The 109549-nt window shown below is 69.7% G+C and carries 117 protein-coding genes and 1 tRNA gene (2 of these 118 running past the window's edge); 61 read left to right on the top strand and 57 right to left on the bottom strand.

What is annotated here, in order from left to right:
• Positions 1-638: the 5' portion of a formate/nitrite transporter family protein gene (locus ABIC70_RS14695; protein WP_287091079.1), read on the bottom strand. The gene continues 232 nt to the left of window position 1, outside the view; only the first 638 of its 870 coding nucleotides appear in the window; its start codon is at positions 636-638; its stop codon lies off the left edge, out of view.
• Positions 639-688: 50 nt separating this feature from the next.
• Positions 689-1429 carry a competence/damage-inducible protein A gene (locus ABIC70_RS14690; RefSeq protein ID WP_354439974.1) on the bottom strand — a complete coding sequence of 247 codons (741 nt, stop codon included), beginning with the start codon at positions 1427-1429 and terminating at the stop codon, positions 689-691.
• Between the two features lie 77 nt (positions 1430-1506).
• Here ABIC70_RS14690 and sfsA point away from each other — a divergent pair, with 77 nt between their 5' ends.
• Positions 1507-2220, top strand: a complete 714-nt coding sequence (gene sfsA, locus ABIC70_RS14685) for a DNA/RNA nuclease SfsA (protein ID WP_043351919.1) — start codon at positions 1507-1509, stop codon at positions 2218-2220.
• Here the strand turns inward: sfsA and ABIC70_RS14680 are convergent.
• A complete protein-coding gene (locus ABIC70_RS14680) occupies positions 2207-3049 on the bottom strand; it encodes an FkbM family methyltransferase (RefSeq protein ID WP_043351921.1) in 843 nt (280 codons plus the stop codon). The two genes, sfsA and ABIC70_RS14680, sit on opposite strands and share 14 nt — an antisense overlap.
• Before the next feature lie 116 nt (positions 3050-3165).
• On the opposite strand from ABIC70_RS14680, the gene ABIC70_RS14675 reads away from it, so the two are divergent.
• Positions 3166-3930, top strand: a complete 765-nt coding sequence (locus ABIC70_RS14675) for an alpha/beta fold hydrolase (protein ID WP_043351922.1) — start codon at positions 3166-3168, stop codon at positions 3928-3930.
• Between the two features lie 4 nt (positions 3931-3934).
• Here ABIC70_RS14675 and ABIC70_RS14670 read toward each other — a convergent pair whose 3' ends face one another.
• The 12 genes from ABIC70_RS14670 to ABIC70_RS14615 all read right to left on the bottom strand — a co-directional run bounded on the left by ABIC70_RS14670 (position 3935) and on the right by ABIC70_RS14615 (position 14463).
• The gene (locus ABIC70_RS14670) at positions 3935-4714 is read right to left on the bottom strand and encodes an ABC transporter permease (protein WP_043351924.1); all 780 of its coding nucleotides are present in this window, start codon (positions 4712-4714) and stop codon (positions 3935-3937) included.
• A complete protein-coding gene (locus ABIC70_RS14665) occupies positions 4711-5643 on the bottom strand; it encodes an ABC transporter ATP-binding protein (RefSeq protein WP_043351926.1) in 933 nt (310 codons plus the stop codon). Before ABIC70_RS14665 ends, ABIC70_RS14670 begins: the two co-directional genes overlap by 4 nt.
• 176 nt (positions 5644-5819) lie before the next feature.
• The gene (locus ABIC70_RS14660) at positions 5820-6071 is read right to left on the bottom strand and encodes a beta/alpha barrel domain-containing protein (RefSeq protein ID WP_043351927.1); all 252 of its coding nucleotides are present in this window, start codon (positions 6069-6071) and stop codon (positions 5820-5822) included.
• 271 nt (positions 6072-6342) lie between these two features.
• Positions 6343-6654: a hypothetical protein gene (locus tag ABIC70_RS14655; protein WP_179698271.1), complete on the bottom strand. Its 312-nt coding sequence runs from the start codon at positions 6652-6654 to the stop codon at positions 6343-6345.
• Between the two features lie 299 nt (positions 6655-6953).
• Positions 6954-7283: a hypothetical protein gene (locus ABIC70_RS14650; protein WP_053609948.1), complete on the bottom strand. Its 330-nt coding sequence runs from the start codon at positions 7281-7283 to the stop codon at positions 6954-6956.
• A 245-nt stretch (positions 7284-7528) separates the two neighbouring features.
• Positions 7529-7912 (bottom strand): SUF system Fe-S cluster assembly protein, encoded by a 384-nt coding sequence (locus ABIC70_RS14645; protein ID WP_043351932.1) that lies wholly within the window; start codon positions 7910-7912, stop codon positions 7529-7531.
• Positions 7913-7964: 52 nt separating this feature from the next.
• Positions 7965-9209, bottom strand: a complete 1245-nt coding sequence (locus ABIC70_RS14640) for a cysteine desulfurase (protein ID WP_075379672.1) — start codon at positions 9207-9209, stop codon at positions 7965-7967.
• A 187-nt stretch (positions 9210-9396) separates the two neighbouring features.
• Entirely contained in the window at positions 9397-10719 is a 1323-nt protein-coding gene (locus ABIC70_RS14635; RefSeq protein ID WP_354439973.1) for a SufB/SufD family protein, read from the bottom strand.
• A 3-nt stretch (positions 10720-10722) separates the two neighbouring features.
• Positions 10723-11475 (bottom strand): Fe-S cluster assembly ATPase SufC, encoded by a 753-nt coding sequence (gene sufC / locus ABIC70_RS14630; protein WP_043351937.1) that lies wholly within the window; start codon positions 11473-11475, stop codon positions 10723-10725.
• A 15-nt stretch (positions 11476-11490) separates the two neighbouring features.
• Positions 11491-11730: a hypothetical protein gene (locus ABIC70_RS14625; protein WP_043351938.1), complete on the bottom strand. Its 240-nt coding sequence runs from the start codon at positions 11728-11730 to the stop codon at positions 11491-11493.
• A gap of 25 nt (positions 11731-11755) precedes the next feature.
• Complete coding sequence (sufB, locus tag ABIC70_RS14620) at positions 11756-13225, bottom strand: Fe-S cluster assembly protein SufB (protein ID WP_043351940.1); 1470 nt, start codon at positions 13223-13225, stop codon at positions 11756-11758.
• A gap of 68 nt (positions 13226-13293) precedes the next feature.
• Positions 13294-14463 (bottom strand): cysteine desulfurase family protein, encoded by a 1170-nt coding sequence (locus ABIC70_RS14615; protein ID WP_354439972.1) that lies wholly within the window; start codon positions 14461-14463, stop codon positions 13294-13296.
• A 273-nt stretch (positions 14464-14736) separates the two neighbouring features.
• Here ABIC70_RS14615 and ABIC70_RS14610 point away from each other — a divergent pair, with 273 nt between their 5' ends.
• The 3 genes from ABIC70_RS14610 to ABIC70_RS14600 all read left to right on the top strand — a co-directional run bounded on the left by ABIC70_RS14610 (position 14737) and on the right by ABIC70_RS14600 (position 17217).
• Positions 14737-15393 carry an alpha/beta hydrolase gene (locus ABIC70_RS14610; RefSeq protein WP_043351944.1) on the top strand — a complete coding sequence of 219 codons (657 nt, stop codon included), beginning with the start codon at positions 14737-14739 and terminating at the stop codon, positions 15391-15393.
• Between the two features lie 85 nt (positions 15394-15478).
• Positions 15479-15865: a response regulator gene (locus tag ABIC70_RS14605; protein WP_043351947.1), complete on the top strand. Its 387-nt coding sequence runs from the start codon at positions 15479-15481 to the stop codon at positions 15863-15865.
• A 59-nt stretch (positions 15866-15924) separates the two neighbouring features.
• A complete protein-coding gene (locus tag ABIC70_RS14600; protein ID WP_053609952.1) occupies positions 15925-17217 on the top strand; it encodes an O-acetylhomoserine aminocarboxypropyltransferase/cysteine synthase family protein in 1293 nt (430 codons plus the stop codon).
• Positions 17218-17449: 232 nt separating this feature from the next.
• On the opposite strand, the gene ABIC70_RS14595 is transcribed toward ABIC70_RS14600, so the two are convergent.
• On the bottom strand, positions 17450-18619 hold the full coding sequence (locus tag ABIC70_RS14595; RefSeq protein WP_354439971.1) for an acetyl-CoA acetyltransferase: 1170 nt from the start codon (positions 18617-18619) through the stop codon (positions 17450-17452).
• 202 nt (positions 18620-18821) lie between these two features.
• On the bottom strand, positions 18822-19391 hold the full coding sequence (locus ABIC70_RS14590) for an NUDIX domain-containing protein (protein WP_274929126.1): 570 nt from the start codon (positions 19389-19391) through the stop codon (positions 18822-18824).
• A gap of 215 nt (positions 19392-19606) precedes the next feature.
• On the opposite strand from ABIC70_RS14590, the gene ABIC70_RS14585 reads away from it, so the two are divergent.
• The 12 genes from ABIC70_RS14585 (at position 19607) to ABIC70_RS14530 (ending at position 26851) form a co-directional block, all read left to right on the top strand.
• Positions 19607-20014 carry a hypothetical protein gene (locus ABIC70_RS14585; protein ID WP_354439970.1) on the top strand — a complete coding sequence of 136 codons (408 nt, stop codon included), beginning with the start codon at positions 19607-19609 and terminating at the stop codon, positions 20012-20014.
• Positions 20011-20262 (top strand): monovalent cation/H+ antiporter complex subunit F, encoded by a 252-nt coding sequence (locus tag ABIC70_RS14580; protein WP_043351953.1) that lies wholly within the window; start codon positions 20011-20013, stop codon positions 20260-20262. Before ABIC70_RS14585 ends, ABIC70_RS14580 begins: the two co-directional genes overlap by 4 nt.
• The gene (locus tag ABIC70_RS14575; protein WP_043755801.1) at positions 20259-20543 is read left to right on the top strand and encodes a monovalent cation/H(+) antiporter subunit G; all 285 of its coding nucleotides are present in this window, start codon (positions 20259-20261) and stop codon (positions 20541-20543) included. Before ABIC70_RS14580 ends, ABIC70_RS14575 begins: the two co-directional genes overlap by 4 nt.
• On the top strand, positions 20540-20791 hold the full coding sequence (locus ABIC70_RS14570; protein ID WP_043383840.1) for a Na(+)/H(+) antiporter subunit B: 252 nt from the start codon (positions 20540-20542) through the stop codon (positions 20789-20791). The genes ABIC70_RS14575 and ABIC70_RS14570 overlap by 4 nt, the downstream gene beginning before the upstream one ends.
• On the top strand, positions 20788-21564 hold the full coding sequence (locus ABIC70_RS14565; RefSeq protein ID WP_053609956.1) for an MnhB domain-containing protein: 777 nt from the start codon (positions 20788-20790) through the stop codon (positions 21562-21564). The genes ABIC70_RS14570 and ABIC70_RS14565 overlap by 4 nt, the downstream gene beginning before the upstream one ends.
• Positions 21561-21968 (top strand): sodium:proton antiporter, encoded by a 408-nt coding sequence (locus tag ABIC70_RS14560; protein ID WP_043351959.1) that lies wholly within the window; start codon positions 21561-21563, stop codon positions 21966-21968. Before ABIC70_RS14565 ends, ABIC70_RS14560 begins: the two co-directional genes overlap by 4 nt.
• Complete coding sequence (locus ABIC70_RS14555; protein WP_043383845.1) at positions 21965-23719, top strand: complex I subunit 5 family protein; 1755 nt, start codon at positions 21965-21967, stop codon at positions 23717-23719. The genes ABIC70_RS14560 and ABIC70_RS14555 overlap by 4 nt, the downstream gene beginning before the upstream one ends.
• Positions 23720-23779: 60 nt before the next feature.
• A complete protein-coding gene (locus tag ABIC70_RS14550) occupies positions 23780-24529 on the top strand; it encodes a hypothetical protein (RefSeq protein WP_354439969.1) in 750 nt (249 codons plus the stop codon).
• A 439-nt stretch (positions 24530-24968) separates the two neighbouring features.
• Positions 24969-25247, top strand: a complete 279-nt coding sequence (locus ABIC70_RS14545) for a DUF6894 family protein (RefSeq protein ID WP_043351966.1) — start codon at positions 24969-24971, stop codon at positions 25245-25247.
• A 330-nt stretch (positions 25248-25577) separates the two neighbouring features.
• Positions 25578-26087, top strand: coding sequence for a hypothetical protein (locus ABIC70_RS14540; protein WP_354439968.1), 510 nt, complete (start codon positions 25578-25580; stop codon positions 26085-26087).
• A 54-nt stretch (positions 26088-26141) separates the two neighbouring features.
• Positions 26142-26513 (top strand): hypothetical protein, encoded by a 372-nt coding sequence (locus ABIC70_RS14535; RefSeq protein ID WP_043351972.1) that lies wholly within the window; start codon positions 26142-26144, stop codon positions 26511-26513.
• A 140-nt stretch (positions 26514-26653) separates the two neighbouring features.
• Entirely contained in the window at positions 26654-26851 is a 198-nt protein-coding gene (locus ABIC70_RS14530; protein WP_043351974.1) for a hypothetical protein, read from the top strand.
• An 8-nt stretch (positions 26852-26859) separates the two neighbouring features.
• On the opposite strand, the gene ABIC70_RS14525 is transcribed toward ABIC70_RS14530, so the two are convergent.
• The gene (locus ABIC70_RS14525) at positions 26860-27072 is read right to left on the bottom strand and encodes a hypothetical protein (protein WP_354439967.1); all 213 of its coding nucleotides are present in this window, start codon (positions 27070-27072) and stop codon (positions 26860-26862) included.
• A gap of 54 nt (positions 27073-27126) precedes the next feature.
• Positions 27127-27276, bottom strand: a complete 150-nt coding sequence (locus ABIC70_RS14520) for a hypothetical protein (RefSeq protein ID WP_354439966.1) — start codon at positions 27274-27276, stop codon at positions 27127-27129.
• 345 nt (positions 27277-27621) lie between these two features.
• Between ABIC70_RS14520 and ABIC70_RS14515 the strand changes: the two genes are divergently transcribed.
• On the top strand, positions 27622-28092 hold the full coding sequence (locus tag ABIC70_RS14515; protein WP_043351975.1) for a hypothetical protein: 471 nt from the start codon (positions 27622-27624) through the stop codon (positions 28090-28092).
• A 112-nt stretch (positions 28093-28204) separates the two neighbouring features.
• Here the strand turns inward: ABIC70_RS14515 and ABIC70_RS14510 are convergent, their stop codons facing one another.
• The 4 genes from ABIC70_RS14510 to ABIC70_RS14495 all read right to left on the bottom strand — a co-directional run bounded on the left by ABIC70_RS14510 (position 28205) and on the right by ABIC70_RS14495 (position 32452).
• Positions 28205-29683 carry a methyl-accepting chemotaxis protein gene (locus ABIC70_RS14510; RefSeq protein ID WP_354439965.1) on the bottom strand — a complete coding sequence of 493 codons (1479 nt, stop codon included), beginning with the start codon at positions 29681-29683 and terminating at the stop codon, positions 28205-28207.
• A gap of 806 nt (positions 29684-30489) precedes the next feature.
• Positions 30490-30565 (bottom strand) — tRNA-Thr (locus ABIC70_RS14505).
• Positions 30566-30675: 110 nt separating this feature from the next.
• The gene (aroB, locus tag ABIC70_RS14500; protein ID WP_043755786.1) at positions 30676-31821 is read right to left on the bottom strand and encodes a 3-dehydroquinate synthase; all 1146 of its coding nucleotides are present in this window, start codon (positions 31819-31821) and stop codon (positions 30676-30678) included.
• Positions 31822-31840: 19 nt separating this feature from the next.
• Positions 31841-32452: a shikimate kinase gene (locus ABIC70_RS14495; protein ID WP_051044824.1), complete on the bottom strand. Its 612-nt coding sequence runs from the start codon at positions 32450-32452 to the stop codon at positions 31841-31843.
• A gap of 255 nt (positions 32453-32707) precedes the next feature.
• On the opposite strand from ABIC70_RS14495, the gene ABIC70_RS14490 reads away from it, so the two are divergent.
• The 3 genes from ABIC70_RS14490 (at position 32708) to ABIC70_RS14480 (ending at position 34448) form a co-directional block, all read left to right on the top strand.
• The gene (locus ABIC70_RS14490) at positions 32708-32860 is read left to right on the top strand and encodes a hypothetical protein (protein WP_043351982.1); all 153 of its coding nucleotides are present in this window, start codon (positions 32708-32710) and stop codon (positions 32858-32860) included.
• Positions 32857-33801 (top strand): site-specific tyrosine recombinase XerD, encoded by a 945-nt coding sequence (locus ABIC70_RS14485; RefSeq protein ID WP_043351984.1) that lies wholly within the window; start codon positions 32857-32859, stop codon positions 33799-33801. Before ABIC70_RS14490 ends, ABIC70_RS14485 begins: the two co-directional genes overlap by 4 nt.
• 128 nt (positions 33802-33929) lie before the next feature.
• Entirely contained in the window at positions 33930-34448 is a 519-nt protein-coding gene (locus ABIC70_RS14480) for a MarR family winged helix-turn-helix transcriptional regulator (RefSeq protein WP_043383865.1), read from the top strand.
• Between the two features lie 66 nt (positions 34449-34514).
• Here ABIC70_RS14480 and ABIC70_RS14475 read toward each other — a convergent pair whose 3' ends face one another.
• Together ABIC70_RS14475 and ABIC70_RS14470 are read right to left on the bottom strand one after the other, a co-directional pair.
• On the bottom strand, positions 34515-34880 hold the full coding sequence (locus tag ABIC70_RS14475) for a c-type cytochrome (RefSeq protein WP_024831013.1): 366 nt from the start codon (positions 34878-34880) through the stop codon (positions 34515-34517).
• A gap of 246 nt (positions 34881-35126) precedes the next feature.
• A complete protein-coding gene (locus ABIC70_RS14470; protein WP_354439964.1) occupies positions 35127-36143 on the bottom strand; it encodes an NAD-dependent epimerase in 1017 nt (338 codons plus the stop codon).
• A 539-nt stretch (positions 36144-36682) separates the two neighbouring features.
• Between ABIC70_RS14470 and ABIC70_RS14465 the strand changes: the two genes are divergently transcribed.
• The 6 genes from ABIC70_RS14465 (at position 36683) to xseA (ending at position 42318) form a co-directional block, all read left to right on the top strand.
• The gene (locus ABIC70_RS14465) at positions 36683-36946 is read left to right on the top strand and encodes a hypothetical protein (RefSeq protein ID WP_043351989.1); all 264 of its coding nucleotides are present in this window, start codon (positions 36683-36685) and stop codon (positions 36944-36946) included.
• A gap of 109 nt (positions 36947-37055) precedes the next feature.
• Positions 37056-37313 (top strand): DUF6894 family protein, encoded by a 258-nt coding sequence (locus ABIC70_RS14460; RefSeq protein WP_043351991.1) that lies wholly within the window; start codon positions 37056-37058, stop codon positions 37311-37313.
• 67 nt (positions 37314-37380) lie between these two features.
• Positions 37381-37587 (top strand): hypothetical protein, encoded by a 207-nt coding sequence (locus ABIC70_RS14455; RefSeq protein ID WP_043351993.1) that lies wholly within the window; start codon positions 37381-37383, stop codon positions 37585-37587.
• Positions 37587-38903: an MFS transporter gene (locus tag ABIC70_RS14450; protein ID WP_053609963.1), complete on the top strand. Its 1317-nt coding sequence runs from the start codon at positions 37587-37589 to the stop codon at positions 38901-38903. The genes ABIC70_RS14455 and ABIC70_RS14450 overlap by 1 nt, the downstream gene beginning before the upstream one ends.
• 164 nt (positions 38904-39067) lie before the next feature.
• The gene (locus ABIC70_RS14445) at positions 39068-40540 is read left to right on the top strand and encodes an MDR family MFS transporter (RefSeq protein ID WP_043351996.1); all 1473 of its coding nucleotides are present in this window, start codon (positions 39068-39070) and stop codon (positions 40538-40540) included.
• Between the two features lie 80 nt (positions 40541-40620).
• Positions 40621-42318: an exodeoxyribonuclease VII large subunit gene (gene xseA / locus ABIC70_RS14440; RefSeq protein WP_354439963.1), complete on the top strand. Its 1698-nt coding sequence runs from the start codon at positions 40621-40623 to the stop codon at positions 42316-42318.
• A gap of 49 nt (positions 42319-42367) precedes the next feature.
• On the opposite strand, the gene ABIC70_RS14435 is transcribed toward xseA, so the two are convergent.
• On the bottom strand, positions 42368-43120 hold the full coding sequence (locus tag ABIC70_RS14435; protein WP_354439962.1) for a GNAT family N-acetyltransferase: 753 nt from the start codon (positions 43118-43120) through the stop codon (positions 42368-42370).
• Between the two features lie 125 nt (positions 43121-43245).
• On the opposite strand from ABIC70_RS14435, the gene ABIC70_RS14430 reads away from it, so the two are divergent.
• Together ABIC70_RS14430 and ABIC70_RS14425 are read left to right on the top strand one after the other, a co-directional pair.
• Positions 43246-44673, top strand: a complete 1428-nt coding sequence (locus tag ABIC70_RS14430; protein ID WP_354439961.1) for an alpha/beta hydrolase — start codon at positions 43246-43248, stop codon at positions 44671-44673.
• Positions 44670-46217 (top strand): GMC family oxidoreductase, encoded by a 1548-nt coding sequence (locus ABIC70_RS14425; RefSeq protein ID WP_043755767.1) that lies wholly within the window; start codon positions 44670-44672, stop codon positions 46215-46217. Before ABIC70_RS14430 ends, ABIC70_RS14425 begins: the two co-directional genes overlap by 4 nt.
• Before the next feature lie 7 nt (positions 46218-46224).
• Here the strand turns inward: ABIC70_RS14425 and ABIC70_RS14420 are convergent, their stop codons facing one another.
• Positions 46225-46941, bottom strand: coding sequence for a GNAT family N-acetyltransferase (locus ABIC70_RS14420; protein WP_354439960.1), 717 nt, complete (start codon positions 46939-46941; stop codon positions 46225-46227).
• Positions 46938-47564, bottom strand: coding sequence for an FMN-binding negative transcriptional regulator (locus ABIC70_RS14415; RefSeq protein WP_182591948.1), 627 nt, complete (start codon positions 47562-47564; stop codon positions 46938-46940). Before ABIC70_RS14415 ends, ABIC70_RS14420 begins: the two co-directional genes overlap by 4 nt.
• A 98-nt stretch (positions 47565-47662) precedes the next feature.
• Here ABIC70_RS14415 and pdxR point away from each other — a divergent pair, with 98 nt between their 5' ends.
• Positions 47663-49168 (top strand): MocR-like pyridoxine biosynthesis transcription factor PdxR, encoded by a 1506-nt coding sequence (gene pdxR, locus ABIC70_RS14410; RefSeq protein WP_354439959.1) that lies wholly within the window; start codon positions 47663-47665, stop codon positions 49166-49168.
• Here the strand turns inward: pdxR and ABIC70_RS14405 are convergent.
• From ABIC70_RS14405 to ABIC70_RS14355, 11 genes are all read right to left on the bottom strand, one after another.
• Positions 49143-49469, bottom strand: a complete 327-nt coding sequence (locus tag ABIC70_RS14405; protein ID WP_182591950.1) for a hypothetical protein — start codon at positions 49467-49469, stop codon at positions 49143-49145. The genes pdxR and ABIC70_RS14405 overlap by 26 nt on opposite strands.
• Positions 49470-49574: 105 nt before the next feature.
• Positions 49575-49754 carry a hypothetical protein gene (locus ABIC70_RS14400; RefSeq protein WP_354439958.1) on the bottom strand — a complete coding sequence of 60 codons (180 nt, stop codon included), beginning with the start codon at positions 49752-49754 and terminating at the stop codon, positions 49575-49577.
• A 13-nt stretch (positions 49755-49767) separates the two neighbouring features.
• On the bottom strand, positions 49768-51027 hold the full coding sequence (locus tag ABIC70_RS14395) for a hypothetical protein (protein ID WP_345821497.1): 1260 nt from the start codon (positions 51025-51027) through the stop codon (positions 49768-49770).
• Between the two features lie 88 nt (positions 51028-51115).
• Positions 51116-52165 carry an ABC transporter ATP-binding protein gene (locus tag ABIC70_RS14390; RefSeq protein ID WP_374701321.1) on the bottom strand — a complete coding sequence of 350 codons (1050 nt, stop codon included), beginning with the start codon at positions 52163-52165 and terminating at the stop codon, positions 51116-51118.
• 32 nt (positions 52166-52197) lie between these two features.
• Positions 52198-53253, bottom strand: coding sequence for an ABC transporter ATP-binding protein (locus tag ABIC70_RS14385; protein WP_043755754.1), 1056 nt, complete (start codon positions 53251-53253; stop codon positions 52198-52200).
• Complete coding sequence (locus ABIC70_RS14380; RefSeq protein WP_043351394.1) at positions 53250-54185, bottom strand: ABC transporter permease; 936 nt, start codon at positions 54183-54185, stop codon at positions 53250-53252. The genes ABIC70_RS14385 and ABIC70_RS14380 overlap by 4 nt, the downstream gene beginning before the upstream one ends.
• Before the next feature lie 14 nt (positions 54186-54199).
• Positions 54200-55153, bottom strand: a complete 954-nt coding sequence (locus ABIC70_RS14375) for an ABC transporter permease (RefSeq protein ID WP_043383901.1) — start codon at positions 55151-55153, stop codon at positions 54200-54202.
• 258 nt (positions 55154-55411) lie between these two features.
• Complete coding sequence (locus ABIC70_RS14370; RefSeq protein WP_354439989.1) at positions 55412-57034, bottom strand: ABC transporter substrate-binding protein; 1623 nt, start codon at positions 57032-57034, stop codon at positions 55412-55414.
• Between the two features lie 109 nt (positions 57035-57143).
• Complete coding sequence (hpxZ, locus tag ABIC70_RS14365; protein ID WP_043351400.1) at positions 57144-57527, bottom strand: oxalurate catabolism protein HpxZ; 384 nt, start codon at positions 57525-57527, stop codon at positions 57144-57146.
• Complete coding sequence (locus tag ABIC70_RS14360; protein WP_354439957.1) at positions 57527-58924, bottom strand: AtzE family amidohydrolase; 1398 nt, start codon at positions 58922-58924, stop codon at positions 57527-57529. Before ABIC70_RS14360 ends, hpxZ begins: the two co-directional genes overlap by 1 nt.
• Positions 58921-59115 carry an AtzG-like protein gene (locus ABIC70_RS14355; RefSeq protein ID WP_043351404.1) on the bottom strand — a complete coding sequence of 65 codons (195 nt, stop codon included), beginning with the start codon at positions 59113-59115 and terminating at the stop codon, positions 58921-58923. The genes ABIC70_RS14360 and ABIC70_RS14355 overlap by 4 nt, the downstream gene beginning before the upstream one ends.
• Positions 59116-59944: 829 nt before the next feature.
• On the opposite strand from ABIC70_RS14355, the gene ABIC70_RS14350 reads away from it, so the two are divergent.
• The 3 genes from ABIC70_RS14350 (at position 59945) to ABIC70_RS14340 (ending at position 61184) form a co-directional block, all read left to right on the top strand.
• Positions 59945-60325 carry a DUF6481 family protein gene (locus ABIC70_RS14350; RefSeq protein ID WP_043351405.1) on the top strand — a complete coding sequence of 127 codons (381 nt, stop codon included), beginning with the start codon at positions 59945-59947 and terminating at the stop codon, positions 60323-60325.
• Positions 60326-60493: 168 nt separating this feature from the next.
• Positions 60494-60787 (top strand): hypothetical protein, encoded by a 294-nt coding sequence (locus tag ABIC70_RS14345; RefSeq protein ID WP_043383909.1) that lies wholly within the window; start codon positions 60494-60496, stop codon positions 60785-60787.
• A gap of 109 nt (positions 60788-60896) precedes the next feature.
• Positions 60897-61184: a hypothetical protein gene (locus ABIC70_RS14340; protein WP_043351408.1), complete on the top strand. Its 288-nt coding sequence runs from the start codon at positions 60897-60899 to the stop codon at positions 61182-61184.
• Positions 61185-61199: 15 nt separating this feature from the next.
• Here the strand turns inward: ABIC70_RS14340 and ABIC70_RS14335 are convergent, their stop codons facing one another.
• The 4 genes from ABIC70_RS14335 to ABIC70_RS14320 all read right to left on the bottom strand — a co-directional run bounded on the left by ABIC70_RS14335 (position 61200) and on the right by ABIC70_RS14320 (position 63405).
• Positions 61200-61406, bottom strand: coding sequence for a hypothetical protein (locus ABIC70_RS14335; protein ID WP_043351410.1), 207 nt, complete (start codon positions 61404-61406; stop codon positions 61200-61202).
• 190 nt (positions 61407-61596) lie between these two features.
• Positions 61597-62262 carry an HAD family hydrolase gene (locus ABIC70_RS14330; RefSeq protein WP_354439956.1) on the bottom strand — a complete coding sequence of 222 codons (666 nt, stop codon included), beginning with the start codon at positions 62260-62262 and terminating at the stop codon, positions 61597-61599.
• A gap of 169 nt (positions 62263-62431) precedes the next feature.
• Positions 62432-62824, bottom strand: coding sequence for a DUF2934 domain-containing protein (locus ABIC70_RS14325; RefSeq protein WP_354439955.1), 393 nt, complete (start codon positions 62822-62824; stop codon positions 62432-62434).
• 122 nt (positions 62825-62946) lie between these two features.
• Positions 62947-63405: an atp-dependent helicase gene (locus tag ABIC70_RS14320; RefSeq protein WP_354439954.1), complete on the bottom strand. Its 459-nt coding sequence runs from the start codon at positions 63403-63405 to the stop codon at positions 62947-62949.
• A gap of 186 nt (positions 63406-63591) precedes the next feature.
• On the opposite strand from ABIC70_RS14320, the gene ABIC70_RS14315 reads away from it, so the two are divergent.
• From ABIC70_RS14315 to ABIC70_RS14300, 4 genes are all read left to right on the top strand, one after another.
• Positions 63592-64158, top strand: coding sequence for a NifU family protein (locus tag ABIC70_RS14315; RefSeq protein WP_043345741.1), 567 nt, complete (start codon positions 63592-63594; stop codon positions 64156-64158).
• Positions 64159-64513: 355 nt separating this feature from the next.
• On the top strand, positions 64514-65188 hold the full coding sequence (gene tsaB, locus ABIC70_RS14310; protein ID WP_043760775.1) for a tRNA (adenosine(37)-N6)-threonylcarbamoyltransferase complex dimerization subunit type 1 TsaB: 675 nt from the start codon (positions 64514-64516) through the stop codon (positions 65186-65188).
• Positions 65185-65700 carry a GNAT family N-acetyltransferase gene (locus ABIC70_RS14305; protein WP_043345740.1) on the top strand — a complete coding sequence of 172 codons (516 nt, stop codon included), beginning with the start codon at positions 65185-65187 and terminating at the stop codon, positions 65698-65700. Before tsaB ends, ABIC70_RS14305 begins: the two co-directional genes overlap by 4 nt.
• Before the next feature lie 4 nt (positions 65701-65704).
• The gene (locus tag ABIC70_RS14300) at positions 65705-66574 is read left to right on the top strand and encodes a lysophospholipid acyltransferase family protein (RefSeq protein ID WP_354439953.1); all 870 of its coding nucleotides are present in this window, start codon (positions 65705-65707) and stop codon (positions 66572-66574) included.
• 123 nt (positions 66575-66697) lie between these two features.
• Here the strand turns inward: ABIC70_RS14300 and ABIC70_RS14295 are convergent, their stop codons facing one another.
• On the bottom strand, positions 66698-66964 hold the full coding sequence (locus ABIC70_RS14295) for a pentapeptide MXKDX repeat protein (protein WP_236952859.1): 267 nt from the start codon (positions 66962-66964) through the stop codon (positions 66698-66700).
• A gap of 262 nt (positions 66965-67226) precedes the next feature.
• Between ABIC70_RS14295 and ABIC70_RS14290 the strand changes: the two genes are divergently transcribed.
• The 7 genes from ABIC70_RS14290 (at position 67227) to ABIC70_RS14260 (ending at position 76225) form a co-directional block, all read left to right on the top strand.
• On the top strand, positions 67227-68963 hold the full coding sequence (locus tag ABIC70_RS14290; RefSeq protein ID WP_354439952.1) for an L-lactate permease: 1737 nt from the start codon (positions 67227-67229) through the stop codon (positions 68961-68963).
• A gap of 167 nt (positions 68964-69130) precedes the next feature.
• Positions 69131-70468 (top strand): tRNA (N6-isopentenyl adenosine(37)-C2)-methylthiotransferase MiaB, encoded by a 1338-nt coding sequence (miaB, locus tag ABIC70_RS14285; RefSeq protein WP_354439951.1) that lies wholly within the window; start codon positions 69131-69133, stop codon positions 70466-70468.
• Positions 70469-70505: 37 nt separating this feature from the next.
• A complete protein-coding gene (locus tag ABIC70_RS14280) occupies positions 70506-71612 on the top strand; it encodes a PhoH family protein (RefSeq protein WP_043345723.1) in 1107 nt (368 codons plus the stop codon).
• A 2-nt stretch (positions 71613-71614) separates the two neighbouring features.
• Positions 71615-72094 (top strand): rRNA maturation RNase YbeY, encoded by a 480-nt coding sequence (gene ybeY, locus ABIC70_RS14275; RefSeq protein WP_354439988.1) that lies wholly within the window; start codon positions 71615-71617, stop codon positions 72092-72094.
• A 36-nt stretch (positions 72095-72130) separates the two neighbouring features.
• The gene (locus ABIC70_RS14270) at positions 72131-73264 is read left to right on the top strand and encodes a hemolysin family protein (RefSeq protein WP_043383936.1); all 1134 of its coding nucleotides are present in this window, start codon (positions 72131-72133) and stop codon (positions 73262-73264) included.
• 64 nt (positions 73265-73328) lie between these two features.
• Positions 73329-74984, top strand: a complete 1656-nt coding sequence (lnt, locus tag ABIC70_RS14265; protein ID WP_051976108.1) for an apolipoprotein N-acyltransferase — start codon at positions 73329-73331, stop codon at positions 74982-74984.
• Positions 74981-76225 carry an MFS transporter gene (locus tag ABIC70_RS14260; RefSeq protein ID WP_182591957.1) on the top strand — a complete coding sequence of 415 codons (1245 nt, stop codon included), beginning with the start codon at positions 74981-74983 and terminating at the stop codon, positions 76223-76225. The genes lnt and ABIC70_RS14260 overlap by 4 nt, the downstream gene beginning before the upstream one ends.
• Here ABIC70_RS14260 and ABIC70_RS14255 read toward each other — a convergent pair.
• Positions 76177-76653, bottom strand: a complete 477-nt coding sequence (locus ABIC70_RS14255; protein WP_043356545.1) for a cupin domain-containing protein — start codon at positions 76651-76653, stop codon at positions 76177-76179. The genes ABIC70_RS14260 and ABIC70_RS14255 overlap by 49 nt on opposite strands.
• An 85-nt stretch (positions 76654-76738) precedes the next feature.
• A complete protein-coding gene (locus ABIC70_RS14250; protein ID WP_043356544.1) occupies positions 76739-78328 on the bottom strand; it encodes a catalase in 1590 nt (529 codons plus the stop codon).
• 133 nt (positions 78329-78461) lie between these two features.
• On the opposite strand from ABIC70_RS14250, the gene ABIC70_RS14245 reads away from it, so the two are divergent.
• The 5 genes from ABIC70_RS14245 (at position 78462) to ilvA (ending at position 84111) form a co-directional block, all read left to right on the top strand.
• A complete protein-coding gene (locus ABIC70_RS14245) occupies positions 78462-79397 on the top strand; it encodes a LysR substrate-binding domain-containing protein (RefSeq protein WP_354439950.1) in 936 nt (311 codons plus the stop codon).
• Between the two features lie 93 nt (positions 79398-79490).
• On the top strand, positions 79491-80981 hold the full coding sequence (locus ABIC70_RS14240) for an argininosuccinate lyase (RefSeq protein ID WP_354439949.1): 1491 nt from the start codon (positions 79491-79493) through the stop codon (positions 80979-80981).
• Positions 80982-81091: 110 nt separating this feature from the next.
• Positions 81092-82150, top strand: coding sequence for an AbrB family transcriptional regulator (locus tag ABIC70_RS14235; RefSeq protein WP_043356540.1), 1059 nt, complete (start codon positions 81092-81094; stop codon positions 82148-82150).
• The gene (locus ABIC70_RS14230; RefSeq protein WP_043356538.1) at positions 82147-82494 is read left to right on the top strand and encodes a diacylglycerol kinase; all 348 of its coding nucleotides are present in this window, start codon (positions 82147-82149) and stop codon (positions 82492-82494) included. Before ABIC70_RS14235 ends, ABIC70_RS14230 begins: the two co-directional genes overlap by 4 nt.
• Positions 82495-82518: 24 nt before the next feature.
• Positions 82519-84111, top strand: a complete 1593-nt coding sequence (gene ilvA / locus ABIC70_RS14225) for a threonine ammonia-lyase, biosynthetic (RefSeq protein ID WP_075379635.1) — start codon at positions 82519-82521, stop codon at positions 84109-84111.
• A 93-nt stretch (positions 84112-84204) separates the two neighbouring features.
• Here ilvA and ABIC70_RS14220 read toward each other — a convergent pair whose 3' ends face one another.
• The 3 genes from ABIC70_RS14220 to ABIC70_RS14210 form a co-directional block, all read right to left on the bottom strand.
• Positions 84205-84864: an MgtC/SapB family protein gene (locus ABIC70_RS14220; protein ID WP_081948678.1), complete on the bottom strand. Its 660-nt coding sequence runs from the start codon at positions 84862-84864 to the stop codon at positions 84205-84207.
• An 82-nt stretch (positions 84865-84946) separates the two neighbouring features.
• A complete protein-coding gene (locus ABIC70_RS14215) occupies positions 84947-85885 on the bottom strand; it encodes an EcsC family protein (RefSeq protein WP_043356534.1) in 939 nt (312 codons plus the stop codon).
• A gap of 25 nt (positions 85886-85910) precedes the next feature.
• Positions 85911-87299, bottom strand: a complete 1389-nt coding sequence (locus tag ABIC70_RS14210; protein WP_043383348.1) for an AmpG family muropeptide MFS transporter — start codon at positions 87297-87299, stop codon at positions 85911-85913.
• A 234-nt stretch (positions 87300-87533) separates the two neighbouring features.
• On the opposite strand from ABIC70_RS14210, the gene ABIC70_RS14205 reads away from it, so the two are divergent.
• Together ABIC70_RS14205 and ABIC70_RS14200 are read left to right on the top strand one after the other, a co-directional pair.
• Positions 87534-88580 (top strand): histidine kinase dimerization/phosphoacceptor domain -containing protein, encoded by a 1047-nt coding sequence (locus tag ABIC70_RS14205; RefSeq protein ID WP_043356531.1) that lies wholly within the window; start codon positions 87534-87536, stop codon positions 88578-88580.
• A gap of 57 nt (positions 88581-88637) precedes the next feature.
• Positions 88638-89066 (top strand): response regulator, encoded by a 429-nt coding sequence (locus ABIC70_RS14200; RefSeq protein WP_354439948.1) that lies wholly within the window; start codon positions 88638-88640, stop codon positions 89064-89066.
• 37 nt (positions 89067-89103) lie between these two features.
• Here the strand turns inward: ABIC70_RS14200 and mutS are convergent, their stop codons facing one another.
• The 5 genes from mutS to ABIC70_RS14175 all read right to left on the bottom strand — a co-directional run bounded on the left by mutS (position 89104) and on the right by ABIC70_RS14175 (position 95461).
• Positions 89104-91821, bottom strand: a complete 2718-nt coding sequence (gene mutS, locus ABIC70_RS14195) for a DNA mismatch repair protein MutS (protein ID WP_354439947.1) — start codon at positions 91819-91821, stop codon at positions 89104-89106.
• Positions 91822-91951: 130 nt separating this feature from the next.
• Positions 91952-92245, bottom strand: a complete 294-nt coding sequence (locus ABIC70_RS14190) for a hypothetical protein (protein ID WP_043755719.1) — start codon at positions 92243-92245, stop codon at positions 91952-91954.
• Positions 92246-92494: 249 nt separating this feature from the next.
• On the bottom strand, positions 92495-93352 hold the full coding sequence (locus ABIC70_RS14185; protein ID WP_111474220.1) for an alpha/beta fold hydrolase: 858 nt from the start codon (positions 93350-93352) through the stop codon (positions 92495-92497).
• Between the two features lie 70 nt (positions 93353-93422).
• Complete coding sequence (locus ABIC70_RS14180; protein WP_043356522.1) at positions 93423-93626, bottom strand: hypothetical protein; 204 nt, start codon at positions 93624-93626, stop codon at positions 93423-93425.
• Positions 93627-93727: 101 nt separating this feature from the next.
• Complete coding sequence (locus tag ABIC70_RS14175; RefSeq protein ID WP_354439946.1) at positions 93728-95461, bottom strand: patatin-like phospholipase family protein; 1734 nt, start codon at positions 95459-95461, stop codon at positions 93728-93730.
• A gap of 216 nt (positions 95462-95677) precedes the next feature.
• On the opposite strand from ABIC70_RS14175, the gene ABIC70_RS14170 reads away from it, so the two are divergent.
• From ABIC70_RS14170 to mmsB, 4 genes are all read left to right on the top strand, one after another.
• On the top strand, positions 95678-96427 hold the full coding sequence (locus ABIC70_RS14170; protein ID WP_043356518.1) for an SDR family oxidoreductase: 750 nt from the start codon (positions 95678-95680) through the stop codon (positions 96425-96427).
• A gap of 873 nt (positions 96428-97300) precedes the next feature.
• The gene (gene chvE / locus ABIC70_RS14165; RefSeq protein WP_354439987.1) at positions 97301-98362 is read left to right on the top strand and encodes a multiple monosaccharide ABC transporter substrate-binding protein; all 1062 of its coding nucleotides are present in this window, start codon (positions 97301-97303) and stop codon (positions 98360-98362) included.
• 101 nt (positions 98363-98463) lie between these two features.
• Positions 98464-99999, top strand: coding sequence for a multiple monosaccharide ABC transporter ATP-binding protein (gene mmsA / locus ABIC70_RS14160; protein WP_279899429.1), 1536 nt, complete (start codon positions 98464-98466; stop codon positions 99997-99999).
• On the top strand, positions 99996-101222 hold the full coding sequence (mmsB, locus tag ABIC70_RS14155; RefSeq protein ID WP_053609989.1) for a multiple monosaccharide ABC transporter permease: 1227 nt from the start codon (positions 99996-99998) through the stop codon (positions 101220-101222). Before mmsA ends, mmsB begins: the two co-directional genes overlap by 4 nt.
• A gap of 300 nt (positions 101223-101522) precedes the next feature.
• Here mmsB and ABIC70_RS14150 read toward each other — a convergent pair whose 3' ends face one another.
• Positions 101523-102494 carry a polyprenyl synthetase family protein gene (locus ABIC70_RS14150; protein WP_043356504.1) on the bottom strand — a complete coding sequence of 324 codons (972 nt, stop codon included), beginning with the start codon at positions 102492-102494 and terminating at the stop codon, positions 101523-101525.
• A gap of 160 nt (positions 102495-102654) precedes the next feature.
• Here ABIC70_RS14150 and mtgA point away from each other — a divergent pair, with 160 nt between their 5' ends.
• A complete protein-coding gene (gene mtgA / locus ABIC70_RS14145; RefSeq protein WP_043356502.1) occupies positions 102655-103299 on the top strand; it encodes a monofunctional biosynthetic peptidoglycan transglycosylase in 645 nt (214 codons plus the stop codon).
• 597 nt (positions 103300-103896) lie between these two features.
• Here the strand turns inward: mtgA and ABIC70_RS14140 are convergent.
• Positions 103897-104130, bottom strand: coding sequence for an antitoxin (locus ABIC70_RS14140; protein ID WP_354439945.1), 234 nt, complete (start codon positions 104128-104130; stop codon positions 103897-103899).
• A gap of 155 nt (positions 104131-104285) precedes the next feature.
• Here ABIC70_RS14140 and ABIC70_RS14135 point away from each other — a divergent pair, with 155 nt between their 5' ends.
• Entirely contained in the window at positions 104286-104930 is a 645-nt protein-coding gene (locus tag ABIC70_RS14135; protein WP_043356500.1) for a hypothetical protein, read from the top strand.
• A gap of 32 nt (positions 104931-104962) precedes the next feature.
• On the opposite strand, the gene ABIC70_RS14130 is transcribed toward ABIC70_RS14135, so the two are convergent.
• On the bottom strand, positions 104963-106201 hold the full coding sequence (locus ABIC70_RS14130) for an argininosuccinate synthase (RefSeq protein ID WP_043356498.1): 1239 nt from the start codon (positions 106199-106201) through the stop codon (positions 104963-104965).
• Positions 106202-106402: 201 nt separating this feature from the next.
• On the opposite strand from ABIC70_RS14130, the gene ABIC70_RS14125 reads away from it, so the two are divergent.
• From ABIC70_RS14125 to atpA, 4 genes are all read left to right on the top strand, one after another.
• Complete coding sequence (locus ABIC70_RS14125) at positions 106403-107029, top strand: 2-hydroxychromene-2-carboxylate isomerase (RefSeq protein ID WP_043383327.1); 627 nt, start codon at positions 106403-106405, stop codon at positions 107027-107029.
• A 107-nt stretch (positions 107030-107136) separates the two neighbouring features.
• Positions 107137-107826 (top strand): DsbA family protein, encoded by a 690-nt coding sequence (locus ABIC70_RS14120; RefSeq protein WP_043356494.1) that lies wholly within the window; start codon positions 107137-107139, stop codon positions 107824-107826.
• A 217-nt stretch (positions 107827-108043) separates the two neighbouring features.
• Positions 108044-108616: a F0F1 ATP synthase subunit delta gene (locus ABIC70_RS14115; RefSeq protein WP_043356492.1), complete on the top strand. Its 573-nt coding sequence runs from the start codon at positions 108044-108046 to the stop codon at positions 108614-108616.
• A 54-nt stretch (positions 108617-108670) separates the two neighbouring features.
• Positions 108671-109549, top strand: the 5' portion of a protein-coding gene (gene atpA, locus ABIC70_RS14110; RefSeq protein ID WP_043383323.1) for a F0F1 ATP synthase subunit alpha. 654 nt of this gene lie beyond the right edge of the window; 879 of the gene's 1533 nt are visible here — the first part of the coding sequence; its start codon is at positions 108671-108673; its stop codon lies off the right edge, out of view.

Here is a 109549-nt window from a genome sequence, read left to right as displayed (position 1 = left end):
GTCATCAGCAGGATCACGAACGGCGCCGCGCTGGCCGTGGCGGGGAGGAACCAGACCATCAGGGCGATCATCCAGCCGGCGAAGACCGCCTTGATGAACGTCGCCCAGAAGCCGTGCGCGATGGCATCGTGGCTGATCTCCGCGAAAGCCTTGAGGACCGGCGGCTCGAAGGCGCCCGAATGGGCGAGCAGCGTCGCGATCGCCAGCGTTCCCAGGATGTTGCCCGACAGCACGATGGTCCAGAGCCGGATGACCCGGAGGCCCGTCTTCACCGAGCGGTCGTGCAGCAGCGGCAGGATCGGCGTGATCGTGTTCTCGGTGAAGAGCTGCTGGCGCCCGAGGACGACGACCAGAAATCCCACCGCATAGCCCATCGAACTCACGATCTTGGCCCAATCGGTCTCGGGTAGGTGGCTCCGCAGGACCCCCGGCACGATCAGGGACAGGGCGATGCTCAGGCCGGCGGCGAAGGCCGAGAGGAACAGGGCGAGGCCGTGGCGCCGCAGCTCCTCGTCGCCGCCGAGCCGGATGACCTCGTGCAGGACGTAGGCATCGGGCCGGACGATCTCGGAGACCTCCTTCAGCAACGCGTCGCGGCGAGCCTCCGGATCGCCGCGCTTATTCTTGTCCCGAACCATCCGCCCAGCTCCGCAACGCAACTCGATCCGATCGGATGCAGGATAGTCCGTCAGGCCGAGAGACGCGCCACCAGCGCCTCGACCGCGCTCCGTGCCTCCGCGAGCGCCTGCGCGTCCCGGCTGCGCACGACGATCCGGTTGCGAAAACCGTCCGGAGTCATCGCGGGATACGAGCCGATGGAGACGGCCGGCCGCGCCTTGGCGATCTCGCCGAGGTCGCCCGCGTAGTTGCCCTCCGGCAGGCCGGCCGCCTCGATCGTTTCGGACAGCAGCGCGGCGCCGCCTGTCAGCGTCGGGGCGATCGAATCCAGCATGGCCTGCATGATGCTAGGCACGCCGGCCATCACGTGGACATTGCCGAGGCGGAAGCCCGGCGCTTTCGAGACCGGGTTGGCGATCAGGTCGGCTCCGAACGGAATCCGCGCCATGCGCAGGCGCGCCGCGTTCAGGTCCTCGGGCTTGTGCCGCTCCAGCAGCATCGCACGCGCCCGCTCATCGACATCGATGCCGACCCCGAAGGCCTCGGCCACGCAATCGGCGGTGATGTCGTCGTGGGTCGGGCCGATCCCGCCGGTGGTGAACAGATAGGTGTAGCGGGCACGCAGGGCGTTGACCGCCTCGACGATCATGGCGGCCTCGTCGGGCACGATCCGCACCTCGCGCAGGTCGATGCCGGCGGCGGTGAGGAAGTCGGCGATCGTGCCGATGTTCTTGTCCTTGGTGCGACCCGATAGGATCTCATCGCCGATGACGAGGATCGCGGCGGTGACGGATTCGGAAGGCTGGGGCATGGAACTCTGGCGTCGGGCGGGGCCTGCAGGCAGATAGCGCAACCGCTGCCCGCGACTACGTGAACCCCGAGGATCCGATGCAGTTCGCCGCGCCGCTCGTGCCGGGACGGCTCGTGCAACGCTACAAGCGCTTCCTGGCCGACATCGATACCGATGAGGGACGGGTCACGGTGCACTGTCCCAATCCCGGAGCGATGCTCGGGCTGAACACGCCCGGCGCCCGGGTGCTGCTGTCGCGCTCGACCAATCCTGCACGCAAGCTGCCGCTGACCTGGGAGCTGGTGGAGGCCGACCTGCCCGGGGGGCTGCAATGGGTCGGCATCAACACCCTGCGCCCGAACGCCCTCGTGGCCGAGGCCTTTCGCGCCGGCGCGATCACGGCGCTCGCCGGCCACGACACGCTGAAGCCGGAGGTCCGCTATGCCGAGGCCAGCCGGGTCGATTTCCTGGCGAGCGGCGCGGTGGCCGGCCCCTGCCACGTCGAGGTGAAGAACTGCCACATGATGCGTCGGGCGGGCCTCGCGGAATTCCCGGATTGCAAAGCCGCCCGCAGCGCCCGGCACATGCGCGACCTGGCTCAGGTCGTGGCCGAGGGGGGCCGGGCGCTGGTGGTCATCGTCGTGCAGATGAAGGCCGAGGCGTTCGACGTCGCCCGGGACATCGACCCCACCTTCGACCGGGCGTTCCGGGAGGCGCGAGCGGCGGGTGTGGCGGTCCGGGCCTACCGATGCGCCGTCGGACCGGAGGGCGTCGTCCTCGCCGGGGAGATTCCGGTGGTCACGCCGCCCTGACGGTGCTGCGCTCGAACATCAGGTTCAGCCGGGAGCGGGCGATCTCGCGATAGCCGTAGCGCGCCAGATGCTGCAGCAGGTCGAGCTGCCACTGCCCGGTGCCGTTCTCGATCAGCAGGATCCGCGGCAGGAGCGCGTCCGGCGCCTCGCGCAGGAACGGCTCCAGGATGAGGTCCTCGGCGCCCTCGACGTCGAGCTTGACCGCATCGACCCGGGTGAGGCCCTCGCTCCGCAGGAGATCGAGGAGGGTCACCGCCGGGACGGTGATCCGCGCACCCTCGTTGGTGCCGACGATGCGCAGGCTCGACTCGCCGCGGTTGCGCGGATCGATGAACAGGGTCAGCTCGCCCGCCTTGTCGGCCACCGCGCAGGCGACCGCCTTCACGGTGTGGAACGGGTTCTGGGCGATGTTGTAGGTCAGGCGGTCGAACACGTCGGGCTGGGGCTCGACCGCGACGATCCGCGCCCCCGGGCCCGAAAAGGCCGCCACGCACAGGGCGTAGGCGCCGACATTGGCTCCGATGTCGAGGAACACGCAGTCCCTCGGCAGGTGCTTCTGGAGCAGCGCGCGCTCCTCCGGATCGAAGAACTGCGGGGTGAAGAGCACCTTCTTCTCGCAGTTGTTGTTGTAGGGGTGCAGCCGCATCCGCGCGCCATAGCGGGTCACGTCGAGGGGCTTGCCCCCGAGCCGCGCGATGGCGATCCGGCGCAGGAACAGCGCGAGGCGCCGCCCGTACCAGGATTCGGCCGGGATCCGGTTCGTGCGGCGGGTGATCGCCGCGACGAGACCGGACGGTTCATAGGTGCCGTAGGGCTGGATGTCGGTCATGACCGGGGCGGTTTGCCAGCCGGCGCCCCGAGCCGCAAGCGGATCGATCCACGTTGCTCCGGCGCGCTCCGGTGGTCTAAGCCGTGGCCGAGCTTGATGAACACGGGTTGCGCGGCATGGAGTCCTTCAATTCCGACGGCGTGCGGATCGCCTATATCGACGTCCCGCCCGCGGACGGGGCCGGGAAGCCGATCCTTCTGATCCATGGTTTCGCGTCGAACCATGCGGTCAATTGGGTCAACACCCAGTGGGTGCGCGCCCTGACCCAGGCCGGCTACCGCGCGATCGCGCTCGACAACCGCGGTCACGGCGAGAGCGAGAAGCTCTACGATCCGGCCGCCTACAGCTCCGACGCGATGGCCAACGACGCGATCCGGCTTCTCGACCATCTCGGCATCGAGCGCGCTCACGTCATGGGCTACTCGATGGGCGGGCGGATCACCGCCCATATTGCCCTGGACCATGCGGACCGGGTTCGCTCGGCCCTGATCGGCGGCCTCGGAATGCACCTCATCGAAGGCAAGGGTTTGCCCTCGGGGATCGCCGAGGCCCTGGAGGCGCCCGCCGGGACGCCGGCGCCCAACCCGACGGCCGCAGCCTTCCGCACCTTCGCCGAGCAGACCCGCAGCGACCTGCGGGCGCTGGCCGCGTGCATGCGCGGCTCACGTCAGACGCTGAGCCGGGGGGAACTCGCGCAGATCGAGGTCCCGGTTCTGGTCTCGGTCGGGACCCTCGATACGGTCGCGGGCTCCGGCCCCGGGCTCGCCGCCCTGATCCCGGACGCCCGGGCCCTCGAGATCGAGGGCAAGGACCACTCCACCGCGGTCGGTGCCAAGCCGCACCGGGACGGGGTGCTGGCCTTCCTGGCCGCGCAGCCCTGAAGCCTCAGCTCTTCAGCCGGTAGCCCGTCCGGAAGATGTAGGTGACGAGGCCGAGGCAGATCACCAGGAACAGCGCGGTCATGCCGAGGCTGATCGCGATGTTCACGTCCGCCTTGCCGAAGAACGCCCAGCGGAAACCGCTGATCAGGTACACGACCGGGTTGAGCAGGCTCACGGCGTGCCAGAAGGGCGGCAGCATGGAGATCGCGTAGAAGCTGCCGCCCAGGAAGGTGAGCGGGGTCACGACGAGGAGCGGCACCAGCTGCAGCTTCTCGAAGCCGTCCGCCCACAGGCCGATGACGAAGCCGAACAGGCTGAAGGTCACCGCGGTGAGGAGCAGGAAGCCCAGCATCCAGAGCGGGTGATCGATCCGCAGCGGCACGAACAGGGCCGACGTCGCCAGGATGATCAGCCCGATCAGGATCGATTTGGAGGCCGCCGCGCCGACGAAGCCCAGCACCACCTCGAGCGGCGAGATCGGCGCCGACAGGATCTCGTAGATCGTACCGGCGAAGCGCGGGAAGTAGATGCCGAAGGAGGCGTTCGAGATGCTCTGCGTGAGCAGCGAGAGCATGATCAGGCCGGGCACGATGAACAGCCCATAGGGCACGCCGTCGACCGCCGAGACCCGGGAGCCGATCGCGGCGCCGAACACCACGAAGTACAGGGTGGTCGAGATGACCGGAGCCAGGATGCTCTGCCCGGCGGTGCGCCAGAAGCGGCCCATCTCGAACCGGTAGATGGCCCGGACCGCCGGCCAGTTCAGGGTGAACGCCGCGCTCATGCCTGTGCCCTCTCTTCGCGCACGAGGCCCACGAAGATGTCCTCCAGCGAACTCTGTTCGGTGTGAAGGTCCTTGAAGCGGATTCCCGCCGCCGCCAGGCCGGTGAGAAGCCCGGTGATGCCGGTCCGCTCGGCGCGGGTGTCATAGGTATAGACCAGCTCGCTGCCCTCCCCGGAGAGCGCCAGGCCGTAATCGGCGAGTTCCGGCGGCACCGCGGTGATCGGCTGCTGGAGATGCAGGGTCAGCCGCTTGCGCCCGAGCTTGTGCATCAGCGCCGCCTTCTCCTCGACCAGGATGATCTCGCCCCGGCGGATCACGCCGATGCGGTCGGCCATTTCCTCGGCCTCTTCGATGTAATGGGTGGTGAGAATGACGGTGACGCCCTGCTGGCGCAGGTCGCGCACGAGGCGCCACATATCCTGGCGCAGCTCCACGTCGACGCCTGCGGTGGGCTCGTCGAGGAACAGCACCCGGGGCTCGTGCGACAGCGCCTTGGCGATGAGCACCCGCCGCTTCATCCCGCCCGACAGGGTCATCAGCCGGCTGTCGCGCTTGTCCCAGAGGGACAGCGCGCGCAGGATCCGCTCGATATGCCCGGCATCGGGCTTCATCCCGAACAGACCGCGGGAGAAGCTCACGGTGTTCAGCACCGTCTCGAAGGCGTCGGTGGTCAGTTCCTGCGGCACGAGGCCGATCGCCCGGCGCGCGGCGCGGTAATCCGCCACGATGTCGTGGCCGTCGACCAGAACGCTTCCCGAACTGGCGGTGACGATGCCGCAGACGATGTTGATGAGCGTCGACTTGCCGGCACCGTTCGGACCCAGCAACGCGAAGATCTCCCCCCGCTCGATGGCGAGGTCGATGTCGCGCAGGGCGGTGAAGCCGGACGTGTAGGTCTTCGACAGCTTCGAGATGGAGATGATCGGCATCGGGGCCTGGAACGAGCTGGGGCATGCGCGGTGCCGGCAGCCATGAGGCCGGCACCGGAAACGCGGTGGGCCGACCGATCGGACCGTCTTCGGTAGCGGGCGCCCCTATAGCACGCGGCAATCACGGTGCTGACAGACCCCGTGTGTGCCACCGCACCGCGAGGACGCCGCGTCCCTCACGTGCGGCCGTAGCGCTCCGCCAGCGCCACGCACTCCTTCCGGAGATCCGGGTCTTCGATGCGCGAGAAGGCCGTCAGCAGCGCGGCACATTCCGCGGCGCTCGGGCCGCGGGTTCCCCCGGAGGCTGGCGGCCTCCGGAATGTGGATTCCGGAACGTTCAACATGCGGGCGATGTCTCGAAGCAGCTTGTCCCGCTCACGAGCCGACTGGGCCGCGCCGTCGAGATCGAATCCGCCCGCGTCCGTCATGATCTCTTCGAAACCAATCCTTCAGCCGAGCGCGAATGCACGGGGTCCCACACACGCGCCGTTCGCGCGGCGCGGCTCTACCATTCACACTCTCGCGGCGGGTGCAACCTACCGTTATGGCTCTACCTCGGAAGAGGGCTGCGACTTAAGGCCGAATGGCTGGCGCGTAGAGGCAGATCGGTGGGCGTGCCTCCGGATTCGGCAAGCGTGAAGCAACCTCCACGCTGGAATATTGTCAAAAAATACAACTATAGGTGGCGGCAATGCCGCCCTAGGCCGCGTGGCGCAGGGCGAACAGCGCGGCCAATCCCAGGATCGTCGCACCGCCGAGAAATCGACGCCAGGGATTCACGCCGCGCAGCAGCTCATCGGCAGCCCACCAAGCCAGCGCAAGATCCGCCCCAAGGGACAGCCAGGATGCGAGCGGCCCCTGCTCCTGCGCCGACCAAGCGGCCAGAGTGAAGCCAGCAAACAGCCAGAGCGGCAGATTGGGCCACTGGGCCACCGTCATGGCGCCGGTGTTCCTGTCGCGGAACAGCCAATCGAGCGCCCGCCGGACGGTCGTGGGCGGTGATGGGGCCATGGCTCGAACCTTCCTGCTGCCAGCAGGTGCGTAGCGCCGCATCGGATAGGACCAAGATGAACCGCCGCCTGCGGATCCCGAATTAACGCAGCGGTAACGTTAGTAAACAGAAACCGTCGGTAAATCCCTAACGGAACCTGAAAGGACTCGCGAGAATCCCACGCTTTAGATGATGATCGGACATCGCAGCGGCGGCCCGTCAGCCGAACAACGAGGATCGATCATGAGCGCGCGCCTGGAAGATCTGAAGTTCATGCTGACGCTCAGCGCCGTCGTTCTCTTCGGCAGCGGCCTCGACATCATCCTGCGCTGATGGCACCGGTCAGGCGGGGCGGCAGGGCCGGGCCGCCGCGCACGATGGCGCGTCCGAGCGCCGAGCGGGCTGCCGAAGGGCGGCCCTGCAATCCGCTGCCACGGCCCGGTGTGAACGGGACGGCGACCGCGTGCGACGCGAAGTCCACGCGGCGGAGCGTTCCGGCGGTGGCGGACGGGATCTGCCCGGAGCGGAGAAAGCTCCGCAATTCGGCGGCCTTCGCCTGGCGTTCCGTCCGTATCCGGAGCACCGCGATCACGAGGCCGACCAGCCCGGCCGCCTCCAGGAACGCCGCGACCACGTAGCCCGAAGCCATCCGTTTCCACCAACCGTATCGAGGGAGTTGCCGCTGTTGCTGCGGCCGTCTCCGCTCTGCGCCGCGATGGTTAGCGAGACCTTAACGGCTACGTAGATCGCCGCAGGTCCGCCGGTGCCGTCCATTCCTTCGCAACGCCAACGTTTCGGCTTATGCGCTTGTCGCAGCAGCGAAACTCAAGCGCGGTCACGCGCCTCGCGGCACGCGCCCATGCGTGTTCAGGAGCCTGTGAACGCGGATCCGCCCTACCACATGTCGAGGGCGACGCGCGCCTCGTCCGACATGCGGCTCTGATCCCACGGCGGATCGAACACCATGGTCACCGAACAGGACTGGACGCCCGGCACGGCGCTCACCGCGTTCTCCACCCAGCCCGGCATCTCACCGGCCACCGGGCAGCCCGGGGCGGTCAGCGTCATGTCGATGGCGACCTTCCGATCGTCGCCGATATCGACCTTGTAGATCAGGCCGAGTTCGTAGATGTCGGCCGGAATCTCGGGATCGTAGACGGTCTTCAGGGCCGCGACGATGTCGTCGGTCAGGCGATCGAGCTCCGCCTGCGGGATCGCGGAATCGCCTTCGACGGCGGGGGCGTTCATGCCCCCCGTGATGGTGGCGTCGGTGGTCATCGCTTCACTCTCCCCGGACCCGCGCGGACGGGACCAGCCTCGGATCCAGATATCAGGTAAACAGCATCTCCGCCCTGCCGAGGGCTTCGGCAAGGGCATCGATCTCGGCGGTCGTGTTGTAGAGCCCGAAGGACGCGCGGCAGGTCGACGTCACGCCGAACCGCTGGAGCAGCGGCATGGCGCAGTGGGTCCCGGCCCGGACCGCCACGCCCTGGCGGTCGATGACCGTGGCGATGTCGTGGGCATGAGCGCCCTTCATCTCGAAGGCGATCACACCGCCCTTGCCGGCAGCCGTGCCGATCAGGCGCAGGGCGTTCATCGCGCCGAGCCGCTCCTGCGCGTAAGCCGTCAGCTTCGCCTCGTGCGCGGCGATCGCGTCGCGTCCCAGCGTCATCATGTATTCCAGCGCCGCGCCGAGGCCGACAGCCTCGATGATGGCCGGGGTGCCCGCCTCGAATTTGTGCGGCGGGTCGTTGTAGGTGACCGCGTCCTCGCTCACCGTCCGGATCATCTCGCCGCCGCCCTGGTAGGGCGGCAGGCGCTCCAGCCATTCCTTCTTGCCGTAGAGCACGCCGATCCCGGTCGGCCCGTAGACCTTGTGGCCGGTGAAGACGAAGAAGTCGCAATCGAGCGCCTGCACGTCGACGGGCTGATGGACCGCGCTCTGTGCGCCGTCGAGCAGAACCGGGACGCCGTGGGCATGGGCGATACGCACGATTTCCGCGGCGGGCGTCACCGTGCCCAGCACGTTCGACATGTGGGTGATCGCCACCATCTTGGTGCGGGGCGAGAACAGCTTCTCGTATTCCTCCACCAGGAAGTTGCCCTGGTCGTCCACCGGTGCCCACTTGATCACGGCGCCCCGGCGCTCGCGCAGGAAGTGCCAAGGTACGATGTTGGAGTGGTGCTCCATGATCGAGAGGATGATCTCGTCCCCCTCCCCGATCAGGCCGGCCCAGCCCATCGACGAGGCCACGAGGTTGTAGGCCTCGGTGGCGTTGCGGGTGAAGATGATCTCGTCCGTGGAGGCGGCGTTGAGGAACTGCCGCGTGGTCTCACGGGCGCCCTCGAAGCCCTCCGTGGCGGCGTTCGCCATGTAGTGCAGGCCGCGGTGGACGTTGGCGTAGCCGGTCTCCATGCAGGAGACCATCGCGTCGATCACCTGACGGGGCTTCTGCGCCGAAGCGGCGTTGTCTAGGTAGACCAGCTTCTTGCCGTAGACCTGCTGGCCTAGGATCGGGAAATCCTTGCGGATCGCCTCGACGTCGTAGGCGGGGGTGAGGACGGGTGCGTTCATCGCTTCTCACTCACTGAGCGCCCACCCTTCGAAGAGGACGGGCCCCCTCCCCCATGCGGGGAGGGGTAAGGGTGCGGGCGGTTCATGAGGCGCCGCCGAGATTCGACCGGCGCCGCTCCCACCTCGGGCTCCTCCCCGCACGGGGGAGGAGAGCGCATCGCGTGCGGGACGGAGCGGGTTGCGGACGCTACACCCGTGCCTTCAGCCAGGCCTCGATCTCGCCGACCAGCGCCGCGCGGGCGCCCTCATGCGTGACCGCTTCCACCGCCTCGCCCACGAAGGCCTGCACGAGCAGGCTCTCGGCGATCGCGCGCGGCAGGCCGCGCGCCATCAGGTAGAACAGCAGATCGTCGTCCGGCGCACCGCAGGTGGCCCCGTGGCCGCAGGCGACGTCGTCGGCGAAGATCTCCAGCTCCGGCTTGTTCATCATCTGCCCCTCGTCCGTGAGGAGGAGGCAGTCAGACTTCATCTTGCCGTCGGTCTTCTGGGCGGCCTGACGGACGATGATCTTGCCCTGGAACACGCCGGTGGCGTCACCGTCGATGATCCACTTGAACTGCTCGCGGCCGACACCGCCCACGGCGGCATGGTCGGCGAGCAGCGTCGAGTCGGCGAGCTGTCCCCTGCGCAGCATGGCCGCGCCGTTGACGACCACGTTCGTGTCCTCGCCCGCGATGTGGACGAAGATCTGGTGGCGCGACAGCACCGCTCCGGTCACGAGGTTCACGGTTTCCACCTGCCCCTCGGCCTCGACCTTCAACGACAGGGTCGAGAGCGCGATGGTGGCATCGCCCTCGATGTTCAGGCGGGTGTGCCGGAAGGCAGCCTTCGGGCCGACCACCACGTCGAGGGCGTCGTTCGGCTGGCAGGTGAGGCCGTCCGTTCCCTCATGGCTCTCCAGCAGGCTGAACTCCGCGCCCTCGCCCAGCTGGACGAGCACGCGGGTCGCCGTGGAGAACGGCGCGTCGCCGGTGCCCACGAAGCGGAGATGCAGCGGCCGCACCGGCTTCGCACCGGCAGCGACCGTGATCACCGCGCCATCGGCCAGGAAGGCGGTGTTGAGCTGGTAGACCGGGTTCTCCCGGGCCTGTGCGACCGGGGCGAGCTGCTTCAGGCCGGCATGGCCCTGGGCGAGGGCCTCCGACATCGGCACGACCGTGACACCCTCGGGGATCGCATCGAGATCCGACAGTTCGCCGATGAGGTGTCCGTTCACGAAGGTCAGGCGCGCGGCCTCGATGCCGGCGAAGCCCTTCGCCTGCGCGACGGCCGCCTTGGCGACCTCGAGGCTCGGCGCATCGGCCGGCGGCGCGGCCTCGGTGATGGCGGCGCGCAGATCCGTGTACTTGAAGGCCTCGACCCGGCGGCTGGGCAGGCCGGTCGCCTCGAAGAAGCGGAACGCCTCCTCGCGGGCGATCGCCGTCTCGCTGGCGAAGCTCTGGCGGGCCGATTCGAACAGCTTCGACAGGCCGGCCTCGGCGGGGGAGCGGAGGTTGGTGACGCCGGCCATGGTTCAGGCCGCCTCGTTGGTGCGATACTCGGCGTAGCCGGAGGCCTCGAGTTCGAGGGCGAGCTCCTTGCCGCCGGTCTTCACGATCTGACCCTTCGACATGACGTGCACGGTGTCGGGCACGATGTGGTTGAGCAGCCGCTGGTAGTGGGTGATGACCAGGAACGAGCGGTTCTTGTCGCGCAGCGCGTTCACGCCCTCGGACACGATGCGCAGGGCGTCGATGTCGAGGCCGGAATCGGTCTCGTCGAGCACGCAGAACTTCGGCTGCAGCAGCGCCATCTGGAGGATCTCCATGCGCTTCTTCTCGCCGCCGGAGAAACCGACGTTGAGGGCGCGCTTGAGCATCTCCTTGTTGATCTCGAGCTTGTCGGCGGCGCCGTTCACCGCCCGGATGAAGTCGGGGGTCGACAGCTCCGCCTCGCCGCGCGCCTTGCGCTGCGCGTTGAGGCAGGCCTTGAGGAAGGTCATGGTGCCGACGCCGGGGATCTCCAGCGGGTACTGGAAGGCCAGGAAGATACCGGCCGCGGCGCGCTCGTCGGCGGCCATCTCCAGCACGTTCTGCCCGTCGAGCAGGATCTCACCGTCGAGGACCTCGTAGTCCTCCTTGCCGGCGATGACGTACGACAGGGTCGACTTGCCCGAGCCGTTCGGCCCCATGATCGCCGCGACCTCGCCGTCGTTCACGGTCAGGTTCAGGCCGTTCAGGATGCGGTTGTCCTCGATCTGCACGACGAGGTTCTTGATTTCCAGCATGTCAGTCCAAGTCCTTCATAACCATTCGTCTCGCATCGCCCGCAGGAACGCGAAATTCCCGGCCGGGTAGCCGGAGAGATCGCCGATCACCGCGTCGATGCCGCACCGGGGACAGAGGGCGGTGCCATCATCGGCGATCCACCCCGCGATCTCGTCCGGCGCGAAAACCTCGAGGCAGAAGAAGCATCCGCACAGGACGCTGCTCCTGACCTCGTCGGCGTGCCGCGCGCTGTGCCGATGCGCGGCCCGCAGCACGTCGTCGTCGAAACCGCCCAGGCGGTCAGCCCACCGAGCCTTCCAGGCTGATCGAGATCAGCTTCTGCGCCTCGACGGCGAACTCCATGGGCAGCTGCTGCAGCACGTCCCGGACGAAGCCGTTGACGATGAGTGCGGTCGCCTCCTCCTCGGAGAGGCCGCGCTGCTGGCAGTAGAACTTCTGGTCCTCGGAGATCTTCGAGGTTGTCGCCTCGTGTTCGAACACCGCCGAGGCGTTCTTCGACTCGATATAGGGCACGGTGTGCGCGCCGCACTGGTCGCCGATCAGCAGGGAGTCGCAGTTCGTGAAGTTCCGGGCGTTGGAAGCCTTCCTGTGGGCCGAGACGAGCCCCCGGTAGGTGTTCTGCGACCGGCCCGCCGAGATGCCCTTCGAGATGATCCGGCTCGTCGTGTTCTTGCCGAGATGGATCATCTTGGTGCCGGAATCGACCTGCTGCATGCCGTTCGACACCGCGATCGAGTAGAACTCGCCGCGGGAATCGTCGCCGCGCAGGATGCAGGACGGGTACTTCCATGTGATCGCCGAGCCGGTCTCGACCTGCGTCCACGAGATCTTCGAGCGGGCGCCACGGCAATCGCCGCGCTTGGTCACGAAGTTGTAGATGCCGCCCTTGCCCTCGTTGTCGCCCGGGTACCAGTTCTGGACCGTCGAGTACTTGATCTCGGCATCGTCCAGGGCGACGAGCTCGACCACCGCGGCGTGGAGCTGGTTGTCGTCGCGCTTCGGGGCGGTGCAGCCCTCGAGATACGAGACGTAGGAGCCCTTGTCGGCGATGATCAGCGTGCGCTCGAACTGGCCGGTGTCGCGCTCGTTGATGCGGAAATAGGTCGACAGCTCCATCGGGCAGCGCACGCCCGGCGGAATGTAGACGAACGACCCGTCCGAGAACACGGCCGAGTTGAGCGTGGCGAAGAAGTTGTCGGTCACCGGCACGACCGAGCCGAGGTACTTCTTCACCAGCTCGGGATGCTCGCGCACGGCCTCGGAGATCGGCATGAAGATCACGCCGGCCTTCTCCAGCTCCTTCTTGAAGGTGGTGGCCACCGAGACCGAGTCGAACACGGCGTCGACCGCGACGCGGCGCTCCGGCGCGATGCCCTCCAGCACCTCGACCTCGCGGAGCGGGATGCCGAGCTTCTCGTAGGTCTTCAGGATCTCAGGATCGATCTCGTCGAGCGACATCGCCGCCGGACGCTTGGGCGCCGCATAGTAGTAGATGTCGTTGTAATCGACCTTGTCGTAGGAGACCCGCGCCCACTCCGGCTCCTTCATGGTCAGCCAGCGCTTGTAGGCGTCGAGGCGCCACTCCAGCAGCCACGCGGGCTCGTTCTTCTTGGCCGAGATGAAGCGCACGACGTCCTCGGAGATGCCCTTCGCGGACTTCTCCATCTCGATGGTGGTCTCAAACCCGTACTTGTACTGGTCGAGGTCGATCGAGCGGACCCGGTCGATGGTTTCCTGCACGGCAGGCATCAGCGTCTCCTGGGCATCTCCGGCGTCAAGGGCCGGGAAGCGTCTGTCGGATAGCGGGGGCGCGGCCCTCAGGCCGCCTGTCCTCGCCGTCTATATAGGGGCTGCAAGGCCCGTTCGAAGGCGTCGAGGAAGCATGCCACCTCCTCGTCCACCGTGTTCCAGCCGAGGCTGACGCGCAGCGCCCCCCCGGCGAGGTCAGGACCGACGCCCATCGCGGCGAGCGTCGCCGAGCGCGCGACCTTGCCCGACGAGCAGGCCGAGCCCGACGACACCGCCACGCCGGCGAGGTCGAGGGCGATCAGGGCCGAGGGCGCATCGAGGCCCGGGACCGAGAAGCTGAGGGTGTTGGGCAGGCGCTGGGCCCCGGCGGCGAACACCACCGCGTCGGGCGCCAGGGCCCGGATGCCAGCCTCGATCCGGTCGCGCAGCGCCCCGAGGCGCGCGCTCTCCCGGTCGAGCGACTCGCGGGCGATCCGGGCGGCCTCGCCCATGCCGACGATGGCCGGCAGGCACTCGGTGCCGCAGCGCTGCCGGCGCTCCTGCCCGCCACCCCGCATAAAGGCGGTCTCCAGGGTGACGCCGTCGGCCAGCACCAGCGCGCCGACACCCTTCGGCGCCGCGAACTTGTGGCCCGACAGGGTCAGCGCGTCGAGGCCGAGGCCAGGCATGTCGAGGGGGATCTTCCCGGCCGCCTGCACCGCGTCGCTGTGGACCAAGGTCCGGCCGTGCTCGCGAGCCAACCCGACGATGTCGGCCAGCGGCTGCACGGCGCCGGTCTCGTTGTTGGCGGCATGGACCGATACGAGCACGGACTCGTCGGACAGCGCGGCGAGCCGTGTCCCCAGGGCGGCGAGGTCGACCACGCCGTCGGCCGTGACCGGCAACGCCTCCGCGGCCGTTTCCGGGAACCGGTGCCCCGCCGCGACGCAGGGGTGCTCCGTCGCCGAGTAGAGGAGCCGGGTCGGAGCCGGCGTGCTGCGGCGACGCAGGGCGCCCGACAGGGCGGCGTTGGCGGCTTCGGTGCCGCCGCTGGTGAAGACGACCTGTTCGGGCCGCGCCGTCACCAGGGCCGCGACTTCGGCGCGGGCCGCTTCAAGAGCGGCCCGGGCGGCCCGACCCTCCGCGTGGATCGAGGACGGGTTACCGGGGAGCATCAGCGCGCGCGCCACCGCCTCGGCGACGGCCGGACGGACCGGAGCTGTCGCATTGTAGTCGAGATAGGCGCGTCCCCGGCTCATCCGCGTTCCGTTAAGTCCTCTGCTGCGGCGCGTCACAATTCCTTGCCCGCGCACCGGCTCGCCGTGCTAAGGCGCGCCGAGAGAATGAGATCCCGCCGCCGCAATCCGGTCGGCGTGGCAGCCGGCGCGAAGCTTCAGGCGGCTTCTTTAGAATAGTTCTAATCATCTAGAACCATTCTAAGACTGCTTTTATGGGGCGCGCGCGACGAGTCAAGGCTGCCGCGTCGCCGTGCCGATCGCCCGGCGGGCGATCTCGAGAGTGAGAGACGAGCGATGCCCGAAGTCATCTTCACCGGCCCGGCCGGCCGCCTGGAAGGCCGTTATCAAGCCCCCAAGAAGCGCGGTGCGCCGATCGCCATCATCCTGCACCCGCATCCCCAGTTCGGGGGTACGATGAACAATCAAATTGTGTACAACCTTTTTTACACCTTCGCCAATCGCGGTTTCGCAGCCCTGCGTTTCAATTTCCGCGGGGTCGGCCGCAGCCAGGGCTCCTTCGATCACGGCTCGGGCGAGCTGTCGGATGCCGCCGCCGCCCTCGACTGGGTGCAGTCGGTCAACCCCGAGGCGAAGTCCTGCTGGATCGCCGGCGTGTCGTTCGGTTCGTGGATCGGCATGCAGCTCCTGATGCGCCGCCCCGAGATCGAGGGCTTCATCTCCATCGCCGCGATGGCGAACCGCTACGACTTCACCTTCCTGGCCCCCTGCCCCTCCTCCGGCCTGTTCGTGCACGGCTCTGAGGACCGGGTGGCGCCCGCCCGCGAGGTCATGCCGGTGATCGAGAAGGTGAAGACCCAGAAGGGCGTCATCATCGAGCACCAGATGGTCGATGGCGCGAACCACTTCTTCGACGGCAAGGTCGAGGAACTGACACAGACGGTGGACACCTATCTCGACAAGCGCCTGGGCAAGCGCGAGGAGGCGGCCTGACCGAACCGGTCCCGCGCCTTGACGGGGGGAGCCCCGGAGGAATAGGGCGCGGACTTCGGAATTGAGACTCACCTTCGCAGGTCTGATGTCAGATAGCCCGTCCGATCAACCCGTGGTGCTCCTGGTGGAGGATGACGGCCTCCTGCTGATGGAGGCCTCTGACACCCTTGCGGATGCGGGCTTCACCGTCGTCGAGGCGACGCACGCCGACAAGGCGCTGAAGGTCCTGGAGAACCGTGACGATGTCGGCGTCCTGATGACCGACGTCGACATGCCGCAGGGCTCGATGGACGGTTTCGCCCTCGCCCGCCTCGTGGCGTATCGCTGGCCGTCGATCCCCGTTCTGGTGGTGTCGGGCATGGGCACGCCCGGTCCCAACGACATGCCGGAGGGCGCCCGGTTCATTCCGAAGCCCTACGAGCCGACCACCCTGGTCCGAACCCTGCAGGCCTTCCTCCGCCGCGCGGCGTGACGCACGGATCCGCTCGGGCTGACGCCCCGGTCCGGGCATCGAACACCCGACCGAGAGCCATGACGGATCAGAACCGACCGCACCGTTTCGCGACCCGGGCCATCCATGCCGGCGCGGCGCCGGACCCCGCCACGGGCGCGCGGGTCCAGCCGATCTACTTCACCAACGGCTTCGTGTTCGACTCGACCGAGCAGGCGGCGGACATCTTCGCCGGCCGGCGGACCGGCTTCTCGTATTCCCGCGGCTCGAACCCCACCGTCGCCGCGCTGGAACGTCGCATCGCCGATCTCGAGGGCGCGAAGGCCGGCGTGGCGGTGTCTTCAGGACAGTCCGCCATGCAGCTGGTCCTGATGACGCTGATGAAGAGCGGCGACGCCTATGTCGCGTCGCCGCGCCTGTTCGGCGGGTCACTCGGTCTGATGCGCCGCCTCGATGGGCGCTACGACCTGAAGCCCCGCTTCGCACGCGGCATGGCCCCGGAGGATTTCGAGGCGGCCATCACCCCGGACTGCCGGGCCATCTTCTGCGAATCGATCGTGAATCCCTGCGCGTCGGTGGTGGACCTCGATGGGATCGCCGCGGTGGCGCGGCGCCACAATCTCCCGCTCGTCGTGGACAATACCCTGGCCTCGCCGGCCCTGATCCGACCGATCGAGCACGGCGCCGACATCGTCTGGCACTCGACCTCGAAGTTCCTGAGCGGCTCCGGCCAGACCATCGGCGGCGTGATCTGCGACGCCGGCCGCTTCGACTGGGAAAAGGCCGGCGGCTACAACCTGATCACCGAGCCCTGGCCGGACTATGACGGCCTCGTCCTGACCAAGGCCTTCCCCGAAACCCCGTTCGCGGCCGCCTGCCGGTTCTTCGGCCTGCGCGACCTCGGGCCCGGCCTGTCGCCGATGAACGCGTTCCTGACGCTCATGGGCATCGAGACCCTGCCGTTGCGCATGGAGCGGCATTGCGCCAATGCGCGGGCGGTCGCGGCCTTCCTCAAGGACCATCCGGCGGTGGATTGGGTGAGCTATCCGATGCTGCCGGGACAGCCCGGGGAGGACCTCGCCCGGCGCTACACGCCGAACGGGCCGGGCTCGATCTTTACCTTCGCCCTGAAGGGCGGCGAGCGGGCGGCCCTGACGTTCATCGCCGCCCTGGAGCTGATCTCGCACCTCGTGAACATCGGCGAGATCAAGTCGCTGGCGATCCACCCGTCCTCGACCACCCACCGGCAGCTGCCGGAACACGAGAAGGCCGCCGCGCAGGTCGGGCCCGAAACCGTTCGCCTCTCCATCGGATTGGAGGACGAGGCCGACCTGATCGCCGATCTCACGCAGGCCTTGGACCGGCTCGGCTGAGCGGGACGCTCGCTGCCGAAGGGCGTGCGGCCCCTCTCCTCATCCGCCGCGACCGCAGCGAACCACGGCAATGCGCGCTGGCCGTCATCGCCCTGCTGGATTGCCGCGCTCCGGTCGCGAAGACGGCGACGGCGAGACCTCCCGAAGGACCTGACCTCTCGCGTTCGATCCTCGTCCGGTCCAGAGAGGAAGCCCGCCCCTCTGGATCGTCGCCGGACCGCCGAGCCTCCGCTCAGCGCCGCCGTTCCAGGATCGACACGTAGTTGGCGACCGCCGCGCCGCCCATGTTGAAGATCCCGGCGAGTTCCGCACCGGGCACCTGCATCTCGCCGGCCTCGCCCATGAGCTGGAGGCAGGCCATCACGTGCATCGACACGCCGGTGGCGCCGACCGGATGGCCCTTGGCCTTCAGGCCGCCGGACGGGTTGATCGGCAGCCGCCCACCCTTCTCGGCCAGGCCCTCGCGCACCACGCGGTAGCCCTCGCCGGGGGCTGCGAGGCCCATCGCCTCGTACTCGATCAGCTCGGCGATGGTGAAGCAATCGTGGGTCTCCACGAAGGAGAGGTCCTCGTTGGCGATCCCGGCCTGCGCGCGGGCCTTCTCCCAGGCCATCCGCGCGCCCTTGAACTCCGCCGGGTCGCGGCGGGACAGCGGCAGGATGTCGTTGACGTGGGCCCGGGCGCGGAAGCCGATCGCCCGCTCCAGACCCTCCGCCGTCTCGGCATCCGCCACCACCAGGGCCGCCGCGCCGTCCGAGATCAGCGAGCAGTCGGTGCGCCGCAGGGGAGCGGCCACGTAGGGGTTCTTCTCCGAGACTCGGTTGCAGAAGTCGAAGCCGAGATCCTTGCGCAGCTGCGCGTAGGGATTGCCGACGCCGTTGCGGTGGTTCTTGGCGGCGATCCGGGCCAGCTCCTCGCTGCGGTCGCCGTAGCGCTGGAAATAGCCCGCCGCGATCCGCCCGAACACGCCGGCGAAGCCGCCCTCGATGTGGGCCTCCTCCTTCCGGTAGGAGGCGCCCAGGAGGATGTCGCCGGTCTCGGCGACGGTCTTGGCCGTCATCTTCTCGGCGCCGATCACAAGGGCCACGCGGCCGCGGCCGCTGTCGACGAAGTCGAGGGCCGCGTAGAGGGCCGCCGACCCGGTGGCGCAGGCGTTCTCCAGATGGGTCGCCGGGGCGTGGGCGAGGCCGGGCCGATTCACCGCCACCAGCGCGCCCTCGAAGCCCTGCTTCGAGAAGCCGGTGTTCATCGAGCCCACATAGATGCCGTCGACCTGGGATTCCTCGACGCCGGCATGGGCCAGCGCCTCGCCCGAGACCCGGGCGATCAGCCCTTCGACATCCGGCTCCTCCAGCTTGCCGAAGGGTGTGTGGGCCCAGCCCACGATGCAGGCGCGCGTCATCCGGTGACCTCCCGAGTCTTGCGCGGACGATGGGCCCGCCGTGGCCGGCGATCAAGACGTGCCGACGGCTCTTCGGAGCTTACTGCCCGCATGAGTGTCCTTCACGCAGGTCGTTTTCAGCGCAGGTGGAACGCGATCCACGCGACCCCGGCCAGCACCAGCGCGGTCAGCAGACCCTGGGCGAATGCGCGCTGGCGGTTCCTCACCGGTGGAACAGCTCCGGATGGCGTGCCCGGAGCGCCAGGATCAGGGTGAGCGTTTTCAGGTCGGTGATCTCGGCGCGGTCGGCCCGGGCGGCGAGCTCGGCCAGCGGGATCTCGACGACCCGGATGTTCTCGTGCTCGCCTTCGGCCCCGCCGCCCGCCTCGGCCCGATCCGCCAAGCCGTAGATCGCGAGGTACAGGTGGATCTTCTCGGTGGTGAGGCTCGCGCAGGAATAGGTGGCGCCGACGAATTCCAGGGCGTGCAGGCGCAGGCCCACCTCCTCGATCGCCTCCCGGCGGGCATTCTCCTCCGGGCTGCCGTCATCGATCAGGCCGGCCGGGGCTTCCAGCTGGACCTGCTCGCCGGCCGCGAATAGCGGCGGGACCCGCAACTCGCGCACGAGCGTCGCGACCCGCCGCTCCGGGTCGTAGGGCAGGATCCCCACCGAGTTGCCGTGATCTTCGATTTCCCGCTCGACCACGGCGCCGTCGGCGAGGCGCACCTGCGCGATGCCGAACCGGCTCCAGCCCTCGTGGAGGAAGCGGATGTTCAGGATCTCGGCCTTCATGCGCACTCCCATCTCTGATCGCCCTACACGGAAGCGTGTCTTCAAGTTCCGGGAACGCGGGCGCCCGCCGTGACGTTCGGTCGGGCATGCGCATGGCCACGCTTCCGCGGGGCGCGCTCCGGTCAGGATCGATGCGGGCAGGACCGATCAGCGGACTCAGAAGGCGCTCGGGGCGTGATGGCCTCGCGATCTGGGTCGCCCTAGCACTGACTTACATGGTCTTTGCCGGCTCGGTGAGCGTGAACGAGGGACTCGCCGCCCTCGTCTGCGCCAGCCTCGGGACGCTGTGGTGGTGGGGCGTCGGCCGGCGCGGCGGCGTGCGGTTCCGCTTCGACCGGGGGACGCTGCGGCCGATCTGGCGGGCCCTGCGCGGCCTGCCCCGCGAGACCGTTCAGGTGGGCGGCAAGCTGGTGAGGGCCCTGCGCGGCGGCGGCGCCAGCGGCGGGACGACCCGCGAGCGGAGCGCCTCCGACTTCGCCTGGGCGACGCCCGACGGTGCGACGGCGCCGGCCGCGCGGGCCGTCGGACTGCTCGCCGCCTCGCTCGCCCCCGACAGCTACGTCCTCACCCTCGACCGCGATCACGGAACGGTGGTGACGCACGGCCTGGAGGAGGCGCGATGACGGTCTGGACGGCCGCCATCCTGGCGCTGCTGCCGCCGCTCGCCGTTGCGGCGGCTTTGGCGTGGCGGGGCCGGCCCGGCCAGCGCTTCGCCGCCTACCAGCTCGCCGGCAGCGTCACGGTCCTGATCCTGACGCTTATGGCCTTCGCCACGGACCAGGCTTCGATCACCGACCTCGCCCTCACCCTGGTTCTGCTCAACCTGCCCGGCACGATGCTGCTCGCCGTCTTCCTGGAGCGCTGGATATGAGCGTCGTCATCGGTGTCCTGCTGGTCCTCGCGGTGGCGGTGACGTGGCTCGCCGCGCTCGCCCTGTGGCGCCTGCCGCGGGCCCTCGACCGGCTGCACGCGCTGGCCTTCCTCAACGTCGCGGCCTCAGTCCTCGTCACCATGGCGGCGTTCCTCGCCGACGGCGTCTCCGGGCGCTCGCTCAAGATCCTGGTGATGATGGTGGTGTTCCTCGCCTGGGCGGCGGTGCTGTCGCACGTCTCCGGCCGGGCCGTGCTGATGCGCGAGGGCCGCTCGGCATGACGGCGATCCTGCCGCTGCTGTTCCTGTTCGCCGCGATCTCGGGCACTGCCGTGGTCCTCGTGCGCGATCCCGCCCGGCAGGTCTTCGCCATCGCGGTCAACGGGCTCGTCCTGGCGATCCTGTTCGACGCCCTTCAGGCGCCCGACGTCGCCCTGTCCGAGCTGGCGGTCGGCACTGCGGCCGTCCCGCTCCTCTTCCTCGTGGCGCTCATGGCGGTGAAGACCCAGCCGCCCGAGGAGGATTCGTGAGCCCGAACGCCCGGATCGTCCTTCTGGCCCTCGCGGGCCTCGCCCTGCTCCCCGGCGCGGCGGCGGTGATCGCCGGCTTGCCGCCCTTCGGATCGACGATCGCGCAGTATGGCGAACGCATCAACGCGGTCGCCCCCGAGGCGCGGCACGTCGCCAACATGGTCAGCGCCATCAACTTCGACCTGCGCGGCCTCGACACCCTCGGCGAGGAGTTCATGCTGCTCGCGGCGATCACCGGCACGGTGGTGCTGCTGCGCGGGCGGCGCGGCGAGGGCAACACCGCGCGCGCCATGCGCCGGCCCGGCCGCGCCGTGATCCCGCGCTCGGAGGCCGTCGTGCTCGCCTGCCGGATCGCCGGCCCGCTCACCGCGCTGTTCGGCCTCTACGTCGTGCTGCACGCGACCGTGACGCCGGGCGGCGGCTTCCAGGGCGGCGTCATCCTCGCCTCCGGGACCCTGCTGATCTATCTCGGCGAGGGCTATGCCGGCTGGCGCGACGCCATCCGCAGCCACTGGCTCGACGCCCTGGAGGGCGGGGGGGCGCTGCTCTTCGCCCTGTGCGGGCTGGCGCCGATGCTCACCGGCGCCGCCTTCATGCAGAACATCCTGCCGCTCGGCACCTTCCGCGACCTGTTCTCGGGCGGCCTGATGCTCGTCGAGAACCTCGGCGTCGCCCTGGCGGTGACGGGCGGCTTCACGCAGCTCTTCCTGGAATTCATGGAGGAGACCCGCGAGGCGCGCGAGCCCGAGGAACCGGGGGAGGAATCCGCGTGAGTGTTCTCCCCTATGCGGTTGCCGCGTGGCTGTTCGGGATCGGTCTCTACGGCATCGCCACGAGCCGCAACTTCATCCACCTCGTGGGCTGCCTCGGCGTCTGCCAATCGGCGACCTACGTGCTCCTGCTCGGCCTCGGCTATCGCTGGGGCAGCATCGCGCCGATCTTCTACGACCACCCGCCGGGAACGCCCGCCGTCGACCCGGTGATGCAGGCGCTGGTGCTCACCGACATCGTGGTCGGCGCAACGCTCACCGCGCTTCTCCTCGTCCTGACGATCCAGGCCTACAAGCGCGGCGGCAGCCTGGACCCGGAGAAGCTCCGGCCGATGCGCGCGGGCGGCCAGTCCGGGCGCGATCGGGGATCGAACCGGGTGGGCGATGGGGAGCGGAAAGCCTCGTGACCGCTTTTCCCGCCGCCCTCCTCCCGCTACCGGTCGCCATCCCGCTCGTGATCTGCGCGGCGATGCTGGCGACCGCCCATTTCCTGCCAGGCCGCCTCCCCGACATCCTGGCGACGCTGGCGGCCTTGAGCGTCGCGGTGCTCTGCGGCGTCATCGCCGTGCATGCCGCCGACGGGCCTCTGGTCTACTGGTTCGGCGGCTGGGAGCCGCGCGACGGCGTCCATCTCGGCATCGGCTTCTCGGTGGACGAGGCCAGCGGCTGGGTCGCGGCCTTCATCGGCCTCCTCTACGCCCTGACCTTCGTGTTCGCCTGGGGCTTCTTCGATCGCACCCACGGCCACTTCCACATCCTGATGCTGCTGTTCCTGGCCGCCATGGTCGGGTTCTGCTTCACCCGCGATATGTTCAACCTGTTCGTGTGGTTCGAGGTGATGAGCGTCGCGGCCTTCGCGCTGACGGCCTACCATCTGGCGGAATCGTCGCTGGCGGGTGCCATTAACTTCACCGTGGTCAACAGCCTCGCGGGCTTCTTGATGCTCGGGGGCATCGGGCTGATCTACGCCCAGACCGGCACGCTCGATTTCGAGGGCATCGCGGCCGCCGTGGCGCGAGGCGGCCGGGATCCGGTGGTGGCCGGGGCCTTCTGCCTCGTGGCGTCCGCCCTGATGATCAAGGGCGCGATCGTGCCGTTCCAGTTCTGGCTCGCCGACGCCCACGCGGTGGCGCCGAGCCCGGTCTCGGTGATCTTCTCGGGGGCGATGGTCTCGCTCGGGCTGTTCGGCCTCGCGAAGGTGAGCGCCGTCGTGTTCGGCGGCTCCGATCAGGTTCGGCACGCCCTGCCGGCGCTCCTCATCGGCCTGGGCAGCTTCACCGCCCTGTTGGGCGGCTGGATGGCCCTGCTGCAGCGCCACCTGAAGCGGATGCTCGCTTTCTCGACGATCTCGCATGCCGGGATCATGCTCACCGGCCTCGGGGCCCTCTCGGTGGACGGGACCGGCGGGATGCTGGTCTACGTGGTGGGCCACGGGCTGGTGAAGGGGGCCCTGTTCATGATCGCCGGCATCCTGCTCGCGACCCAGGCCAGCATCGACGAGATCGCCCTGCGGGGGCTCGGACGGGGGATCTGGCCCGCCGGGATCGCCATGGGTCTGGCCGGGCTGCTGCTCTGCGGCCTCCCGCTCGGCGTGCTCGATCAGGGCACGCGCCTGGTCCAGGGCGCGCTGGCACAGCAGGGGCACGGGATCGCGCTGGCGGCCGGCGCCATCGGCGCGGCCCTGACGGGGGCGGCGGTGCTCCGGGCGGCAGGACGCATCTTCCTGGGCCTGGGGCCCGATCCCGGCGACGAGGCCGGGGCACCGAGCGAGGACGAGCGCGAGAAGGCCAATCGGCCGCTCTGGCTGATGCTGGCGCCCTGCTGCGTTCTGCTCGCCCTCGACGTCGGTGTGCCGGCGGGCCTGATCGAGCACGCCCTTCCGCGGGCGGCGTCGGCCTTCCTGCACCGGCCGGCGGTGGAGACCCTGGCGGAGGGACCAGGCTGGTTGCCATGGGCATCCGTGGTCGCCGCGCTTGCGGGTGCCGGCTACGGGCTGTTCCGGAGACGCCTGCCGGCGCTGGTGGTCCGACCGGTGAGCGCGACGCAATCGGCGCCGACCCGTGCGCTGGAGGTGCTCCACAGCGGCCTGATCGGCGACTATGTGGCGTGGCTCGGGGTCGGCGTGGCGGTGGTCGCGGGCGTGCTGGCCTTGGCGTGACCATGCGCAACCGGACGCGGACGAACCTGATCGGCCGCGCCCATCAGGGGTAGGTCGTCCGTGTCGAACCAAGCCAGCGGTTCCCGTTTTCGACACGCGCTGCTGCTCGGCCTCAGCCTCGTTCTCGTCGCCGGCGGCGTCGGAATGATCGTCACGGGGGCGGACGGTGGCGTCGCGACGACAGCGTTCTTCGGGGTCTGTGCGGCGGTCTCCGTCTGGCACATGCGGCCCGGGTTGCTGGAATCGGAGACCCGCTCGGCGGAGACCGTGCTCGCGCATTATCCCGGTCCGGTGGTTCTACGGGCCTCGGTGAAGAAGATCCTGTTCCTCGCCGCCCTCTCGGCCGTCTTCGGTGGGGTCATGGTCTGGATGCTGATGCACGAGGCGCCGTCGGTGACGATGCGGGTGCTGCTCTGGCCGGGTGTCGTGCTGTTCCTGGGCGGCCTGCCGGTCCTGATCCTCGTGGCGATCCGGGGTTCGTCGCTGCATCTCGACGGGACGGGCTTAACGATCGTGCAGGCCGGCCGGTCGCGGCGCATGTCCTGGCACGACGTCAGCGGCTTCACAGCGGTGACCGTGAAGGGCACGATGCAGCGGATGGTCGTGTTCGACGATGCGCGCGTCGGAGGGGGCCGCCTCGTCGCCCTGAACCGCCAGCTCACCGGGCGTGGAGCCGGGCTGCCGGACAGCTACGGTTTGGACCCCGACGCCCTCGCCGCTCTGCTCACGGCTTGGCGCCGTCGGGCGGTTCAGGACGAACCGATCGGACCGTCAGGTGTCTCCGCCGGAGACCGTCCGAGGGCATCGTAGCCAGCGCCGTGATCGACGCGCTGTGCGCCTCACCGGATCCATCATCGGCGGCGTCCGGACGGGCGGCGCGCGCCCGGGGCCGGTATCGCCGCGCCGATCCCGAGCATCGCCGAGATCGAGCAGGCCCTCACGGCAGCGCTCCAGCCGCGGAACGCGATCAACATCGCGCCGAGGCGCAGGGCAACGACCGCTTCGCGCCGCGGATCCGGCTTTTCATGTCCCAGGGCGCGGATCCCGAAAGGGCCGCCCGGTCCGCCGGTGCGGGCTGATTCGTCAGCGATGATGCCGTGTGGCCATCATAGATCGGCGGTGTTCGACGATCCAAATCAAACCCGACCACGGACAACCGTGTAAAGGTGCGCCTATCGCTGGCAGACTGATTCGGGCGTCAGTGGCCGAGAGTAGAGCGTGCTCCCGCCCCTTTACTGTGGAGCGCCCCATGCCGCGGTACTTCTTCGACATCAGCAACCGAAGCTTCCATCGCGACGAGGAAGGCAGCGACTGCGCTAATTTTGAGGCGGCCCGCGCTCTCGCGATGCGAAGCCTGCCCGAGATCGCGCGGTTCGCGATCCCGGGCGACGGGGATAACCAAGCCTTCGTTATCCTGGTCCGCGATGACGCTGGAACCGTGGTCTACACGGCGACGCTCACCTTCGCGGGAGTCCGGCTCAACGACGCCGCGAGCTCGCTCGGCCCTTGGCCTTCCCCGGCGTCCTGATCTGTCCCACGGCGGCATCGAAGTCGGTCTGATCCTCGCCGGCGCCAGCGTCACGCGCGGCTTCGATGCACCGGCGGCGCTGTATCTCGGGTGTCAGCCTCTTGGCCTTGAGCCGCGCTGCGTATCGGCTCGGCTCATCGCTGGTGAGATCGGACGCTCCCCCGCCCCGTGAGCAGATCGGGGCGGGGCCGAGCGGATGCGATGGCTCACGAATTTACAGCACACCGATGACAGGTTGGCTTTGAGAGCCTGAGTATGCCTTCGTCGAGCGCCGTCCTATGCTGAGCTATGACCACGCATGGGGACCCTATGGAAGAGTATGATCTGACGTTGAGCGCTTCTGATCAAGAAGAAGCGGACATCCGCACCATTCACCTGCTCCGTGGTGCCATCATTACGGCATACTCCCAGGTCGAATTTTTGCTGGCGGATCTATATTTTAGGGCAAGATATCTGCAGGAATACAACCATCTTCCGAAAAAACTTCCATATAAGCTTGAGACGAAGCTCAAGAGGTTGAAATCAATTGCAGATTTGCCCGGACCGATCGAACAATTTCGACAAGAACTTCACGCTGCAGTCGATGGCATTCTGCAGTTCGAAAAGATTCGCCACTTCATGGCTCATGGCATGCTAATCGATAGAAAGGAAGAAACCGGAGAGCATCAGATTTCGTTCAGGGGATATGTCGAAATAAATGGCGAGCCCGTGATGGAGATATTGAATGGAGATTTGAGAGATCTAAATAATAGCTTAAATATTATCGAGACATACACGATGAAATTTGTGCTTCTGGCGCATAAGATCATAGAGCACTGCAAACTCCCCCAGGTTGGTTAGCGTAAGCCCAAAATCTTTGCGGTTCAGCAACCATTCGGCTCTACCCCGGCCGTCATGTCCGACCTCCCGCCCGCCGTCGCGTCCTGGCGCGACCAGATCGAGCGCCTGTCCGAGCACGCCTCGCCGTGCCGGTATCTCCTGCCGGCGAAATGGGCGGCGATGCGGGCGAGCGCGCTGGCCTTCCTCGACCAGTTCGGCGCCGAGGCGCATCGGCTCGGCTGGACCGCGCCGCAACTGTTCGGGGTCCATCCGGAGCACGGATTCCTGCGCGTGGAATATGCCGGCGCCCTGATGGTCAACGACAGCCGGGTCACCGGCGTCGAGCCCGACCGGGTCGTGTTCGACCGCTTCTCCGGCTACCGGACCAAGCCGGGTCAGACCTGGGGACCGCCGGTCTGGGAGTTCGCGGCCAAGGGGCGCGGCTGATCCCGCCTGTGATCTGCGAGGATGTCGGGGGCAACCGCGTGGTTAGCCGACGCAGGTTGTTGCGCCGGCCAAGCCATTAACGCGTCAGGCCTTTTCGCGGCGCATGGTGCGGGCATGTCCCATTGCGCCACGAGCCTGCCATGCACTTCGAGATCCGTGCCACCGGCCGCCACCTCTGGACCTGGGTGTTGCTCGACGCGACGCAGATGACGGTCCTGGAATCGGACCGCACCTTTCCGTCCGAGACCCAGGCCTCGGCGGCCGCGCTGGCCTTCGCGAAGCTCGTGAACCGGGCTGGCCAGACGCTGACCGCGGGATCGTCAGGCGGCCTGATCTAGACGCGGACTCACTTCCGGCGCGGGCGGAGCGGCCCGTAGAACCCGCTCCATTCCAGGCCCAAGGCCTGCGCTCGCGCGGCCAACACGCCGGGCACCGACATCAGGCTCATCTCCGGCGACGCCAGGATGGCCGGGTCGTGCAGGAGAAGCCCGACCTGTCGTCCCCGCCACCAGAACAGCCCGAACAGCAGGGCGAGCGTCAGAAGCAGGCCCCAGGTCACGAGGCCTTGCCCGAAGATGGAGAGGCCATAGGGTGGTGCGAGGGCCGTACTGAGTCACGACAGGCCGATGCCGACGATCGGCAACAGGATGAGGAAGCCCAGCAGTTCCAGGTGCAGCCGCCGGACCACGCGGAGGGCGGCGTTCAGGTCCTCGACCGACACGGCGTCGAGGGAGAGCCGTTCATCGCTCGCAGCCGGCCTCATGGAGCCTCCTCCTTGGATGCTGCCTTCGACCGTGGGGCGGCATCGTTCTCGGACGCACTGGTCTGTGAGAGTCCCCGAGCCCCCGGCCGCCGGACCGCCGGTCGGCGACATGCTCGGCCACGTGCTGCTTCTTCGTGGCGGTCCGCAGGCCGAGACAGGCGATGGCCTGGGCGCGGGCCGATATCATCCGAGCGCGGTTCTCTCATAAGCCGATGCGGAGACAGACGAAATCGGCCGCCATTCACATTCGTCCACCGGTTGCGAAGATCAGAGGCGCGGGCGCCTTGAAGCTTACCCCCGCCTCAGGCTTGTTCTGCGTTCGTTCGCAAGCGGAGGAGCACCAGAATGGGGCGCCTGGGCAACGTCCAGCCTGGTCGGGTCTACGTCGACTGCGCGCCCTGCAAGCGCTCGGGACGCTACACCGTGGCCAGCCTGATCGATCGCTACGGCGCCGACGTCCCGACGGTGGATCTGCTCCGCCATCTGACGGCGTCGTGCCGCTACCAGCGCCGGCCCGGGGCTGCGCCCGCGCGGAAATACGAGCGCCTCTGCCTCGCCGCGATCACGCTGCCGCCGCCGGCGAAGCAGATCCCGCCGGTGCCGCCTGGGGTGCCCTACACGATCGAGGTCTGGCGCGACGCCGGCGGCAACGTCGCGCTGCACCTCGCCACCATCTACCCGCTGTCGATGGCGCTCGCCGCGTTCGAGGCTGCCTGCCGCGAATGGCCGACCCATGAGGTCACGCTGCGGGACCGGGCCCGGATCGTGCGGAAGCGTGAGGTGCCGCCAGGGGTCGACGGCGCCTCACCGTCTTGAGCCTCCCGGTCCCGCGGTCGAACCGACTCGCGCGCTCCGCGACGGACGGCCTTACGGCGGCCCGCGCTGGAGCGGACGACCGCAGAGGCAGAAGCGGCAGCGACGGGCGGTGTTAAGCTACCATGGCCCGTGACGCCTCACGCACCAGCCGCGTTGAGGAGTCGACCTCCTGGGTCGAGGCGGCGATCACGCTCACATTGCGGCTGATCTCCCCTACGGCCTGGGTCATGGCCTGCATGTTGATGGACATCTCCTGGGCGACCGCAGCCTGCTGCTCGACGGCCGTCGAGATGGCCGAGGAGATCTCGTTGACCTCTCCGATCGTCTGCCCGATGCCCGCGATGGCGGTGGCTGCCTGATTCGCAGCGTCCTGCGTCTGCGCGATCTGGCTGCTGATGCTCTCGGTCGCCTTCGCGGTCTGTGCCGCCAGGGATTTCACCTCGGTGGCCACCACGGCGAAACCCTTGCCGGCCTCGCCGGCCCGGGCGGCCTCGATCGTCGCGTTCAGCGCCAGCAGGTTCGTCTGCCCGGCGATCGTGTTGATCATCTCGACCACCTCGCCGATGCGCTGGGCGGCGGAGGCGAGGCCGGCGACCACTGTCGAGGTGGCGACCGCCTGCTCGACGGCCCGCCCCGTGACCTGCAGCGCGCGGTTCACCTGCGCGCTGATCTCGCTGACCGAGGCGGCAAGCTCCTCGGACCCGGCGGCGACACTCTGGGTGTTGCCTGAGGCCTGGGCGGCCGCGCTTGCCGCGCTCACCGCCTGCTGCGACGCATGAGAGATCGAGCCGCTGATGACGTCGAGGTCGCGGTCGACGCCCCGGTGGATTTCGGCCCGTCGCAGCCGCTCGGCCACGGCCTCGGTGATGTCGGTGGCGAACTTCACCACTTTCACGAGGCGGCCCGCGGCGTCGCGGACCGGGTTGTAGGTGGCCTGGATCCAGGCCTCGCGGCCGCCTTTGCCGATGCGCTTGTACTCCGCCTGCTGATACTCGCCGCTCCGGAGCCGGTCCCAGAAGGCCCGGTAGGCCGCGGTATCGCGGTCTGCCGCATCGACGAACATCGCGTGGTGCTTGCCCTTCACCTCGTCGAGGCTGTAGCCGACCACCGCGAGGAAGTTCTCATTGGCTGTGATGATCGTCCCGTCGAGGTTGAATTCGATGATCCCTTGCGAGCGGTCGAGGGCGTTCAGCTTGCTCTCGAAATCGGCGTTGCGCAATTTCTGCGCTGTGATGTCCGTGGCACATTTGAAGACGCCGTAGGGTTTGCCGTTGCGCCCGATGAGTGGGGTATAGCTCCCCTGAATCCAGACTTCGCGGCCGCCCTTGCCGATGCGCTTGTACTCAGATGTCTGATGTACACCGCTGCGCAGAGCGTCCCAGAACGCCTTGTAGGCTGCGCTCTCGCGCTCGACCGGGTCGACGAAGATGGAGTGATGCCGCCCCTTGATGTCGTCCAGTCGGTAGCCGAGGATCGACAGGAAGTTGGCGTTGGCGGTGACGACCTTTCCGTCGAGATCGAATTCGATCAGTGCGTGAGAGCTGTCGAGCGCATTCAATTTCGCGTGATGGCTGGGACGGAGAGACAGCATCTTAACCTGCTTTTAATATCGACGTTTCTATGCCAATTCTTTCATAAACTAATAAAATATCAGTAAACTTTCTTTAAGTGTAGACTTTTCGAGAAGGATTGAACTCCGCATTTTCTACTTTAAGTTGATTCGTCTCATATTCTCGTATTGCTGCCGGCTGGCCATCTGCTGCTGGTTATGTAATTTCCGATCGCTTGCGGCTCAGAGAGATAAATTTCGATAACTATCCCCGCGAATTCGACGAGATCACCGCGGTCTGCAGTAGTAGATCCAGTCATTGAGATGCGCTGGCTCAAGACATGACGATGCCAGCTGGTCGCGAGATTGCGACTACGCGGCCGCCGGTCGCGCTGTGGTGCGAGGCGTCCATTCAACTGCCGCCCGCGCAACCTTGATATTCTCCCGCGTGTCACCGAGGCGGGTCGAAAGCAGCCTTGCCACATGACGCCGTGGGGCTCGCATCAAGAGAGGCGGGAGCGGCCCTCGCGGAGCACCCCGGGATCGCAGTCCGCTGCTTCTGGCTGATGGCCGGGCTGTTGGCCTCCAGGCGCGCCGGCTTGTCGGCGATCAGCGCCTCGGTCGCCCAGGTGTGCGTACGGAGGGGCTCGACGAGATCGGCGCTCAGCCTTCGCGAGCGGATACGATTCGGTGGCGAGCTCGGCCGGCACCGCATCGACGGCGGCGTCGATATCCAGGCCGCTAACCACGGCGGCCTAGCGCAGCTCGGAGATGGTCGAGTTGTTCGCCATGCTGCCTGCCATGTCCGCCGGGCCGGTCATTCGGTCAGCAAGCGTAGGGCTAAGTGGTGGTGCCGCAAGAGGGATTCGAACCCCCGACCCCCTCATTACGAATGAGGTGCTCTACCAGCTGAGCTATTGCGGCCCTGGTCCCGAGGAACCGTGACCGACGCACGCGGTGTGCGGCGCCGGACGTGGCAGGCTCATAGCGGCACGGCCTGCGTTAGGCAAGGCCACCGCCGACTATCGAGCACTTCAGAGGTCTCGATGCGACGCCAGTTCGTCTTCCAGGAAGGCCGCCACCGCCGCCCGGTCAATGCCCGGGGCGATGAAGCTCTGGCCGATCCCGCGGGCCAGGATAAAGGTCAGCGCGCCGTCGCGGACTTTCTTGTCCTGCGTCATCGCGTCGAGAATCGACTCGACGGTGCCGCATCCGCCCGGGACCGCCTGCAGACGGGTCGGCAGCCCGGCGAGGGCGAGATGGTTGGCGACGCGGCCGGCATCCTGCCCGCCGCAGAGCCCGAGCCGGGCCGAGAAGCGGAAGGCGAGCGCCATCCCGATCGCCACGCCCTCGCCATGCACCAGCCGGGCGGAATCGTAGCCCGTCAGGCGCTCCAGGGCGTGGCCGAAGGTGTGGCCGAGATTGAGCAGCGCCCGCTCCCCGTCCTCCCGCTCGTCCCGGGTGACCACCGCGGCCTTGGCCCGGCAGCAGGAGGCGACCGCCTGCTCGCGCTCCGGGCCGCCGGAGAAGATCCCGCGCCAGTTCGCCTCGCACCAGTCGAAGAAGCCCGGATCGGCGATCAGCCCGTACTTGGCGACCTCGGCATAGCCGGCGCGCATCTCGCGCTCGGAGAGGGTGTCGAGGGCGGCCGTATCGGCCAGGACGAGACGCGGCTGGTGGAAGGCGCCGATCAGGTTCTTGCCCAGCGGCGCATTGATGCCGGTCTTGCCGCCCACCGAGGAATCGACCTGGGCAAGGAGGCTCGTCGGCACCTGCACGAAGCGCACGCCCCGCCGCAGGGTGGCGGCCGCGAAGCCGGCGAGGTCACCGACCACGCCGCCGCCCAGGGCCACGACAAGGTCGCCGCGCTCGACCTTGAGGGCGAGCAGACCGTCGCAGACTTCCGCAAAGCCCGCATAGGACTTCGACGCCTCGCCCGGTGCCACCGTCACCACGCCCGCCTGAAGGCCGGCGCGCTCCAGGCTGGTGCGAAGCCGCGCGGCATAGAGGGCGCCGACGGTGGCGTCCGTCACGATGGCGGCACGGCGTCCCCCGAGCGCGGCCACGGCGGCGCCGGCCGTGTCGATCAGCCCGCGGCCGATCAGGATGTCGTAGGCGCGGCCGGCGTCGAGGGGCACGTGGACGGTCAGGAGGTCCTGACGGGGCGTCGGCTCGGTCATGGGGCGGTTCGCTCGGGTCTCACTGGGCGGCAACGGGGACGGAGCCTTCGCCGCTGAGATGGGCGTCCAGCGCTTCCAGCACGTCCTGGACGACCCGGTCGTGCGACACCTCCCGGGAGATGACCATCACGTCGGCGGCGGCGTAGACCGGGTGGCGCACGGCCATCAGGTCCCGCATCGTCGCCTCCGGGTCCTCGGTCTGCAGCAGCGGACGGTTGCCGCGCTTGCGCACGCGCCGCATCAGCACGTCCAGATCGGCCTTCAGCCACACCGAGACCGCGGATTCGGCGATGCGGGCGCGCGTCGCCTCGCGAAGGTAGGCGCCGCCGCCGGTCGCCAGGACCAGCGGGCCGGCCCGGAGCAGCCGCGAGATCACCCGCTCCTCGCCGTCGCGGAAGCTCGGCTCGCCATAGATGGCGAAGATGTCGGGGATCGTCAGGCCGGCCGCCGCTTCGATCTCGATGTCGGCATCCTTGAAGATCAGCCCGAGGCGACTCGCCAGGCGCCGGCCGACGGTGCTCTTGCCCGCCCCCATGAGGCCGACGAGCACGATCGAGCGCAGGCCGAGCGCGCGGCGCAGACGCGCCTCGATCGGTTCACCCGCCGCCTCCTCGCTTATGGCCTCCTGCATCGACTCCTGCATCGCATCCGTGTGGCGTCCCCGCCTCCTCACCGGCCCCCGAGCGCCTGTCGCCGGGCTGCCTCCATCCTGCGGCAGGCTCTTAGCGCGATTCAAGCGGGCTGCGAAACGCATCGCTGTGTCGTTGTGGGCCTTGTCAGCGCCGCGTTCGCGTGGTCGAACCCGAGCACCCGCGGCGGCTCGGAGACAGCCCTCGCCCGTCCCCCTTCCCGCCGCCAGCGCCCGTCTGCCCGAGGTTCGACCGACGTGCCGACCCTATTCCGTTTCTTCGCCACCCTCGCGATCCTGGCGGGTCTGGTTTTCGCTGCGATGTTCGCCTTGGCGAATTTCGTCCAGCCGACGCCGCGGGAGATGACTGTTTCCATCCCCGCCTCGAAGCTCCAGCCCGGCAACCGTTGAGCGGGTCGGACGTCTCCGGCGATGCCGGTCGGGCGCTCTGCCCCGAGGCCGCCGACTATCTCGACATGCTGGCCGCCGAGCGCGGTGCCGGCCTCAACACCCTGACCGCCTACCGGCGCGATCTGGAGGATTATCTCGGTTACCTCGCCCGGTCGGGGACCGCGCTCGACGCCGTGGATTCCGGCACGCTCCGGGCCTTCCTGATCGATCTCGAGACCCGCGGCCTCAAGGCCTCCTCGGCGGCGCGGCGCCTGTCCTGCGTGCGCGGTTTCCACAAGTTCCTGTACGCCGAGGGGGGCGCCGAGAGCGATCCCAGCGTCGCGGTCTCCGGACCGCGCCGGGGACGGTCGCTGCCCAAGGTGCTCTCCATCGCGGAAGTCGACCGGTTGCTCGCCACCGCGCAGGCGGCCGCCGCCGCCGAGCAGCCGCCGGGGCCGGCCCGCCGGGCACGCCGGATGGTGTGCCTGCTCGAGTTGCTCTACGCCACGGGCCTGCGCGTCTCGGAGCTGGTCGCGCTGCCGCGCGCAGCGGGCGTGAGCCGCGAGCGCTACCTCTTCATCAAGGGCAAGGGCGGCCGCGAGCGCTTGGTCCCCCTGACCGAGGCGGCCTGCGCCGCCATGTCGGCCCATCTTCCGGCGGTGCCGGAGGACTCCGCGTGGCTGTTCCCCGCCGACAGCGACAGCGGCTATCTCACCCGGCAGGCCTTCGCCCGCGACCTGAAGACGCTCGCCGCGGCGGCCGGCCTGCATCCGGACCGCGTCAGCCCCCACGTGCTCCGTCACGCCTTCGCCAGCCATCTCCTGCAGAACGGGGCCGACCTGCGCATCGTCCAAGAGCTGCTCGGTCATGCCGACATCTCGACAACGCAGATCTACACGCACGTGCTCGATGAACGCCTGAAGGCGATGGTCCGCGATCTGCATCCGTTGATGGATGGCTGAGGATCACCGCACAGAACGCGTGGCAATCCTGGTCGATCGCCCCAATTGTATAGGTTATGCGAAATGCCTAAGAGGGGCCTTTCGCCATACCGGTACGCGAGCCAGCCTTTACCAGAGAGAGTTTTCCTATGTCAGGCCCTTCGGCCTCGCAGATCGGCGCTGAGCTGGATCAGGCGGGGCACACGCGTGCCGATCAGCCTTCGCAGCAGGAGCGGCAGCGCCTCGACAATCAGCTGTGCTTCGCGGTCTACGCCGCCGCGCATGCCTTCGGTCGCGCCTACAGAAACCTTCTCGGGCGCTACGAGCTGACCTATCCGCAATACATCGTCCTGCTGGTGCTCTGGGAGCAGGACGGCCTTTCGGTGAAGGAGATCGGCAATCGTCTGTTCTTGGATTCAGGAACGCTGACGCCGCTCCTGAAGCGCCTCGAGGCCTCAGGCCGGGTTCGCCGTGCCCGCGACCGGGTCGACGAGCGTCAGGTCAGCATCTTCCTCACCCCGGCCGGCCTAGCCCTGCGCGACGAACTGGCCTGCATCCCCGACGAGGCGGGCGGCCTGACCGGCTTCGACATCCAGGGTCGCAAGGATCTCCTTCACGATCTCGTTACCCTCAGGTTGAGCCTTCAGGCAGGTCTCGCGTCCGACTAGGGACCGCACCCGGCCCGGGAGCGACCGCGCGGTCGCTCCCGGTTCTCGCTTGCGCGAATTCGCGTCTCAGGACTGCGTCTTGAGGTAGGCGATGACGTCGTTGATCTTCTTGTCGTCGGGATAGCCCTGGAAGATCATCTTGGTGCCCGGGACCTTCGCCTTCGGGTTCTTCAGCCACTCGTGCAGGTTGGCCTCGTCCCAGGTGATGCCCGAGTTCTTCAGGGCGGCGGAGTAGTTGTAACCCTCGTAGGTGCCCGCCTTGCGGCCGACGACACCCTTCAGATCAGGGCCCACGCCGTTCTTCTGGAAATTGTGGCACGCCTTGCAGGGAGCGAACGCCTTCTCGCCGGCGGCCGCATCCCCGGCCTCCTGGGCCTGTGCCGCGAGCGGCATGACAACGGCAAGGACGGCGCCGAAAACGAGTGAACGCATGGATTTCCTCCTGTTGGCCACCGTTGCGGCAGCGATGCGGGCAGAGCTTGCCTGCCTGGAATAGCTCTAAATGAATCTGCCCGGCGGGCGCAACGGCCTAGTCTGGCAAAGCCGTCGCCCGTGTTCAGATCGGCGGCCGACCCGGCGCGCCGCCTGCCTCAACACGGTGCGGCCGGTTTGGCTCCCCGGATGGCCGGAAGCCCCGTCCGGCCGCCGGCGGCCGGTCGCGCGCTCACCGCGCCTGTCTCAGACGCCGTGGTAGGTCCGATACCAATCGACGAAGTGCCCGATGCCCGTCTTCAACGGCGTGGCGGGGCGGAATCCGGTCTCGTGCACGAGATCGTCGATGTCGGCGTAGGTCGCCGGAACATCGCCCGGCTGCATAGGCAGCAGGATCTTCTCCGCCTTGCGGCCCAGGGCCGCCTCAAGGAGTGCAATCATCTCCAGAAGCGCCACCGGCTCGTTGTTGCCGATGTTGTAGATCCGGTAGGGGGCGGCGCTGGTCCCCGGATCCGGCTCGGCAGCGCTCCAGGCGGGGTTTGGCGTGGCCGGCCGTTCCGTCAGAGCCTGAATCCCCGCGACGATGTCGTCGATGTAGGTGAAGTCACGGAGCATCCGCCCATCGTTGAAGACCCGGATCGGCTCGCCCGCCAGGATGGCGCGGGTGAACAGATACAGGGCCATGTCCGGCCGCCCCCAGGGACCGTAGACGGTGAAGAACCGCAGTCCGGTGGTCGGCAGCCCGTAGAGATGGCTGTAGCTGTGCGCCATCAGCTCGTTCGCCTTCTTGGTCGCGGCGTAGAGGCTGAGCGGATGGTCGACGTTCTGATGCACCGAGAACGGCATGGTCGTGCCGCCGCCGTAGACGGAACTCGATGAGGCGTAGAGCAGATGCTCCACACCCCCGTGGCGGCAGGCCTCCAGAATGTTCAGGAAGCCGACGAGGTTGCTCGCCGCATAGGCATGGGGATCGGTGAGCGAGTGACGCACGCCCGCCTGGGCGGCGAGGTGGATCACCGTCCGGAAGTCGTGCCGGCGGAACAGCGCGTCGAGGCCGTCCCGGTCCGCGAGGTCGAGCCGCGTGAAGCTGTGGCCCTCGAAGCCCGCGAGACGGCGAAGCCGGGCCTCCTTGAGCCGCACGTCGTAATAGGCGTTGACGCTGTCGAGTCCGACGACCTGGCGGCCGGACTCGAGGAGACGCAAAGCGAGCTGGTTCCCGATGAAGCCGGCGACGCCGGTGATCAAGACAGGGGGCTGTGACATCCGCGGACCGACGGGCGGACAAGCCCGCCGAACGCGCGCTGTAGCATGGGGCCGGAAGCCGACAAATCGGATCGCAGCGGGCGCCGGGAGCGGCGAGCCGGGATGCCCCTGCACGGCTTGTCGCCCCGGCTCTGAGCCCTGTAGGTTCGCGGGTGCCGTGCAGACAAACCCGCGACCGCTCCCGGACAGCCTGACGCGCCTGCTCGCCGTGCCGGAGCAGCGGCCGGTCGGAGCGCGTCCCGATCCTTCGCGCAGGGGCGGCGTGTCACGAACACCGGATCGGCGCTCGGCGCACGCGGCGCTGGAAACAGCGATCCTCCGCGGGTTCGTGTTCGCCGTTTCGGGGGGCGTCTGGCTCGTCGTCCTGGCACTCTCCCTCCGGCACTTCGCACGGTAGGCGCTCCCCGCCGTGCCGCTGCGCCGGCTGCTGTGGATAGCGGGATTTCGTCGGGCCTTCTGCTTCTTCTAACCGTACGCGAACCGCCGAGTTCGCTATTGAGGCACCAAGACGGGGGCGGCTCTGCTGCAAGGATTGAGCGATGTCTCTGACGGGGCGTTTCTGGTTCCGAAAGACCTGGACGGGGCGACTGGTGTTGCTGGTCGAGGAAGAGCGTCCCCGCTGGTTCGGCCGCGGCTCCGGTAAGCCGCGCTGGCGCAACGCCAAGCTCCTCGACTTCGCCGAGCCGGAACTGCGTCCGCTCATGGCCATGGAGAAGCAGCACCGCGCGGCCGGCGTCACCGGCCAAGTGCGGGCCCTCCGCCCGGTCCCGTCCGCACCGGACAGACGCGCCGCGAACGGCTGAGGACGGGCGCGGCTGGGCGGCCTACGCTGCGGTTTGGTCCAAGGACCGGCGATCCCCACCTATCGCGGATCGCTCCGCCCTGGCGGACGCCTCCGAGCCGGTAAAAGCCATGCCGCGGTACTTCTTCCATACGCATATCGGCGCGGATGTCGTCTCCGACCCGACCGGGACCGAGCTGCGCGATCCGGACGCGGCGTGGGAGATGGCCCAGGAGACGATCCGCGCCGCCCTGCGCAATCCGCAGAACCAGGCCCGGCTGATGACCGCATGCCTCGTGGTCATGGACGATGACGGCGAGGTCGTGCTGGAATTCCCGTTCAGCGAGGCCGTCGTGCTTCCGCCGTCGGAGGATCCGACGCGTCACTGAGAGCGACGACGCGCGCGATCCGCGCCCTACATCGCGGCGCAGCCTACCGATACGGAGCTGCGCCCGAATGGATTCGCCCCCGAACGATCTCGATGCCCGCGCGCTCGGCCGAGCCGCATCCGCCAAGGGCTCGGCCGCGAAAGCCCGCGCCTCCGCGGAGGGGACGGAAGCGCCCGCGCTCCGGCTGTCCGGTCATGACGAAGCCCTGGCGGATGGCGCAGAATCCGTGACCGGCGGTCTCGCCAAGCACCCGGTCGACGGGTCGGCCCGCTGATGGACGCCCGGACCGCACCGCATCCCGGCGCACATCATCCTACGCTCGACCGCAAGTCGGTCGGGGCCGTCGTCCTGGGCAATGCTCTCGAATTCTACGATTTCACGGTCTACGCCTTCTTCGCCAAGCCGATCGGCGAGGCCTTCTTCCCGGCAAACGATCCGACCCACAGCCTGCTGGCGTCGCTGGCCCTGTTCGGCATCGGCTACGTCATGCGGCCCATCGGCGGCGTGCTGATCGGCGCCTTCGCGGACCGTGCCGGCCGCAAGCCCGCGATGCTGATCACCATCGCGCTGATGGCGGTCGGCATGCTGATGCTGGCCGCCTGTCCCGCCTACGCGACGATCGGCGGCTGGGCACAGGTGATCGTCATCGCCGGACGGCTCGTGCAGGGGCTCGCCCTCGGCGGCGAGGTCGGCCCGTCCACCGCCTTCCTGCTGGAGGCGGCGCCGCCGGAGAAGCGCGGCTTCGTGACGAGTTGGCAGATCGCCAGCCAGGGCTGTGCGGCCCTGTTCGCCGGGATCTTCGCGACCGCCCTGGCGTTCGTCCTCGGCGACCAGGCCATGGCGCAATGGGGCTGGCGGCTGATGTTCGCCCTCGGCCTGTGCGTGGTGCCGGTCGGCCTCGTCATCCGCAGTCATCTGCCGGAGACGGCCGGCGCCGAGGAGGATCCGGACGCGGCCGCCTCGACCCTGGCGGTGGTCGGCCGGTTGCTGCGGGAGCATGGCCGGCTGCTGGGCCTGACCTTCCTGGTCATCGCCGCCTCCACCGTGTCGAACGCGGTCGGCACCAACATGCCGGTCTTCGCCGGCGCGACGCTCGGCTTGAGCGAGACGGCCGCCACGGCGGTGCCGATCGCGCTCGGGCTCGCCTCCGTGATCTTCCCGCTGCTCGGCGGCTGGCTCGCCGACCGGGTCGGCCGGCGGCCGGTGATGATCTGGCCGCGTGCGCTGATCCTGATCCTGGCGGTTCCGGCCTTCGCCTGGGTCGTGCAGGCGCCGAGCGCCGCCAGCGTCTACGCGGTCACCTTCCTGCTCTCGGCGCTGTCTTCCATCAACGCCGCCGCGGTGATCGTCGGCATTCCGGAGGCACTGCCGCGGGCCGTCCGCAGCGCCGGGCTGTCGATCGTCTACGCGGTCTCGGTCTCGGTGTTCGGCGGCAGCACCAACTACGTGGTGAACTGGTTGATCGCCACGACCGGCGACCGGCTCGCGCCGGCCTACTATCTCGCCGCGTTCAGCCTCGTCGGGACTGTTGCCGCCTTTTTGCTGCCGGAGACGCGCGGGCGGGACCTCGACGCCGACGCGGAGGCCTGAACAGACCGGCCGCATGCGCCCTGAGCATCGCGGCGCCATGCTCATGCATGCGCCGCGGGGCCAGGTGCCGGTGTATGTGCGCTCGCGCACGGCTCTCGCGGCCAGAGAACCGGTCTCCGGTTTCGAGGCTAGGTCGGCACGCTCGTGGGGCCTAGACCGGCGCCATGCCGAAGCCTTCCGAGACGCGCCGCCCGCTGGTCCTCGCCGCGGTGATGGCGGCGATGTTCATGATCGCCATCGAGGCGACGATCGTCTCGACGGCGATGCCGCAGATCGCCGGACAGCTCGGCGACCTCCACCTCTACGCCTGGGTGTTCGCCTCCTTCCTGCTGACCCAGACGGCCACCACGGTGGTGTTCGGCAAGCTGTCGGACCTCTACGGGCGCCGGCCGGTGCTGCTGTTCGGCATCGCGGTGTTCCTCGCAGGCTCCCTGCTGTGCGGGCTCGCGTGGTCGATGCCCTCGCTGATCCTGTTCCGCCTCGTGCAGGGCGTCGGCGCCGGGGCGATCCAGCCGGTGAGCCTGACCATCGTCGGCGACCTGTATTCGGCCCGCGAGCGCGGCCGGGTCCAAGGCTTCCTCGCCAGTGTCTGGGGGATCTCGTCGGTGGCCGGGCCGCTGGTCGGCGGCCTGATCATCGGCCATCTGAGCTGGCCGTGGATCTTCTGGATCAACCTGCCGATCGGCGTGATCGCGGCCGGCCTGTTCCTGCGCTTCCTCCACGAGGGCGTCGAGCGCCGCAGCCGCCAGATCGACGTGATCGGCGCGGCCCTGTTCACCGCGGCCATCGCGGCGCTGATGCTCGCGCTGACCGAGGCCGGTGAATCGGCCGAAGCCGCCCTGTGGCCGGCGCTGGCCTTCGTGGTGGCCGCGATCCTGTTCGTCGTCCAGGAGCGGCGCGCCCCGGATCCGATGCTCGACATCCGCCTGTGGATGCAGCGCCCCATCGCGACGGCCAACACCGCGACACTGCTATCCGGCATGACGGTGATCGGGCTCACGGCGTTCCTGCCGATGTACGTTCAGGGCGTGCTGCGGCAATCGCCCCTCATCGCCGGCCTGACGCTGACCCTGATGGTGCTCGGCTGGCCGATCGGCGCCACCACGGCGGCGCGCAGCTTCGTGCGGTTCGGCCTGCGCCCGATCCTGCTGGTCGGCGCGACCCTCCTGCCCCTCGGCGCGATCGCCTTCGTGGCGCTCGGGCCGGACACATCCCCCGTGGTGGCGGCCTGCGGCTCCGTGGTGATGGGGCTCGGCATGGGCTTCCTGTCCACCGCCGCCATCGTGATCATCCAGGACAGCGTCGCCTGGGCGCAGCGCGGGGCGGCGACGGCCTCGAACATCTTCTCGCGCAATCTCGGCTCGACCCTCGGCGCCACCGTGCTGGGCGCCGTGCTGAACTACCGGCTGGCGCACCCGTCGAGCGGCCCGGCGGTGAATTCCGACCAGCTCCGCCGCCTGCTCGACGATCCCGGCAGCCTCGGTGCCGGCGGCGAAGCCATCCGGCACGGGCTGCAGCACGCGCTGCACGGCACGTTCTGGACGGTTTTCGTCGTGGCGGTGCTGACGCTGCTCCTGTCGCTCCTCGTTCCGCGGGTGGCGATCTCGGACCGTCCGCGCGAACTCGCCGTGGAGTAGCGGCGCAGCGCTCCGGCCGAACGACCGCATCTCCACAGCGGACCTTTGACTGTCCTGCCGGAGCCCCCTAGCGTCCGGCGATGCCCCTCGTGCCGCCCCCGCGCCCCGCAGCCCAGCCCGCGGCGGATATCCCGCCGACCCGCGTGCTCAATGCCAACCAGCCCGAATGGTCGGTGGGCGAACTGGCCGGTGCCCTGAAACGCACGCTGGAGGACGCCTTCGGCCATGTCCGCCTGCGCGGCGAGATCTCGGGCTATCGCGGCCAGCACGGCTCGGGCCACGCCTATTTCTCCCTGAAGGACGGGCAGGCGCGGATCGACGCGGTGGTCTGGAAGGGTGTGTTCGGCCGCCTGCGCCAGCGCCCCCAGGAGGGGCTGGAGGTCGTCGCCACCGGTCGCATCACCACGTTCCCCGGGAAGTCTTCCTATCAGATCGTCATCGAGAACCTGGAGCCGGCGGGTCTCGGGGCCTGGATGGCTCTTCTGGAGGAGCGCAAGAAGCTGCTCGCCGCCGAGGGGCTGTTCGCCCCCGAGCACAAGCGGCCCATCCCCTACCTGCCGCAGGTCGTCGGCGTCGTCACTTCGCCGACCGGCGCGGTGATCCGCGACATCCTCCACAGGCTGGAGGACCGGTTCCCGCGGCCCGTCCTGGTCTGGCCGGTGCGGGTCCAGGGCGACGGCGCGGCCGAGGAGGTCGCGGCCGCGATCCGCGGCTTCAATGCGCTTCCGGCGGGCGGCGCGATCCCCCGCCCGGACGTGCTGATCGTCGCCCGCGGCGGCGGCTCCATCGAGGATCTCTGGGCCTTCAACGAGGAATGCGTCGTCCGCGCCGCCTTCGAGAGCGCGATCCCGCTGATCTCGGCGGTCGGGCACGAGACCGACACCACGCTGATCGACTACGTGTCCGACCGCCGGGCGCCGACCCCGACGGGCGCCGCCGAGATGGCGGTGCCGGTCCGCGCCGACCTGATCGCGACGGTGGCGGACCTCTCCGCCCGCGGCAGAGGAGCGGTCGGGCGCCGGATCGACCGCGACCGGTCGGATCTGCGCGCCCTCGGACGTGCTCTGCCCAGTGCCGACGCCCTGCTGGCGGCCAAGCGCCAGCGGCTCGACCTCGCCGAGGCGCGCCTCGCCCCGGCCCTCGCGGCGGGCGCCAGCCGCCATCGCGCGCGGCTCCAGCTCCTCCTCGACCGGATGGCCCGGCGCTCGCCCGACGTGGTCCTCGCCAACGCCCGCGCGCGGCTGGCGCGGATCGACCACCGGCCGCTCAATGCCCTGCGCAACGACGTCCAGCGCAAGGGCGAAGCCCTGATCCAGCTCGGGCGGCGCCTCGTCGTCGCGCGGGAGGCCGGCCTGGAACGGGCCCGGGCGCTGCAGGCGCGCCACACCGACCGCCTGCACGCGCTGTCGGAGCGCCTCGCCCAGGCCGGGGCGCGCAGCATCGAGCGCCGCCGCGACCGTCTGGACGGGCTGGCGGGCCTGCTCGGTTCGCTCAGCTACCGCGCCGTGCTCGACCGCGGCTACGTGCTGGTGCGCGATGCCGCTGGGCTGCCGATGCGCCGCGCCGCGGATGCGGCCGCGGCCACCCGCCTCAGTCTGCAATTCGCCGACGGGACCGTGACGGCCGTGCCCGACGGGGCCGATCCGTCCGGGAACTCCGATCCATCCCCGTCGGCGAAGCCCGCGCGTCGCGGCGGCGCGGCCTCGCCGGCAACGCCGGGCAGGCGGACCGGTACGCGCCCTGCCCCGACGCGGCAGGGCTCGCTGTTCGACGCCTGAGACGACGGCCGGAGCGGGTGCGGGACTGGGCCGCGATCCGGCTCGCGTCTCAGCCGGGCTCCGGACCGACCCGATAGTGATAGCGGTACAGTTCGCGCTCGAAGCCAAGGGCGCGGTAGAGCGCCCGCGCCGGCGTGTTCGCCGCGACGACCTGCAGGCAGGCCGCCCGGGCGCCCTCCGCCCTCCCCCAGCGCAGCAGCGCGGCCACGGCGCGCCGGGCATGGCCGCGGCCGCGCAGGGGTTCGGGCGTGGCCACCGCCTCGATGACCAGACAACCACCGTCGAGCACCCCGAAGGCGATCGCGCCGATCCCGCCCTCGGCCGCGGCCGCCGCGAAGGCCCGCGGCAGGGACAGGGCGGCGACGGTGTCGCGGAAGACTTGCGCGGCTGCGGCGTCCGTGTGGTTCACGGCATCGCGCACCGCCAGCCAGTCCTCACCGGGGACGGCGGCGACCGTCGCTGCCGGCTCAGGCACCGCCGGCAGGTCATCGAGCGCGCGGAGCAGCGTGCAGGTCTCGTCCACGACGGCGAAGTCCGCGTGGGACAGGAGCGGCTGCATCTGCGGGGCGATCGCCGGAATCCGGAAGATCGCGCGCCGCCCCAGACGCTCGTAGATGGTGCGCGCGGCCTCGATGGCCGGTCCGGGCGCACCGCTCCCCCGCATGGGGGTCACGGAATTCTGCCGCTTCGAACGCCCGCCCGCGGCGCGCAGCAGGTAGCCGTGGATCAGGAGTTCGCGCGGGCTCGGCCAGGCGTTGAGGCAGGCTTCTTCCACGCGCCAGGCCTGTTCAAGATCCGTCACCACGGTCTCCTCCGTATGCCCTGATCGCACGCCGTCCCGGCTTGACCGTTCGGTCCGGGGCAAAACGTCGGCCATGCGGCGTCGCGTACGCTTGAAGCACTCTGGCACCGCGCGATGTCTCCGCAATGTCCGAACCTGAAGTCCTGTTCTGCCTTCACTTCCTGGGGGGCAGCGCCCGAAGCTGGGAGCCTTTGGCGCGTGCCCTCGCGGGGACGCCGCTGACATGTGTGCCGGTCGACTTGCCGGGCTTCGGCGATGCCGCCGGCACGCCGGGCTATTCCGTCGCCGCGATGGCCGATCACGTGGCCGAAGCCATCCGCGCGCGGGCTCCGGCCCGGTTCGGGATCGCCGGTCACAGCATGGGGGCAAAGGTCGCCTTGGCCTTGGCGCGCCGGGCCGAGGATGGCGAAGCGGGTCTGACCGGCCTCACCGATCTCATCCTGGTCTCCGGCTCGCCGCCGAGCCCGGAGCCGATCCCGGAGGACCGGCGCGCCGAGATGCTCGCCTGGATCGATGCGGATCCCGAGACGCGGCGGCGCGAGGCTCAGGCCTTCGTACGCGCGAATGTCGGCGACCGGCTGGACCCTGAGACCGAGGAACGGGCGGTAGCCGACGTCCTGCGGGCCGCGCCGGCCGCCTGGAAGGCTTGGCTCGAGGCGGGCGCCAACGAGGATTGGTGCCGCCGCGTCGGCGTCCTGCGCACCCCGGCGCTGATTCTGGCCGGATCCGAGGACGCCGACCTCGGACCCGACGCGCAGCAGGCCCTGACGGCGCCCCACCTCGCACATCATCGCCTCGTGACGGTCGACGGCGTCGGCCATCTCCTGCCGCTGGAGCGGCCGGCCGCCCTGGCCGACGGGCTGCGCGCCCATTTCGACGACCGGCCCCGCCGACCGGTTGAGGCGGCCCCGACGGTGGCGCCGGACTACGCGGCGCTGATCGCCTCCGAGCGGGTCAACGGCCGCCTGCGCCAGGCGCTCGCGGAGCGCGCCGCGCCGGACGACCCCGCCTATCGACCGGCGGCCCTCGACCCTGTGGAACTCGCGATCCTGCGGGCCGCCCTCGCCCGGGTGATGCCGGTGCCGCATCTCGATCTCGCGGCCCGCCTCGATCGGCGGCTGGCGTCCGGCGCCGGCGACGGCTGGCGCTTCTCGGCCCTGCCGCCGGACGCGGACGCCTACCGCGCTGCCCTGCGCACCCTGGATGCCGCAGCCCGGGCCGCGCAGGGCCGCCCGTTCACAACCCTCGACGCGCCACGGCAGGACGCGCTGCTCACCCTTTGCCAGCGTGGGGATCTGACGGTCCCGGACGCCCTCGGAGGCCGGCTCGACGGCGACCGGATGCGGTTCTGGTTTGAGGATCTCCGCGCCGACGCGGTGCGGCTCTGGCTCGGCCACCCGGCGGCGCTGGCCCGGATCGGCTTCTCGGGCATCGGTGCCGGCGGCGACCGGCCGGGAGAAATCGCCGACGGCCTGCCGGGCTTCCACGCGGTCGGGCTCGACGCGCCGGAACCCTGGGAGCCCCAAGCGCTGCAGACGGAGGCAGGACGATGAATCTCGCGGGCATGCGGACCTACCGCGCGGACGACGTCGTCGATGCGGTCGTGGTGGGGACTGGCGCGGGCGGCGCGCCGCTCCTCGCGCGCCTCGCCGCCGCGGGCCTCAGGGTCGTGGCTCTGGAGGCCGGACCGAACTTCACGCCGGAGCGCTTCGCCTTCGACGAGACGCTGGCGGACGAGATCTACTGGACCGAGGAGCGGCTGAGCGGCGGCGCGACCCCGGAGGCCTTCGGGGCGAACAACAGCGGCACGGGTGTCGGCGGCTCGACGCTGCACTGGGGTGCCTTCGTGCCCCGGGCCGACACCCGCGACCTCCGGCTCCACACGGAGACCGGCGAAGGCGTCGACTGGCCGCTGACCTACGAGGACCTTCTTCCGTTCTACGAGCGGGTGGAGCGGTTTCTCGGCGTGTCGGGCGCGCCGAGCTATCCGTGGGATGCCGGCCGGCGCTATCCCCTGCCCCCGGTCCCGCGGAATGGCCCGGCCGACATCATGGCGCGGGCCTGCGAGGCCCGCGGCATCCGGTGGGCGGACGCGCCCGCCGCCGTGGTCTCCCAGGATTTCCAGTCCGAGGACGGACCCCGCCGCAACGCCTGCATCAATTGCGGCTTCTGCCACCAGGGCTGCCGCACGGGCGCCAAGGCGAGCATGGACGTGACCTACCTGCCGTACGCGGTGGCCCACGGTGCCGAGATCCGGGCCGAGGCCTTCGTCCACGGCCTGGAGCGCGCTGCCGACGGCCGGGTCACCGGCGTGGTCTACCGCCAGGACGGCGAGGATCGCCGGCAGCGGTGCGGCGCCGTTTTCCTCTGTGCCGGGGCCGTCGAGACTCCGCGCCTGCTGCTCAATCTCGGGCTCGCCAATTCCAGCGGCCAGATCGGTCGCAACTACATGGGGCACGTGGCGACCCAGGTTTGGGGCACCTTCGACAACGAGGTCCGGATGAACCGGGGGTATCCGTCCTCGCTGATCACCGAGGATTTCATCCGCGCCGGCGCCGACTTCGCCGGCGGTTACCTCATCCAGAGCCTCGGCGTGGTGCCGGTGACCTTCGGCAATGCGGTGGCGCGGGGGCGCGGCCTGTGGGGGAAGCCGCTCCTCGACTACCTCGACCGCTACAACCGCCTCGCCGGCATCGGCATCAACGGCGAGACGCTGCCCTGCGACGCCAACGTGCTGACCCTCGCCGACGAGACCGACGCGCACGGGATGCGCAAGGCCCATATCAGCTTCGGCTACGGCACCAACGAGGACCGCCTCAACGCGCATGCCACGAAGGTCATGCGCGGGCTCTGGGAGGAGGCGGGGGCCGAGGACATCTGGGTGCTGGAGCGCGTCGCCCACACGCTCGGGACCTGCCGGATGGGCCGCGACGGGTCGAGCGCCGTCGTCGATCCGCACGGCCGCAGCTTCGACATCGACAACCTGTGGATCTGCGACGGCTCGACCTTCCCGAGTTCGCTCGCGGCGAACCCGGCGCTGACCATCATGGCGCTCAGCCTGCGCAGTGCGGAGGCGTTCCTGGCCGGTCGGGCCTGAGGATGCCTCAGCCCGAAGCGGCGCGCAGGTCCGCGAGCCCGTGCCGCTGCCGGCCCTCCCCGTCAAAATTCGACGGGTCCAGCCATGCGGCGAAGCCGGCGCGGACCCGCGGCCACTCCGCGGCGGTGATCGAGAACCACGCCGTGTCGCGGGAGCGGCCCTTCACCACGACGGCGTTGCGGAAGATGCCCTCGAAGGTGAAGCCCAGCCGCAATGCCGCCGCCCGGGACGGGGCGTTGAGGCTGTCGCACTTCCACTCGTAGCGCCGGTAGCCGAGTTCGTCGAAGGCCCGGGCCATCATCAGCGCCATCGCCTCCGCGGCGGCGGGCGAGCGCTGCAGACGCGGCCCGAAATGGAGATGGCCGACCTCGATCACGCCGTTGCCCGGATCGATCCGGAGATACGAGGCGATCCCGAGCGCGTCGCCGCGCGCGGGATCGAGGATCGCGTAGAACAGCGGATCCTCGCTTGTCTGCTGGGTTTCCAGCCGCGCCCGGTAGGCCGCCGCGCTCTCTGGCATCTCGTCGCCGAGGTAGGTCCAGCCGCGCGTGTCCGGGGCAGCGCTGTAGGTCTCGAACAGAGCCTCGCCATGGGCGGCGGCGTTGAGCGGGACGAGCCGGCAGGTGCGGCCCTCCATGGGCGTCCGCGGCGGGCGCGGACGCGGGCTCCAGTCCGGCAGCGCCGGGCCGATGGGTTGGCCGAAGGCGTTGAGGCGCGCGCTCACAGGCCGCTCCGCTCGGCGACCAGCCCGGCGAGACCCGCCTCGCCCTCGGCGCGCAACCCCGCGATGACCCCGTGTCGGTCGGCCTCGGGCCTGTTCTGGCTCATCTTCCACTTCCCCTCGATCCGCGTGATCGGAATCTCGATGCCGATGATTCCCCGGACCTGGGCGGCCACGAAGGGCTCCGGCGCGTCGGCCACCGCCCACGGCTCGGCCCGCGGCAACTCGCGCAGGGCGGTGAGGTCGGCGATCTGGCGCCCGAGCCACTCCACATCCTCGATCACCTGCGGCCGGCCCCAGGCATGGACGGTGGCGTAGTTCCAGGTCGGGACGACGCGGCCGTGCTCGCGCTTGCTCGCGTACCAGCTCGGGGTGACGTAGCCCTGCGGCCCCTGGAACACGATCAGGCATTCCTCCACCGCGGCGAGATCCAGGCCCTGCGGGTTGGCGCGGGCGATATGCGCCCGCAGCACGCCGTGCGGCCCGGCCTCATCCAGCAGGAACGGGATCGGGTTCGCCGTCAGGCCGCCCGAGCCGGCCGTGATCAGCAGGCCGAGGGGATAGGCGCGGATCAGCGCGTGCTGAGCGGCGCGCGAATCGTCCCGGAAGTGAGGCGGCTGGTACATGGGTCCGTCCTGCGGCGGTGATGCCCACGCGTGCTTGACCGTTCGGCGGTCCAGGCGAAAGGTCCAATTCTCGAACTGCGACTGGACCAGTTTGCGCCATGTCCCGAAGCCCCCTGCCGCTGACGCTGGCCTTGGATGCCGCTGTCTCGACGCCGCTGCACGCACAGCTCCGGGAGGCCCTGCGCGCCGCGATCCTCGACCGCCGCCTGCCGCGCGGGGCCCGGCTTCCGGCCTCGCGGGTCCTGGCGGCCGATCTCGGCTGCGCGCGCGGAACCGTGGTCCTGGCGCTGGAGCAGCTGACCGCCGAGGGCTACCTCACGGCGCGGCCGGGCTCGGCGACCCGCGTCGCCGCGACCCTTCCCGACGACGCGCTCCCCGCGCCAAGCCCGATCCGGCGACCGGGCGCCGAGCCGGCCCCGAACCTGTCGCGCCGCGGCGCCCGCCTCGTCTCCGCTCCGGCACGGCGCTACATGGCGGGGCCGGGCGTGCCCGACGCCTTCGCCCTCGGCCGGCCTGCGCAGGACGCCTTCCCGTTCGAGGTCTGGGCTCGCCTGCTCCAGGCCGAGTGGCGCCACGGTCCGACGGAGAAGCCCGACCCGCGCGGATCGCCGGCCCTGCGCGGCGCCATCGCCGCCTATCTGGCACAGGCCCGCGGCGTCGCCTGCGAGCCCGAGGACGTCATCGTCACGGCGGGCATACGCCAGAGCCTGCGCCTGCTCGCCGAGCTGCTGCTCGATCCCGGCGAGACCGCCCTGGTCGAGGAGCCGGGTTTCCCCGGCATCGCGCAGGCCCTCGCCAGCGCCGGCCTGCGCCCGGTGCCCGTCCCGGTCGGTCCCGGCGGCCTGTCGGTGGCCCTGGCCGCCGCGCCGACGGCGGAGGCGCGGCTCGCGGTGGTGACGCCGGCCCACCATTACCCCCTCGGGTACGCCATGAGCCTGGAGAACCGCCTCGACCTCCTGGCCTGGGCCGAGGCGGTCTCGGGCTGGATCGTCGAGGACGATTACGACGGAGCCTATCGCTATGCCGGGCGTCCGCTGGCGCCCCTGCGGGCCCTCGATCGCGGTGGACGGGTGATCTACGTCGGCAGCTTCTCCAAGCTGCTGCTCCCCGCACTGGGCTTGAGCTATCTCGTGCTGCCGCGCGGGCTCGTGGCGCCGGTGAATCAGGCCCTCGCGGAGACGGGGCCCGCCCCGCCCGGGATCGGTCAGTGGGCGCTGGCCCGGTTCATCGAGGACGGACACCTCGCCGGCCATCTCCGCCGGACGCGACGCCTCTACGCCCTGCGCCAGGAGGCGCTGATCGAGGCCGCGCGCCGCCATGCCGGGGATGTCGCCGCAATCGCCCCCATGGAGGGCGGGATGCACGTCATCGCCCGGCCGGGGCCAGCCTGGGGCGCAGCCCTCACCGACGTGGCCGCCGCAGCCGCGCTCGGCCGGGCGGGAATCTCCGCGGTCGCGCTCTCGGCCTATCATGCCGGGCCGGCGGAGCCGGGCTTGCTGCTCGGCTATGCCGCTGTGCCGGAGCGGGCGATCGACCCGGCCGTGCTGCGCCTGGCGGAGACCCTGCGCGCCGTCCCGATCACTCCGGTCGCGGTGTCAGCGTGACGACGGTGCGCCCCTGGGCGGCCCGCACGTCCAGGCTCCGCAGGGCCTTCATCCGGACGGTCGCGCCGCGGTCCGGTGCGACGCGCACGATGCGTTCCCCGTCGATGCGCAGGCTGAAGGCGGTCTCCCCCGTGACCCGCAGCAGCCTTACGCCCCGGAAGGGCGCGAGGGTCACAGGCGTCCAGCCGGCCTGAGCCGTGATCCGGACCGGCGCGGGACGCCCCGTCCGCCTGCCCTGCGCGAGCCACGCGAGCGCGCCGATGGTGAAGAGCGCCAACACGACCCGGCGGGGCCGCGGCACGCGGCGGGGCCGCCGGGCCGGTACGGCCGAGCGCGGCGGTCGATGCAATGGAGGCGCTGGGTGAAGCAGGGCTTCCGGGGCGGACGGCGCCGTCGCGCGCGCCGGTCAGTCCAATTCCGGTGACGGCACCAGCAGGACGCGGACCGCGGGGACGGGCCCGTCATCCGGGCCAGAACGCGGCGGCTCCTGGGCGGCGCCGCAGAAGGGGCAGAACTGGACGGCGATGTAGTGGCCGCGCCCGCAGGTGGTGCAATGGCGGTCCGGCGACAGAGGGGCTGCGGTCACGGTCGGAGTGCCGTCAGTGCACGATCGCGCCCGTTTCCATGAACCGGGCCAGGCGCACGATCAGCGGGGCGACCATCACCCGGTCGAGCTGCGGCAGCAATCCGGTTCGGGCATGGGCGACATTGGCTTCAGCCTGCTCCCGGGCCAGACGATGCCAGCGCGCCCGGTCGCCCCGACACGTCGCCCAGGCCCGCTCGATCGACCGGAACACGAGCGGCAGGCGCTCGGCCGGGTCGGCCGCGAAATCGTACTGGTGGTCGATCAGGCCGCCGAAGGTCTGGAAGCCGAGTTCGGACAGCCGCTCGACGGCGCGCGGCGCGCCCACCATCACGAAGGGCAGGCCCGTCGCCGCCGCCTTGATGGATTTCTCGGTGATGCGCTCGACACCCAGCTCGAAGAAGTCGGTCTCCGAGATGACGGTCAGGTCGCACTCCGCGTAGGCGCCGGTGTCGAGGGTCATGACCATGTCGGTGCCCTGATCGGCATCGATCCGCCGCGCCCGGCGCGGGATCCAGCTGCCGACATCGGCGAGCAGAGGGCCGAAAGCCGCCTCGATCTCAGGCGGAGCGTGGAAGACGTTGATGCCGCCCGCCTTCGGGTTGTCCTCGCCGATGCCGTGGAAGGAGATCAGCCCGTCCCTGTCCAGCCCGTTGAGCTGGAACCACCGGTAGAGCAGCACTCGGTGCCAGCGCAAAGCCGCGTTCTGGCAGAGGAAGCGGGCCGGGCCGGAGGCGCGGGCGAAGGGCGTGTAGCCGGTGCGATCGAGGGCATGCTGGGGGAAGAGCCGCGGACCCGCCTCGGCGTCCAGCCAGAGGGCAACCTGGAGCGGGAAGAACTCGAAGGTCCAGAACCGCAGTCCCTCGCCGTAGAGCCGCTCGTAATCGAGCCGCAGCAGCCGGTTCTGCGTGACCAGGATCACCCGATCGCGCGGGATGCCGAGCCCCGCGAGGTTGCGGTGAAGCGCCTCGAAGGTCGGCGCGTGCAGGCCCGGCCCCTCGTTGGAGAGATCGAGGAGGAGCGCGGCGCGCCCGGCGCGGAGGTTCTCGGCGTCTCCCGGTTCGAGGAGGTCGAGGCGGCCGTTCGCCTCCGGAAAGCCGAGGCGCACGAAATCGAGGACGGGGAGGCAGAGGACGTGATTCGCCGTGCCGGGCTGGGCCGTGACGGTGATCCGCTTGCCCAGCCAGCCGAGGGCCGCCGTCAGGAAGTGCCCGGCCTCGCCCCGGGGAACGAGCAGGATCTCGGACGAGACTGGCTCGGAGAGGACTTGGCTCATCGTGATGCCCGCGCGGCCGGATCGGACGCGGTCCGCCACCGCGGGACCGCGCCGAGCCGGATAAAGCCTCGGCGCGGGGGCGTCGAGGTCAGGCCGGGACCGGCTCGGCGGCGCGCACGGGCGTCGGGCCGGCCCGGTAGGCCGCCGAGGCCTCCTCGGTCCGCCAGCAGGCGACGCGGTGGCCGGGGGCGATCTCGGCGACCGGCGGCATCTCCCGGCGGCAGCGCTCCTCGGCCAGGAAGCAGCGCGGCGCGAAGGGGCAGCCCGGCGGGCGGTTCGCGAGGTCGGGCGGGCTGCCCGGGATGGTCTCGAGCCGGGAGCCCTTGGCCAGCGCCCCTTCCGCCCGGCTGCGCAGAAGGCCGATCGTGTAGGGGTGGTGCGGGTCCAGGACCACCTGATGCGCGGTGCCGGTCTCGACGATCTTGCCCGCGTACATCACGGCAATCCGGTCGGCGACCTCCACGGCCGCGCCGAGATCGTGGGTGACGATGATGATCGACAGGCCGAGGTCGCGCTGGAGCTCGCGCAGGAGCAGCAGCACCTGGATCTGCACCGTGGCGTCCAGCGCCGTGGTCGGCTCGTCGGCGAGCAGCACCTGCGGCCGGCAGGCCAGCGCCAGCGCGATCATCGCTCTCTGGCGCATGCCGCCCGACATCTCGTGCGGGTAGTTGTCGAGCCGCCGCTCCGGGCTCGGGATCCGCACCCGCTCGAACAGGGCCAGCGCCCGCTTCCGGGCTTCGTCCTTGGAGATCGTTTCGTGGCGCAGGATCGCCTCGGTGATCTGCCGGCCCACGGTGTAGACCGGGTCGAAGGCGAGCAACGGCTCCTGGAAGATCATCGAGACGTCGCCGCCGCGGAAATCGGCGAGCTGACGCTTGGTGAGCGCCTGTACGTCCCTGCCGGCGGCCAGGATCCGGCCCTCGATGCGGCTGCGCCCTTCCGGGAACAGGCGCAGGATCGCGCGGAGCGTGACGCTCTTGCCGGAACCGGATTCGCCGATCAGCGCCATCGCCTGACCGCGCTCCACGGTGAGGTCGACGCCGTCGACCACCTGAACCTTGCCGAAGGCGACGCGCAGGTCCTTGAGGACGACTGCGGGTTCTGAGGAAGAGATCGGCGTGCTCATCGGCGTGCTCATCGGCGTGCTCATCGGCGTGCTCATGGGCATGCTCATGCGGCGAGCGCGTCTGCGCGGGCCGCGGAATGGCCCGATCCGGGCTGACGGGCGAGGCAGGCGACACGGTGCAGGGGCCGGATCGCGTCGAGGGGCGGTTCCTTCTGGCTGCACACGCCCTCCGCCAGGGCGCAGCGTGGGTGGAAGCGGCAGCCCGGGGGCGGGTCGATCGGGTTCGGCGGGTCGCCGGCCAGCAGCGCGGCCTGGGTGCGGTTGTCGGGATCGAGCGACGGCATCGAGGCGAGCAGCGCCTCGGTGTAGGGATGCGCCGGTGCGTCGAGCACCGTGTCGGACGGCCCGATCTCCGCAACCCGGCCGAGATACATCACCATCACCCGGTCGGAGATGAAGCGCACGACGTTCAGGTCGTGGCTGATGAAGATGTAGGTCAGGCCGAACTCGGCCTTGAGGTCGAGCAGCAGGTTCAGGACCTGCGCCTCCACGGACTTGTCGAGCGCCGAGACCGCCTCGTCGAGCAGCACGAGCCGCGGCTCCAGGGCGAGGGAGCGGGCGATGTTGACCCGCTGGCGCTGGCCGCCGGAGATCTCGTGCGGGTAGCGCCCGGCGAAGCGCTTCGGCTCCAGGCCGACCCGGGCGAGCAGCGCGCGGGCGCGCTCCACCGCCTCCCGGCCGGGCACGCCGTTCACCTTCGGGCCGAAGGCGATCGACTGCTCCACGGTCATGCGCGGATTGAGCGAGGCGTAGCTGTCCTGGAAGACCATCTGGACCTGACGGCGGTAGGCCCGCCACGGCATGGCGCGCTCGCCGATGGCCTGACCGTCGTACAACATCTGGCCGGAATCGCGCTCGATCAGGCCCATCAGCAGCTTGGCGGTGGTCGACTTCCCGCAGCCGGATTCGCCGACGATGCCCAGCGTCTCGCCCTTGAGCACGTCGAAATCGACGCCGTCGACGGCGCGGACCACCTGCTTTTTTCCGCCGGCCTTGCGGACCGGGAAGTGTTTGATGAGGCCCGAGACCGACAGGAGCGGCTGGGCGGGTCCGCCGCGGTCGCGGGCGAACGGGTCGGGGGCGTCCGGGATGACGCTCACTGGCGAATCTCCATGGCGGACCGGAGCCCGTCCGAGAACAGGTTGAAGGCGATCGAGACGATGAAGATGCAGACGCCCGGGAGGGCGGCCACGACCGGGTTGACGTAGATCGCGGTGCGCAGGGTGTTCAGCATCAGGCCCCATTCGGGCTCGGGCGGGCGCACGCCGAGGCCGAGGAACGACAGGCCGGAGGCCAGGATCATCGAGACCGAGATCAGGCTGGTCGCGTAGACGAAGATCGGCCCGACGACGTTGCCGAGCACCTGCACGCGCATGATCGTCAGCGCCGAGGCGCCCGACAGCTTGGCGGCGTCGATGTAATCGCGCTTGCGGATGCCCGTGGTGACGCTCTCCGCCACCCGGGCGATCTGGGGCACGAAAACACAGGTCAGCGAGACGATCGAGTTGAAGATGCCGGCGCCGAGCGCCCCGGACAGCGCGATCGCGAGGAGCACGGACGGAAACGCGAAGAAGACGTCGATGGTGCGCATCAGGATCGTGTTGGTCCAGCCGCCGACATAGCCCGCCAGGATCCCGATGCCCGAGCCGATCACGAAGGCGATCAGCACCGGGGTGACGCCGATGAACAGCGACAGCCGCGAGCCCAGCATCAGCCGGCTGATCATGTCGCGGCCGAGCTCGTCCGAGCCCAGCCAGTAGGTGGCGTCGCCGACATGCTTCAGGCGGCGCAGCATGGAGCCCTTGTAGGGATCCATCGGTGTGATCCACGGCGAGAGGATCGCGATGAGCACGACGATCAGGATCACGGCGCCGGCGCCCATGGCGACGGGGTCGCGCACCAGACGGTGGCCGACATGGCCCCAGAAGCCCCGCGACGGGGCGAAGGCGGCTTCCGGCCCGTGGGTCACGTCCTCGGCGGCAAGCACGCCGCCGTCGAGGGCCACGGAGGCGGCGGTGACGGGAGCAGTCATCATCGGGCTCCGGGTCAGGCGCGCTCGATGCGCGGGTCGAGGGCGGTCTGCATCACGTCCACCAGCAGGTTGAGGGCCACGAAGAACATCGCCAGCACGAGGATCGAGCCCTGCAGCAGGGGAAGGTCGCGCTGGAAGATCGCGGCGTTGAGGAGGAAGCCGGTGCCCGGCCACGCGAACACGGTCTCGACTAGGATCGAGCCGCCCAGCAGGTAGCCGAGCTGCAGGCCCATGATGGCCAGCGCCGTCGGGGCGGCGTTGCGCACGACATGCCGGAACACGCCGCGCTCATCCATGCCCTTGGCGCGCAGGGCCTCGACGAAGTCCTGGGACAGGATGTCGGCCACCAGCGCCCGGACCGTGCGGGCGATGATCCCCATCGGGATCACCGACATCGTGATCGCCGGCAGGATCAGGTAGCGCAGGTGCTCGAAGTCGGGCCGCCAGTTGCCGGAGCCGTCGGGCCCGGCGCCGGTGGGCGGAAGCCAGCCGAGATTGGCCGAGAACACGATCACCAGGACCATGCCGAGCCAGTAATGCGGCACGCTCACGCCGAAGACCGAGACGGCGGAAGCGGCCCGGTCGGCCAGCGAGTTGCGGTGGTAGCCCGCCACGAAGCCGAACAGGGTGCCGAAGGTGAACCCGATCACGGTCGCCACCGAGGCGAGGATCAGCGAGTTCACCACGGCGCGGCTGACCTCGCCGAGCACCGGCCGGCCCGTGGCGATGGAGGTGCCGAGATCGCCGTGCAGCACGTGCCACAGCCAGATCAGGTACTGGACCGGCAGGGGCTTATCGAACCCGTAGGCGGCCCGCATCTCGTCGATGGTCGCCTGGGTGGCGTCGGCGGGCAGGACCGCGCTCAGGGGATCGCCCGGCGCGAGATGGACGAGGAGGAAGCAGACGACGCTGACCCCGAACGCCACGGGCGTCACGTAGACCAGCCGTTTGAGGATGTAGAGCAGCATTATTCGCCTTTTGGCCCACCGATATTTTGTCGCCGTCCGGTCGCCCCCGCCGTGGAGAGCCTTCGAAGATCACGCTTCGGTCCTTGCGAGGCGCGACAATCCCCCCTCTCCCGTGCGGGAGAGGGTTGGGGTGAGGGATCAGGTCCATCCGGAGAGGTCGCACCCCGCACCCTGTCCCTCTCCCGCATAGGAGAGGGAACCCGCCCCTCCAGAAAACCCGCTCCGTGCCTCCGATAGCTCGCAGGCACGACGGCGGCGCTACCGCCCCGCCGTCGCCATCGTAATCTTCGAGAAGTCCTGGAACCAGTTCTGCGCCTGGACGAAGCCCTTGACCTTGGGGCTCATCGCCCGCGGATTGACGTCGTGCGTGATCATGATGAACAGCGCGTCGTCGACATACTTCTCGTGGATCTTTTCCAAGACCTTGGTCTGCTCGGTCTTGTCGAAGGTGTTGCGGACCTGATCGAACAGCTTGTCCATCGCAGGGTCGCAATAATAGCCCCAGTTCGTGCCGTTCGGCGGGGCGAAGTTGCACTGCAGATGGCGGATGAAGCCGGTGAACGGATCCTGGATGAAGTACGAGTAGTTGATCGCCGAGACGCCGCGGGAGATGTCGGCCTTGGCGCCGGCCCGCCAGATGTTGATGAGCGTGTTCCACTCGACCACCTCGTAATCGACCTGGATGCCCACGTCGGCGAGGTTCTGCTGGACGAATTCGTTCATCGGCAGCGGCTGCATCTGGCCCGAGCCCGAGGCCGAGATCGCCACCTTCAGCTTCAGCGGCTTCGCGGGGCTGTAGCCGGCTTCGGCGAGCAGCTTCTTGGCGGCGTCGGGGTCATATTTCACATCGAAGGTCGGATGGCCGAACCATTGATGGCCGGGCGGCATGAAACCCTTGGCGGGGATCGCGAGGCCGCCGAGCAGTTCCTTCAGGCCGTCGCGATCGATGGCGAGATTCGCCGCCTTGCGCACGCGGATGTCGTTCCAGGGCGAGCCCTCGACGCGCGAGAGGTGCCACGTCCAGTTATGCGGGTAGGCGTTGGTGACGACGGTGAAGCCGGCGCTCTTCAGCGACGCCACCGAGTCTGGAGCGGGCGCCTCGATCCAGTCCACCTGACCGGAGCGGAGCGCTGCGGTCCGGGCATTGGCCTCCGGCAGGGGGATCAGCACGAGCTTTTCGAGCTTCGGGACGCGGTTCGCGTCCCAGTATTCCTTGAATGGCACCATCTCGGCGCGCTCGCGCGGGGCGAACAGGGTCAGCTTCCACGGGCCGGTGCCCGAGGGCTGCTTGGCGAAGGCGTCCCAGGACTTGCCGAGCTTCTCCCAATGGGCGGGCGAGGACATCATGATCCAGGCGATCTGGTAGGGCAGCGTCGCGTCGGGGGCCTTGGTGGTGATCTCGACGGTCAGCGGGTCGACCACCCGGTAGCTCGCCACCGCCGGGATGCGGGTCTTGCCCTGTGCGGATTGGCGCGGGTCGTATTGCGGCGCGTCGGCCTTCAGGAGCTTGTCGAGGTTCCAGACCACTGCGTCGGCGGTGAAGTCCGAGCCGTCATGGAATTTCACGCCCGGCCGGAGCTTGAAGGTCCACTTGGTCTTGTCGGTGGCGTCGACGCCCCAGCTGGTGGCGAGGCCCGGCACGAGGTCGGAGGCCAGTTCGGCGCTCGACAGGTCCCAATTGATCAGGCCGTCATAGACCGTGTAGCCCATGAACCGCATGCCCTCGCCGCCGTTGTCGGTCTGGCCGGTGGTCAGCGGGATGTCGGAGGCGGTCATGCCGATCCGCAGCGTCCCCTGCGCGAGGGCAGCGGTGCTCGCGGAGAGCGCCAGGGCGCCGGCCAGCGCCGCACGGGCGCCGAGTTTTCTCAGACGGGACAGCATCTTGCGTCGGGTGCTCACGTTGGCCCGAGCCTGAGGGCCCGGGATACGCTCGACCTTATGCAAGCCTGCGGCCAGACGGATCGTCCTGCATGCAGGGAGCGTGTGGTGGCTATTGCGCGTCGATCAGGCTCACATGGGCGGCGACCACCCGCCAGCCTTCGGGGAAGCGCGCCCAGGTCTGGCTCTGGCGGCCGATCTTGCCCGGCGCGCTGGCGCGGGCGAACAGCGTCATCGCGGTGGCGAAGTCGCGCCCGTAGGTGGTGATCTGCGTCTGCGCCAGGGTGCGCTCCAGGCCCACCGGCGAGCGGGCCCGGCGGAAGGCGCGGATCGCGTCCATGCCGTAGAGATTCTCGCCGATGCCGTAGCGGATGGTCAGCGGATCGTCCCGGAACAGGGCCTCGAGGGTCGGGACGTCGTTGGTCGTCAGTGCCGTCTCGTAGGCCCGGAACGCGGCCTCGACCTCGGCCTTCACGGCGGGATCGTCGATGATCATCAGGCAAGCTCCGCGATCGGCGCCGTGCTGACGCCGGTTCGTTCGAGGTGACGCGCCACGCGCAGGACGAGATCCTCGCGCCAGGGCGCGGCGATCACCTGGACCCCCAGGGGCAATCCGGCGTCCAGCCGGATCGGTGCCGCCACCACCGGCAGGCCGATGAACGAGATCGGCTGCGTGAACACGCCGATATTGGCGCGCACCGGCAGCGTGACGCCGTCGAGGACGAAGTGCGTCTGTCCGCCCTTCGGCGCCCGGCAGGGCGTGGCCGGGGCCAGGATCACGTCGACGGTCTCGAACAGCTCCAGCACCCGCGCCCGGTACCAGCGGCGGAACCGCTGCGCCCGCTCCACATGGGGGGCCGGGATCATGGCTCCGGCGATCAACCGGTCCCGCACCGCCGGATCGAAATCCTGCGGGCGCGTCCGCAGGCGGTCGAGGTGCAGCGTCGCGCCCTCCGCGGCGGTGATCAGGTAGGCGGCCGCGCGGGCGCGGTGCGCTTCCGGCAACTCGACCGTGCCGCGCGCACCCAGGACCTCGGCGGCGCGCGCCACCGCCGCGAAGGCGTCCGGGTCGCCGCCGCGCGCGAAATGGCCGCCAGCCACCGCGATGCGCAGGCCATCGATCCCCGCATCGAGATGCGGAAGGACCGGCTCCGCCGGCCGGAGCGTCGCCACCGGATCGTCCGGATCGGGGCCCTGCATCACGTCGTAGGCGAGCGCGAGGTCGGTCACGCTCCGGGCCAGGGGCCCGAGATGATCGAGGCTCCCCACGAAAGGGAAGCTGCCCGCGCGGGTCAGCCGGCCGTAGGTCGGCTTGAGGCCGAAGCAGCCGCAGAAGGCGGCGGGGACGCGGATCGATCCGTTGGTGTCCGAGCCCAGCGTCAGGGGCACCATGCCGGCGGCGAGGGCCGCGCCTGAGCCGCCGGACGAGCCGCCGGTCATGTGATCGAGGGCGTGCGGATTGTGGGCGTCGCCGTCGTGGACGTTCTCGCCTGTGAAGTCGTAGGCGTATTCGCCCATGTTGAGGGCGCCCACGAGGATGGCTCCCGCCGCCTCCAGGCGCCGCAACAGGGCACCGTCCCGCTCGGCCGGAGGCCGCTCGCGATTGATCTTCGATCCGGCGCGGGTGGGCAGGCCCGCGATGTCGATCAGGTTCTTCACCGCGAACGGCACGCCGGTCAGCGGTCCCGGCTTCGCTCCGCCGCTCAGCGCGGCATCCTGGGCGTCGGCTCTGGCCAGGGCGCGGGCAGCCACCACGTCGGTGAAGGCGCCGACACGGCCGTCCAGCCGCTCGATCCGGTCGAGAGCCGCCGTGACGACCTGCCGTGCGGTGGTGTGGCCGTCGGTGATGGCCGCGGCGACCGCGACGGCCGTCGAAAGCTCGTATGCGCTCACGCTTCGAACCTCGGCGCCGCATCGATCTCGTCGGCGAGGGGGAACGCCTCCACCAACGCGGCCGCCGCGGCCAGGACACGGAGATTGGCCGTGATCGGTCCCATCCAGGCGGGATCGAGTGGGAGGCCGAGCAGCGCTGCCGTGACGGCAGCATAGGTCTCGGGATCGTAGGGCGGGCACGTCTCGGGCATCGCTGCTTTCGGTGTGATGTCGATTCAGGCAGGTCTCGCGGGGGAAGCAGGCCTTGTGCCGCGCAGGCCGCGATAGGACTGCCGATCGGCATCCGATTGTGCCTAAATGTTGAGCATATCGCCGAACGTGACGCGGCATCCGCGGGCGGCGGGGTCAGTTGCCCGCGCTTTGGGCGCCGCGTTGTAAGCAGGACCGGGATTTGGGCGCGCCCGGTCTCCGGTCGAGGCGGCTTCGGCGGCCGTTGAACGTGGCCGGCTAGCCAAGACCTCCTATAGACTGCCGATTTTGCAGGTCTGCTTTGCGATCGAAGAATGCTTCGCCCGGAAGGAAGACCGCGCAGGTATAGCCTGAGACGGCGTCGCCCGGGCCCGGCTGTCCATGTGTCGGTGAATTGCGAACGTTCAATCCTTGTTCTCAGCGCGCACGCGACCTACCTACACCATCCACAGTCAGACCTGCAGGATGACGGGAGCCGCACGCGGGCGTGCCGACCTTGCGGCTCGGCCCTCGGCTTGAGGTTTTTCCGCATCGCCGGACGAAACTCTTACAGAGACGGCGTAGATTGTCGCTTTGTCGCCCGCCTGCGCAGGTTCCGACGATTGCATCGTGCGGGGAGCTCTGGTTAAGGGCTCTGCGATCTTCGAAACAATGGTCCGACCCGAGCGTTCAGACGCACGCCGAGCGTTCGGGTCGGACCATCGGTACAGCCGATGGATCGGTGCGGTTCCGGGGCGCGGGGACGGCGTTGGAACCGGCAGACTCCGTACGTGCCCGGCCCCGCCGGATGTCCCCGCGACACGCGAGACGTACCCAACTGAGAAAGGTCAGATGAGCGCATTCGACTACAGGAATTTCGACGACCGTCGTCAGAACTCCCAGAACGCCAAGGCCGCCTTGCTGGCCAAGTTCAAGGCCCGTCCGCCGGCCGATGATCCGGAGGTGATCGCCAAGGCGAAGGCCCGCGCGGAGATCGCCAAGGCCCGCGAGGAGCGTTCCCGCGAGCGCGAGGCGGCCCGGATCGCCGCCGAGCGGCAGGCCGCCGAAGAGAAGCGTCAGCGGGAGGAGGCGGAACTCGCCGCCCAGCTCGCCCGCGAGGCCGCCGAGTTGGCCGCGGCGCAGGAGCGCAAGTCGGCCGAACTGGCTGCCAAGAAGGCCCAGCGCGATGCGCGCTACGCGGCCCGCAAGGCAAAGGTCAAGACCAAGCGCTGAACGCGCACCGACGGCTCATTCGCGCCACGGAAACCGAAGACGTCCGCCCGCCAGGCGGGCGTCTTCGCGTTTTGGGGCATGCCGGCTCGGCAACCGCTGCGTGTGCCCGCGCGTTGGGGCCGGTCGAACCCGCGACGTCCTCGCTCGGCGGGCGCAGCCGAGGTCGCGATGCAAACCTGGACGAGACTGGCCCTCATCGTCGGCGCTCTGCCGATCCTCCTCGCCGCCGAACAGCCGCACGCGCAGGATTCGGAGACGGTGACCGCCTGCGAGACGCTGATCTCCGCACGCCGGATCGATGCTGCCGCAGGTGCCGAGCGTCAAGCGCTTGGGGAAACCGGTTGCCGCCGCATCCCGCGCAGCGCCATCGGCGCCGTCGAGCAACGGGCCTTGATCGGCGGGGCGCCTTACGAGTGCATGAGTGTTGCCGATGCGGGGCGGTGTCTCTGGGTTGTCCCGTAAGCCGGGCACGCCCTCGTTTTTCGGTCAGGCCAGCACTCTGACGAAGCTTCACGGCTCAGCAAGACGCGCTATTTCTCACGTCTTGAACGTGTGAGCCCTGAACATCAGTATGCCGCGTATCCTCGAAAGCACCCGCGTGTCGATATTCGCCGCGGTCTGGATCGCATCGGCGCTGAGCTGTGGAACGGCCCGCGCAGAGCCTCCGATTCGGAGCCCCGAGGATGCGGCATGCCGCCTTGAGGCCCGCGCCAAGGTGTTCTCCACGCCGAACCCTCAGGGTTTGGAACTCGAGGAGATCGGGCGGCGAATCTATTTCGCCTGCATGAAGCGCGTCGCACAGGTGACCGCGCCGGCGGCCCGGCGCGGTGGTCGGCGGCATCGCAGCCGACGCCGCTGAGCGGCGGTGCTGCGGTCAGGCGTCGAGCGGCGCGCCGATCCGCGCGCGGAGGCGGAGACGCAGGGCTTCGTTGCCACCCTCGGCATCGAGCGCGGCCATCAGGCGCAGCAAGTGGCTGAGCGGGGTCGAACGACACGCGACAGCGTCGGCGATCTGCTCCGGCAGGGACTTGGCGGCCGGAACGTAGCGCGGTGCCGGGCCGGCCTGATGAGTCTGGGGCATGCGAGGCGCTCGTCCTTCGAAAGAGTCCAGATTGGCGGGCGGGTCGCTACGCCTTTCGATCGACGGACACCAGCCCCTTTCGCGCGATTACGTAGCCGGCATCAGTCTCCGTCACCGTGGGGCAACAGCGCGGCGGTAAAGTGTGGACGACTCGGGCTGAGAGCCTGAATCTGCTTGCCCGATTGCGATTTCACGCGCCGGCCAGCGGCGAGGACGCGAACCCGGCGAGCAGGTCCTGGGGATCTCGGTAGATCGCCACGCAGCCCGCAGCGGTCAGATCCGCTTCCGGGAAGCCGCCGCAGAGTAGGCCGATCGTGGGCAGTCCCGCCTTTGCAGCGGCCTCGGCATCGTAGGGCGTGTCGCCGACGACGTGCGCCGCGTCCGGCGCCACGCCGTCGAGCTTCCGCAAGGCGGCCTGGAAGATGTCAGGATGCGGCTTCGAGCGGTCGGCATCGTCCGCACTGGTGGCGACGTCCACGAGATCGCCGATCCCGAGGATCTCGGTGTAGCGATCCACCTCGGTACGCTTGCCGGACGAGGCCAGGGCGATGGTCAGGCCGGCCTCGTGGATGCGCTCGAACAGCGGGCGGACACCGGGGAAGGGCCGCACATCCGGCAGGTAGCGCCGCTTGAACAGGTCCGAGCGGTACGCCTCGATCGCTTCGCCCTCGCGCCTGATCCGCTCTTGCGACAGGAAGACGGGCATCAACTCGTCACCGCCCTTGCCGATCTGTCGGCGCACTTCCGCCGGATCGGTCGTCACCCCGAAATGCGCGAAGGCCTCCACCCAGGCCCGGGCATGCAGATCGACGCTGTCGAGCAGCGTTCCGTCGATGTCGAAAATCGCCGCGCGCATCGCGAGCCCCCTCGCGGTGCCCGGCGCCCGCGTTCGGCCGGACAACCGGGCCGGGGCCAGCCTGTTCCGCGAGGCCGGATTCGCGGAGCCGGATGCTTAAACGACGGAAGCCCGCCTCCCCTCGGGAAGCGGGCTCCTGAAACGTCATCGGCGCGGCGGCGCCGGCCCGTCAGTGCATCGAGGCTGCGGTCCGGGCAGGCTTCGCCTTGGCGGCGAGGCCGGCGGTCACCGCCGCCTTGGACGCGCGAACGGTCTTCGGGGCCACCGGCTTCGCGGCGGCCTTCACGGCCGCGGGCTTGGCAGCGGTCGGCTTGGCGGAGGCCGACTTCGTGGTCGCAGGCTTGGCGGCCGCGGGCTTGGCTGAAGCGGTCTTCGCAGCGGCGGCCTTGGTGGCCTTCGGAGCTTCGACCGTCTTGGAGGCGACGCCGGCCGCCAGCATCGCGTTGGCGCGCAGCTCGGCTTCGGCGCGGATCCAGTGGGCGGCCGCATGGCCGTGAATCCGGCCCTCGTTCTCCCAGATGTAGTAGGCGCATTCGCGCACCTGGTGCTCGCTGATCAGCATGCAGTCGATCTCCTGTCCGTCCCGGGATCGACGATGGGAGAGCCGGGTTAAGCGTCGGTTAACCCTGCCCGCCGGGGCCGGGAGCCGGACGCGGCCCCCCTCCGAGGGAACGTGCCCGCGGCCTATTCGGCGATCCCGAGCACCCGCCGCGCCTCGGTCAGGAGTACCGCGTGGCGAGCCGCACCCGGTCCCTGATCCGGCGCCTCGCGTCCGGCCCGGGCGATCATCTCCTGGAACCGGCGCCGGTCGAGGGCGCGCTGGCCGATGCTCGCGAGGACGGCCGACAGCACGGTCCGGACCGCCTCGGTGCGCTCGTCGGCCATCGCCACGGCTTCGGCCGACGCGGTGTTCTCCCGCGCCGCGTCGTGCTCGGTGGCCGCCTTCGTGCGCGCCTCCGCGTCTTCGAGCGCGGCCGCCAGGCGCCGCCCGTCCTGCCAGGCTTGGTCGTGCTGATGGGTGCGCAACGCCAGCAGCACCTTGAGCGAAGCCGCCTCCGTCCGCGCGGCGTCCAGCTTGTTCTGTGTCTCGCGCAGATCCTTCAGCAATTCCTGCGCGAGGGTCTGGTCCGCGGTCACGTCCACTGCCGGCTCCTCTGGCATCCCGATTCCGCCCGTCCTGTCGCGCCGCTGCAGGAATGTCCACTCTCGTCGATGGGCGCGGACGCCACGACCGGTTGAGAAAATCCGCTTGCCGGTCCACATGGAAGGCGGTGCCTCGCGGCGCCTGTCCCGGCCGGCCTTGAACCGGCGCAGCGGAGTGATCCCACCATGTTCATCCAGACCGAAGCCACGCCGAACCCGGCCACCCTGAAGTTTCTGCCCGGCCGTGTCGTCCTTCCGGAATCGACCTTCGAGGCGCGGGATCCCGAGGCCGCCGCCCGCTCGCCCCTGGCTGCGGCGCTGTTCACCGTCCCGGGTGTGGCGGGCGTCTATTTCGGGCACGACTTCATCTCCGTGACCAAGGCCGAGGACGGCTCGGAATGGGCGCAGGTGAAGCCGGCGGTGCTCGGTGCGATCATGGAGCACTTCCAGTCCGGCGTGCCCGTGATGGCCGAGGGCAGCCACGGCGAGATCGAGCCCAGCGACGAGTTCTACGACGAGGCCGACCACGACACCGTCGTGACCATCAAGGACCTGCTCGAGACCCGGGTGCGCCCGGCGGTGGCGGGCGACGGCGGCGACATCACCTTCCGCGGCTACAAGGAGGGCGTGGTCTACCTGGAAATGAAGGGCGCCTGCTCGGGCTGTCCGTCCTCCACGGCGACCCTGCGGCACGGCGTGCAGAACCTGTTCCGGCACTTCCTGCCGGAGATCCGCGAAGTCCAGGCGATCTGACGATCCGTTTCCGCGGTATAGCTCGAGGATCCTGCCGGCCGGCATCGCCCTCGAGCTTTCCCAAGGCCGTCAACGCCGCGTTTCAAGCGGGTGACGCGCGTCGTCGCCGGCGCCAGAGGGCGTGATCCCTGCCGCGGCCGCGCGCCGAGCGAAGGCGTCCGACCTTGGTGCGGCCTTGGGGCCTCCCAGTGTGCAGGCCGAGCGGCGCAAGCCGGCAACACTCGACCGCCGAAGAGCCGGCTCGGTCTCCCCCGCCGCTGACGAAGCGGCGGTTTTGCTCTAACGCTTGAGACTCTTCGCGTCCGTCGTGACGCAGGAGGAAGCGGCCGGTTCGGACCGTCCTGTGGGAGTGAGCGTGCGTATCCTGGCCATCGACACAGCGCTGGACACCTGCGCCGCCTGCGTCATGGCGGAGGAGTCCGAGGCGCCCCTCGCCGCCGAGGCGCTGCCGATGGCGCGCGGCCACGCGGAATCCCTGCTGCCGCTGATCGAGCGGGTCATCGCCCGGGTCGAGGGCGGATTTGAGGCGATCGACCGCGTCGCCGTGACGGTCGGGCCGGGCAGCTACACCGGGCTGCGGGTCGGCCTGTCGGCGGCCCGGGCCATCGGACTCGCCACCGGAAAGCCGGTCGTCGGCGTCGGCACCCTCTCGGCTCTCCTCGCTCCCCTCCTGGCGGAGACCGTCGAGGGCACGATCGCGGCGGTGATCGATGCCCGCCACGGCGCCGTCTACGTCCAGGCCCTCGGTCCCGGCGACGGCCTCGCCCCCGCGCACCTCGCCGTCGAGGCAGCGGCCGAGCAGCTGGGTTCCGGCCCGGTGGTGCTCACGGGCTCCGGTGCACCGATGCTGGCCACGGCGCTCGCCGAACGCGGCGTCGCGGCGCGCGTCGCCAACGTATCCGGCCCTGATATCGCGTCGGTAGCCTCCCTCGGTCTCGTCGCAGACCCGGCGCAGGCGCTGGCACGGCCTCTCTACCTGCGCGGGCCGGATGCCCGGCCGCAGGATCATGCGCGGATCGCACGGCGATGACCCGCCCGCTGCCTTTCTGGCCCTTCGACTGGTGGTTCGCGTGGTGGGACGCGCTGACCCCGGAGCCTTACGTCGCCCCGCTCCGCGACGCGGCGCAGGCCCCTGCCCTCGCCCGGCTCCACGCGACCGCCTTCGCGCGCCCCTGGGAGGCCCACGAATTCGAGCGCATGCTCTGCGAGCGTTCGACCCAGGCGCACGCCCTGTGGCGTGCGGGCACGCTCCACGGCTTCGTGCTCTCGCGCCGGGCGGCCGACGAGGCCGAGATCCTGACAGTGGTCCTGTCCCCGGCGCTGCGCGGCGGCGGCCACAGCCGCAAGCTGCTCCGCGAGCACCTGTCGAGCCTCGCCCTCGCCGGGGTTGCCCGGGTGCATCTGGAGGTCGACGAGGGCAACGCCCCCGCCCTGCGGCTCTATGCGCGCCATGGCTTCCGACAGGTGGGCTCGCGCACCGGCTACTATCTCAAGGCCGACGGCAGCCGTGCGACTGCGCTGACGATGAGCGCCGATCTGTGACGCCGTGAGCCGCCTCGGTATCGCTTGGCGCGTCGCGGCTCTCGGCCTCGCCTTCGCGGTGCTGGGGCCTCCGCACTGGATTGCCCTGCGGCTGCTGCGTCGCCGCGCGGCCCTGGCGCCGGTCCTGTTCCACCGCGTTTTCCTGCGCCTGTTCGGGGTGCGGGTCATGCAGAGCGGAACACCCCCTGCCCCCGGCGAGGCGGCCCTGGTGCTCGCCAATCACGTCTCGTGGCTGGATATCATCGCGGTGGGCTCGCTGCGGCCGCTCTCCTTCGTGGCGAAGTCCGAGATCGCCGGCTGGCCGCTGATCGGCGCCCTCGCGGGGCTGCAGCGGACGATCTACATCGACCGGCAGCGGCGCGGGGCAACCGCCACCGTCAGCACCGCCATGGGTCATCGGCTGGCCGAAGGGGAGCTCGTCGTTCTGTTCGCGGAGGGGACCACCGGCGACGGAACCCGGCTCCTGCCATTCCGCTCCTCCCTGGTCGGCGCAGCCCGGGCGGCATTGCAGGCCGAGGCCGGGCGCGGCCGGGTGCGCCTCCAGCCGCTGGCCATCACCTATCCCCGTCGCAACGGCCTGCCGGTGACGCGGGCCGAGCGCGCCGAGATCGCCTGGTACGGGGACATGGAGTTGGCCCCCCACCTCGCCGCCTTCGTGCAGGGCGGCCCCATCGACGTGCACGTCGTCTGGGGGGCGCCGATCGTCTTCGAGGCGACAACCGACCGGAAGGCCGCCACGGCCGCCGCGGAGGCCGAGGTGCGCGCTGCCCTGCGGGGCATCGGCGCGGGCGGCGACGGGGTCGCGCCCACGCCGAATGTCCGGCCAGCGGCCAGCGACCTCGGCCTCCAGGGTCAGGAGATTGCGACGGTCTGAGCGGAGCCGTTCGACCGCGGGCTCGGCAGGTGGTCCCCGGCGCCGCGGTCGCGGACAGCGCGGTTCGAGACGCGCGACGGATCTGCCGATCCCGGCCGGTCTCCGCCGCGCGTCTGCCGTGCTCTACCGCTTCGGTGCATCACTCCGGCTCATCGGACCCTTGTCCATGGCATCGGTCTTTCCCATGGGAGCCGACTTTTCCATGGCTCCCTTATGCATGGAGTCCTTGGCCATGCTGTCCTTGGCCATGGAATTCTTGCTCATCGCATCCTTGTTCATGGTCTCCGCTACGGCCGGAGCCGCGGCCAGCGCGGCGGCGAAGAAGGCGGCGGAGAGCTGTAACCCGTTGCGCATGTCGAAACCTCGCGAACTGTGCTGATCGTGCAGCACATCCGAACGTTCGGCCGTCTTCGGCCCGCGGTTACGGGCCTGCAGAAAACGTTCGTCGAGCGAGTGTGTTAGCGCCCGAACAGGCCCGTTCCGGCGTCGGACGCGCGCCGACGTCAGGCTGGATGCGAGATCTTGGGGCCGCAGATCTCCGAAGATCGAGAGGCACGACCCTGGAATACATGATGCAGCGCATTGAGCGGGTCGAACCCGTCTGCTAGCTAGGCCGCAACCCGGAACAGTCGGGATTTGTGGAGGACGCCCGTTGCAAACCTGGAATCAGGTTTACGATCCGTTCGGGAGCGCTTGGCTCTCGACGCTCGCCGCTTCAGTGCCGGTCATTGCACTGCTCGCCATGATCGCCAGCGGGCGCGTGAAGGCCCATATTGCGGCCGTCATCGCCCTCGGCCTCGCCATGCTGGTGGCCATCGTCGGCTTCGGCATGCCGACCGATCTCGCCAGCCGGGCGGCCATCCTCGGGATGGTCACGGGCTTCTTCCCGATCGGCTGGATCATCCTCAACGTCATCTTCCTCTACCGGCTGACGGTGGAGAAGGGCTGGTTCGCGATCCTGCAGCAATCGGTGGCTGGCATCACGGCCGACCGGCGCCTGCAGCTCTTGCTGGTGGCCTTCGCGTTCGGCGCCTTCTTCGAGGGCGCGGGCGGCTTCGGCACCCCGGTCGCCGTCACCGGCGCGATCCTGATAGGCCTCGGCTTCTCGCCGCTCGCCGCTTCGGGCCTGTCGCTCATCGCCAACACCGCGCCGGTGGCCTTCGGGGCGCTCGGCGCGCCGATCCAGGGCCTCGCCTCGGTGACCGGCTACCCGCCGGAGATCCTCGGCGCGATGATCGGCCGGCAGCTGCCGCTGTTCTCGCTGATCGTGCCGTTCTGGCTGATCTGGGTGTTCGCGGGCTTCCGCGGCATGATCCGGGTATGGCCGCCGATCCTGGTCTGCGGCGCCTCCTTCGCGGTCGCGCAGTTCCTGATCTCGAACTACGTCAATCCCTGGATCGTCGATATCGGCGCCTCGATCGCCTCGATGCTGGCCCTGGTCCTGTTCCTGAAGGTCTGGCAGCCCCGCGAGATCTGGACGTCGCCGGCGCTGCGCGGGCACGATCCGTCGCTCGCCGTGGCCGGTCCGCGCCCGGTGGCGCTCGGCGCCGGCGTGCCCGGCACGCCCCCGGTCCATATCGGCGCACGCACGGCGTCCCAGAGCGAAATCCTCTGGGCTTGGGTTCCGTGGGTCATCCTGTCCGTGGTCGTCGCCATCTGGGGAACCGGCTGGTTCAAGGGCATCGTCAACCCGATCTTCACCTGGAAGTACGAGGTGCCGGGCCTGCACAACGTGATCATGAAGGTGCCCCCGGTGGTGGCCAAGCCGGTGCCCGAGGGCGCGGTCTTCCTGTTCACCTACATGTCCTACACCGGCACGGGCGTGCTGATCGCCGCGATCATCTCCGGCCTGATCATGCGGTTCTCGCCGGTGCGCCTCGTGACGGCGTATTTCGAGACCATCTGGGCCTTGCGGTACTCGCTGATCACGATCTCGGCGATGCTCGCGCTCGGCGTCCTCACCCGCTACGCGGGCGTCGATGCGACCCTCGGCCTCGCCTTCGCCGGAACCGGCATCCTCTACCCGTTCTTCGGGACGCTCCTCGGCTGGCTCGGCGTGGCGCTCACCGGGTCGGACACGGCCTCGAACGTGCTGTTCGGCGGCCTCCAGAGGATCACGGCCGAGCAGCTCGGCCTGTCCGGCGTGCTGATGGCGGCGGCGAACTCGTCCGGCGGCGTCATGGGCAAGATGATCGACGCCCAGTCGATCGTCGTCGCCTCCACGGCCACGGGCTATTTCGGCCAGGAAGGCAAGATCCTGCGCTTCGTGTTCTGGCACTCGATCGCGCTCGCCTGCCTGGTCGGCCTGTTCGTGATGCTGCAGGCCTACGTGCCCTTCTTCCAGCAGATGGTCATCGACCTGCCCGCCGCCGCACCGGCGGCCCACTGAGGCCGGCGGAGGAATCCTCCGCCGCACCGTTGCACCGGCCGCCTTCGGGCGGCCGGTCGCGTTTTGGCGCCGCGACGGGCCGCGCGATCCGTGCTACAGGCCACGCGCCGGCCCGCGTCGCGGGACGGGCGTGGGGATTGAAGCGGATTGGTTCAGGACGGCGCGCGTTGAAGAAGGCCTACGTCAAATCCTACGGTTGCCAGATGAACGCCTACGATGCGGCCCGCATGGCCGACGTCCTGGGCGCCGAGGGCTACACGGCGACCGACTCGGTCGAGAACGCCGATGTCGTGGTCCTCAACACCTGCCATATCCGCGAGAAGGCTGCCGAGAAGGTCTATTCCGAACTCGGGCGGCTGCGCGTCCTGAAGGGTGAACGGAAGGCGAAAGGCCTCGACACCCGCATCGTCGTAGCCGGCTGCGTCGCCCAGGCCGAGGGCGCCGAGATCCAGGCGCGGCAGCCCGCTGTCGACGTGGTGGTCGGGCCGCAGAGCTATCACCGCCTGCCCGATCTCCTGACACGGTCCCGCGAGCGCCGCGTCGTCGACACCGAATTTCCCGTCGAGGACAAGTTCGACCACCTGCCCCGTCGGCGGACCCTCGGGGCCTCGGCCTTCCTGACCGTGCAGGAGGGCTGCGACAAATTCTGCGCTTTCTGCGTGGTGCCCTACACCCGGGGTGCGGAGGTCTCGCGGTCCGTGTCGGCCGTGCTCGCCGAGGCCGAGAAGCTCGCCGAAGGGGGCGTGCGCGAGATCACTCTCATCGGTCAGAACGTCAACGCCTATCACGGCGACGGGCCCGACGGCGCGCCCGTGGGTCTTGCCGCGCTGGTGCGGGCGGTGGCCAGCATCCCCGGCATCGCGCGGATCCGCTACACGACGAGCCATCCGAACGACTTCGACGAGGCCCTGATCCGGGCCCATGCCGAGGTGCCGGCCCTGATGCCCTACCTGCACCTGCCGGTGCAGTCGGGGTCGGACCGGATCCTCGCCGCCATGAACCGGAAGCACACCGGCGATGCTTATCGCCGGTTGATCGACCGGATCCGGACCGTGCGGCCGGACATCGCCCTGTCCTCCGATTTCATCGTCGGCTTCCCCGGCGAGACCGATGCGGATTTCGCCGAGACTTTGCGGCTCGTGCGCGACGTCGGGTTCGAGAGCGCATTCTCGTTCAAGTACAGCCCCCGTCCCGGGACGCCGGCCGCAGACCGCACCGATCAGGTGCCGGAGGCCGTGATGGCCGCGCGGCTCGCCGAGCTGCAGGCGCTCCTCGACAGCCAGCGGCACGCCTATCAGCGGGCGGCCGAGGGCCGGGTCTTCGACGTGCTGGTGGAGAAGCCGGGACGTCACCCGGGTCAGGTCGCGGGCAAGACGCCGCACCTGCTGGCCGTCCAGTTCGACGCCGCGCCGCACCATATCGGACGGGTGGTGCCGGTGCGGATCACCGAGGCGGGCGCCAACAGCCTGTTCGGGGAACTCGTCTCGGAGGCTGCGGCGGCGTGAGGATCGGAACGGTCGGACGGATGGCGAGGATGACGGATTGAGCGCGTCGGACGGTGGGGGTGCGCGCGGCGCGCTCCGGGGTCGCGGCCCGGCGGCGCTGCCGGCCGGATCGGACGAGGCGGTCGAGGTGCCGCTGACTTTCGACGACAACCGCCTCGCGAGCCTCGTCTTCGGCCAATACGACCAGAACGTCGCCCATATCGAGCGCCGGCTGGATGTGACCGCCACGGCGCTCGGCAACCATCTCGTCATCAAGGGCCCCGCAGACGCCGTCGAGACGGCGCGGCGGGTGTTCCAGAAACTCTACGCCCGAGTGCGGACCGGCGGCAGCACCCTCAGCCTCGGCGACGTCGACGGCGCCATCCGCGAAGCCACCGCCCAGGCAACCCTGTTCCCGGCGGCGGCGATCGCCGCCGAGGCCGACACGCCGCATTTCGAGCAGATCGCAACGCGCAAGCGCGGCGCCGTGCGGGCCCGCAATCCGGCACAGGACGAGTACATCAAGCTCCTGCGCACCAATGAGCTGGTCTTCGCCGAGGGGCCCGCCGGGACCGGCAAGACCTGGCTCGCGGTCGGCCACGCCGTATCGCTCCTGGAGCAGGGCCATGCCGAGCGGCTGATCCTGTCGCGTCCGGCGGTCGAGGCCGGGGAGCGCCTGGGCTTCCTGCCCGGCGACATGCGCGAGAAGGTCGATCCCTACCTGCGGCCGATCTATGACGCCCTCTACGACTTCATGGAGGCGCGTCACGTCGACCGCGGCCTGCAGACCGGCACGATCGAGATCGCGCCGCTGGCCTTCATGCGTGGCCGCACCCTCACCAACGCCGTGGTGCTCCTCGACGAGGCGCAGAACACGACCTCCATGCAGATGAAGATGTTCCTCACCCGCCTGGGCGAGGGCTCCCGCATGATCATCACGGGCGATCCCAGCCAGATCGACTTGCCGCCGGGCCAGAAATCCGGCCTCGTGGAAGCGGTCGGCGTCCTGGACGGCGTCGAGGGGATCGGGCGCGTGCGGTTCAAGGATGTCGACGTGGTCCGCCACGACCTCGTGCGCCGGATCGTCACCGCCTACGAGCGCGCCGCCCACGGCAGCGCCGAGGCCGACCGCAATCCCAATCCCCGCCGACGGCCGCTGGCGTGAGCATGCCGCACGCGATCGATCTCGCCGTCGAGGACGCGCGTTGGGAGACGGCGATCCCGGACCTCGAAGCCCGGGTCACGCGCGCCGTGGAAGCCGGCCTCGCCATCGCCACCGACCGGCCGGACGGACCTGTCGAGGTCAGCATCCTGCTGGCCGACGATGCCGCGGTGCAGGACCTCAACCGGACCTGGCGCGGCAAGGACAAGCCGACCAACGTCCTGTCCTTCCCCGCCGCCCCGCAGCCGGTGCATCCCGGCGTTCCGACGCCCCTCGGCGACGTGGTCCTTGCTTACGAGACCCTGGTGCGCGAAAGTGCGGAGCAGTCGAAGCCGCTCCAGAATCACCTCGCCCATCTGCTCGTCCATGGCATCCTGCATTGTCTCGGTCAGGACCACGAGATCGGCGAGGCCGAGGCCGATGCCATGGAAGCCCTTGAGGTCGCGGCTCTCGCGACGCTGGGCATCCCGGATCCCTATGCCTGAGCGCGCGACGCCCGATCGACCCCAGACCCGAGAGACATGAGCAACGATCGAAGTCGCGGCGCGGCCCTGGCCGCGCCCAGTTCCACCGAGGGTGAATCCCCGCATCGGGAGCCCTGGTACGACCGCCTGCTCCAGGCACTTCATCTCAAGCCGCGCGATTCGCTGCGCGAGGGTCTTGAGGAGGCGCTGGCGGAGCCGGATGCCGGCGAGAGCGGCCTCACGCCGCTTGAGCGTGTCATGCTCAAGAATGTCCTCGGCCTGCATAAGGTGCGCGTCGACGACGTGATGGTCCCCCGGGCCGACATCGTCGCCGTGTCAAACGACACGAGTCTCGGTGACTTGCTCAAACTGTTCCGCACGGCCGGTCATTCCCGGCTGCCGGTCTATGGCGAGACCCTCGACGACCCCCGCGGCATGGTCCACATCCGCGACCTCGTCGATCACATCGCCGCCAAGGCCGAGCCGGCCCGGCGCAGTGCCGCCGCGGTCGTGAAGCCCGCAGAGACCGTGGTCGACGGTACCGCGGATGCGGCGGCCGCACCGCGGCCGCGCCGACCGGCTCCAAGGGTTCCGCGGGGCCTGGACCTCGGAAAGGTCGACCTGACGACGACCCTGGCGGCGACGCGCATCCAGCGGCCGGTCCTGTTCGTCCCGCCCTCCATGCCGGCGATCGACCTGCTGGTGCGCATGCAGGCGACCCGCACCCACATGGCGCTCGTCATCGACGAGTATGGCGGCACCGACGGGCTGATCTCCATCGAGGACCTGATCGAGGTCGTGGTCGGCGACATCGAGGACGAGCACGACGTCGCGGAGGACAGTTTCGTCCAGCGCGTCGACGGCGAGGGCGAGGTCTTCGTGGCCGACGCGCGCACGCCGCTGGCCGAGGTCTCCGAGGTGACGGGCGTGGACCTCGTGGCGGCGGTCGGCGAGATGGCCGAGGAGATCGATACGCTGGGCGGCATGATCGTGACGCTGGCGGGCCGCGTCCCGTCGCGGGGCGAGCTGATCGCCGGTCCGGGCGATCTCGAATTCGAGGTGCTCGACGCCGATCCGCGGCGTCTGAAGCGCCTGCGGTTCCACAAGGGCGCGGCGCGGATCGGGACCGTCGTGCCGCTCGCCCTGCCCCCGCCATCGAGCCCCCCGGTCGCCGAGACGCCGCACCCGTGACGGTCGTGGCGTGACGGGTCTGGCGGACGGTTTCGCCCGGTCGCCCGCAGCGGCCGGTGCATCCATGCGCGGGCCGATGCGGGATCCCCTGCCCGATCCGGAGCGCGCGCATGTGCCGGGCGCCGTGCTGGCGATCACGCATCTGACCGGCTGGCGCCGCCTCGGGCTGGCGTGGTTCGCGGGCGCGCTCGGCGCGCTGGCCATGCCGCCCTACGGGATCCTGCCGGCCCTTGCCCTGTCCCTGACGGTCGCGGTCTGGCTGCAGGACGGGGCCGCCTCCGGGCGGACCACCCTCCGGCGGTTCTGGCCCTGCTTCCTGGTCGGATGGGCCTGGGGCTTCGGCTACCTCACCGCCGGACTCTGGTGGCTGGGCCAGGCCTTCCTGGTGGAGGCCGACGAGTTCCTCTGGGCCCTGCCCTTGGGCGTTGTCGGTCTGCCCTTCGCCCTCGGCCTGTTCTACGGCGCCGGGTTCGGCGCCGCGGGCCTGCTGTGGAGCCGGGGCGCGGCGCGGATCGCCGCCCTCGCCTTCGGGCTCGGCGCCGCCGACTGGCTGCGCGGCCACGTGTTCACGGGCTTTCCCTGGAACACCCTCGGGATGGCGCTGGCCCAGAATCTCTGGCTGATGCAATGGGCTGCCGTGATCGGGCTCTACGGCCTGTGCATCCTGGCCGTGCTCGTCTGCGCCGCACCCGCGACCCTCGCCAACGGCGGGGGGCTCCGCGGCCGGTTCGGGCCGAGCGCCGCGGCCGCCATCCTGCTCGCCGGCCTGGCGCTCTACGGGGCCGAGCGTCTCGGCCCGCCCGATCCGGTGGTGGCCGGTGTCCGGCTGCGACTCGTCCAGCCCAACCTGCCTCAGGATGCCAAGTTCAGGCCGGAGAACCGGACCGACATCGTCGACCGCTACATCGAGCTGAGCCAGCGTCCGACGGAGGCCGGAGCGCCGGAGCCGACCCACATCGTCTGGCCGGAATCCGCCTTCCCGTTCCTCATCCAGCGCGATCCCGACGCCCTGGCCAAGGTCGCGGCGGGGCTGAAGCCTGGGCAGGAGCTGATCACCGGCGCGGCCCGCGCCGAGGAGCCGCTGCCGGGCGAGCGCCTGCGCTACTTCAACGCCGTCATGGTGATCGGGTCCGACGGCAAGATCTCCGACAGCTACGACAAGGTCCACCTCGTCCCCTTCGGAGAGTACCTTCCGGCGCCCCTCGACGCCGCCCTGCGGGCCGTGGGGTTGCGCCAGTTCGTGGCGATACCCGGCGGGTTCTCGGCCGGGACGCTCGCCGGGCAGCGGATCCTGGCGGTTCCGGGTCTGCCGCCGGTGGCGGCGACCATCTGCTACGAAGCGATCTTCCCGGGCGCGATCCTACCGGCCGGGCGTGCTGCGCCGTCGCCGCAGCCGCCGGGGCTGATCCTGAACGTCACCAACGACGCGTGGTTCGGCGACACGCCCGGTCCGCGCCAGCACCTCGCCCAGGCGCGCCTGCGCGCCGTCGAGGAGGGAATGCCCCTCGTGCGCGATGCCAACACCGGGATTTCCGCCGTGATCGATCCGCATGGCCGCATCGTCGCCCGCACCCGGCTGGACGAGGAGACGTGGCTCGACGCAGATCTGCCCGCACGCATCGTCGGCGGCACGCTCTACGGTCGGTTCGGCGATGCCGCCTTCGCGCTGATGCTCGCCGCCTGCCTCGGCGGTGCCGTGGTCGCGCGGCGGCGGCCGTGAGCGCGGAGCGCGCCACCGCGAATCGGTTGCTGCTCGGACTCGCGCTGATGCTGGTGGCGTTCAACCTGCGTCCGGCGCTCAGCACGGTCGGCCCCCTGCTGGCGACGATCCGGGACGGGACGGGCCTCGGTGCCGGGGGCGCCGCCATCCTCACCACGCTGCCGGTCCTGTGCCTGGGCATCGCCTGTGCGCTGGCCGCGCCGCTGATCCGCCGGATCGGGCCCGACCTCGCCGTGCTCGCGGGCTCGACGATCCTGGTCGCCGGCTTGGCGCTTCGCGGCCTGGGCGGTCTCGTGCCGCTCTTCGCCGGAACGGCGCTGGCCGCGATCGGGATCGGCCTCGACAACGTCCTGCTGCCGGCTCTGGTGAAGCGTGATTTCGCTGCCAGCGGCGGCCTGATGACCGGCCTCTACACGATGACCCTGTGCCTCGGCGCGGCCGCGGGCGCCGGGGCGGCGGTGCCGGTGGAGCACGCCCTCGGGGGCGGCTGGCCTTCCGCCCTGGCGATCTGGTCCCTGCCGGCGCTCGCTGCCGCCTTCGTGTGGATCCCCTTCGCCCGCCGGACGACCTCGACCGCCGCGCCCTCCGCCGGGCGGTTGCTCCGCGACCCGCTGGCGTGGTGGGTGACGGGCTTCATGGGCCTGCAATCGTCGCTCGCCTACATCCTGTTCGGCTGGCTGCCGCTGCTGCTGCAGGGCCGTGGTCTCACGCCGCTGGATGCAGGGCTTTACGCCTCGTTGACAACCCTGGTTCAGGCGCCCGGCGCGCTCCTGACCGCCATGCTGGCCGCCCGCGCCCGCGATCAGCGGGCCTGGATCGTCGCCATCCCGGGCCTCACCGCCGTGGCGTTCCTGGTCCTCGCCTTCGGCGCGGAATCCTTGCGCATTCCCGCCGCCGGCGCACTCGGCTTCGGGATCGGGGGCTGCTTCGGCCTGGGTCTCACCCTGATCGTCCTGCGCGCCGCCGACGCGGCGAGCGCCGCAGGACTCTCGGCCATGGCGCAGGGCATCGGCTATACGGGCGCCTGCCTGGGGCCGCTGGTCTTCGGCCTGGCCCATGAGGCCACGGGCGGCTGGGGCGTGCCGGGTGCCCTGTTCGTCGCCATCGCCGTCGCGGCGATCCTGATCGGTCAAGCCGCCGGCCGCGACCGCAAGGTCTGCGCGGGCGAACCCCAGGCGCGGAACATTGCGGCTCAGCCGCTGACCTCGCTCCAGGCCGCGAAACCGGCCAGCGGTTCCTGATCGTAGCGCGCCATCAGGTCGGCCATTGCCGCCCGATCCGAGAGACGCCCCGCCGCGGCCAGCCGGGCCAGCCCCTCGAAGAAGCCTTCGCGGCCCAGCGCCGGCGCGAAGCTCAGCGTGAAGCGCACCGGCCGGTCGCTGCGATTGGCGAAGGCGTGGGCAATGCCGGGCGGGATCAGCGCGAAGTCGCCCGGCCCGAGGTCGTGATCCGCGCCGTCGACATGAAGGGCGAGCCGGCCCGCCTCGACCGAGAAGGTCTCGGTCAACCGGGCGTGGCGGTGCAGCCCGGCTCCCGGCGTCCGTGGATCCATCTCGACCCGATAGACACCCATGGCGTCGGCCGTCTCGTCGCTGCGCGCCAGATAGAAGATCCGCATGCCGCCGATGACGGCGTTCGGGCCAAGCCCTCGATGCACGACACTCGCCATCGCCGTCCCCGCCGGAGGTTCAAACAAGAACCCCGCGCGGCCGGATGACCGCGCGGGGCTTCGATGGGCGGCGGACCCGCGACGCTTACTCCGCGGCGACCCGGTGGGCCTGCGACCCGTCCGTGTAGGTCTCGGACTGCAGGCGCTTGCCGGGAGCGGCGCGCCCCGGCAGCGGCGGAAGCGCCTTGGCCTTCTCCAGGTCGATCCCGGCGCCCTCGGCGACGCGGCGGCCGTAATCCTCGTCGGCGTGCCAGAAGTGCCAGACCATCCGCAGCTGGATCGGCTCCGGGCACTGCTTCATGTCGGCGACGAGGTTGGCGATCAGGTCGTCGCGCTCCCAATCCGCGAAGGAGCGGTAGCGCACGCCGGCCTGCGTGTAGTCGTCCTCGGTGCGCGAGGTCTGGTAGCGGCCGAGATTGCCCTGGACCGGCTGGTGATAGTCCTTGGCGGGCTTCGGCGCCTCGCGCAGGCCTTCGGCCAGGGTCGAGGGCTCGTAGTTGATGTGCTTGTTCGGGCCCGTCCCGTCCACCGTGTAGGCCATCTGGCCGTCGCGCTGGTTCGAGTAGACCTTCACGCCGGGCTGCGGCGCGTTGATCGGCAACTGGAGGTAGTTGGCCCCGACTCGGTAGCGCTGCGTGTCGGAGTAGGACAGCGTCCGGCCCTGCAGCATCTTGTCGTCCGAGAAGTCGACGCCGTCGACGAGGACGCCGGTGCCGAAGGCCGACTGCTCGACCTCAGCGAAGAAGTTGTCCGGCACGCGGTCGAGCACCATCCGGCCGCAGGGCAGCAGCGGGAACTGGTCCACCGGCCACAGCTTCGTGTCGTCCAGCGGGTCGAACGACAGGTGGTCGTTCGGGCCGTCCGGCATGATCTGCACGGCGAATTCCCACTCGGGGAAGTTGCCGGCCTTGATGTTGTCGTACAGGTCGCGGGTCGCGTGGCCGACATCCTTGGCCTGGATCTCTGAGGCCTGCTGCGAAGTCAGGTTCCGGACGCCCTGCTTGGGGATCCAGTGGAACTTGCAGAGCACCGCCTCGCCCTGGTCGTTGACCAGCTTGTAGGTGTTGACGCCCGAGCCTTCCATCTCGCGGTAATTGGCCGGGATGCCCCAGGGCGACTTCAGGTGCGTCACCATGTGGATCGACTCGGGGTGCTGGGCCACGAAGTCGAAGAAGCGCCACGCCTCCTGGCGGTTCGTCACCGGGTCCGGCTTGAACGCGTGGATCATGTCGGGGAACTTGATCGCGTCGCGGATGAAGAAGACCTTGAGGTTGTTGCCCACGAGGTCCCAATTGCCGTCGACGGTCTTGAACTTCACCGCGAAGCCGCGCGGGTCGCGCTCGGTCTCCGGGCTCTCCTTGGCGCCGGCGACGGTGGAGAAGCGCACGAACATCGGCGTCTTCACGCCGGTCTCGGTGAGCACGCGGGCGCGGGTGTACTTGGAGGCCGGCTCGTCGCCGATCTTGCCGTAGGCCTCGAACCAGCCGTGGGCACCGGCGCCGCGGGCGTGGACGACGCGCTCGGGGATACGCTCGCGGTCGAAGTGCGTGATCTTCTCGATGAACTGGTAGTTCTCGAGCGTCGCCGGGCCGCGCTCACCGACCGTCCGGGTGCTCTGGTTGTCCCGGACCGGATGGCCCTGGCGGGTGGTCAGGATCGGGCGTTGATCGCTCATGCGTATCGTCTCTCCGTTCAGCGAAGGCTCTCGGAGGCCGAGGCCAGCCTGGAACCGTTCTGGAAAAAGGTTATGACCCCGGCGTGACCTCGAGGCAAATGCATCGTCACAAAGGTTCTGATAGATACAGCCTATGAATCTGGCTGGCCTCTCCCTCCGGGATCTCGAATATGTCGTCGCGGTGGCCGACGAGGGGCATTTCGGCCGGGCCGCCGAACGCTGCAATGTCAGCCAGCCGACGCTGAGCGTGCAGATCCGCAAGCTGGAAACCGCGCTCGGCCTGACTTTGTTCGAGCGGTCGAACCGGCGGATCCTGCTGACCGAATCGGGCCAAGCCATCATCCGGCAGGCACGCGTCGTCCTGGCGGAGGCGCAGCGGCTGCTGGCCCTCGCCAGGGAAGGCCGCGGCTCGCCGCTCACCGGGCGCCTCATCCTGGCGGCGATCCAGACGCTCGGTCCCTATTTCTTCCCGCTGGTGCTGCGACCGCTGCGCGAGCAGTACCCGCTGCTGACGCTCTCTCTGTCGGAATCGCGGACCGCCGACATCGTCGAGGGCCTGCGCGACGGCCGCATCGACGCGGCCCTGGTCTCGCTTCCGCTGCCCTCCAACGGTCTCGCGGTCTCGCCGCTGTTCGTCGAGCCGTTCTGGCTCGCCTGCCCGGCCGAGCACGCCCTGGCCCGGGGCGGCGCGCTCTCGGCGACCAAGATCGCAGGGCCGGACCTGCTGCTGCTCGATGAGGGCAACTGTCTGCGCGACCAGACGATCGCGGCCTGCGGCGCCGGCTCGTCGGTCGGCCGCCATGCCACCAGCCTGGAGACGCTTCGCTCGATGGTGGCCGCCGGCGCCGGCTACACGCTGCTTCCGGCCCTCGCGGTGCCCGCCAGCCCCGATCCCAGCGGCCTGACGGTCACCCGGGCCTTCGATGTCGACGGTCCCGGCCGGACCATCGCGCTGGTCTGGCGGGCGAGCGATCCCCGCGCCGCGGGACTGGCGAACCTCGCCGCCTTCTTCCGGGCGCACGCGCCGCCCGGAACCGCGGCCTGCCGGGGCGACGACGCGGTGGCGTGAGCGGCGGTGTCGCGGGCACCTGGCCCCGCGGTGATGAAGACGGTCGCGCTTGGCGCGTCTATCAGGACTGATCAGGGCATGGGGAACGGGCCGATGCGGCGCAGGATGATCGGGGCAATTCTGGCGCTGCTCGCCCCCATCGGCGCCCACGCCGCGCCGACGGACAGCTTCGCCCGGATCGATCAGATCAACCGGGCCTCCCTGGTGATGACAGCCGAGACCGGCATCGTCCGGCGCCCCCTGGCCGCGACCATCGCCCGCGCGCTCGATCAGGTCGCCGCCGACGCCGCCAAGCCCGGCGCGGAACGGCCGGACGACTATCTCCGGATCGAGCCGCTGATCACCGCCATTGCCGGCCCGGAGGCCACCCGGATGCATTCGGGGCGCAGCCGCCAGGACATCATCCCGACGGTGCTGAAGCTTGAGCAGCGCGACCGCCTCCTCGCCCTCGCCCAGGCCCTGGACGAGACCCGGGGGGCCTTGCTGGCCGTGGCCGACCGCGAGGCCGACACGATCGTCCCGGCCTATACAAACGGCGTGCAGGCCCAGCCGACGACGCTCGGCCACCTCTATCTCGGCTACTCGGCCGTCCTTGCCCGCGATGCGCAGCGCCTCCGCGAGGCCTGGACGCGGCTCAACCTGTCACCCCTGGGCGCGGCCGCCCTCGGGACGTCGAGCTTCCCGGTGGACCGCAAGCGCCTGGCCGAGCTGCTCGGGTTCGATGCACCCGTGGAGAATAGCTACGATGCCGGCCAGCTCGCGCCGATGGATATGGGCCTGGAATTGACCGGGCTTTCCGCGACACTCGCCACTACGGCCGGCAGCTTCGCGCAGGACCTCTACGCCCAGTATCACCAGACCCGGCCGTGGATCCTGCTGCGGGAGGGGGCGCTGACCGGGCCGAGCAGCATCATGCCGCAGAAGCGCAATCCCGTCGCCCTGTACGGCCTGCGCATGAAGGCGAGCGACGTGGTCGGGGCCGCGCAGGCCTTCGTCATCATGGCGCACAACGTCGATTCCGGGATGCCGGACTACAAGCGTAACCAGGCCGAGCCGCCGGGCCGGACGCTCGCCGAGGCCGCCGAGCTGTGCCGGCGCTGGACCCGCGTCCTCGACGGGCTGGTCGTGGACCGGGCGCGGGCCGCCGAGGAGGTCGCCGCCGACTATTCGACCACCACAGAACTCGCCGACACGCTTCAGCGCGAGGCGGACGTGCCGTTCCGGCTCGGCCACCACTTCGCCTCCGAGCTGGTGAGCTACGGCCGCAGCCACGATCTGCGACCCGCCGATCTCCCGTTCGCGGAGGTGCGGCGGATCTACGCCGAGGCCGCCGCCGGTACGGGCCTGAAGCCGGACCTGCCCCTCGACGAGGCGCGCTTCCGGGCGGCCTTGTCGGCCCGGGGCATGATCGACGCGGCTGCGGGCCTCGGCGGCCCGCAGCCCGCGGAGGTCCGGCGCATGCTGGCCCGCGCCCGGGAGCGGCTTGAGGCCGATCGGGCATGGCGCGATGACCGCCGCAAGGGCCTGGCCGACGCCCGGGCACGCCTCGACACCGCCTTCGCCGCCCTGACCCACGAGCCCTGACGATTGCGCGGGGCGGCCGTGTCGAAACTCTGCCGTGACAGGGCCAATATTGCGCTATAGCGCGCGCCTGACGCCTGCCGTCTGAAGCGGGCCTCTCCCGATCGGTCGCCTTGCTCCCTCTCCGCATCCTCGGCCTCTGGGCCGCCCTCGCCGCCGCGTCCGCGGCCGTCTCATACGGCCTGATGCAGGCGCAGTTCCCGGCCGCGTTGCTGCTCGGGCCGATGATCGCGGCCATCGCGTTCGGGGTCGGCGGTTCGCGCCTCCGCGTGCCCCGGGCCGCCTTCCAGGCCTCCCAGGCGGCGATCGGCTGCCTCGTGGCGCATGCGGTCACCGGGCAGATCGCCCAGACCCTGGTGGAGGACGGGCCGCTCATCGTCGCGGTCGTGCTGGTCACCGTCGCGGTCAGCGGCTTGGTCGGCTGGATCCTGACCCGCCTGCGCGTGCTGCCCGGGACCACCGCGGCTTGGGGATCGTCCCCCGGCGGCGCCTCCGCCATGGTCGCCATGGCAGAGGATTTCGGTGCCGATCCGCGCCTCGTGGCCTTCATGCAATACGTGCGCGTCGCGGCCGTGGTGTTCTCGGCCTCGCTGGCCGCCCGCTTCCTGATGGAGACGCCGGTTCCCGGGGCCTCGGCTGGCGTCGCCGAGGTGACCGGGCCACTCTCCGTCTTCGCGACGCTGGCCGTCGCCATCGTGGGCGCGGGCGCGGCGCTCGCCCTGCGGGTGCCGGCCGGCGCGCAGATCGGCCCGATGGTGCTCGGCAGCCTCCTCCACGCCACCGGGCTCGTGCGCATGGCGCTGCCGGTGCCCCTCCTCGAACTCGCCTATGCCTGCATCGGCATCTATGTCGGCCTGCGCTTCACCCGGGAGACGCTGCGCCTGACATTCACCGCCCTGCCCGGCATCCTGGCGGCGACCTTCTCGGTCATCGCCCTCTGCGCGGCCTGGGGCTGGGGGCTGACGCTGCTGCTGCCCATCGACCTGCTCACCGCAGTCCTCGCCACGAGTCCCGGCGGCCTCGATTCGGTGGCGATCATCGCCGTCGGCTCGAAGGCGGACGTCTCCTTCGTGCTGGCGGTCCAGACCCTGCGCCTGTTCGTAGTGCTGCTCACCGGTCCGCTGCTCGCCAAGTGGATCAGCCGGTCCGTGCCGGAGACCGCCATCCGATGAACGCCCTGGTTCTCGCCTTTCTGAATTCCTGGCGCGGCCTGCGCCACGGCGCGCGCACCGAGCGGGCCGTGCGGCAGGAACTCCTGCTCCTGGCTCTCGGCGTGCCGGTCGCCCTGTTCCTCGGCGCGACACTCTGGGTGCGGGTCGCCCTGATGGTCAGCCTGCTGCTGATGCTGGCCGCCGAATTCCTCAACACCGCCGTCGAGAAGCTCTGCGACCACGTCCATCCGGGGCATCACCCGATGATCGGTACGGTGAAGGACCTCGCCTCCGCCGGCACCTTCATGGCCCAGATGGCGGCGCTGCTCGTGTGGGTGGCGGCGCTGGTCGAGCGGCTGGGCTGACCTGCCGCGCGTGGGCGCGCTCGCATCCGCGGGCCGGAGGGTCTATCTGGCCGGCACAGCCCCGCGCATCGGCCGAGACTCCACACCGTGACGGACTACATCCGCAAGATCCTCACCGCCCGCGTCTACGACGTGGCGATCGAGAGCCCACTCGACCCGATGCCCCGGCTGACGCAGCGGCTCGGGCGGCCGGTCCTGCTGAAGCGCGAGGATCTCCAGCCGGTCTTCTCGTTCAAGCTGCGCGGCGCCTACAACAAGATGTCCGGCCTCAGTCCGGACCAGATCGCCCGCGGCGTCGTCTGCGCCTCGGCGGGCAACCACGCGCAGGGCGTGGCGCTGGCCGCCGCCAAGCTCGGGGCGCGCGCCGTGATCGTGATGCCGCGCACCACCCCGTCGATCAAGGTCGATGCCTGCCGGGCCCGGGGGGCCGAGGTCGTTCTGCACGGCGACGCCTTCGACGAGGCGCTCGCGCAGGCCAAGACCCTCGAGGCCGAGCAGGGCCTGACCTTCCTGCACCCCTTCGACGATCCCGACGTGATCGCCGGCCAGGGCACCATCGGCAAGGAGATCCTGGAGCAGCATACCGGCGCGATCGAGGCGATCTTCGTGCCGGTGGGCGGCGGCGGGCTCGCTGCCGGCGTCGCCACCTTCGTGAAGTATCTGCGGCCGGGCACCAAGGTGATCGGTGTCGAGCCGGAGGACGCCGCCTGCATGGCCGCGGCACTGGCGGCCGATACGCGGGTCAGCCTGCCCAGTGTCGGCCTGTTCGCCGACGGCGTCGCCGTGCGTCAGGCCGGCGAGGAGACCTTCCGGCTCTGCCGCGCGCATCTCGACGAGGTCATCACCGTCGATACCGACGCCATGTGCGCGGCGATCAAGGACATCTTCGACGACACCCGCGCGGTGTCGGAGCCCTCCGGGGCGCTGAGCCTCGCCGGCGCCAAGCTGTATGCCGAGCGCGAGGGCGGTGACGGCACGCTGATCGCCATCTCCTCGGGGGCGAACCTGAATTTCGACCGCCTGCGCCACATCGCCGAGCGCGCCGAGATCGGCGAGCAGCGCGAGGTCCTGATCGGCGTGACGATCCCCGAGCGCCCCGGCGCCTACCGCGCCTTCATCAACGCCCTCGGACCGCGGGCGATCACGGAATTCAACTACCGCCATGCGCCGGGCTCGGAGGCGCAGATCTTCGTCGGCATCAACGTCAGCGGCGGCAAGCGCGAGAAGCAGGCGCTGATCGCTTCGCTGCGCGAGGCCGGCTATCGCGTCCTCGACATGAGCGACAACGAGATGGCCAAGGTCCATGTCCGCTACATGGTCGGCGGCCGTGCCGTCGGGGTCGCGCACGAGCGGCTGTTCCGCTTCCAGTTCCCGGAGCGGCCGGGTGCGCTGATGAAGTTCCTCGACGCCCTCGGGCCGGATTTCGACATCACGCTGTTCCACTACCGCAACCACGGCGCCGATTACGGCCGGGTGCTCGCCGGGATCGCGGTGCCGCCGCCCGAGCGCGCCCGGTTCGACGCCGCCATCGACGCCCTCGGTTACCCGGCCACCGACGAGACCGAGAACCCGGCCTACCGCCTGTTCCTCGACGGCGAGGGCGCCGGGGCGGCCTGAGCCCCCTCAGCCCAGGCTGTCCCTGGGGGCTCTCGTCGCGCGCCTTCGAGCCACCTCGCTGTTCTCATGATCGAGGGGCAGCGTCGGGCACGATCAGTCCTCGGCCACCTCCACCGACGCGACATCGGGCATCGCCCGAAGCTTTGCCGCGATGGCCTCGAAGCTCGTCCGGGACAGACGCACGAACGTGATCGTCACTTCCTCGTGGTCCGAATCAGGACCCGGATGGACCGTGAAGGTCCGGACCCGTGAGGCCCGCTCGCCCGTCGCCGCCTGCACGGTGTCGAGCGACATCGCGCCTTTTCGGGCGGTCAGCCGAAGGGTCTGGGCGCGCATCCGGTCGCGCCAGCGCTGCTCGAAGGGCTTCACACCCGCCAGGATGCCGACGATGAGTGCCGTCGCGGCCAGGGCCGGCACGTAGAGGCCGCTGCCGATCGCCAGCCCGATCGCCGCCACGCCCCAGAGACTGGCCGCCGTGGTGAGACCCTTCACCACCTCGCCGCGCAGCAGGATCGTCCCCGCTCCGAGGAAGCCGATGCCGGAGACCACCTGCGCGGCGATCCGGGAGGGGTCGAGCACCACGTGGGCGGTGCCCAGCACGTCGGCGAATCCGAAGGCCGAGACCAGCATGATCAGGCAGGAGCCGACGCAGACCAGCATGTGGGTGCGAAGGCCTGCGGCCCAGAGCAGGCGCTCGCGCTCCAGGCCGATCACGCTGCCGAACAGGGCCGCCAGCGCCAGCCGGGCCACCATCTCGCCGTTGCCGATCAGAGCCGCCTCCGTTTCTCCGCCCCGTGCGGATGGCGCGGATCCTTGCGGCTTTGCCGTGGGCGGATCAAGCGATCCCGAGGGCCGCCTTCTCGACTTCGTAAGCGGCCCGCACCGTGGCGGCCCCGTAGGACCGCTCCAGGCGCCGCACCGTGAAATGCGCGCGGGCGGTCGACTGGAAATGGTTCATGAAGGCCGTGTTGACCGCCGCCCCGCCGAAGGCGCCGAGGATCGGCACCGCCTGCGCGGCGACCTTCTGGGACACGACCAGACCGAAGCGCGCGGCGATCTGTGCTGTGAAGCGGATCAGCGCCGGGGCCGACTGGTCGAGGAGCGTCTTGCTGCCGGCATAGCGAGCCGCCTCCGACAGCGTCTTGGCCAGGGCCGCGCGGACGGCGAAATAGCCGCTCTCGGTGAGCGCCGCGCCCGCCTCGGTCTCTGCCGTGGCCCGGCCGCCGAGGGCGAAGACCTGGACGCAGGCGAGCGCCCCCTCGGGGGTCTCGAGATCCTCGCCTTCCTCCCGGGCGATCTCGGCGATGGAGCGCAGCATCAGCGTGGTCGAGACCGGAAGCTCGACGGCCAGCGTCGCGAGGCCGAACGCGCCTCCGACCGCGCCGGACAGTGCCGCCATCGCCTTGTGCTTGGCGTCGCCCGAGCCGAGGAGCTGCGCGAACCGGCTCTCGGCCTTGGCGGCGACGGAACCGAGGCCCTCCCCTTCGGCCGGAACGAGTTCCCGGCGCGGCAGCGTCGCCAGGGCGACGCGCAGCGCCCCCCGCATGGCCGCCTCGGTGCTGCGGCTGACGGCTTCGGTGACCGGAGCCGGCAACGATCGGCCGATGATGTCGAGGGGCGCGCCGGCCGCCGCGGAGAGCCGCCCCGCGAGGCTCGGACGCTCCAGCACCTGCACGGCGCGGCGCAGGGCGGCGAGGTCCGCGTCGCTCAGCGTCTTTTCTGGAGTCGCCGCCGGCAGCGTCTCGCCGGCTAAGGTGAGGTCGCTCGTGCTCATCCGTGAATCCCTGGATCTGTCGTGCTCACGCCGCCCCTGGCGCGCGCGCCGTGGTAGGAAGCTCGGGCCCCGGGATGCGGTTCCCCGCCTCTTGCGCATCCCGCGCCGGTGCCGCCGCGGCCTCCGCCTGCCCGGTCCTGCGCCCGACCGCGACGCAGAGCACCAGGACCGGGATACCCACGAGGGAGGTCATGACGAAGAAGGCCGGATAGCCGATCGCCGCGACCACGAAACCCGACGAGCCCGCGATCAGCTTGCCCGGCAGCGCGTAGAGCGAGGAGAACAGCGCGTACTGCGTCGCCGCGTAGGCCGGGCTGGTGAGGCTCGACATGTAGGCGATGAGCACGATGCCGGCGAAGGAGCCGCAGAAATTCTCGATCGAGATGGCGACCGTCAGACGCCAGATCTCGGGCGCGCCGGCCGCCAGCCACGCGAAGGCGAGGTGCGAGGACGCGGCCAGGAAGGCGCCCAGCAGCAGCGTGGGGAACAGGCCGAGCCGGGCCAGGGCCCATCCGCCCGCGAACCCGCCCGCGATGCCGACCCAGATGCCGTAGAGCTTGGTGACGGTGGCGATCTCCTTCAGGTCGAAGCCCAGCGTCCGGTAGAGCGGGCTCGCCATCACGCCGGACAGGAAATCGGGGAGCCGGAACAAGGCCACGAGCAGGAGGATGCCCCAGAGCGCGCCGCCGAACCGGCCGTGCAGCTCGGTGAGCGGCTCCAGCACGGCGCGGCGCATCGACCAGAACCGGGAGCGGCCGGGCGTCTCCGCCTGAACCGTGCGAGGCCTGTCGAAGGCCGGGGCCAGCAGGGCGGCGATCATCCCGACCAGCATGAGCGCCGCCATGATCAGGTAGGCCAGCGTCCAGCCCCCCGCCGAGGCGATGAACAGCGCGCCCGCGCCGGCGGTGATCAGGCCGAGGCGGTAACCGAGGTTCGAGGTCGCCGCCAGGATACCCTGGAAGTCGCTGCCGGCGGCGTCGATGCGCCAGCCGTCGATCACCACATCCTGGCTCGCCGCGCAGAAGGCCACCAGGAAGGCCCCGAGTCCCAGGAGCGCGAGGTTGGTCTTCGGATCCGAGAAGGCCATCAGGGTCAGGCACAGGGCGACCGCGGCCTGCGTGGTCACCATCCAGGCCCGGCGGCGCCCGAGGCGGGCGCTCAGCACCGGAACGTTCAGCCTGTCGATCGCGGGCGCCCAGAGGAACTTCAGCGAGTAAGGCAGCGCCACGTAGCTGAACAGGCCGATCGCCCGCACGTCGATGTCCGAGAAGGCGAGGCGGAGCGTGAAGGTGCCGAGGACCAGGAGCAGCGGCAGGCCCGAGGAGAATCCGAGAGCCAGCATGAGCACGATCCGCCGGTCCTCGACGATGTCGCGGAGCCGGAAGCGACGCATCGCCTGTGGCTGGTTCGCCATGGCATGGAACTCCTGAGCCTTCGTGGCCTTGATCTCGCGAAATCGTGGCAGCCTTACGCCGCACCGGTTTTCGCTGGATCGTGATGTGTTGCGCCCCAACCTTGGTAGAAGCTTGCTTAACGCGGTGTCCACGTCCCACGGATCGCGGCGTGTTGGAGGCGCCGCCGGACGAACGGGCACGCCGCCCAATCGTGGAATGATGCGTTGAGTCTCCGATCCGAGTCCGCTCCGCCGTTGGCGACGCTCGTCGACGCGTTCGCACGCAGCCCGTCGCCCATGGTGATCACCGATGCCCGCGCTCCGGACAACCCGATCGCCTGGGCGAACGACGCATTCCTGCAGGTGACAGGCTACACCGCTGACGAGATCGTCGGGCGCAACTGCCGGATGCTGCAGGGTCCGGCCACCGACCGTTTCACGGTCGAGCGGATCCGCTCGGCCGTACAGGCCGCGGAGCCGATCTCCGTCGAGCTGCTCAACTACCGGAAGGACGGGACGACCTTCTGGAACGCGATGACCATCACGCCGGTGAACGACGCCGAGGGTCTCGCCTTCTTCTATGCCGCCCAGGCGGACATGACCTATGTCCACCAGATGGAAGTGTCGATGCGCGGCACCAACGACGAGCTGGAGCGCCTCGTCAACGCGCGGACCCAGGATCTGACCACCGCCCTGGAGCAGAAGACGGCCCTGCTGCACGAGGTTGATCACCGGGTTAAGAACAATCTTCAGGTGATTTCGTCGCTGATGCTGCTGAAGGCCCGGCGAACGCCCGAGGGCGAGGCGCGGGACGCGCTTCAGGGCATGGCCGAGCGGATCGGCGCGCTCTCGACAGCCCATCGGATGCTATATTCCGAGGGCGACTGCACGCATTTCAATCTTGGCGACTTCGCGGCCGAGTTCTTGGCCGACATGAATGCCGGCCTGGATCCGGAGCGGCGCCGGGTCGAGGCCGACGTCGAGTCGATCGCCGTGGCTGCCGCGATGGCGGCGCCCCTGGCCCTGATGATCCACGAACTCACGGCAAACGCCCTGCGCCACGCCTTCCCGGGCGAGCGGGAGGGACGCGTGTCGATCGTCGCCCGCCGCACCGAGAGAGGGATGCATATGACGATCCGCGACGACGGTGTCGGTGTCGCCGCGGCGGCTCCGAATCCGGCCGGCTTCGGGCGCAATCTGGTGGAGATGGTGGTCCGGCAGATGCGCGGGACCATCGCCTGGGCGGATGCCGGTCCGGGCACGACCGTCGACATCGATATCCCGCTCCAGCAGCCGGCTTGAGAAATCGACGTGCAGGCTTCAAGCTCGGCGGCCACGGGGCCGGAGGACGATGAACGCATGGGGACCGGGAACGCCGCCGCGCTCCGCATCCTCGTGGTGGAGGACGAGGCCCTGATCGCCCTCGAGCTGGAATGCCTGCTGGACGATCTCGGGCATGTCACGGTCGGTGTCGCAGGCAACGCCACCGAGGCGATCGCCATGGGCCGCTCCACCGCGCCCGACGTTGCGCTCGTGGACATCCACCTCGTCGACGGTCCGACCGGAATCGACGTCGCCAGGGCGCTCTCGGCCGACCGACGCACCACGGTGGTGTTCATGACCGCCAACGCCAAGCGCATTCCGGCGGATTTCGCCGGGGCGATCGGCGTGATCGCGAAACCCTATTCCGAGCGCGTCGTGGCCAGCACCCTCGACTACGTGGCCGATCGCCGGGCCGGCCGCCACGGGCCGGCCTGTCCGGACGGGTTCTCGCCCGCGCCCGCCTGACGCGCGTCGAGGCGCGTCGCTGCGGGGCTCCGCCGTCTCAGCTTCGCGTCGCTCGCTCGCGCTTCAACCGGTAGAGCGCATCCAGCGCTTCCCGCGGCGTCAGGGCGTCGGGGTCGATGGCGTCGAGGAGCGCGCCCAGCGGGTCCTCCTGCGGCGGCTCCGGCGGCGGTGGTGGCGCCAGGGCGGCAAAGAGCGGCAGGTCGTCGATCCGCGCGCGCGCGGGGCGGCCCATCTCGGCCTTCTCGAGACTCTTGAGGATCGCCCCGGCCCGGGTCACGACGCTGCCGGGCAGACCTGCGAGCCGCGCCACCTGCAGGCCGTAGCTGCGCTCGGCGACGCCGGGCACGACCTCGTGCAGAAACACGACGCCGTCCCGATGCTCGGCCACCTTCAAGGTCGCATTGTCCAGCCGCGCCAGCCGGTCACCGAGGGCGGTCAACTCGTGGAAATGCGTCGCGAAGAGCGCCCGACAGGCATTCACCTCGTGGAGATGCTCCAGGCACGCCCAGGCGATCGACAGGCCGTCGAAGGTCGCGGTGCCGCGGCCGATCTCGTCCAGGATCACCAGGGAGCGCCGGGTCGCCTGATTCAGGATCGCGGCGGTCTCGACCATCTCGACCATGAACGTCGACTGGCCACGGGCGAGGTCGTCCGCGGCGCCGACCCGGGAGAACAGCCGGTCGACCCGGCCGATGCGCGCCTCCGCAGCCGGCACGAAGGCGCCCATCTGGGCGAGCACGGCGATCAGCGCGTTCTGGCGCAGGAAGGTCGATTTGCCGCCCATGTTCGGGCCGGTGATCAGGCGGATCCGCCCGCGGGTATCGCCCGACAGGTCACAATCATTGGCGATGAACGGCTCGCCCGCCCGGCGCAGAGCCGCCTCGACCACCGGATGGCGCCCGCCGACCACGACGAAGCTCAAGGACTCATCGACGACGGGCCGGCGCCAGTCGAGTTCGACGGCGAGTTCGGCGTGGCTCGCCGCCACATCGAGACCCGCGAGGGCCTCGGCCACCTCGGCGATGGCCTCGGCCTGAGCCAAGACCCGGGCCGCGAGGTCGTCGAAGACGGCCGCTTCCAGGGCGAGCGCCCGGTCGGAGGCGCCCGAGATCTTCGACTCGAGTTCGCCCAGTTCGACGCTGGTGAAGCGCATCGCGTCCACCATGGTCTGGCGGTGGACGAACTCGCTCTGGAGACCCTTCAGGCAGGCTTCCCCGACAGATTGCGGAACCTCGATGAAAAAGCCCAGGAGGTTGTTGTGCTTGATCCGTAGGGTCCGGCAGCCGGTCTGCTCGGCGTAGCGCGCCTGCAAGGCGGCAATCACCTTGCGGGAATCCTGGCCCAAAGTTCGCGCCTCATCGATCTCCGGATGATAGCCCGCCCGCACGAAGCCGCCGTCGCGGCGGCTCAGCGGCAGATCGTCGGCCAGCGCCGCCCCCAGGGTGGCGATGAGGTCCGGGTTGGCCTCCGCCAAATGCTCGGCGAGCCGGGCGAGATCCTCCGGGAGGTCGGGAATCGCAGCGAGTCGGGCGCCGAGATCCGCCGCCACGGCGAGGCCGTCGCGGATGGCCGCGAGGTCGCGCGGTCCCGCACGGCCGAGGCCGGTTCGCGACAGCGCCCGGGCGAGGTCGGGGGCCCGCGCAAGGGCGTCGCGCAGGCTGCCGCGCAGGCGGCCGTCCTCGACCAGATGGGCCACCGCCGCGTGCCGCCGGGTAATGGCGTCGAGATGGGTGAGCGGGCCGGCCAAGTGCTCGGCCAGCAGCCGGGCACCATTGGCCGTCACGGTCCGGTCGATCGTGGCGAGCAGGCTTCCCGTCCGCTCGCCCGACAGGGTGCGGGTGAGTTCGAGATTGGCGCGCGTCGCCGCATCGATCGCCAGGGTCGCGCCGCCATCCTCGCGGGTCGGAACCGTGAGCGGTGGTCGCGCGGCGAGCTGCGTGCGGGCGATGTAGAGCAGCGCGGCCCCGGCCGCGGCGATCTCGGCCCGGGTGAACTGGCCGAACCCCTCCAGGGTCGAGACCCCGTACTGCTCGCGCAGGCGCCGCTCGGCGGCCGCGGGCTCAAGCTCGGCCTGGGCCAGGGGCACGATCGCGGCGCGGCTCTCCTGCCAGATTCGCGCGAGGGCCGGATCGGCGTGGATCGCCTCCGACAGGACGATCTCCCGCGGGTCGTGCCGGGCGATGGCACCGGACAGGTCGCCGCCCGCGACCTCGCTCAAGGAGAAGCGGCCGGTGGAGATGTCCACCGCGGCGAGGCCGTAGGCGACGGCACCCTCCCCGGTCTTCCGGCGGCCGATCGCCAGGAGCAGGTTCGCCTGGGCCGGGTCGAGGAGCCGATCCTCGGTGATCGTGCCGGGGGTGACGAGCCGCACGACCTCGCGGCGGACCACGGATTTCGGCCCACGCTTCTTGGCCTCGGCCGGATCCTCGGTCTGCTCGCAGACCGCCACCCGGTGACCGAGGGCGATGAGGCGATTCAGATAGTCGTCGGACCGGTCGACCGGCACGCCGCACATCGGGATCTCGCTGCCCGCGTGCTTGCCGCGCTTCGTCAGGACGATGCCGAGCGCCCGGGACGCGATCTCCGCATCCTCGAAGAACAGCTCGTAGAAGTCGCCCATCCTGTAGAACAGGAGGCAGTCCGGATTCGCAGCCTTGATCTCGATGTATTGCGCCATCATCGGCGTGGCGCCGGCCGGGTCCAGACCGGGCGTGGGCGTCGTATCGGCGGCGGGGCGGACGGCGGTTCGGGCCATGCCGCCTCTTAGCAGAGCGTCGACGGCGAATCAGGCCGATCAAGCCGACGCAGCTGGGGAGAAGGCGTATCGCCGGTGGATGGCGCCCGGATCCGACGCACGCAGCGCGGGTCCGAGCGCCATTAGGAACTCAGTGGCGCGGGCCGCCCGTGGTGTTGCCGAGCTGCTGCTGGTAGCCGGGGCGCGACGGATTGCGGGCGTTCGGGTCGCCGTGGCGCATCGTGTTCATGCGCCGCATCCGGCGGTGGTGCCGGGCCGAGTGATGGCGGTGCATGCGGTAATGCCGATGCATCGCAACGGTCTCGACCATATCAGATCCCGCCAGACCGGGCTGCGCCATCGCCGGCGCGGCCTGCGACGCGACGGTTCCGGCCAGAAGGCCACCGAAGACCACACCCGCGGTTAGAAAAGAACGAACAGACATCGTGGAGTAGCTCCGATCAGCTTCTATGAGCCACCAGCTAAGAAACAAGTGATCGTAATGTTCCGGATCAGGGCGTTAAAAATAATACCCGTTCTTTGGACGGCGTGCGGACCGATGCGGCAGCCGTCGCGTCTCCGGGCGGGACGGTGCCGGGATCGGCGATACCCGTCCGTGCATTGATTTCGGCTCTCACCTCAGCCCGGGCGGCGGGCAAGAAGCCGTGTTCGCTCGGTGGTTCAGAACACGGGTTCAGCACAGGAAGGTGCGGAGGTCGGCGCTGACCGAAGCGGGTTCCTCATGCGCCAGCCAGTGGCTGGCCTGCGCGTACCATTGGATGCGCCCCGCGTCGCAGAGAGCGAGACTGGCTTCCGCCAAGCCGGATTGTAGCGCGGTGTCCCGTCGCCCCCAGAGGATCAACGCCGGGACGCGGACCCGGGGCGGCCGCTCCCGGGGAAGTCGCACCAGGGCCCGGTACCAGTTCAGCATGCCGGTCATCGCGTCCGGCTGCAGCCACGCCTCGACGTAGCGGTCGAGGTCGGCCTGCGCGAAGGCGCCGGGGCGGCTTGTGGTCGTCAGCGCGCGGCGCAGGGCCCGGCAGCGATCGGCCGTGAGCAGCCGTTCGGGCAGGTGCGGGATCTGGAACAGGCCGACATAGGTGCTGCGCAGCCATTGGCCCGGATGGTGCCGCATGTAGGTGCCGACCACGGCGGGATGCGGCGCGTTGAGGATCGCCAGCCGGTCGATCCGCTCGGGATGGCGGCTCGCCACCCACCACGCGACGAGGCCGCCCCAATCATGGCCGACCAGGCGGACCGTGGGAGCGCCATAGGCGTCAGCCAGGGCCAGAACGTCGCCTGCCAGACGATCCAGGTGATAGGCGGCGATCCCCGCGGGCTTGTCGCTGAGGCCGTAGCCGCGCTGGTCCGGCGCGATCACCCGCAGACCCGCCTCGGCGAGAGGCCCGATCTGATGGCGCCAGCCGAACCAGAATTCGGGAAAACCGTGCAGCAGGATGGTCGGCGGTCCTGTCTCGGGACCCGCCTCGGCCACGTTCAGGCCCACCTCCGGCAACTCGACCCGGCGCAACCTCACACCCGCGACGGTCATGGTCTCGTGCGCTCCGTCCTGCCCGCCTCGCCGGCGGCGGAAAACGCCTCCGCGTCCAGATCCGATCCGCTCAGAAGCCGAGCGCGCCGCAGGTTTCCGCCTCCGGCGAGAGCTGGTCGCGCAGGCGCTCCGGCGCAGTCCGGGTCCAGAGGCACAGGAGGACGAAGGCGGCCCCGTGCAGCAGGGCGTGCGGTGCGGAGCGATCGTCCGGAGCGGTCCGGTCCCGCTCGGAACCGGTCACGGTGTCGGTCGGAGGCGTCGCAGTGTGGGGCATGGCTCTGATCTCCAAAGGACATCCTGCAGGAGACATCGTCACCGAATGCCCGGAGTTACAGGGCCGAGGGACCCGCGCGTGCGCCGCCGCACGCGGACATCTCAGCGCACCGGGTCCAGCCAGCGCGCGAGCCTCCCGGTCGCAAGGCCGGCGCGGGTTTCCCGGTAGCCGAGTTCCGCCGATTCGCGGAAGCGCGACCAGGCGCGCAGATCGATGCCGGAGAGCTGTGGCTTGAGCACGGCGGTCGCGTGCGCCGCCGCCATCAGGCTCTGAGCGTCGCTCGACACGGTGGCGGCGCGCAGCAGCAGCGGTGCCAGACCCGGCATCGCCAGCGGCGAGCCGATCAGCTTGCGTACGAGCCGGCCGCTCCAGCCGCGCTGCGGAATGTCCTGGAACGCCCGGTCGGTCCCGACATCGACGGCCAGAACCGGTCCGCGCTCCAGCCCGGCGGCGACATCCGCCGGCAGGTTGTTCATCATGCCGCCATCGACCAGGACGCCCTCGTCGCAGAGCACCGGCGGCAGGAGGCCGGGAATCGCGATGCTGGCCCGCAGGGCTTTCGGCAGGTCGCCCGAGCGATGCACCATGGTGCTGCCGGTGGTCAGGTTCGACGAGACGCAGAAGAACGGCAGCCAGAGATCCTCGATGCACACCCCCCCGTAACGCGCCGCGAGACCGGTATCGACCTTGGCGCCGCGGGTCAGGGCGTGCAGCGGCAGCGTGTAGTCGTTGATCGGATTGCTGGTGGCGAAGAACGCCTCGATCTGCGCCTGGATCTCCGCGACGTTCCAGCCCATGGCGAGGCTCGCCGCAATGATCGCGCCCATGCTGGTCCCGCCGACGAAATCCGGCGTGCAGCCAACCTCGTCGAGGGCCTTCAGCACCCCGAGATGGGCCAGCCCGCGCGCTCCGCCCCCGCCGAGGACGAGGCCCCGTGCGGCGCCGCTGGCGAGCCGGGCGAGGCGATGCAGATCGCCCCGATTGCCGTCTCGAAGCTGGATTCGCATCGCGGCAGGCAGGGCGGCGACCTCCGGATGCAGGGGCTTCGGGCGCCGGGCCGCCGGATCCTGGCGGACGACGAGATCCATCCGGATCCAATCGGAGCGGACCCGGTCGAGATAGGCTGCCGCGCCGGGCCGCGGCGGCGCGCCGGGCTCGGCCAGGAGCAGGACGTGGTCGCCGCGCCGCTGGCTCTGCCGGCACCAGGGGCAGTCGATGTCGTGCGCTGCGAAGATCGTGCGCGCATGGCCGCCCTCGAAGGCCTGGAACCAGGCCTCGTCAGCCCCCTCCGGCCAGTCGGTGAGACAGCCGGTTGCGCCGGGCAGCAGGGCGTCGAAGGCCCCGGCGAGTTGCCGCGCAACATGGGCCGGATCGGGCCCCTCCGTCACGGCCAGGATCGTGAAGATTCGCGGCGCATGGTGGACCGAATGGCCATCGTAGATCGCCCGCAGGCGGTCGGCGAGCATCCGGGCGAAGTAGAGGAGCGTGTGCGGATGCTCGGCGATGACCGCCTCGAAGGCATCCCGGGTGAGCCGCAGGAGATGCGAATCGCGCAGGGCCACCACGGTGGCCGCCCGCGGAGCGTCCGACAGCAGGGCCATCTCGCCGAAGGTTTCGGGGGGGCGCAGGCGCGCGATCCGGGTCGGCCGACCGGCGTGGTCGCGGGTTGAGACGCCGACCACGCCGGAGACGAGCGTGTAGAGGGCGTTTCCGGTCTCGCCCTGCTCGAACAGGATCCGGCCACCCGGAACCGCAACCGGCACCATGCGGGCCCGAACGGCCGCGACCGCCGCCGCGTCGAGCCCGACCAGGAACGGGATCTCGGGGGCGCTCACCCTGCCACCGCCGCGGCGATCGTCTGGCGCAGCCCTGGCGACACACTGAGCCCCATCGTTCCGTCCCCCTCCCCGTCCGGCGCGCGACGCGCCACCATAGAGCAGGCGTCCCGTCGCTCCGCACCGTGACCGCGGCGCGCATCTGAAACGCTGATCTCTTCGCGCCGCGCCGGCCATCCGCTACAGGCGGAGCAACGCCGGAACCGGGAGGAACGCATGTCGACGGCTGAGCGAATCGCGATCGTGACCGGGGCTGGGACGGGAGTCGGCAAGGCTGCCGCCCTGGCCCTCGCCGGCGCCGGATGGCGCGTCGTGCTTTCGGGGCGGCGTCGGGAGCCCCTGGACGACGTCGCGGCGCAGATCGGCGACGGGGCTCTCGCGGTGCCCACCGACGTGACCGATCCCGACTCGATCGCCGCCCTGTTCGCCCGCACGCGGGCGGAATTCGGCCGCCTCGACCTGCTGTTCAACAATGCCGGCATCGGCGCCCCGGCGGTTCCGCTGGAGGATCTGCCGCTCGAGACTTGGCGGCAGGTGGTCGATACCAACCTCACCGCCCTGTTCCTGTGCACGCAGCATGCCTTTCGGATCATGCGCGATCAGAATCCCCGGGGCGGCCGGATCATCAACAACGGCTCGATCTCGGCGCACGCGCCCCGGCCGAATTCCATCGCCTACACGGCGACCAAGCACGCCGTGACGGGACTGACCAAGGCGACATCCCTGGATGGGCGCGCCTATGACATCGCCTGCGGACAGATCGACATCGGCAATGCCGACACGCCCATGGGCGGAAAGATGAAGGCCGGTGTCCCGCAGGCGGACGGCTCCCTGCGTGCCGAGGCGGTGATGGATCCCGACCATGTGGGTCAGGCGGTGCTCTCGATGGCGAGCCTGCCGCTGGAGGCCAACGTGCAGTTCATGACGATCATGGCCACCAAGATGCCGTTCGTCGGGCGCGGCTGAGCCGCCCCGGATTCGCGACGGTCGGCCGCCGTCGATGGGCGGCCCCAGTCATGCCGGTGCCGTCCAGGTACGCCTCCTGCGGTGCGTTTGCAGCGCTACGCCCAGAACTGACCGGACATGGTCGCGCCGGTCGCCCCGCGGCCCCATGGTCGAGCCTCGTTCCAGGGGCGGATCGCCATCGCGGCCGCCGGAACGTCGCTGATCACGCGAAGCACGCACAGCGCGTTGCGCATGAAGGCGACCCCTGAATCGATCCGGCGAGCCGGCCGGGCCGATCACGTCGTCGCAATCTTCCCCTGTCCGGTCGGGATGCCGCCCAGCACGGCGACAGCGAAGCGGTGACCCCGACAGGCGACCTCGTCGTGTCCGATGGTCGCCCGATCGTGGCCGAGAGGCGGCCGTCAGCGCCCTGACACTCGACCTGCCGCGCATGGCTCTCGCGCCCGTCAAAGCCACGTATTTTTGACGCGCAAAGCCAGGCGGGCCGATTGACGGCCCAATTCATAACTCATACAAATCGGTCACGAAAAACGGGTTGGATGCAGCCAATTCCATAGGAGAGGAGATAGCGCGTCTCGCGCGCTGACGTCGGCGGTTCCGGGAGGCGACGTTCCGAAGAGCCCGATGTCCAGTTTAAAAGTCTCAATGGTCCCGGCGAATAGATATGTGCAGCCGTTTCTCGCGCCACATGTCGGCTGTATCGCAGTGGATGGCCGGGTGCATCAGCGTTTGTACCAATAAAACGGTTCGTTGAGTTTGTATTTCGCGATCTCGGCAAAGCGAGATCGTCAATTTGATCGGATAAATATAACTATAAGAATGGGGAAAATCATGATCGTCAAGCAGTGGATTTCCGGGATAGCCAAGAAGAAATTGCGCTCTGGACCGTCAATCCTGAGTGCTGCGCTTCTGGGGGTGCTCGCCGTGACATCAACACAGGCCGCGGGCAGCGATCCCATCGGTGTCGCCATGCCGACGAAATCCTCCCAGCGCTGGATCGACGACGGCAACAACATCGTCCGATTGCTGAAGGCCAAAGGCTACAAACCCGACCTGCAATACGCGGACGACGACATCCCGACGCAGCTCGCCCAGATCGAGAACATGCTCACCAAGGGGGCAAAGATCTTGGTGGTCGCCTCCATCGACGGCACGACCCTGAGTGATGTCCTGGCCAAGGCGCATGAACGGGGCGTCACGGTCATCGCCTATGACCGGCTGATCAAGGGAACGCCGAACGTTGATTACTATGCGACTTTCGACAACTATAAGGTAGGCGTTCAGCAGGCCACGTCGATTGTCGACGCCCTCGGACTGAAGGAGGGCAAGGGGCCCTTCAACATCGAGCTGTTCGGCGGTTCGCCCGACGACAATAACGCTTACTTTTTCTACGACGGCGCCCTGTCGGTGCTGAAACCCTACCTGGATTCGAAGAAGCTCGTGGTCCGCTCGGGCCAGTTCGGCATGGACAAGGTCTCGATCCTGCGGTGGGATCCGGCGACTGCCCAGGCCCGGATGGATAACCTGCTCTCGGCCTATTACGGCACCGCGCATCTCGATGCCGTGCTGTCGCCCTATGACGGCATCTCCACGGCCATCCTCTCCTCGGTGAAGAGCGTGGGCTACGGGTCCGGCGGTGTGACGTTGCCGGTGGTCAGCGGCCAGGATGCCGAGCTGCAATCGGTCAAGTCGATCATCGCGGGCGAGCAGACGGCCACGATCTTCAAGGACACCCGGGATCTGGCGAAAGTGACGGTGGCGATGATCGACGCCATCGAGGCTGGCCAGCAGCCCGAGGTCAACGACGTGAAGACCTACAACAACGGCAAGAAGATCGTCCCGTCCTACCTGCTGACGCCGGTGATCGTCACCAAGGCCAACTGGAAATCGGCCCTCGTCGATACGGGCTACTACACCCTCGACCAGCTCAAGTGATCGAAGCCTGGCCGGAGCCCGCCGGCTCCGGCGATTCCCATCCTCGCGCCGCACGAGCCGGCGCGGGGGCCGAAGGTGCAGTCCGAGCTGGTAGGCGTCGCATGCAGCCCGTCCTCGAAATGCGGGGAATCTCCAAGACCTTCCCCGGCGTGAAGGCCCTCGACGACGTCAACCTCACCGTCGAGCCCGCCGAGATCCTCGCCCTCGTTGGCGAGAACGGTGCCGGGAAATCGACGCTGATGAAGGTTCTGAGCGGCGTCTATCCCCACGGATCCTACGCGGGCTGCATCACCTATGAGGGCCGGCCCGGCCAGTTCCGGAACATCTCCGACAGCGAGCGCCTCGGAATCGTCATCATCCACCAGGAACTGGCCCTGGTCCCCTATCTGTCGATCGCCGAGAACATCTTCCTCGGCAACGAGCCGGCCCGCTTCGGGATCATCGACCGGGGCCGGGTTTCCGCCCGGGCGCGTGAGCTGATGGCGATGGTGGGCCTCGATGAGAGCCCCGACACCCTCGTCACCCATCTCGGTGTCGGCAAGCAGCAACTCGTGGAGATCGCCAAGGCGCTCTCCAAGGAGGTCAAGCTGCTGATCCTCGATGAGCCGACTGCGAGCCTCAGCGAGACGGACAGCGAAGCCCTGCTGCGGCTTCTGCTGCGCTTCAAGGCGCAGGGCATCGCCTCGATCCTGATCTCCCACAAGCTCAACGAGATCGCGAAGGTGGCCGACCGGATTACCGTCCTGCGCGACGGCACCACCGTCGAGACCCTCGACTGCCGCAGCGGCGCGGTCGACGAGGACCGCATCATCCGGGCCATGGTCGGTCGCACGCTGGAGCACCGCTATCCGGTGCGGACGCCGCGAATCGGCGACCTTCTGATGGAGGTCTGCGGCTGGACCGTTCACCACCCGCTTCACGGCGATCGCGCGGTGGTGCGCGACGTCAGCCTGACCCTGCGCAGGGGCGAAATCGTCGGGATCGCCGGCCTGATGGGCGCGGGCCGAACGGAACTCGCCATGAGCCTCTTCGGCCGCTCCTACGGTCAGGGCGTCCGCGGCAACGTCCGGATCGACGGCGCCGAAGTCGACGTCTCGACGATCGACCGGGCGATCGCTGCGGGCATCGCCTATGTGACCGAGGACCGCAAGCAGCTCGGGCTCGTGCTGGGCGAAGACATCGCCCGGAACACGACCTTGGCGAACCTTCCCGAAATCTCGACCGCGACGGTGATCGACGAGGAGGCCGAGCAGCGGGTCGCCGGCGGCTATCGCACCAAGATGCGCATCCGCTCCTTCGGGGTGACGCAGCAGACCGTCAATCTGTCCGGCGGCAACCAGCAGAAGGTCGTGCTGAGCAAGTGGCTGTTCACCCAGCCCAAGGTGCTGATCCTCGACGAGCCGACCCGGGGCATCGATGTCGGCGCCAAGTACGAAATCTACAGCATCATCAACGAACTGGCCGACGACGGGCGCGGTGTCCTGATGATCTCTTCGGAGATGCCGGAGCTGCTCGGCCTCTGCGACCGCATCTACGTCATGAACGAGGGACGCTTCGTCGCCGAGTTCTCGCGCGCCGAGGCCAGCCAGGAAGCGATCATGCGCGCGATCATGCGCTCCAAGGGCCTGAACGGATGACCGACATCACGATGAGCAAGTCCATGCTTCCCGGCGGCGACGTTGGCGGCGACACGGCCGCAAGCGAGCCGCGGGGCCGACGCGGCCGGCTGCCGATGGCGCAGTTGCGGACCTACGGGCTGCTCTTCGCGCTGGCGGTGATCACGGTGTTCTTCGAAGTCGCCACCGGCGGCGTCCTGTTCCAGCCGCTGAACCTGACGAACCTCATCCTGCAGAACAGCTACGTCGTCGTGATGGCGCTCGGGATGCTGCTCGTCATCGTGGCCGGCCACATCGATCTGTCGATCGGATCCGTGGTCGGCTTCGTCGGCGCGCTCGCAGCGCTGTTGATGGTCCGCTTCGGTTTCGACCCGCTCTCCGCCTCCGTGCTGTGCCTCGCGGTCGGCGCGGTCATCGGCGGATTGCAGGGCTACTTCGTGGCCTATCTCGCCATACCGAGCTTCATCGTCACCCTGTCCGGAATGATGGTGTTTCGAGGCCTGACCCAGGTGCTGCTGCAGGGCACCTCCATCGGCCCCTTTCCGGAGGTGTTCCAGCTGCTGGCCAAGGGCTTCCTCTCCAACTTCGCCGGACCCGCGACGTCCCTCCTGATCGCGCTTGTCTTCGTCGCCTCGCTGGTCGGTTTGAACTGGCGGCGGCGGCAGGCGCAGGTGAGGACCGGAGAGGCGGCGCAGAGCTTGGCGAGCTTCATCGGCCGCAACGGTGTCACCGCCGTCCTCATCCTTGCCTTCGCGTGGCAGATGAGTGCCTATCGGGGCCTGCCCAACGTCCTGCTCGTCCTGCTGGCGCTGGTGATGCTCTACGGCTTCGTCACCACGCGGACGACGATCGGGCGCCGGATCTATGCGCTGGGCGGCAATATCAAGGCAGCCCGCCTCTCCGGCATCAAGACCGAGCGCCTCACCTTCCTGACCTTTGCCAATATGGGTGCGCTCGCCGGCCTCGCCGGCATGATCTTCGTCGCCCGGCTCAACACCGCGAACTCGAAGGCCGGCGTCGGCTTGGAGCTCGACGTGATCGCGGCTTGCTTCATTGGCGGCGCCTCGGCGGCCGGCGGCATCGGCAAGGTGTCGGGCGTGGTGATCGGCGCGTTCATCATCGGCATCATGAACAACGGCATGTCGATCCTGGGAATCGGCGTCGACTGGCAGCAGGTGATCAAGGGCGTCGTACTGCTCGCCGCCGTGTGCCTGGATGTCCACAACAAGAACAACCGGCTATGAACAGCCGGTCCGCGCCGCGACAGACCGAGACCGGACCACGTCCGCGCAAGCGGCGATCGGCCCGCGCGGGTCCGCTTCCCCCGCATCCGAATGGAACGGTGCCGCTCTGTGCCGGCGCGCTGCGGGCGCAAGGCCCGCAGCTCCACGGGTACCCACGTCCCGCAGGACTGTGCCGCCGTGCTGCTCTCGCGGTGGCGCGTTGGGCCGACGAAGCCGCCGCGCCTGAGCCGGGGGCTTCACCCGTCCGGCCTTCCTCGGCCCCCCGGATCGAACCGACAGGGGACGGTACTGCTGAAACGCTCAGGTCTTGCGCGCCACCGTGAAGCGGGCGGCGTCCCGCAGGATGCGTGCGCCCTCGCCCCAAGACGAGACCGCGTCCTCGCAGACGCCGACGAGGCGGTCGCATTCGGCGCGCGCGCCGTCGATGCCGAGACGATCGACCAGCGTCGCCTTGCCGGCATCCTTGTCCTTGCCGGTGGCCTTGCCCATGGCCTCCGGCGAGGCCTCCCGGTCGAGGATGTCGTCGGCGATCTGGAAGGCCTGGCCCAGGGCGAGGCCGTAGCGCAGCAGGGCGGCCCGCTGGCTCTCGTCGGCGCCCCCGACGATTGCGCCGGCCTCGACCGAGAAGGCCAGGATCGCCCCGGTCTTCATCGCCTGCATCCGCAGGGTGTCGTCCACGTCCATGTTGGCAACGCCGAACCGGCCCTCGGCGGTGAGGTCGAGAAGCTGGCCGCCGACCATGCCGCCCAGGCCCGAGGCACGGGCAAGGCCGAGGACGAGGTCGGCGCGGATCCGCGCCTCCGGCTGCCAGGTCGGATCGGCCACGATCTCGAAGGCCAAAGTCTGCAGGGCGTCGCCGACCAGGATGGCGGTGGCTTCGTCATAGGCCTTGTGCACCGTCGGTTTGCCGCGGCGCATGTCGTCATCGTCCATAGCCGGCAGATCGTCGTGGACGAGACTGTAGCAATGGATCAGCTCGACCCCCGCCCCGGCGGCGAGGGCCGCAGCTTCGGATCCGCCCAGCATCCGCGCCGTCTCGATGGCGAGGAACGGCCGCAGCCTCTTGCCGCCGCCGAGCACCGCGTGGCGCATGGCCTCCATCAGGCGGGACGGCCGTGCGATCTCGCCGGGGCCGACGTCCGGTCCGAGGCGCTCGACCAGGAAGGTCTCGACCTTCCCGGCGACCTCCGTCAACCTGTGGGTAAAATCGACGGCTGGCGTGCCTGCCTTGACCGAACCGGTCGGTGCCTGCGTTGAGGGGGTCGGGGTCATCGGGCGCTACGTCCGGTCCTGGCCTTAGAAACCAATCGAGCGTCAGTTGAGCGGGAACGAACTCACGGTGGATGGGGCGGGACGCAGGCGAGAGACGGCAGGTCGTGACCTTCCGCTCGCGCGCCCGCGGCGCTCCCGCCCGGTCCGCCGGATCGTCGGGATGCTGCTCCTGCTCCCCGCGATCGGATTCGTCCTCACGCTGACGTTGGCGCTCGTCTATAGCGCGGTGATGCCGCCGTCGACCCTGATGCTCGGGCGGTGGTTGACGCTTCAACCGGTGAGCCGCGATCCGGTCCCGCTCTCGGGCATCGCGCCCGTCCTGCCGCTGGCGGTGATCGCCTCCGAGGATCAGCGCTTCTGCCTCGATCACGGCGTCGATTTCGGCGCGATCCGCGACGTGGTCGACGATGAGGATTCGCCGAGCCGCGGCGCCTCGACCATCGCCATGCAGACGGTCAAAAACGTCTTCCTGTGGCCGGGCCGGTCCTACATCCGCAAGGCGGTCGAGATCCCGCTGGCGCTGGCGCTCGACACGCTCTGGGGCAAGCGCCGGATGATGGAGATCTACCTCAACGTCGCCGAGTGGGGCGACGGTATCTACGGGGCGCAGGCGGCGAGCCGGCACTGGTTCGGCAAGGACGCGAGCCGGCTGACCCGGAACGAGGCCGCCCTCCTCGCCGCCGTCCTGCCCAATCCGATCACCCGCAGCGCCGGTCGCCCCTCTCCGGGCGTGCGCCGCCGCGCAGCGCGGATCCAGGCCATGATGGGTCAGATCGATGGGCTCACCGGCTGCGTGCGGCGGTAGCGGCCCGGTCCCGGTCAGGGGCGCGATCGTCGGCTGTCCCGGGGCCGCCGCTGACGGGACGGATGCCTGGCCAACAGCGGGTGAGCTTCAGTCGTGCGGATCCGGCTGAGTCCAGAGCCCCGGACCGAGCGTTGCGGCATCGTCCGTGCCGTGCGCCCGGACAGCCGCGCCGTCCGCAATCGGCGCGAGTCCGCAATCCGGTCTTCAGCGGCGGCGGATCGAACCATAGCCGATCCCGCTTTCAATCCGGGCGCGCTGCGTGCCCGTCTGAAGTCCGAAGGGTTCGCGCCGGGCGCGTCACTTTGTGTAAAGTACGCGTTGCGGGGCGTGCCGCCCCGCTGCAGCTCGGCGCGAACGTGTCCACAATCGGCCGCTGCCTTGTCGGCGAAGGGCGCTGCCTCGCGCCGCGCAACGAAATGCGTGATCGCCGTCCGACGCTCAGCTTGGCGTGAGAATTTCCCGCGTCGTACGGGTACTTCCCCGGCGTAAGCTCAAGATAAGGAATTGCTACGCCATTATATTGAGTTGATATTATGCGGCGAGCAATATGACATTGCGGCTTTAATGCAAATATTTTTATCGCAAATATCCCAAAAATCAGAAAATCTTATGCCAATCCGTGGGCAGGTTCTCGCGTTCTGTAATCGATTCGTCGCCGGCGCGCGGATCATGCCGAAACAGATCTTTCCACTGGTGCCCCTCCGGCACAATCGCCCGCGAACGCCCGATCTCCACGATATCGGCCGGATGGACGTCGGCCGGAACTGTGCCCGCTTTCACGAGGCGAACGGCGTGGCTGCGATCGCTGGTGAGGACCGTTGAGCGGATCATACGCGGAGCCGCCTTCGCAGAGTTGGGAGAGCCGCTTGGTACATCCCTCGGCCGGACCTGCTCACTCAAAGAGCATCGGGGTCGGCAGCGGTAGCAACGGCCGAATCCGGTCTGTAAGAGGAGCGTCACCCCCTGAGGACGCGGACCCACACACGATGAGCGATGCCGTCTACGACCTGAGCCTGGAGCGCATCGCCCTGATCCGCCGGATGGTCGTTGCCTGGGATGGCGCCGAGCCCGGGGCGCCGACCGTTCACCCGGCGGCGCCCTATGGCAGCCTGGATCGCGACGGCGACATCGCCAACGTCACCGGGGACGACGAGGGCGCCGAGGAGGAGCACCGGTCGCTCGAGGACGGCCTCGCCGTCTTCGTTCAGAACGCGCAGCTGAAGCCAGGTCGATACCAGTACCACAATGGCTTGGCGAAGCTCGATCCGGGCGCGGTCGGTGACGTTTTCCGGGATGCGGCGACCGGCGAGACGCCGGATGTCATCACCTTCGCGGTGACTCCGGAGCACCTTGCCTTGATCCCCCGGCTCAACGTCGGCTGGAACGCGGCGCAGGGTGTTCCGCACGTCGACCCGCAGCGGCCCTACGGCGAAGACGCCTCCTACACCGCCGCCATGACACGCCATCTCGCCGCGGTGGCCGGGGCGGCCGCGAACGACGACGACGATTCGGAGGCGCGGCTGGTGCGCCTCCATCGCGAGCTGCAGCCGGCCCTGCAGATCTTCCTGCGCTACGCCGATCTCGGGCCCGGCGCCTTCCGGCGGTCGGCTGCGGGCTGGCAGCCCGCCTGACGCGCTGCGGCGTCGGCGGGCCCCGGCGAGCCTCAGCCCTCGCGCTTCTTGCGCTGTGCCAGGGTGCGCAGCCGGAGCGCGTTGAGCTTGATGAAGCCCGCCGCGTCGCGGTGATCGTAGGCGACGGCGCCTTCCTCGAAGGTCACGAGATCCTGGTCGTAGAGCGAGTGCGGGCTCTCGCGGCCGATCACGTGGACGCCGCCCTTGTAGAGCTTCAGCCGCACCGTACCGGTGACCTTCTCCTGGCTCTTGTCGATCAGCGCCTGGAGCATCTCGCGCTCCGGCGAGAACCAGAAGCCGTTGTAGATCAGCTCCGCGTATTGCGGCATGAGCTGGTCCTTCAGGTGCGCGGCGCCGCGATCGAGGGTGATCGATTCGATGGCGCGGTGCGCCGGCAGCAGGATCGTACCGCCCGGTGTCTCGTACATGCCGCGGCTCTTCATGCCGACGAAGCGGTTCTCCACGAGGTCGAGCCGGCCGATGCCGTTGGCGCGGCCGAGTTCGTTGAGCTTCGCCAGCAGGTTCGCGGGCGACAGCGCCTCCCCGTCGATCGAGACCGCGTCGCCGCGCTCGAAGCCGATCGTGACGACGGTCGGCTGGTCGGGGGCCTCCTCGGGGGAGAGAGTGCGCGAGTAGACGTAGTCCGGCACCTCGATCGCCGGATCCTCCAGCACCTTGCCTTCGGATGAGGCGTGCAGGAGGTTCGCGTCCACCGAGAAGGGGCTCTCGCCACGCTTGTCCTTGGCGATCGGGATCTGGTGCTGCTCGGCGAAAGCGATGAGCTGCTCACGGGAGCGCAGGTCCCACTCGCGCCAGGGCGCGATCACCGTCACATCCGGCTTCAGGGCGTAATAGCCGAGTTCGAAGCGGACCTGATCGTTCCCCTTCCCGGTCGCTCCGTGGCAGACCGCGTCGGCTCCGACCCTCTCGGCGATCTCGATCTGCTTCTTGGCGATCAGCGGCCGGGCGATCGAAGTGCCGAGCAGGTAGACGCCCTCGTAGACGGCGTTCGCCCGGAACATCGGGAAGACGTAATCGCGGACGAACTCCTCGCGCAGATCCTCGATGAAGATGTTCTCGGGCTTGATGCCCAGCAGCTCCGCCTTGCGGCGGGCCGGCTCCAGCTCCTCCCCCTGGCCGAGATCGGCCGTGAAGGTCACGACCTCGCAGCCGTAGGTGGTCTGCAGCCACTTCAGGATGATCGATGTGTCGAGGCCGCCGGAATAGGCCAGCACGACCTTCTTCACGGGGCTCTTCGCGGGAACGGACATGCGACTTCCGGAACTGAGGCGGGGCGTCAGCGGCTTATCGCGGGTGTCACCGGCCTGCAACCGGCGCGCCGTCTCGCGCGTAGCTCTGATGGCGAGAGATCGGCCGCGTTTCGCCTCACGGTGGCCTTGCGGCCGTGCGAGAAATGGCGCGGGCGTTGCCAGTCGTCATCGCCGCAAGAGTGCATCGGAGAAGCGAAGTCTATGGCGCGCCAGCCAATTTTGGAGTTCTGGTACGAATTCGCCTCCACCTACTCCTACCTCGCCGCGATGCGCGTCGAGGCGGCGGCGTCCGAGGCGGGCGTGGCGATCCGGTGGCGCCCGTTCCTGGTCGGGCCGCTCTTCGCGGCGCAGGGCTGGACGACCTCGCCCTTCAATCTCTACCCGGCCAAGGGCAAGAACATGTGGCGGGACGTCGAGCGCGAGGCTGCACGGCTCGGCCTGCCGCCGGTGACGCGCCCCGCGCAGTTTCCGCAGAACAGCCTCAGTGCCGTGCGGGTGGCGATCCTGGGCCAGGACCAGGACTGGCTCGTGCCGTTCTCGAAGGCGGTGTTCACCGCGAGTTTCGCCGAGGGCCGCTCGATCGCGGAGCCCGCGGCCGTGGCCCAGATCGTCGATTCGCTCGGGCTCGACGGGACCCAGACCGTGCGCGCCGCCGCCGCGGAGGCCAACAAGACGAAGCTGCGGGTCAGCGTCGAGGAGGCGCGGTCCCGTGGGATCTACGGGGCGCCCACGTTCCTGGCCGATGATGGCGAGTTGTTCTGGGGCAATGACCGCCTGGAGCAGGCGCTGGCCTGGGCGACCGGCGACCGGCCGAAGGGGCTGCGGTAGCGCCACCGTCACGCCGATACGCCATCAAACCGACTCGCCTCCCTGGTTCTGGTCCGGCTCCGCTTCGGCGCGACCGGAGCGGGACCCCGATGCCCTGGACGTGTCCCATGCCTGTTTCCCGTCGCCTGATCCTCGCCGCCGCCGGCATCCTGCTGGGTTCGGGTTTCGGGCGGGCGGCTGCGCAATCCTATGGCCAGCGCGTCGCGGTCACGGGCGATGACGGCAAGGCGGTGGCGAACTCGATCCTGCCGGGCGAGATCACCGGGCAGATTCCGGCCTTGCGCGGGGTCACCTACGTGGGACCGCGGGACGCCGCGACCACGCTCTACGAATTCTTCGACTTCAACTGCCCGTATTGCCGGAAGGCCGCCGCCGACGTGGTCGCTCTGCATGCCGGCGACGCGGACCTGCGCATCGGGCTTGTCCACAACCCGATCCTGTCGCCGCAATCGGCTCAGGCCGCCAAGGTGATGCTGGCCGTGCAGCGCAAGCTCGGCTCGGACGCCGCCTGGCGCTTCTATCAGACGCTGCTCGGCAAGCCCGGCCGCATCGACGGGCCCGGGGCGCTCGCCGCCGCGGCCGCGCTGGGGATCCCCCAGGCGGAGGTCGAGGCGATCGCCGACAGCGAGGAGGTGCGCGCGGCACTCAAGAGCCAGATGCGCATGGCGGCGGATCTCGGCCTCTACGCGACGCCCTCCTACGTGCTCGGTAACAACGGCATCCTCGGCCATCCGGGCGCGCGCGCCATGGCGCAGATGATCGCGAGCGTCCGGCGCTGCGACCGGCTCGCCTGCTGAGGCAGCTCCGGCGTCACACTTCCGCCGTCGTCACGCGCTGCGCGGTGCGCCTGCCGTGTTGCGTGCGGCCATGCTGGCATGCTAGGCGGTCGCCGCGCCGCGAGGACAGGTCTTGACCCTGTCCGTTGCCGGCACGATCCCACGTCCCGAACGGTCACGCACCGCGCTCCTGCCGGAGCGCGCGGAGCGGGCGGGCAACCAGAGAAGAGAGCGACGGGTGGCGCAGAACGGTTCCGAGGCTGGTCCCCTGGTCGCAGGCGTGGCGGGCCGGTACGCTTCCGCCCTGTTCGAGCTCGCGCGCGACGAGCGCCAGGTCGACGCGGTCGCCCAATCCCTCAATCAATTCGACACGCTGCTGAAGGAGAGCGCGGATCTCCGCCGCCTCATCCGCAGCCCGGTCTTCAGCGCCGAGGAGCAGGCAGCCGCCATCGGCGCCGTGCTCGAAAAGGCGGAAATCGGCGGTCTCGCCGGCAACTTCATCCGCCTCGCGGCCGCGAACCGGCGGCTCTTCGCCCTCCCGGACATGATCAGCGCCTTCCGGAGTCTGGTTCAGGATTCGAAGGGGATCGTCCGCGCCCAGGTGCGGGTGGCCGAGAAGCCCTCCGACGCGGTGATCGAGGAGATCAAGGCGTCGCTGCGCGACATCGCGAAGGCCGAGGTCGACGTCGATCTCGTGGTCGATCCCAGCCTGATCGGCGGCCTCGTCGTGAAGATGGGCTCGCGCATGGTCGACGCCTCCCTCAAGACCAAGCTCAACGGTATCCGCCTCGCGATGCGGGCCGCGCGCTAAGCGCCCCCATCCGATCCGAACACGCATAGACGCATCAGCGACAGAGGCCCGAGTATGGACATCCGCGCCGCCGAGATCTCCGCGATCCTGAAAGAGCAGATCAAGAACTTCGGCGAGGAAGCCGAGGTCTCCGAGGTCGGGCAGGTCCTGTCCGTCGGCGACGGCATCGCCCGCGCCTACGGCCTCGACAACGTCCAGGCCGGCGAGATGGTCGAGTTCGAGTCGGGCGTGCGCGGCATGGCCCTGAACCTCGAGCAGGACAACGTCGGCATCGTGATCTTCGGCTCCGACCGCGAGATCAAGGAAGGCCAGACCGTCAAGCGGACTGGCGCCATCGTGGACGTGCCGGTGGGCAAGGGCCTGCTCGGCCGAGTGGTCGACGCCCTCGGTAACCCGATCGACGGTAAGGGCCCGATCGTCTCCACCGAGCGTCGCCGCGTCGACGTGAAGGCTCCTGGCATCATCCCGCGCAAGTCGGTGCACGAGCCGATGGCCACGGGCCTGAAGGCGATCGATGCCCTGATCCCGGTGGGCCGCGGCCAGCGCGAGCTGATCATCGGCGACCGCCAGACCGGCAAGACCGCCATCGCCCTGGACACGATCCTGAACCAGAAGCCCGGCCATGCCGCCGGCGGCGACGAGAAGGCGAAGCTCTTCTGCATCTACGTCGCCATCGGCCAGAAGCGCTCGACGGTGGCCCAGTTCGTGAAGGTGCTGGAGGACCAGGGTGCCCTGGAATACTCCATCGTCATCGCAGCCACGGCGTCCGACGCGGCCCCGATGCAGTTCATCGCGCCGTTCGCCGGCTGCGCCATGGGCGAGTACTTCCGCGACAACGGCATGCACGCCGTGATCGTGTATGACGATCTCTCCAAGCAGGCCGTGGCCTACCGCCAGATGTCGCTGCTGCTCCGCCGCCCGCCGGGCCGCGAG

The organism is Methylobacterium sp. 1973, assembly GCF_040545035.1.
Lineage (GTDB): Bacteria > Pseudomonadota > Alphaproteobacteria > Rhizobiales > Beijerinckiaceae > Methylobacterium > Methylobacterium fujisawaense.
Note: the sequence above shows the minus strand (reverse complement) of the source record. Positions and strands in the feature narration are given on the sequence as shown.

Excerpts from the sequence above, each read along its gene's own strand:
- ABIC70_RS14690 (WP_354439974.1), bottom strand. The coding sequence starts at position 1,429 with ATGCCCCAGCCTTCCGAATCCGTCACCGCCGCGATCCTCGTCATCGGC.
- sfsA (WP_043351919.1), top strand. The coding sequence starts at position 1,507 with ATGCAGTTCGCCGCGCCGCTCGTGCCGGGACGGCTCGTGCAACGCTAC.
- ABIC70_RS14680 (WP_043351921.1), bottom strand. The coding sequence starts at position 3,049 with ATGACCGACATCCAGCCCTACGGCACCTATGAACCGTCCGGTCTCGTC.
- ABIC70_RS14675 (WP_043351922.1), top strand. The coding sequence starts at position 3,166 with ATGGAGTCCTTCAATTCCGACGGCGTGCGGATCGCCTATATCGACGTC.
- ABIC70_RS14670 (WP_043351924.1), bottom strand. The coding sequence starts at position 4,714 with ATGAGCGCGGCGTTCACCCTGAACTGGCCGGCGGTCCGGGCCATCTAC.
- ABIC70_RS14665 (WP_043351926.1), bottom strand. The coding sequence starts at position 5,643 with ATGCCGATCATCTCCATCTCGAAGCTGTCGAAGACCTACACGTCCGGC.
- ABIC70_RS14660 (WP_043351927.1), bottom strand. The coding sequence starts at position 6,071 with ATGACGGACGCGGGCGGATTCGATCTCGACGGCGCGGCCCAGTCGGCT.
- ABIC70_RS14655 (WP_179698271.1), bottom strand. The coding sequence starts at position 6,654 with ATGGCCCCATCACCGCCCACGACCGTCCGGCGGGCGCTCGATTGGCTG.
- ABIC70_RS14650 (WP_053609948.1), bottom strand. The coding sequence starts at position 7,283 with ATGGCTTCGGGCTACGTGGTCGCGGCGTTCCTGGAGGCGGCCGGGCTG.
- ABIC70_RS14645 (WP_043351932.1), bottom strand. The coding sequence starts at position 7,912 with ATGACCACCGACGCCACCATCACGGGGGGCATGAACGCCCCCGCCGTC.
- ABIC70_RS14640 (WP_075379672.1), bottom strand. The coding sequence starts at position 9,209 with ATGAACGCACCCGTCCTCACCCCCGCCTACGACGTCGAGGCGATCCGC.
- ABIC70_RS14635 (WP_354439973.1), bottom strand. The coding sequence starts at position 10,719 with ATGGCCGGCGTCACCAACCTCCGCTCCCCCGCCGAGGCCGGCCTGTCG.
- sufC (WP_043351937.1), bottom strand. The coding sequence starts at position 11,475 with ATGCTGGAAATCAAGAACCTCGTCGTGCAGATCGAGGACAACCGCATC.
- sufB (WP_043351940.1), bottom strand. The coding sequence starts at position 13,225 with ATGCCTGCCGTGCAGGAAACCATCGACCGGGTCCGCTCGATCGACCTC.
- ABIC70_RS14615 (WP_354439972.1), bottom strand. The coding sequence starts at position 14,463 with ATGAGCCGGGGACGCGCCTATCTCGACTACAATGCGACAGCTCCGGTC.
- ABIC70_RS14610 (WP_043351944.1), top strand. The coding sequence starts at position 14,737 with ATGCCCGAAGTCATCTTCACCGGCCCGGCCGGCCGCCTGGAAGGCCGT.
- ABIC70_RS14605 (WP_043351947.1), top strand. The coding sequence starts at position 15,479 with ATGTCAGATAGCCCGTCCGATCAACCCGTGGTGCTCCTGGTGGAGGAT.
- ABIC70_RS14600 (WP_053609952.1), top strand. The coding sequence starts at position 15,925 with ATGACGGATCAGAACCGACCGCACCGTTTCGCGACCCGGGCCATCCAT.
- ABIC70_RS14595 (WP_354439971.1), bottom strand. The coding sequence starts at position 18,619 with ATGACGCGCGCCTGCATCGTGGGCTGGGCCCACACACCCTTCGGCAAG.
- ABIC70_RS14590 (WP_274929126.1), bottom strand. The coding sequence starts at position 19,391 with ATGAAGGCCGAGATCCTGAACATCCGCTTCCTCCACGAGGGCTGGAGC.
- ABIC70_RS14585 (WP_354439970.1), top strand. The coding sequence starts at position 19,607 with ATGGTCTTTGCCGGCTCGGTGAGCGTGAACGAGGGACTCGCCGCCCTC.
- ABIC70_RS14580 (WP_043351953.1), top strand. The coding sequence starts at position 20,011 with ATGACGGTCTGGACGGCCGCCATCCTGGCGCTGCTGCCGCCGCTCGCC.
- ABIC70_RS14575 (WP_043755801.1), top strand. The coding sequence starts at position 20,259 with ATGAGCGTCGTCATCGGTGTCCTGCTGGTCCTCGCGGTGGCGGTGACG.
- ABIC70_RS14570 (WP_043383840.1), top strand. The coding sequence starts at position 20,540 with ATGACGGCGATCCTGCCGCTGCTGTTCCTGTTCGCCGCGATCTCGGGC.
- ABIC70_RS14545 (WP_043351966.1), top strand. The coding sequence starts at position 24,969 with ATGCCGCGGTACTTCTTCGACATCAGCAACCGAAGCTTCCATCGCGAC.
- ABIC70_RS14535 (WP_043351972.1), top strand. The coding sequence starts at position 26,142 with ATGTCCGACCTCCCGCCCGCCGTCGCGTCCTGGCGCGACCAGATCGAG.
- ABIC70_RS14530 (WP_043351974.1), top strand. The coding sequence starts at position 26,654 with ATGCACTTCGAGATCCGTGCCACCGGCCGCCACCTCTGGACCTGGGTG.
- ABIC70_RS14520 (WP_354439966.1), bottom strand. The coding sequence starts at position 27,276 with ATGAGGCCGGCTGCGAGCGATGAACGGCTCTCCCTCGACGCCGTGTCG.
- ABIC70_RS14515 (WP_043351975.1), top strand. The coding sequence starts at position 27,622 with ATGGGGCGCCTGGGCAACGTCCAGCCTGGTCGGGTCTACGTCGACTGC.
- ABIC70_RS14510 (WP_354439965.1), bottom strand. The coding sequence starts at position 29,683 with ATGCTGTCTCTCCGTCCCAGCCATCACGCGAAATTGAATGCGCTCGAC.
- aroB (WP_043755786.1), bottom strand. The coding sequence starts at position 31,821 with ATGACCGAGCCGACGCCCCGTCAGGACCTCCTGACCGTCCACGTGCCC.
- ABIC70_RS14495 (WP_051044824.1), bottom strand. The coding sequence starts at position 32,452 with ATGCAGGAGGCCATAAGCGAGGAGGCGGCGGGTGAACCGATCGAGGCG.
- ABIC70_RS14480 (WP_043383865.1), top strand. The coding sequence starts at position 33,930 with ATGTCAGGCCCTTCGGCCTCGCAGATCGGCGCTGAGCTGGATCAGGCG.
- ABIC70_RS14475 (WP_024831013.1), bottom strand. The coding sequence starts at position 34,880 with ATGCGTTCACTCGTTTTCGGCGCCGTCCTTGCCGTTGTCATGCCGCTC.
- ABIC70_RS14470 (WP_354439964.1), bottom strand. The coding sequence starts at position 36,143 with ATGTCACAGCCCCCTGTCTTGATCACCGGCGTCGCCGGCTTCATCGGG.
- ABIC70_RS14465 (WP_043351989.1), top strand. The coding sequence starts at position 36,683 with ATGTCTCTGACGGGGCGTTTCTGGTTCCGAAAGACCTGGACGGGGCGA.
- ABIC70_RS14460 (WP_043351991.1), top strand. The coding sequence starts at position 37,056 with ATGCCGCGGTACTTCTTCCATACGCATATCGGCGCGGATGTCGTCTCC.
- ABIC70_RS14455 (WP_043351993.1), top strand. The coding sequence starts at position 37,381 with ATGGATTCGCCCCCGAACGATCTCGATGCCCGCGCGCTCGGCCGAGCC.
- ABIC70_RS14450 (WP_053609963.1), top strand. The coding sequence starts at position 37,587 with ATGGACGCCCGGACCGCACCGCATCCCGGCGCACATCATCCTACGCTC.
- ABIC70_RS14445 (WP_043351996.1), top strand. The coding sequence starts at position 39,068 with ATGCCGAAGCCTTCCGAGACGCGCCGCCCGCTGGTCCTCGCCGCGGTG.
- xseA (WP_354439963.1), top strand. The coding sequence starts at position 40,621 with ATGCCCCTCGTGCCGCCCCCGCGCCCCGCAGCCCAGCCCGCGGCGGAT.
- ABIC70_RS14430 (WP_354439961.1), top strand. The coding sequence starts at position 43,246 with ATGTCCGAACCTGAAGTCCTGTTCTGCCTTCACTTCCTGGGGGGCAGC.
- ABIC70_RS14425 (WP_043755767.1), top strand. The coding sequence starts at position 44,670 with ATGAATCTCGCGGGCATGCGGACCTACCGCGCGGACGACGTCGTCGAT.
- ABIC70_RS14415 (WP_182591948.1), bottom strand. The coding sequence starts at position 47,564 with ATGTACCAGCCGCCTCACTTCCGGGACGATTCGCGCGCCGCTCAGCAC.
- pdxR (WP_354439959.1), top strand. The coding sequence starts at position 47,663 with ATGTCCCGAAGCCCCCTGCCGCTGACGCTGGCCTTGGATGCCGCTGTC.
- ABIC70_RS14395 (WP_345821497.1), bottom strand. The coding sequence starts at position 51,027 with ATGAGCCAAGTCCTCTCCGAGCCAGTCTCGTCCGAGATCCTGCTCGTT.
- ABIC70_RS14390 (WP_374701321.1), bottom strand. The coding sequence starts at position 52,165 with ATGAGCACGCCGATGAGCACGCCGATCTCTTCCTCAGAACCCGCAGTC.
- ABIC70_RS14380 (WP_043351394.1), bottom strand. The coding sequence starts at position 54,185 with ATGACTGCTCCCGTCACCGCCGCCTCCGTGGCCCTCGACGGCGGCGTG.
- ABIC70_RS14375 (WP_043383901.1), bottom strand. The coding sequence starts at position 55,153 with ATGCTGCTCTACATCCTCAAACGGCTGGTCTACGTGACGCCCGTGGCG.
- ABIC70_RS14370 (WP_354439989.1), bottom strand. The coding sequence starts at position 57,034 with ATGCTGTCCCGTCTGAGAAAACTCGGCGCCCGTGCGGCGCTGGCCGGC.
- hpxZ (WP_043351400.1), bottom strand. The coding sequence starts at position 57,527 with ATGATCATCGACGATCCCGCCGTGAAGGCCGAGGTCGAGGCCGCGTTC.
- ABIC70_RS14355 (WP_043351404.1), bottom strand. The coding sequence starts at position 59,115 with ATGCCCGAGACGTGCCCGCCCTACGATCCCGAGACCTATGCTGCCGTC.
- ABIC70_RS14350 (WP_043351405.1), top strand. The coding sequence starts at position 59,945 with ATGAGCGCATTCGACTACAGGAATTTCGACGACCGTCGTCAGAACTCC.
- ABIC70_RS14345 (WP_043383909.1), top strand. The coding sequence starts at position 60,494 with ATGCAAACCTGGACGAGACTGGCCCTCATCGTCGGCGCTCTGCCGATC.
- ABIC70_RS14340 (WP_043351408.1), top strand. The coding sequence starts at position 60,897 with ATGCCGCGTATCCTCGAAAGCACCCGCGTGTCGATATTCGCCGCGGTC.
- ABIC70_RS14335 (WP_043351410.1), bottom strand. The coding sequence starts at position 61,406 with ATGCCCCAGACTCATCAGGCCGGCCCGGCACCGCGCTACGTTCCGGCC.
- ABIC70_RS14330 (WP_354439956.1), bottom strand. The coding sequence starts at position 62,262 with ATGCGCGCGGCGATTTTCGACATCGACGGAACGCTGCTCGACAGCGTC.
- ABIC70_RS14325 (WP_354439955.1), bottom strand. The coding sequence starts at position 62,824 with ATGCTGATCAGCGAGCACCAGGTGCGCGAATGCGCCTACTACATCTGG.
- ABIC70_RS14315 (WP_043345741.1), top strand. The coding sequence starts at position 63,592 with ATGTTCATCCAGACCGAAGCCACGCCGAACCCGGCCACCCTGAAGTTT.
- ABIC70_RS14305 (WP_043345740.1), top strand. The coding sequence starts at position 65,185 with ATGACCCGCCCGCTGCCTTTCTGGCCCTTCGACTGGTGGTTCGCGTGG.
- ybeY (WP_354439988.1), top strand. The coding sequence starts at position 71,615 with ATGCCGCACGCGATCGATCTCGCCGTCGAGGACGCGCGTTGGGAGACG.
- ABIC70_RS14270 (WP_043383936.1), top strand. The coding sequence starts at position 72,131 with ATGAGCAACGATCGAAGTCGCGGCGCGGCCCTGGCCGCGCCCAGTTCC.
- lnt (WP_051976108.1), top strand. The coding sequence starts at position 73,329 with ATGCGCGGGCCGATGCGGGATCCCCTGCCCGATCCGGAGCGCGCGCAT.
- ABIC70_RS14255 (WP_043356545.1), bottom strand. The coding sequence starts at position 76,653 with ATGGCGAGTGTCGTGCATCGAGGGCTTGGCCCGAACGCCGTCATCGGC.
- ABIC70_RS14250 (WP_043356544.1), bottom strand. The coding sequence starts at position 78,328 with ATGAGCGATCAACGCCCGATCCTGACCACCCGCCAGGGCCATCCGGTC.
- ABIC70_RS14245 (WP_354439950.1), top strand. The coding sequence starts at position 78,462 with ATGAATCTGGCTGGCCTCTCCCTCCGGGATCTCGAATATGTCGTCGCG.
- ABIC70_RS14240 (WP_354439949.1), top strand. The coding sequence starts at position 79,491 with ATGCGGCGCAGGATGATCGGGGCAATTCTGGCGCTGCTCGCCCCCATC.
- ABIC70_RS14230 (WP_043356538.1), top strand. The coding sequence starts at position 82,147 with ATGAACGCCCTGGTTCTCGCCTTTCTGAATTCCTGGCGCGGCCTGCGC.
- ABIC70_RS14220 (WP_081948678.1), bottom strand. The coding sequence starts at position 84,864 with ATGGTGGCCCGGCTGGCGCTGGCGGCCCTGTTCGGCAGCGTGATCGGC.
- ABIC70_RS14215 (WP_043356534.1), bottom strand. The coding sequence starts at position 85,885 with ATGAGCACGAGCGACCTCACCTTAGCCGGCGAGACGCTGCCGGCGGCG.
- ABIC70_RS14210 (WP_043383348.1), bottom strand. The coding sequence starts at position 87,299 with ATGGCGAACCAGCCACAGGCGATGCGTCGCTTCCGGCTCCGCGACATC.
- ABIC70_RS14200 (WP_354439948.1), top strand. The coding sequence starts at position 88,638 with ATGGGGACCGGGAACGCCGCCGCGCTCCGCATCCTCGTGGTGGAGGAC.
- mutS (WP_354439947.1), bottom strand. The coding sequence starts at position 91,821 with ATGGCCCGAACCGCCGTCCGCCCCGCCGCCGATACGACGCCCACGCCC.
- ABIC70_RS14190 (WP_043755719.1), bottom strand. The coding sequence starts at position 92,245 with ATGTCTGTTCGTTCTTTTCTAACCGCGGGTGTGGTCTTCGGTGGCCTT.
- ABIC70_RS14185 (WP_111474220.1), bottom strand. The coding sequence starts at position 93,352 with ATGACCGTCGCGGGTGTGAGGTTGCGCCGGGTCGAGTTGCCGGAGGTG.
- ABIC70_RS14180 (WP_043356522.1), bottom strand. The coding sequence starts at position 93,626 with ATGCCCCACACTGCGACGCCTCCGACCGACACCGTGACCGGTTCCGAG.
- ABIC70_RS14170 (WP_043356518.1), top strand. The coding sequence starts at position 95,678 with ATGTCGACGGCTGAGCGAATCGCGATCGTGACCGGGGCTGGGACGGGA.
- mmsA (WP_279899429.1), top strand. The coding sequence starts at position 98,464 with ATGCAGCCCGTCCTCGAAATGCGGGGAATCTCCAAGACCTTCCCCGGC.
- mmsB (WP_053609989.1), top strand. The coding sequence starts at position 99,996 with ATGACCGACATCACGATGAGCAAGTCCATGCTTCCCGGCGGCGACGTT.
- ABIC70_RS14150 (WP_043356504.1), bottom strand. The coding sequence starts at position 102,494 with ATGACCCCGACCCCCTCAACGCAGGCACCGACCGGTTCGGTCAAGGCA.
- mtgA (WP_043356502.1), top strand. The coding sequence starts at position 102,655 with ATGCTGCTCCTGCTCCCCGCGATCGGATTCGTCCTCACGCTGACGTTG.
- ABIC70_RS14140 (WP_354439945.1), bottom strand. The coding sequence starts at position 104,130 with ATGATCCGCTCAACGGTCCTCACCAGCGATCGCAGCCACGCCGTTCGC.
- ABIC70_RS14135 (WP_043356500.1), top strand. The coding sequence starts at position 104,286 with ATGAGCGATGCCGTCTACGACCTGAGCCTGGAGCGCATCGCCCTGATC.
- ABIC70_RS14130 (WP_043356498.1), bottom strand. The coding sequence starts at position 106,201 with ATGTCCGTTCCCGCGAAGAGCCCCGTGAAGAAGGTCGTGCTGGCCTAT.
- ABIC70_RS14125 (WP_043383327.1), top strand. The coding sequence starts at position 106,403 with ATGGCGCGCCAGCCAATTTTGGAGTTCTGGTACGAATTCGCCTCCACC.
- ABIC70_RS14120 (WP_043356494.1), top strand. The coding sequence starts at position 107,137 with ATGCCTGTTTCCCGTCGCCTGATCCTCGCCGCCGCCGGCATCCTGCTG.